Source organism: Pseudoxanthobacter soli DSM 19599 (assembly GCF_900148505.1).
In the GTDB taxonomy this organism is placed as follows: Bacteria; Pseudomonadota; Alphaproteobacteria; order Rhizobiales; family Segnochrobactraceae; genus Pseudoxanthobacter; species Pseudoxanthobacter soli.
In genome coordinates this window covers 456,108-569,798 of record NZ_FRXO01000003.1, presented here as the reverse complement: position 1 = coordinate 569,798, position 113,691 = coordinate 456,108, and the positions used below count along the sequence as shown (strand labels likewise).

Here is a 113,691-nt window from a genome sequence, read left to right as displayed (position 1 = left end):
AGGCGCGGGAACGCGAACGGGGCGAACGTGACGGCGCCCTCGCCCACCGCGGCGGCCGGCGCCGGAGCGGGGATCGGCTTCAGCACCGCGACGGGCGCCTCGGCGAGATTGGGATATTCGCTTGTGCCGGTGATCTGCACCTTGCGGCGGGCGACGGCCGAGGACCGCGCCTCGCGCGTGCCGGCGAGCCGCTGCTGCCAGGCACCGGAGGCGAGCGCCGCCGCCATGCCGCCGCCGGCCTCGATCTCGCCGCCGGCCTCGATCTCCTGGAACAGGCGCCACGCGGCGGCCGCGAGCTCGTCGGTCAGCGCCTCGAAGCCGCCGGCGCCGGCCGCAGGGTCGGCGACCCGCCAGAGATGGGCCTCTTCGGCGAGGATCGCCTGGGTGTTGCGGGCGAGGCGGCGGCCGAACCCGTCCGCGAGCCCGAGCGGCGCGGTATAGGGCAGCACGGTCAAGGCATCCGCCCCGCCGACCACGGCGGAGAACGCCGCGATGGTGCCGCGCAGCAGGTTGACCCACGGATCGCGGCGCGTCGTCGAGCGCCATGCCGTTTCCGCCAGCAGCCGGACCGGCTTCGGGTCGAGACCGCAGGCCCGCTCGACCGCGGCCCACAGCCGGCGGAAGGCACGGAACTTCGCGACGGTGAGGAATTCGTCGGTGTCGGCCACGAGCAGGAACACGAGCGCGTCGCGGGCGCGGTCGAGCGCAACGCCGCCGGCCTCGAGCGCCCTGAGATAGGCGACGCCGGTGCCGAGCGCGGCGGCGAGTTCCTGCGCCTCGGCCGCGCCGGCCTCGTGGTGCGGCCGGGTGTCGACGGTCAGCACGGAGCCGGCGAAGCCCCGCCCGATGAGCGGCAGGGCGGCCTCGGCGATCCGCCGCTCCATTTCCGGCCACGCCGCGGGCAGATGGGCGGTGCGCACCGCGTCGCCCAGCGGATCGACGCCGAAATCGACCGTGAGCGAGGCCGGATCGAGGCCGCGCCGCTCGGCCAGCTCCGCAATCGCCGCCCGCGGCCCGTGGCCCGCGAAGGGGGCCGTCTCCAGCCGGAGCGCGATGAGATCGAGATGAACCCCGGCGAGCGCAAGGTCGAGGGCCTCCGCGTCGGCCTCGCCGAGCCCGAAACCCCGCGCGCCGGCCGCGCCCATGAAGCTCAGCACCAGCCCGCCCGCGCCGTTTTCGAGATCGTCGAGCGCGAGGCGGTTGGCCTCGTCCACGTCGGGATGGTCGACGCGCTGCATCACCGTCCACGGGCCGGACGCGGCCCGCAGCGCGCGCGGCACCTCGCCGTCGGCTTTCGGATAGAGCGGCGCGATCCTCAGTCCGTCGAAGGTGCGCGACGTCAGCACGCGGTCGAAATCGGCGCCCTTCAGCACCTTGTCGACCAGCGCGCGCCAGCGGGGGGCGTCGCCCGAGGCATCGGTCCTGGCTTCGTCCGCGAGATCGGTCATGGCCTCTCCAATCGCGTTTGAACCGCGCGTCCGCTTTCGGCCCCGCCGGGGCAACGGCGTCCCGCCGTTCAGATCGCGACGATCCGAACGGGACATGCCCGCGCCGGGCATTCAGGCCGGGCCGCTGCCTGCCGCGGCCTCGAATTCAGGCCCTTACAGGTCAGGCCGCGAACTCCAGAATCACGGCGTCGACCGGCAGGCTGTCGCCTTCCTTGGCGACGAGCCGGGAGACGGTGGCGTCGCGTTCCGCGCGCAGCACGTTTTCCATCTTCATCGCCTCGACCACCGCGAGCGGCTCGCCGACCTTCACGTCCTGGCCTTCCTTGACGAGCAGCGCCCGCACCAGGCCCGGCATCGGGCAGAGCAGGTTCTTGCCGGCGCCGGCCTCGACCTTTTCCGGCATCAGAAGCGCGAGTTCGGCCTCGCGGCGGGTATAGACCCGCGCCTCGCTCGCCATGCCGGCGTGGGAAATGGCGACGCCGTTCAGGATGGGGCGGATGTCGGCCGCGAGCGGCTTGCCGTCGATGCTGCCGTGCCAGACCCGCTCGCCCGGCCGCCACGACGACGTGACGGCGATTTCCGCACCGAGATCGGTCCTGAGCCGCAGCGCATGGGGATCGGCGCCGTCCACCACGGTCACGGCATGATGCGCGGCCCCGAGCGCGACGACGCGCTCGGCATCGAAACGCACATAATCAGGGGCGCGGAGCTGGCCGGAGATGCGGCGCTTGCGGACGTTGAGGGCATTGTCGACCGCGACGGCGATCGCGATGAACGGCAGCGCCGCCTCGCCGGCCGGCTGCTGCGGCTGGAAGCCGTTCGGAAATTCCTCGGCGATGAAGGCGGTGGAAAGCCGGCCCTCGCGCCAGCGCGGATGATGCATCAGCGCGGAGACGAACGGGATGTTGTGGCGGATGCCGTCGATGGCGAAGGCATCGAGCGCCATCGCCTGGGCATCGATGGCCCGCAGCCGGCTCGGCGCGTGGGTGACGAGCTTGGCGATCATCGGATCGTAGTGGATCGAGATCTCGCCGCCCTCGTAGACGCCGGTGTCGTTGCGCACCGTCACGCCGTCCACCGTACCTTCGGCCGGCGGGCGGTAGGTCACGAGCCGGCCGGTGGAGGGCAGGAAGCCGCGGGTCGGGTCCTCGGCATAGACGCGGCTTTCGACCGCCCAGCCGGTGAGCTTGACGTCGTCCTGCGCGATGGCGAGCCGCTCGCCGGCGGCGACACGGATCATCTGCTCGACGAGGTCGATGCCGGTGATCAGCTCCGTCACCGGATGCTCCACCTGCAGGCGGGTGTTCATCTCGAGGAAATAGAACGAGCGGTCCTGCCCGGCGACAAACTCGACCGTACCGGCGGAATCGTAGTTGACGGCCTTGGCCAGCGCCACCGCCTGCTCGCCCATCAGCCGGCGGGTGGCCTCGTCCAGCAGCGGCGACGGCGCTTCCTCGATGACTTTCTGGTTTCGCCGCTGGATCGAGCACTCGCGCTCGCCGAGATAGATCACGTTGCCGTGCTTGTCGCCGAGCACCTGGATTTCGATGTGCCGGGGATCGGTGATGAACTTCTCGATGAACACCCGGTCGTCGCCGAACGAGGAGCGGGCCTCTGAGCGGGCGCGGTCGAAGCCCTCCGCCACCTCGCCGGACGAATGGGCGATGCGCATGCCCTTGCCGCCGCCGCCGGCCGAGGCCTTGATCATCACCGGGTAGCCGATTTCGTCGGCGATGCGGATGGCGGCCTCGGAATCCTCGATCACGCCGAGGAAGCCCGGCACGGTGGAGACGCCGGCCGCGTTCGCCGCCTTCTTCGATTCGATCTTGTCGCCCATCGCCTCGATCGCCCCCTTGTTGGGGCCGATGAAGACGATGCCGGCGGCATCGAGCGCCTCGGCGAAGGCCGCGCGCTCCGACAGGAAGCCGTAGCCCGGATGGACCGCCTCGGCGCCGGTCTGGCGGCAGGCTTCGATGATGCGGTCGATGACGAGATAGGACTGCGCCGCCGGCGCCGGGCCGATATGCACCGCCTCGTCCGCCATCTCGACGTGGAGCGCGTCGCGGTCGGCGTCGGAATAGACCGCGACGGTCTTGATGCCCATTCGCCGCGCGGTCTTGATGACCCGGCAGGCGATCTCACCGCGATTGGCGATCAGGATCTTTGAGAACACGGCTGCTGCCCTCGATGTGCGGCCCGGCCGACGGCAGTTGAACGGTTCTGCCGGCGAAGACCATGAGCGGGATCAAACGGAAAGCGGACGGACGGACGCGAATGCCGCCGGGGCGGCTCAGAGCGGGATGTTGTCGTGCTTGCGCCACACGGTCTCGGCCTTCTTGGCGCGCAGCATGGTGAGCGCGCGCGACAGCCGCCGCCGGGTGGAATGGGGCATGATGACTTCGTCGACATAGCCGCGTTCCGCCGCCACGAACGGCGACATGAAGCGGTCCTCGTATTCCCGGGTGCGCTCGGCGATCTTGGCGGCGTCGCCGATATCCTGGCGGAAGATGATCTCGACCGCGCCCTTGGCGCCCATCACTGCGATCTGCGCGCTCGGCCAGGCATAGTTGATGTCGGCCCCCACGTGCTTGGAGGCCATGACATCGTAGGCGCCGCCGAACGCCTTGCGGGTGATCACGGTGACGAGCGGCACAGTCGCCTCGGAATAGGCGTAGAGCAGCTTGGCGCCGTGCTTGATGAGCCCGCCATATTCCTGCGCCGTTCCCGGCAGGAAGCCCGGCACGTCGACGAAGGTGACGATGGGGATTTCGAACGCGTCGCAGAACCGGACGAACCGCGCCGCCTTGCGGGACGCGTCTGAATCGAGCACGCCGGCCAGCACCATCGGCTGGTTGGCGACGACGCCGACGGTGCGGCCCTCGAGGCGGATGAAGCCGGTGACGATATTCTTGGCGAAGGCTTCCTGGATCTCGAAGAAATCGCCCTCGTCGGCGACCTTCAGGATCAGTTCCTTGATGTCGTAGGGGGTGTTCGGATTGTCCGGCACCAGCGTGTCGAGGCTGTCGTCGTGGCGGCGGCCGTCGTCCTCGGTCGGCCAGTGCGGCACGCCGGACTGGTTGTTGGCCGGCAGGAAATCGATCAGCCGGCGCACCTGAAGCAGTGCCTCGACATCGTTGTCCCAGGCGCCGTCGGCGATGGAGGACTTGGCGGTGTGGACGCGGGCGCCGCCGAGATCCTCCGCGGTGACCGTCTCGTTCGTCACGGTCTTCACCACGTCCGGGCCGGTGACGAACATGTAGGAGGTGTCGCGCACCATGAAGATGAAGTCGGTCATGGCCGGCGAATAGACGTCGCCGCCGGCGCACGGCCCCATGATCACCGAGATCTGCGGGATCACGCCCGAGGCGGCGACATTGCGCTTGAACACCTCGCCGTAGCCGCCGAGCGCGGCGACGCCTTCCTGGATGCGGGCGCCACCGGCATCGAACAGGCCGACGATGGGCGCGCGCATCCGCAGCGCCATATCCTGGATCTTGGTGATCTTGGCGGCGTGGGTCTCGGACAGCGAGCCGCCGAACACCGTGAAGTCCTTGGCGAACACGAACACGGTGCGGCCGTTCACCGTGCCCCAGCCGGTGACGACGCCGTCGCCCGGGGTCTTCGGCTGCTTGTCCATGCCGAAATCGGTGCAGCGGTGCTCGACGAACATGTCGAACTCCTCGAACGAGCCGTCGTCGAGCAGGAGTTCGAGGCGTTCGCGCGCGGTGAGCTTGCCGCGCTTGTGCTGGGCGGCGATGCGCTTCTCGCCGCCGCCGAGGCGGGCACCCGCGCGGCGGGCATCGAGCTTGTCGAGGATGTCTCTCATGACCGTTCACCTCAGCCGCCGCCGACCGAGCGGCAATCCGCAACCCGCATGGACCGCCGTCCGGGGACGGCACGCAACTCTATCACCCGTTTCGGCCCGGACCAGACACCGCAGGCGCCGCGAAGACGGACCCGAACGCTCCGGCGGGGCGCAGCGCCGCCTTCGACGGGTTCCCCTTCGAGGCGAAGGTGCCGTCCGGTCGCGCTGTTTTGCAAACAGAGCCGAATTATACAAGGATTGAACGGGTTAAATGCGATTTCACAATTTTTCGCAAATTAGCAAAACGCCGGCGAGGCCCTTTCGGCCCGCCGGCGCGGTGTCAGTGATCGTTCCCCCCCGGCGGGAGGTTACAGCGTGCGGAAGCGAACCCGGGCCGAGCGCTCGATGGCCGCCGTTACCAGCGGATCGAGATCGAGCGCGTCGCGCAGCAGCTCGAGGAAGCGCAGTTCCTCCTGCTCGACGTCGAGATCGACGGCCGCCACCTCGATGGCGAGCGCGTAGGCGGTCTCGTGCAGCCGCACCGGCAGGGCGTCGCGGACGATTTCCAGCAGCAGCGACAGGCCGTTCTCGCCCCGGACGATCTCGCCGCAATCGCGGGCGGTCTCGATCAGGCGGTCCGGATCGTAGCCGGCGAACACCGGCAGGCCCGACACCATGTCGCCGATGGTGCCGAGTTCGACGTCGGTCATCTCGCGGTCGACGGCGGACAGCGTGACCATGACGTAGATCAGCGCCTCCTGCGGGGAAATCGCCGGGCCGGCCTCGTCCTGCGCCGCATGGGAGGACGGTTTCTTTTCGCGGTGGCGTGTCGTCATGACGGTCGTCGCCTTTCGGTCGGTGCCGGTCAGGGGACCGGCGGGCTGTCCGCGCGGGCCGCCTTCAGCCGCGCGGCCCGCAATGCGGTGGAAGAGGAATTGTCGAGCGGGGCATGCAGGAAGCACCACGCCGGCGGCGCCCGGCCGGCGAGCGAGGCGGCATCGCGCTCCGGCACGCGGAAACGCGCCAGCGCGTGGGCCGCTGGCGAGGCGAACGCGCCCCGCGTGGCGCCCGGCCGGTCGACGATGGCCATCGGCAGCAGCCCGGCGAGGCGCCGCCAGTCGCGCCAGCGGTGGAAGCTCGCGAGGTTGTCGGCGCCCATGATCCAGACGAACCGGACCCCCGGCACCTTCGTGCGCAGGAAGGACACCGTTTCGAAACTGTAGGTGAGCCCGAGGCCGGCCTCGAAGCCGGTCGCCACCATGCGCCGGTCGCGGGCGAGCGCGCGCACCGCCGCCAGCCGCTCGGCAAGCGGCGCCGCGCCGTTCTCCTTCAGCGGGTTGCCGGGCGTCACCACCCACCACAGCCTGTCGAGCCCGAGCCGCTTCAACGCGGTTTCCGCGACGTGGAGATGGCCGTGGTGCGGCGGATCGAACGAGCCGCCATAGAGCCCGATTCGCTCGCCGGGAAAGACCGGCGGCAGCGCACCGCGCCGCTCGGCAGCCCCGCTGCCGGCGGGCCCGGTCCCCGCGCGAGACAGCCTGCCAGCGTGCGACATCACCCGCGGATCTGCCCCGATCCGCGGACGCGGTACTTGAAGCTCGTCAGTTGCTCGACCCCGACGGGGCCGCGCGCGTGCATCCGGCCGGTGGCGATGCCGATTTCCGCGCCCATGCCGAACTCGCCGCCATCCGCGAACTGGGTGGAGGCGTTGTGCAGCACGATGGCGGAATCGACTTCCGCCATGAAGCGGTCGGCGGCGGCCTGATCGTCGGTGATGATCGCGTCGGTGTGGTGCGAACCCCACCGGTCGATGTGGGCGATGGCGGCGTCGAGCCCGTCGACCACGGCGACCGAGATCACCGCGTCGAGATATTCGGTGCTCCAGTCCTCGTCCGTCGCCGGCTCGGCGGTCGGGAAGGCGGCGCACACGGCCTCGTCGCCGCGGATGCGGCAGCCGGCGTCCGCGAGCGCCTGAAGCAGCGGCACGAGGTGCGTGCCCGCCACGGCCCGGTCGACCAGCAGCGTCTCGGCCGCGCCGCAGATGCCGGTGCGCCGCATCTTGGCGTCGACGACGATGCGCCTGGCCATGGCGAGATCGGCGGCCTTGTCGACATAGACGTGGCAGAGGCCTTCGAGATGGGCGAACACCGGGACGCGCGCCTCTTCCTGCACCCGGGCGACGAGGCTCTTGCCGCCGCGCGGCACGATCACGTCGATGGCGCCGTCGAGGCCCTTCAGCATCAGCCCGACGGCGGCGCGGTCGGCGACGGGAACGAGCTGGATGGCGTCGGGCGGCAGGCCGGCGGCCTCGAGCCCGCGCACGAGGCAGGCATGGATCGCCCGCGACGTGGCGAGCGCGTCCGAGCCGCCGCGCAGGATCACGGCGTTGCCGGCCCTGAGGCACAGCGCGCCGGCATCGGCCGTCACGTTCGGCCGGCTCTCGTAGATCACGCCGATCACGCCGAGGGGCGTCCGCACCCGCTCGATGACGAGGCCGTTCGGCCGCGTCCACGACGAGACGACGGAGCCGACGGGATCGGGCAATGCGGCGATCGCCTCCAGCGCCTCGGCGATCGCCTCGACGCGGGCGGCGTTCAGCGTGCCCCGGTCGATGAAGGAGGCGAGCTGGCCGGCCGCCTGCATCGCGGCGACGTCGCCCTCATTGGCGGCGAGGATATCGGCCGACCCGGCCCTCACCTCGGCGGCCATGGCCTTCAGCGCCGCGGCCTTGGCGGCGTCGGAGGCGAGCGCCAGCCGGCGCGCGGCGGCGCGGGCGCGGCGGCCGATATCCGCCATCAGCCCCGCCACGTCCGACAGCGCCACGTCCGCCAGCGGCGCTGCCGGTCCGTCCGCGAGGCGGCTGGCGGGAACGGCTTCGGGCTCGGTCAGCATGGCTGGCTCTCCTGGGGACGCAGGCCGGCTTCGCCCGATCCGGGCGAAGCCTGCGGCGTGTGCGACGGGGCAGCCGCGAGCGCGGCGAGCGCCACCTCGTCGAGGGCGAGGTCGTCGCGATGGATCATCTCGGCGCGGCCGACGAAGCCGATGATCTCCTCGATCTCGCGGCTGTTGCGGCCCATGATGCGCACCGCATGGTCGTAGTCGTAGGCGACGAGGCCGCGGCCGATCTCCCGGCCCGACGACTTCGCCACCACGCGCACCGCATCGCCGCGGCTGAAGGCGCCGGCGACGGCGACGACCCCGGCCGGCAGCAGGCTGCGGCCGCGGGCGAGCGCGGCGACAGCGCCGTCGTCGATCATCACGCTGCCGTGGGGGTCGAGCGATCCGGCGATCCAGGTCTTGCGGGCGAGCGTCGGCGTGGCGTGGGCGTCGAACCAGGTGAAGCGCGCGCCGCCGTCGACGGCCGCCAGCGGGTTCAGCGCCTTGCCGGAGGCGATCACCATCGCCGTGCCGGCGGAAACCGCGATCCGGGCGGCATCGATCTTGGTCTTCATGCCGCCGCGGGAGAACTCGGAGGCGGCCGCGCCGGCCATGGCCTCGATCTCGGGCGTGATGCGCTCGACCACGGGAATGTGGCGGGCGTTCGCGTCGAGCGCAGGCGGCGCGGTGTAGAGGCCGTCGATGTCGGACAGGAGCACGAGAAGATCGGCGCTCGCCATGGTGGCGACGCGGGCGGCGAGCCGGTCGTTGTCGCCGTAGCGAATTTCGCTGGTCGCCACCGCGTCGTTCTCGTTGATCACCGGCACCGCGCCGAGGCGGATCAGGGTCGCGAGCGTCGAGCGGGCATTGAGGTAGCGGCGGCGCTCCTCGGTATCGCCGAGGGTGAGCAGCACCTGCGCGGCGACGAGGCTGCGGGCGGCAAGCGCCTCCGACCAGGCGCGGGCGAGCGCGATCTGGCCGACGGAGGCCGCCGCCTGCGCCTGTTCCAGCTTCAGGGGCCCGCGCGGCAGCTTCAGCACGCCGCGGCCAAGCGCGATGGCGCCGGAGGACACCACGATCACCTCGGCGCCCTGGCGGGTGAGCGCCGCGATGTCGTCGGCGAGGCTCGCGAGCCAGTCCGCCTTCAGCCGGCCGCTCGCCGCGCCGTTCTCGACGAGCAGCGCCGAGCCGACCTTCACGACGACGCGGCGGGCCGCCGAAACGCGCCGGACAGGCGCGGAGCCCGTCGCGGCGGCGGTATCGATCAGGGCCGCCACGCGTCGTCCTCCTCGGAGGGGACCGCGTTGACGTTCCCGCCGCGGCTGCCGTCGATGGTGCGCCACAGCGCCCTGAGGGTGCGCTCGACGCCTTCGCCGCTCGCCGACGACATCGCCATCGGCCGGCTACCGCAGGCCTTGCCGAGCGCCGCGAGCCGTTCGGCCCGAAGCTCCTCGTTGAGCGCATCGACCTTGGTCAGCGCCACGATCTCCGGCTTCTCGTCGAGGCCGGCGCCGTAGGCGGCGAGTTCGTCGCGCACCACGCGATAGGCTTCCGCCACATCGTCGCCGGTGCCGTCGACCAGATGCAGCAGCACGCGGCAGCGCTCGACATGGCCGAGGAAGCGGTGCCCGAGGCCGACGCCCTCGTGGGCGCCCTCGATCAGGCCGGGAATGTCGGCCATCACGAACTCGCGTCCGTCGACGCCGACGACGCCGAGATTGGGATGGAGGGTGGTGAACGGATAATCCGCGATCTTGGGCTTCGCCGCCGATACGGTCGCGAGGAAAGTCGACTTGCCCGCATTGGGAAGGCCGAGGAGCCCGGCTTCCGCGATCAGCTTCAGCCGCAGCCAGACCCACTTCTCCTCGCCCGCGAGGCCGGGATTGGCCCGCCGCGGCGCCTGATTGGTGGAGCTCTTGAAGTGCGCGTTGCCGAAGCCGCCGTTGCCGCCGCGCGCGAGGCACACCCGCTCGCCGACGCGCGTCATGTCGGCGATGACGGTCTCGTTGTCTTCCTCGAGGATTTCGGTGCCCGCCGGCACCTTCAGCACCACGTCCGCGCCCTTCGGGCCGGAGCGGTTGCGCCCCATGCCGTGGGTGCCGGTCTGGGCCTTGAAATGCTGCTGGTAGCGATAGTCGATCAGGGTATTGAGGCCGTCGACGCACTCGACCCAGACGTCGCCGCCGCGACCGCCGTCGCCGCCGTCCGGGCCGCCGAACTCGATGAACTTCTCGCGGCGGAACGACACGGCGCCTGCGCCGCCGTCGCCCGAGCGAATGTAAACCTTGGCCTGATCGAGAAACTTCATGATGTCACGGATCGCGCGGCGCGCCTCGGCGCTGCGCCCTTCAATGATGCTGTCGCGGATCGCTCAGGCACCGGGTTTCGTCACACGTTCCGGCCCGGTGCTCAAGCGCCGACCTCGCGGAACCGCCCGCGCGTCAGCATGGTGTCGATATGCGCGACCTCGGCGCCGCGCGCAAGGCAGAACACGTGGGAGCGGCCGACGACCTCGAAGCCGAGCTTCGCCTGCACCGCCAGCGAGGCGGGGTTGTCGTGGAAGGCGCCGCTGCGCACCGCCTTCACCCCGAGCGCCTCGAACGCGAAGGCGAGCACGCCCCGCCCGGCCTCCGTCGCGATGCCATGCCCCCACCGGCTGCGCGCGATCCAGTAACCGAGTTCCGGCGCCGGGGCGAACAGGGACACCGGCGAGAACGACAGCCCGACGAGGCCGGCGAGGCCGTTGCCATCCTCGATCACGAGATGAAGCCCGTGCCGGCCTTCGGCATCCGCCCGCGCCCCGGTGACGAAACTCACCGCATCCATGCGGCTGTAGGGCCACGGCACCCGCGCCAGCATGCGCACGATGTCGAAATCGGCGAGCTCGGCGGCAAACGCATCCACGTCGGCGGCGCCCGGCGCCCGCAGGCGCAGCCGCGGCGTCTCGATCACGAGTTCGGGCCAGCCCTGTCCGTGCCAGGCATAGTCCTCGCCGCGCCAGGAGAGCCGGCCCGCCGAAAGCCCGGTCATGGCCGTTCCCCCGTCTCGCGGACTGCCGGCGCGTCCCCGCGCCGGGACTCGATGCGCCACGAATAGCGGCCCCACGCCTTGATCGCGCGCCAGCATTCGATGTCGAGGCGGTAATGCTCCACCGAGATCATGCCGCCGAGCGCGCGCGAGCGCTTGAGGCCGTTGCCGGCCCACTGGAAGCCGCAGCGCGCCATCACCCGCCGCGCCGCCGCGTTGGTCGGCCGGCACGCGGCCCACACCGCGCGGGGGCGGCGCATCAGGAAGACGTGGTCGATCAGACCCTGGGCGGCTTCGGTGCCGTAGCCCTGCCCCCAGAACGGCTCGCCGATCCACGAGCCGATGTCCGGCTCGCCGTTGTCGTCGCGCAGTCCGTAGCCGACGCCGCCGACGAGGCGGCCGCCGTGTTCCCGCACCAGGAACGCCGCCGCCCCCTCGCCGAGGGTCGCGCACTGGGCGATCCACGCCTCGGCGTCGGCGCGCCGGTAGGGGTGGGGCATCATCGAGAGGTTGGCGGCGATGCGCGGGTTGTCCGCAAGCGCCGTCAGTTCGTCCGCGTCACCCGGCGCCGGCGTCATGAAACGCAGCCGCCGGGTGAAAAGACTGCCTTCTTCGTCCTCAGAACTATCGCGTTCGGCAAACATGGCGGGTTCTCTCAGTCCGAAATGCACGAGGGGAGGCGGCTTCCCGTCTCCCCTCGGACATTGGACCTGATCGTTCCGTGCCGGGTCAGACGAGACCGGCGCGGGAGAACCCTTGCCGGGTAACTATTCGGCGGCCACCGTGTTCGGGACAACCGAGATATACGTGCGGCCATTGGCTTTGGCGCGGAAGGAAACGACACCCTCGGTCACGGCGAAGATCGTGTGATCGACGCCCATACCGACGCCCTCGCCCGGATGCCATTGCGTACCGCGCTGACGGACGATGATGTTGCCGGAGACGACCTTCTCGCCGCCGAACTTCTTCACGCCGAGACGGCGGCCAGCGGAGTCGCGACCGTTGCGGGACGAACCGCCTGCTTTTTTGTGAGCCATGGGGCTCTCCTATCGCTACCCGGTTCAGAACCGGAGAATTTCAGACCTGGCCCGGCGTCCCGATGCTTCGGGGCGGACCTGACGAACGAACGGACGCCGCTCAGGCGGCGTTGATGCCGGTGATGCGAACGACCGTCTGGTGCTGACGGTGGCCGTTCTTCCGGCGGGAATTCTTGCGGCGGCGCTTCTTGAAGATCAGCACCTTGTCGTTGCGGGTCTGCTCGACCACCTCGGCGGTCACGGACGCGCCGGCGACGACGGGGGCGCCGACCTTGGTGCCGGCCTCGTCGCCAACCAGAAGCACTTCCTCGAAAGTGACGGTCTCGCCGGCGGCGGCTTCGAGCTTCTCGATCTTCAGCTTGTCGCCGGCGGCGACGCGGTACTGCTTACCGCCGGTCTTGATCACTGCGAACATCGCATCATGCCTTCAGTCTTCGGCCCACGTCCGGCCCGGCGCCTCGGCGCTCCCGATCCGTGTGCTCTGGTGCCGCGCCCTTCGGCGCCGCGGCGGCCGGACCGTCCCTGACCGCGAGGCCTGGGTCGGCGGATGCGCGAAGCGGGAGGGCTTCGCGACCGGCTGCGCTGCGGACTTTGGGATGGGACCTGCCTCGCGGATTTCCCGCCGGCGGCCCCGAAAGCCTCGGGCTGCGCGTTGGGCGGGAGATTCCCGCCATTTCGAACGCGCGGACTATAGTGATCGGTCCGCGCGAGTCAATGCGGAGATGCCGGCAAAACGACATCCCGGCGACACCCGCCGGATCGCCGGCGGAGTGGCGGCGGACGGAGTGGCGGCGCATGAGCGCCTGCGCAACGGGGGCCACGGCGAACGCCGCCGCCTCAGACCTCGTCGGCGGAGAAGCGATAGACCGTCGAACAGAACTCGCAGGTCACGACGATCTCGCCGTCGACCGTCATCTCCTCGCGCTCGGCCGGCGTGAAGCCGGCGAGCACGCCCTCCACCTTCTCCCGCGAGCAGCGGCAGCGGTCGAGCATGGTGCGCGGCTCGAACACCCGCGCGCCGCGCTCGTGAAACAGGCGCACCAGCAGCCGTTCGGGCGAGATCTCCGGATCGGTCAGCTCGTGGTCCTCGATGGTGTCGACCAGGGAGCGCGCCTCGACCCAGGCATCGTCCTCCTCGCCGCCGGCCTCGGCGGAGGGATCGGCATCCTCCGCTTCTCCGGGGCGGTCGCCGGGATCGAGATCGCGGTGGGCGATGCGCTCGCCGGATTCCGGCAGGAACTGCACCAGAAGCCCGCCTGCGCGCCACGCATGATGCGGCGCCTCGCCCGGCTGGCGGCTGATGACCTCGCCGACCGCGAGCCGCACCCGGGTCGGGATCTGCTCCGACTGGGCGAAGTATTGGTGCGCCACCTCTTCGAGGCTCGCGCCGTCGAGCGCGACGATGCCCTGGTAGCGCTGGGTATGGGCGCCCTGGTCCACCGTCATCGCGAGATGGCCGTTGCCGAGCAGGGCAGCCGGGGTCGCGGCGGCGCCGAGCGCTTCGACGGCGTCGCCGTCGAAGCGGGCATAGGCGCGGACCCGGTCCGGCGTCTCGAAGTCCACCACCAGCATGTCGACCGGACCGTCGGTCGAGGTCTGCAGGGTGAAGCGGCCTTCGAACTTGAGCGCGGTGCCGAGCAGGCAGGTCAGCACGATCGCCTCGCCGAGCAGGCGCGAGACCGGTGCCGGGTAGGCGTGACGGGCGAGGATCGAATCCACCACCGGCCCGAGCAGGGCGACGCGGCCGCGCACGTCGAGGCCTTCCACCGCGAACGGCAGGACGGAATCCGGCGGGGCCGGCTGCGGCTGGGGAATACCGGCGGGCGCGTTCAAAGCACGACACCCCCGGCCTCGGCGCCGAGGCACCAGGCAAGGATGCCCTTCTGGGCATGGAGCCGGTTTTCCGCCTCGTCGAACACCACCGATTGCGGGCCGTCCATCACGCTCGTCGTCACCTCCTCGTCGCGATGGGCGGGGAGGCAGTGCATGAAGATGGCGTCCTTGCCGGCCGCCGCCATCAGGCGGTCGTTGACCTGATAGGGCATCAGCAGGTTATGGCGCCGCTCGCGTTCCTTGTCGCCCATCGACACCCAGGTGTCGGTGATGACGCAATCGACGCCGTCCACGGCCTCGAACGGGTCATGGGTGACATGGAGGCGTGCGCCGGCGGCCGCCGCGGCGGCGACCAGTTCAGGCTCCGGCGACAGCTCCGGCGGGCAGGCGACGCGCATCTCGAAATCGAACAGCGGCGCGGCGTGGACCCACGAGGCCATGACGTTGTTGGCATCGCCCACCCAGGCGACCTTGCGGCCGCGGATCGGCCCCCGATGCTCCTCGAACGTCATCAGGTCGGCCATCACCTGGCAGGGGTGCGAGCGCTTGGTGAGGCCGTTGATGACCGGCACCGTGGCGTTCGCCGCCAGTTCCTCGAGCGCGGCGTGGTCGAGCACGCGGATCATGATGGCATCGACATAGCGCGACAGCACGCGGGCGGTGTCGGCGATGGTCTCGCCGCGGCCGAGCTGCATTTCCGCGCCGGTCAGCATGATGGTCTCACCGCCGAGCTCGCGCATGGCGATGTCGAACGACACCCGCGTGCGCGTCGACGGGCGCTCGAACACCATGGCGAGGAAGCGGCCGGCGAAGGGACCGTCGACGCTGCGGCGGGCGCGGCGTTCGGCCTTCAGCCGCGCGCCGCTGTCGAGGATGTGGCGAAGCTCGGACGCCGGCAGCAGGTCGAGGTCGAGGAAGTGGCGCGGGGCGGTCATGATTTCTGCTCCGCCGGGGCCTCCGCAGCCACGGCCTTGGCCACGGCCGCTTCCGCCGCCGAAAGCTCGGCTTCGTCGAGTTCGGCCTCGATCCGCGCCGCCGCCGCCTCGAGGCGCGCCATGGCCTCCTCGATCTCCGGCTCGCGGGCGGTGAGCGGCGGCAGCAGGCGCACGGTGTTGTCGCCGGCCCCGACGCCGAGCAGGCCCTCGGCCCGCATGGCGCCGACCACCTTGGCCGCCGCAACGTTGCAGCGCAGGCCGATCAGAAGCCCCTCGCCGCGCACGAGATCGAACACCTGCGGATGGTCGTCGACGAGCCCGGCGAGCTTCTGCTTGAACACGAGGCTGATGCGGTTGACCTCGTCGAGGAAGCCCGGCTCCAGCATGACGTCGAGCACGGCGAGGCCGACGGCGCACGCCAGCGGATTGCCGCCGAAGGTGGTGCCGTGGACGCCGGGCGTCATGCCCTTGGCGGCTTCCTCGGTCGCGAGGCAGGCGCCGAGCGGGAATCCCCCGCCGATGCCCTTGGCGATCGCCATGATGTCCGGGGTGATGCCCGACCAGGAATGCGCGAACAGTTCGCCGGTGCGGCCGACGCCGGTCTGCACCTCGTCGAAGATGAGCAGCAGGCCGTGGCGGTCGCACAGCGCGCGAAGCGCCCGCAGTTCCGCGTGGGGAACGGGGCGCACGCCGCCCTCGCCCTGGATCGGCTCGATCAGGATCGCGGCGGTTTCCGGTCCGATGGCGTCCTCGGCCGCCGTCAGGTCGCCGAACGGCACCTGATCGAAGCCGTCGACCTTCGGGCCGAAGCCTTCCAGATATTTCGCCTGCCCGCCGGCCGCGATGGTCGCCAGCGTGCGGCCGTGGAACGCGCCTTCGAAGGTGATGATGCGGAACCGCTCGGGGGCGCCGTTGACATAGTGGTAGCGGCGCGCGGTCTTGATCGCCGCCTCGACCGCTTCGGCGCCGGAATTGGTGAAGAACACCCGGTCGGCGAAGCTCTCGGCGGTCAGCCGCTCGGCGAGCGCTTCCTGCTGCGGGATGCGGTAGATGTTCGAGACGTGCCAGACCCTGGCCGCCTGCTCCTGGAGCGCGGCGACGAGGCGGGGATGGGCATGGCCGAGAGAGGTGACCGCGATGCCCGATCCGAAGTCGAGATAGCGTCGCCCGTCGCTGCCGTTGAGCCATGCGCCCTCGCCGCTCTCGAACGAGAGATCGACGCGCGCGAACGTGGGATAGAGGCTGGAGGAGCCGGGCGGAACGGAGTTCGACGAAACCATGGCGGCCGCAACGGAAAAATGGACCGCCTTGGCAGGAGAGCCTCGCGGGGCGAAACTTTCCTGCGCCAAGCAAACGGCCCTGAAAACAGATCGTGCCGCCAAGTGGCGGCACGGTGACTTTTCTATAAGACCGCTTGGTCCGCCGCTGTCAATGCCATTGCGTGCGTGCATATGCCATGCGGGCGGCGACCGCGCCAGCCGCGCGGCGGGCTCAGTTGGGGATAAGGCGCCGCACGGCGGCCGGATCGCGCCGGGGACTCTTGTCACGGAGTCCAAGCATATAGTAGGTATTTGTTAACCAGTGCACGAAATGTCGTGCGCCTTGCGTCCACTGTTCCCACGATCCGGATTTGCGCCTCGGGCGGGCTTGCCCCGCGAGGTGGTGGATTCCGGCTTTGCGGACAGGGCCGCAGCCGCCTGGGCGCGGCCGAAACAAACGCAGCCAAGAACCGAAGACCTCGGCGGGCATTGGCGGTCGAAGTCGACGAATGGAGAGAGCAGCGATGTCCTGGAACGACGAGCGGGTCGAGCTTCTGAAGAAGCTCTGGATCGACGGGATGAGCGCCAGCCAGATCGCGACCTCCCTCGGCGAGGTGACGCGCAACGCGGTGATCGGCAAGATCCACCGTCTCGGCCTGTCCAACCGGGCCCGGCCCGGTGCGGCGGTCGCCGCCGCTGCCGCGGCCCCGGCGGTCGCGCAGTCCCGGCCGAAGCCGAAGATGCAGCCGGCCGCCGCGACCGCGATGGCCGCGTCCGCCGTCGCCCCGCAGCGCACCATGCGTCCCGCCGCGGCCACCATCGGCAACACCGCGCTCAAGGCCGAGCCGGTCTATCTGGTCGAGTCCGAGCCGGAGAAGCTGCCGACGACCGCGAGCGTCGTGGTGATCGACGAGCGCGTGACCATCATGATGCTGACGGAGCAGAGCTGCCGCTGGCCGATCGGCGACCCCGGCAGCGAGGGCTTCTCGTTCTGCGGCAAGCGGTCGGAGACCGGCATTCCCTATTGCACCCACCACGCCCGCATCGCCTACCAGCCGGTGGAGCGCCGCCGCGACCGCCGTTCGGGTCACTGACCGAGCCGCCGGGCCTCGCCCCGGCGGGCAAGCTCATGGTTCCGACATGTGCAGAAGCCGCGTGACCCGCCGGGTCCGCGGCTTCCGCGTTTCCGGATGCCGAATTGTGCGGACGGCGCGGCCTATTCGATGCCCAGTGCGGCGCGGGCGAACTCCACCACCCGCGCGCTCTTCGCAAGGCCGTCGTCCTCGACTTCCGCCAGGGTGAACCACGCGGCGTCGAGCGCATCGTCGTTCGCCGCCGGCTCGCCGGACTGCCAGCGGCACGCCACCGCCACCAGCACGAAATGATGGGTGAGGTCGCCGTCGGCGGAGCGGCCGATCACGTCGATGATGCCGGCGGTCGCCACCGCTTCCGCGACGATCCCGGTCTCCTCGGCGAGTTCCCGCACGGCGGCTTCGGCCACGGTCTCGCCCGGCTCGATCCGCCCGCCGGGAAAGCCCCACCGCCCGGCGTCCGGCGGGTTCCGCCGCTGCACGAGAAGCACCGCGTCGCCGCGCGCCACGATGGCGAGCGCCGCCGGAACCGGCCGCACCGGTGCGACGCCGGTCATGACCGCACACGCCGTAGATCGACGCCCGGCAGATCGCCGCCCCGGCGGCCGTGAATCCCGGCCATCAGCTCACCGCCCTTTCGCCGCCGCCCCGGTCTCGCTCGTCTTCGTCCCGCTCGCCCGGCGGATCGCGCGTCCACGGCGGCCCGGAGGGCACCGAGTCGAACGAGGGATAATCCGAGGGCTCGGCACCCTGCGCCCATGCCTCGGCCTCCGCGGCGCGCTCCTCCGGGGTACGGTCTTCCGGCGCGATGGCATCGCGAACCCGGCCCGCGCGCTCGCCCTCCCCGTCGCCGGCGTCGCCCGAGAGCAGGCCCGCATCGTGGTTCATGGACAGCCGCTGGGCCGCGACCGCCCGGACCTTGGCGTTCATGTCCGGCGACCGCTCCAGAAGCGCCCGGAAGTCCTCGCCTTCGAGCACGAGCAGCTGGCAATAGCCGAGCGCGGTGACGTCGGCGACGCGGCGCCCGCCGGTCAGAAGCGCCAGTTCGCCGATGAAGTCGCCGCGACCGAGCCGGACGGGCCGGCCGGCGGTCGAGACCTCGACCGCGCCGGAGGAGATGAAATAGACGGACTCGCCCCGCTCGCCGCGGCGGATGATGCGCTCGCCCGGCACCGCGAAGCGCGGACGCAGCAGGCGCGCGATCTGCTCGATCTGGGCTGCGTCGAGGTCCTGGAACAGTGGCAGCTTGGCGACCAGTTCGCGGGTGTTGAGGCCGAGATCGAGCTTCGGCCGCACGTCGCTCGCCCGGCGCATCGCCACGACGTTGCGCTTCAGGTCGTGCAGGAGTTCGGTCCCGATCATGCGGTCGGCGAACAGGTTGTCGTATTCGAGTTCCTCGCGGCGCAGCGCGGTGCGCACCAGGAAGCGCTCCTCCAGCGCGCGCGCATAATCGGGATATTGCAGCTCCAGCGCGGCGAGCGAGCGCGCGGTGGCCTCGATGCGCTGGGACAGGATCTCGTCGATGATGCCGGTCAGGCGCTTGCCGAGAATGGGGCGGATGCGCTGCTCCACGAACGGGCGGAGTTCGAACAGCACGATCCGCATCACCAGAACGCGCTCGAACCGGTCGGCGAGCGCCTCCACCAGCAGCCGGTCCCAGCCGAAGAAGCGGTGGACGTTGAGGCCGAGGCGGAAGGGGAGCGAGTAGCCCAGCATCCGCCGCGCCGCGCGGTTATATTCCACGCGTCCGCCCGCCCGCGCCCGCTCGCGCAGCCGGCCGAGATCGGTCAGGAGGTGCTCGATGATGCGCACCGACACGGTGCGCTCGCGGAACAGCTCCAGGATCAGCTCGCGCTCGCGGTCGGCGAGCGCCACGAGCCCGAGGGTCAGGCGGTCGCGCTCGAGGATTTCCTTCTCGGTCTCGGTGCGCTGCACCACCGTCTCGATGCGGGCGTCGTAGGGGCCGATGGCCTTCCGGGCGATGTCGTCGCTGATCTCGGCCGTCTGCGCCGCGTAGAGCACGGCGTCGCGCACATTGCCGAGCGCCACGGCCACCACGCCGTCGCGGACGGCGGCATCGAGCGGCGAGATCTGGTCGAGCCCGAGCAGGCGGATGAGCGCCCTGAGCGTGGTGCCGTTGACGAGCAGCGTGAACAGCGTGAAGCCGGTCGCGGTGGCCGCGATGAAACGCTTGATCTCCGGGTCGACGAACGGGTTCTCGGTCACGGACAGCGCCAGCGCCAGCGTGACCGCGCCGCGCAGGCCGCCCCACACGATCACGAGCTTGAAGGCGTTGGAGACCCGCTGCGACAGCCTGAGGAAGCTCAGGAGCGGCAGCAGCGCGAACAGCACCGCAGCCCGCGACAGGAACGCCGCGAGGACCAGCACGCCGAGCGGCACGAGATCCCACGGGCCGATGTCGCTGAGGAGCCGCGGCACCAGGATCGAGGCGAGCACGAAGATGAGGGAAGCCGCCCAGAACTCCACCTGTTCCCAGATCTCGCGCAGATAGCGCCAGGAATCCGGGGCGACGATGGTGGGGGCGTGGATGTTCACCGCGATGCCCGCGGCGACCACCGCGACGACGCCGGAGATGTGGAACAGCTGTTCGCCGCCGATATAGACGAGATAGGGCAGCGCGACGCTCAGCGTGACGAGCGCCGGCGGGATGTCGCGCACCACCCGGAACAGGAGATTGCCGAGCAGCCCGCCGAGATAGCCGAACACCGCGCCGCCCACGCCGGCGATGGCGAAATGAACGAGCGCGCCGGAGAAGCTCATCTTCGCATCGGAGACGAGCAGGCCCAAGAGCAGCACGAACAGGGTGATGGCCGCGGCGTCGTTGAGAAGGCTCTCGCCCTCGACGAGGCGCGTCAGGCGCGCAGGCGCGCCGAGTTCGCGGAAAATGGCGATGACGGCGACCGGGTCGGTCGTGGCGACGATGGCGCCGAGCAGCAGGCAGGCGACCAGCGGCTGGCCGGTGATGGGCGCGAGCGCGAAGCCGATCGCGAGCGTCGCCACCAGCACGGCCACCACGGCCAGCATCAGCACCGGCGCCGCGTCGTCGGCCAGGCGCCGCACGTCGAGGCTGAGGGAGGTCTGGAACAGGAGCACGGGCAGGAAGACGTAGAGGAACGTGTCCGCCGTGATCGGCAGTTCCACGAACACCCGGGCGACGCCATCGAGCGCGCTCGCCGTCGGCGAATAGAAGATGAACGCCGCGACGGCGCCGATCAGGATGCCGACGGTCGCGAGAATGACCGACGGCGGCACCTGAAGCCGTTCGGCCAAAGGCTGCAGCAGGGCGATCAGGACGAGAAGGCCGGCCACCGCAGCCAGCACGATCGGCAAGGTCATGGCGTTCCTTCAAAACGGCGCAAGGCGGGCGGCACCGGACGCCGTCCCCGGCCATCTTCGTCCCGGGCGTCACCGGGTGTCCACCCGTCCGCGGCGCATAATGCGTCGCGAAGGCCGCAACCGGCCGTCTACGCCCCTTTGCCTGCGGGGGATGCCCGGACCGGCTGGGCAGGAGGAGCCTCCGGAACGGCTGCCGCAGGCCGGCCCCGGGAAGGGCCGTCCTCGAAACGATGTGATGGACCGGTTCCGACGATTCGACTGTAGGTTATGACGCGTGGAGAATGGCATGGCCACTATGGCGCAATCGCGGCTGCAAGGTCCGCGAAATCTCCGTTCGGCTGCCGTACCACGATCGACACAATCGGGTGTCACTTGCAGGCATCACTTCCCGGTATCAAAGGCATCACTTGCCGGTATCAATTGCCTGCGCCACTCGCGGATACCACTTGCCCACGCGACTTGATCGTCGCGGCGAACGGGCGCAAATGTCGCGGACGGCGAATGACACATCGGCGACCCGGCACCGGCTCTCGCGCAAGGACCTCGTATGAACGACCAATCCATCCGCCCCGCGCGCGCCGCGGCCGGCACCGGCGGCAGGGCGAAACGCAAGCTTCCGCCGCTCGCGAAGCTGGCACTGGAGCTCGGGCCTCTGCTGGTGTTCTTCGTACTGAACGGCCGCGCCGACCTCTTCACCGCCACCGCCGGCTTCATGGCGGCCACGGTCGCGGCGCTCGTCGTGTCCTACGCGCTGGTGCGGCGGCTTCCGGTGATGCCGATCGTCTCGGGCGTGGTGGTGCTGGTGTTCGGGGGGCTGACGCTCGCCCTGCACGACGAGGTCTTCATCAAGCTCAAGCCCACCATCGTCAACCTGCTGTTCGCCTCTGTGCTGCTCGGCGGCCTCGCGTTCGGCCGCTCGCTGATCGGCCATGTGTTCGACGAGGTGCTGCGGCTGGACGAGGAGGGCTGGCGCAAGCTGACTCTGCGCTGGGGCCTGTTCTTCCTCGTGCTCGCGGCGATCAACGAAGTCGTATGGCGGTCGTTCCCGACCGATTTCTGGGTGAACTTCAAGGTGTTCGGGGTGATGCCGCTGACGCTGCTGTTCGCCGTGGCGCAGGTGCCGCTGATGCAGCGCCACGCCCTGCCCGACGACCGGGATCCCGGCGGCCCCGGCGATGCGACGGAGCCGAACAAGAGCTGACGGCCTTCGGCCCCAAGGGGCCGGCCGTTCAAACCCACGCTTGTAAAGCTGGCGCGATTTCCTCTCGATCGGATGTCCATCCGATCGGAAAGCGCGCGAGCCTATCCCGTTCAGATCGCGTCGATCTGAACGACAAGGATAGGCTCACGCTTATAAAGCTGGCGCGATTTCTTCTCGATCGGATGATCCATCCGATCGGAAAGCGCGCGAGCCTATCCCGTTCAGATCAGCCGATCTGAACGGCAAGGATAGGCTCACACTTTTGAAGCTGGCGCGATTTCTTCTCGATCGGATGATCCATCCGATCGGAAAGCGCGCTAGCGGCTGACCGTCAGGCCCGTGCCGTTCGACAACCGGCCCTGGAAGGTGCTCGGCGCGGTCGAATAGAGCGTCGCGACCGGCGCGGCGTTGGCATCCTTCAGCGTGATCTCGTTGCCGTTCAGGTCCCAGGCCGACACGCCTTTCAGCACGTCCGACTGGCAGCCGCGGGTCGAGGCGCGATACCCGCCGGTCCACCCCGTCAGCACCATGAAGAGCTGGCAGCGCTGGCCGTCCGCCTGGATGGTCCAGCCACCGATCAGGTCGGAGCGCTGCACCGCGAGCTGCGCCTCCGGCGGGGGCAGGGCCGCCGGTTCCGGCTGCACCGCCGGCTGCGGCTCCACGGGCGGCGGGGGAAGCTGCGTCACCGCGACGGGCGCCGTCGGCATCGGCTGGATCGGGGCCGGCTGCGCCGGAGGGGGCGCGCCGAAGCGGGTGCAGCCCGCGGCCACCAGGGCGAGGCCCATGCTTGCGACGATCGCACGGCTGCGAATCATGATCTCGTTCTCCAGATCGGAACCCGTTCCCAACGTCGGACCCCGCTTCCAGGGCTGGCGCCTGCTCCGGGATCGGAACGCACGCTGGAGCCCGGTAACGGCGCCCTCTCGACCGATGGGCCGTGAACAGGCTCGAAACACCTCAATCCGGCGCGGCTGGGCGCACCGTCGTCAACGCACTCATACCGGCTTCGCCGGCAGACGGCTTTCCGTCCGGCCCGCGTCCTCGTTGGCGGCATTGGGCAGAACTGCCCCCGCCCCGTCAACGCCGACGCCGTTCCGACCGGCGCGATGCTGCGGTTTTCGCGCGGGCGGGGCAATGCAACAACAGTCGAAGCCGTCGGCCGTTCCCCGCCGGGCGATCAAACCCGGTCGGATGCCCCGAACCCGCTGCGGGGGGTCAGGAACAGAAGCGCGTGACGCCGTCGAAACCGACGATCGTGCCGGTATTCGGGTTGAACGAGCGGTAGCGGGAGGAGCAGTAATTGTACCAGGCCGGCGACCACGGCGGCGGCGCGGCGGACGCAACCGCCGGCGGCGGCAGGGGAACGGGGGCGCCGACGACGGCCGGCGGCGGATAGACCACCGGCGGAGGCGGTGCGTAAACGACGGACGGCGGCGTGGTGTAGATCACCGACGGCGGGGTCGTGTAGACCACCGGCGGCCCGACATAGGGCGGCGGGGGCGGCGCATAGACCGGCGGGGGCTGGCTCGCGACCGCGGCGCCCAGGATCGCGCCCGTCGCCAGACCGATGATGCCCGCGGCCGCGACCGCGCCGCCGTTATAGCCGTTGTTGTAGCCGGGTCCCCAGCACGGCGCGTTCCCGCAGCCCCAGGCCTCGGCCGGGGAGCCCGACGGCAGCACCACGGCCATGGCGGTGAGCGCGACGGCGGCGAGCGCACCGGCGCGGCGCGCCGGCAAGGAGGCACTGCGGCCCGAAGGTGAACACGTCGCGACCATGAAAGCCTGCCCCGGGAAATGGACGATGGCGCCAGCATAGCAGCAATCGCGGCAAATCGGGGATCACGAAGGCCGGTCTGCCGCGCAGACGAAAACGGCCGCCCGGAGGGGGCGGCCGTGATGTCGTTGCCTTCGCGAGGATCGCGTTCAGGCGGCGAGCTGGGTCTTCGCCTGCTCGACCAGGGCCTTGAAGGCCTCCGGCTCGTGGATCGCGAGATCGGACAGGACCTTGCGGTCGACCTCGATGCCGGCCTTGGTCAGGCCGTCGATGAACCGCGAATAGGTCAGGCCGTACTCGCGGACAGCGGCGTTCACGCGCTGGATCCAGAGAGCGCGGAAATTGCGCTTCTTGGCCTTGCGGTCGCGGAACGCGTACTGAAGGCTCTTGTCCACCGCGGCCTTGGCCGTGCGGATGGTGTTCTTGCGACGGCCGTAAAAGCCCTTTGCGGCTTTCAGGACCTTCTTGTGCTTGGCATGGGCGGCAACGCCCCGCTTCACGCGCGCCATGGCGGTTGCTCCTTGAAAAGATGAGAGGTTTTAGGACGCGGCCAGAACGTCAGCCGTTCGGCAGGAAGTTCTTCTTGATGATACGCGCGTCGGCATCGGCGAGCACGGTGGTGCCGCGGGCATTGCGGATGAACTTGGTCGTCCGCTTGATCATGCCGTGGCGCTTGCCGGCCTGCTGAACCTTCACCTTGCCAGTGGCGGTGATCTTGAAGCGCTTTTTGGCGCCGGACTTGGTCTTGAGCTTGGGCACTTTGGCTCTCCTGAGTCTGCGGAACCCGGCAACGGAAAACCGCCGGCCCCTTGCAGGGCCCTTCGGCCTTCCCTTGCGGATGCCTTGAGCATTTCGGGCCGCCACGGCATGCCCTTTCGCCGGGCGGTCCACGAAGACGGCGGCTTATAGCGCCCCTTGCCGTGAAAGGCAAATGCTGCCGGCGCTGGCTGCGGCGCCGGCGCGGCACACGCCAACCGGCACCGACCGGACGCCCAAATGAAAAGCGGCCGGCGATGACCGGCCGCTCTCCAGAAATCCGACGTCAGGCCATCCGGCCTCGCGCGATCAGCGCGGCGCCAGCACCATGATCATCTGGCGGCCTTCCAGCTTCGGCTCCGCCTCGACCTTGGCGATCTCGGTCGTCTCGTCGCGCACGCGCTCCAGGAGCTTCATGCCAAGATCCTGATGCGCCATCTCGCGGCCACGGAAGCGAAGCGTGACCTTCACCTTGTCGCCTTCCTCGAAGAACCGCAGGATGGCCCGCATCTTCACCTCGTAGTCGTGGGTGTCGATGTTCGGACGCATCTTGATCTCTTTGACCTCGACGGTCTTCTGCTTCTTGCGCGCTTCGGCGGCCTTCTTCTGCGACTGGTACTTGAAGCGGCCGAAATCGAGAATCTTGCAGACCGGCGGAACCGAGGTCGGGGCGATCTCGACGAGGTCGAGGCCGGCGGCCTCCGCCATGGCGATGGCTTCCGACGTGGCGATGACGCCGTGGTTGGTGCCCTCGGCGTCGATCAGCTGGATCTGCGGAATACGGATCTCGTGATTGATGCGCGGCCCCTCTTTCGTGGGCGGTGGTGCGCGGAACGGACGGCGAATGGTCGTGCTCTCCTCAAGCCGATGATGGGATGCAGGGTGCCGGCTCTCCGGCATCTGGCCGGAAAACGCAATGTGCCCCGAGCGCAGCGCGCCGAGGCAACGATCGATCGTCCGGCGATCCTTACAATACGGACGGCATGTTTCTGAGAATTGTGGCGGAAGTCAACCAGCTTCGCTCGGCGCGTATCAGGATTGCACGCCGGGAGTGGACCCTTCGGGCCCGAATTCACGAAGATGTTGCCCCGGCAGCGCTTTCAGCCGACGTCGAAACCCTTGCCCTTCGCGGCGAGCAGCGCGTCGTAGACGGCGAGCGTCCGGCCCGTCATCCGCTCGAGCGAAAATTCGGCGTTGACGTGAGCCTGGGCGCGGCGGGCGAGGGCGTCGAGGGAGGCGGCATCGAGCTTTAGAACCTCCGCGAGCGCGGCGGCGAGCGCATCGGCATCGCCGGGCGGGACGCGCCAGCCGGTGCGCTCCGCGGCCGGGGCGTCGGGCGGGGCGACGACCGTTTCCGGCACCGCGCCGAGATCCGTCGCGATCACCGGCTTGCCCGCCGCCTGCGCCTCGACCGCGGCCCGGCCGAACGCCTCCGGCTTGACGGAGGCGACCGTGACCACGTCGGCGACGGCGAGCGCCGCCGGCACGTCGGCGCAATGGCCGACGAGGCGCACCCGGCCGACGAGCCCGGCCGCGGCGATGCGGGCCTCGAGTTCCTCGCGGTAGCCGTCGCGACCCTGGGCATCGCCGGCGAACACCGCGACCGCGGTGCGGTCGCCGGAGGCCGCCAGCCGCGCCATGGCGTCGATCACCACAGAATGCCCCTTCCAGCCGGTGAGCCGCGCCAGCACAAGCACGACGCGCTCGCCGGGCTTCACGCTCCAGGCCTCGCGGATCGCCGCGACGCGCGCCGCGCCGACGGCCTCCGGCCGGAACGCGCCGAGATCGGAGCCGCGGTGGATGGTGACGATCCGGCCGGCGGCGAACGGGTGGCGCGCGGCGATCTCCCGCGCGGTCCAGCCGGAATTGGCGATCACGCGGTCGCCGCGCGCCATCACCGAATTGTAGAGGCTCTTCAGCGCCCCGCTTTCCTTGTAGGCGCCGTGGAACGTGGTGACGAACGGCACGCCGAGCCGCCGGGCGGCGAACAGGGCCGACCAGGCCGGCGCCCGGCTGCGGGCATGGATGAGGTCGGCGCCTTCGTCGCGCGCGAGGCGGGCGAGCGCGCCGATATTGCGCACCATCCTCACCGGATTCTTGGAGGCGGCCGGAAACGTGACATGCTTGCCGCCGGCGGCCTCGATCATCGGCACCATGCGGCCGCCGGTGCTGGCGACCACGGCCCGCCCGCCCGCCGCCACGATCGCCGCCGCCATGTCGACCGCGGTCTGTTCCGCGCCGCCCGTCTCCAGGCTCGGCAGCACCTGCAGGATGGTCGGCCGGCGGCCGTTCGGGGGCGGAGCGATGGCGGGCATGATGCGGTCGGCCTTCCGGTTCGCGCGTCGCGGGCGGCGGTGGCAGAAAGACGCCACCGCCGGGTTACACTACGCGCGACGGACGTGGCGCAAGTCAAAAGGCGCGTGGTAAACAGCGCCGGAGTCAAAGAGCGCGGGCCCTGCCCCGCCGACACGAACCGGAGACAGCCGGCATGAGCGACGACACCGTCAGCAAGATCACCGTCGGCACGGGCGACGACGCGCGGGAGATCGCCGTGCTCGACCAGGCCGGGGCCGGCGACGGACCGGGCGTGCTGTTCCTCGGCGGCTTCCGCTCGGACATGCGCGGCTCGAAGGCCGAGGCGCTGGCGGCGTGGGCATCGGCGCATGGCCGCCGGCTGACGCGGTTCGACTATTCCGGCCACGGCGCGTCCGGCGGCCGGTTCGAGGACGGCACCATCGGCCGCTGGCTCGACGAGGCGAAGGCGGTGTTCGAGCATTTCGCCGCCGGGCCCACCATTCTCGTCGGCTCGTCGATGGGCGGATGGCTGTCGCTGCTGCTGGCGGCCGCGTTCTACCGCCGCCATGGCGCGGACACGCCGGTCAGCGGCCTCGTGCTCGTCGCCCCGGCCCCCGACTTCACCGAGGCGCTGATGTGGGCCGAGATGTCCGAGGAAACCCGGACGGCGCTGATGGAGGACGGCCGCATCGAGCAGCCGTCGGACTATTCCGACGAGCCCTATCTCATCACCCGGGCTCTGATCGAGGACGGGCGCAACCACCTTCTCCTCGGCGGCACCATCGAGACCGGTTGCCCCGTCCACATCCTGCAGGGCGTGCTCGATGCCGACGTGCCCTGGCGCCACGCCTTCTCGCTGGTGGACCGGCTCGCGACCGACGACGTCGTCGTGACCCTCATCAAGGACGGCGACCACAGGCTGTCGCGCCCCCAGGACCTCGCCCGCCTGATCGCGGCGGTCGAGAGCATCGACGGCTGAGGCGGCATCCGCCGCCGCCCGAAGCCGCCCCCCTTTCACCGTCAGCCCTGTCCGCCCCCCGATGTTCGACACCCTCTCCGCGCTTCTTCCGGCCTCCGCCCTGCCGATGCCGCTCGAAACCTTCCTGCTGTTCGTCCCGGCCTGCTTCGCCCTCAACATGGCGTTCGGGCCGAACAACCTGCTGGCGCTGACGAACGGCGCCCGCGGCGGCGTCGGCACGGCGGTCGCCGCCTCGTTCGGCCGGCTCGCGGCCTTCACCATCATGATCTTCATCACCGCGGTCGGGCTCGGCGCCGTGCTGATGGCGTCCGAGACGGTGTTCTCGGTGGTGAAGTTCGCCGGCGCGGCCTATCTCGTCTGGCTTGGCATCAAGATCTGCCGCGCGAAGGCGCCGGTCGCGACGTTTTCCGCGGGCGAGGCACCGCGGCCGATCCGGTCCCTGCAGCGCCAGGAGTTCTGGGTCGCCGCCGGCAACCCGAAGGCCGTGCTGATCTTCACCGCGTTCTTTCCGCAGTTCGTGAACCCGAACGCCTATGCCGCGAGCTTCGTGCTGATCAGCGCCGTGTTCATGGTGCTGGAGATCGTCGGCATCGCCGCCTATGCCGCCATCGGCGCGCGGTTCAGCAACATGCTGGCCGACGCGCGACCGCTGAAGTGGTTCAACCGCGTGTCGGGGGGCATGATGATCGGCTTCGGCGTGCTGCTCGCGCTCGCCCGGCGGCCCGCCGCCTGAGGCGGGCGGCGCCTTCTACATCCCGAACACGACCTTGAAGGCGATGGCGGCGAGCGCGATCGCCGCGATCCACATCGCCACGCGGCCGGACCGGGTGCGGCGCGCCTCTGCGGCCGCCAGATGCTCCACGGTGATCGGATCGAGCAGCAGCCCGCGCTCGCCCATCAGCGCCATGGAGGCGGAAAGCCGTTCGGTGCGGTCCGCCAGCACGGGCAGGTCCGCGACGAGCCGGGCGAGCGCGCCGAAACCCTCGCCCGCGGCCTGGAGCCGGCCGGCGGGACCGAGCCGGCGCGCGATCCAGTCGCTGACGACCGGCTCGGACGTGCGCCACATGTCGAGTTCGGGGTCGAGCGAGCGGGCGACGCCTTCCACCACGACCATGGTCTTCTGCAGCATGATCAGGCGCGGCTGCGTCGTCATCGCAAACATCTCCGTCACCTCGAACAGCTGGGTGAGGAGGCGCGCCATGGAGATTTCGGAGGCGTTGTGGCCGCGGATCGGCTCGCCGATGGCGCGCAGCGCCTGGGCGAACACGTCCACGTCCTGCCCGGCGGGCACATAGCCCGCCTCGAAATGCACCTCGGCGACGCGGCGGTAGTCGCGCCGGATGAAGCCGTAGAGGATTTCGGCGAGGAAGCGGCGCTCGGCCTCGTTGAGCCGGCCGGTGATGCCGAAATCGAGCGCGACCAGCGTGCCGTCCGCCTCCACCAGCAGGTTGCCCTGGTGCATGTCGGCGTGGAAGAAGCCGTCGCGCACCGCGTGGCGCAGGAACGATTGCAGGATGGTGGCGGCGAGCTTGACGCGGTCGATGCCGAGATCGTCGATCCTCGCCGTCTCCGACAGCTTGATGCCGTCGATCCATTCCATGGTGAGCACGGTCTTGGCCGTGCGCATCCAGTCGACGGTCGGCACCCGGAAACCCTCATCGGCCTCCGTGTTCTCCGCCATCTCCGACAGCGCGGCCGCCTCCAGCCTCAGGTCCATCTCCAAGGTCACGGAACGGGCGAGCGTATCGACGATGGCGACGGGCCTGAGCCGGCGCGCCGGCGCGAGGAAGCGCTCGGCGAGCCGCGCCACCATGTAGAAGCTCTCGAGGTCGCGGGCGAAGCGCACGGCGACGCCGGGGCGCAGCACCTTCACGGCCACCGACTGTTCCTCGCCGTTCGGCCCGAGCACGGTCGCCTTGTGGACCTGCGCGATGGACGCGGCGGCGAGCGCCGGCCCGAACGACAGGAACCGGCTTTCGATCGGCCCGCCGAGCGCCTCCTCCACCGCGCGCCGCGCCGAGGCGTCATCGACGGGAGGCACCTTGTCCTGCAGCAGCGAGAGTTCGGCAGCCGCCTCCTTGCCGACGACGTCGGGCCGGGTGGCCAGGAACTGCCCGAGCTTCACATAGGACGGGCCGAGGCGGTTGAAGGCCTGGGTGAGGCGGGACGCGGCGAGGGAATAGCGCGCATCGCCGCGCTCGATCAGCCGCGCCATGCGCAGGCCGAAGCGCGCCGCCGGCGGCAGGTCGACCGGGGGGACCAGGGAGAACACGCCCTCGCGGGCGAGCACGAAGCCGGCCCGGGTGAGGCGGAACAGCGGCGTGACGGCAAAACCCATGAAGATCCCTTAAGGCGCGGCGCGCATCGTCCAGAGCCTTCGCCCGGCGCTGTCCGGGCCGAACGGTGAAACCGTGCTCTGTCTGGCCCGCAGCGATTTCCGGCCGGATGATGCCATCCGGACGGGACGCGCTGCGGACGCGTGCCGGGACCCTATCCCTGTGTTCGTTCGCCGACGTGGCGTTTCTGATGCAAGAAGACAAAACGGATGGCAGGCCGGCCGCGGACGCCCGCGGCCGGGCCTCAGAGCTTGTAGCCGGAATGGATGGCGGCGATGCCGCCGGAGAGCAGGCGGTAGCTCACGCGCTCGAACCCGGCCCGGCCGAGCATGGCGGCGAAGCGCTCCGGATTCGGGAAGGTGCGGATCGATTCCACCAGATAGCGGTAGGGCTCGCCGTCGCCCGCCACCGCCTGGCCGAGCTTCGGGATGACGTTGAAGGAATAGAAATCGTAGACCTTGTCGAGCACGGGCATGTCGACATGGGAGAATTCGAGGCACATGTAGCGGCCGCCGGGCTTCAGCACCCGGAACGCCTCGGCGATTGCGACCTCGCGGCGGGGCACGTTGCGAAGGCCGAAGGCGATGGTGTAGCTGTCGAAGTGGTTGTCGGGCAGCGGCAGGCTTTCGGCATTGGCCTCGACGAAGGTGACCGCGTCGTCGAGCTTGCGCTTCACCGCCCGCTCCCGCCCGACCGCGAGCATGTCGCCGTTGATATCGAGCACGGTCGCCTGGGCAACGCGGTCGGAGCGTTCCACGATCCGGAAGGCGATATCGCCGGTGCCGCCGGCAACGTCGAGCGCCTGGAACGAGCCCGGCCGGCCCTTGCGCGGCGGCGACAGCCACGAGACCATCGCGTCCTTCCACAGCCGGTGCAGCCCGCCGGACATCAGGTCGTTCATGATGTCGTAGCGGCGCGCGACCTTGTGGAACACGTCGTCGACGAGGCCCTGCTTCTCCTCGAGCGCGATCCGCTTGAATCCGAACTCCGCGTCCATCCGCTCCATCTCTCCGCTTTCCGCCCCGGTTCCGGCGGGGCCGAACAACCCGTCATGCGGCGCGACCATAGCGGAAGCCCCTTCGCCGCGCTATCTGAACGCTGCCGCCGTCGTCCGGCGGCTGTCTTTACCGAACCGCGCGGCGCCGCCGCCGCGACAGCGAGAGGCCGTGCCGCGATGCCCGAGTTGCCGGAAGTCGAAACCGTGCGCCGCGGCCTCGCCCCGGTGATGGAAGGCCGCCGACTCGTATCCGTCCTGGCCCGGCGGCCGGACCTGCGCTTTCCGTTTCCCGAGCGCTTCGCCGAACGGCTGCAGGGCCGGCGGGTGGAGGCGCTCGACCGGCGCGCCAAGTATCTGATCGCCCGCCTCGACGGTCCCGACGTCCTCGTCATGCATCTCGGCATGTCCGGCTCGTTCCGCATCGAGACCGAAAGCGCCGATATGCCCGGCGCGTTCCATCATCCGCGCTCCAAGGCCGCGGCGCACGACCATGTGACGTTCGGCATCGAGGGCGGGGCGCGGATCGTCTACAACGACCCGCGGCGGTTCGGCTTCATGGTTCTCGCCGATGCGGCGGGGCTCGACGACCACCCGCTGTTCCGCCACCTCGGCATCGAGCCGCTCGGCAACGCCCTGTCGCCCGCGCTGCTGGCGGAGGCCTTCGCCGGCCGCGCGACCAGCCTGAAGGCGGCCCTGCTCGACCAGCGCCGCATCGCCGGCCTCGGCAACATCTATGTCTGCGAGGCGTTGTGGCGGGCCGGGCTTTCGCCGTCCGCGCCGGCCGGTTCCATCGCGACTGCCGACGGAGGTCCCAACGCCCGGGCGGAGCGGCTGGCGGAGGCGATCCGCGCCGTGCTGACGGAAGCGGTCGCCGCCGGCGGCTCGACGCTGCGCGACCACATCCAGGCCGACGGCTCGCTCGGCTATTTCCAGCACACCTTCGCCGTCTACGACCGGGAGGGAGCGGCGTGCCGCACGGCCGGCTGCACCGGCACGGTGGAGCGCATCACCCAGAACGGCCGCTCGACCTTCTTCTGCGCGACATGCCAGTCATGAGGCGGCAAAGAAAGTGCGCGCTGGCGCCTCGGGGAAGGCCGCCCGTGCGATTGCCTGAGGGCACGCCCGGGCGATTTCGCGCCGGCCTTGGCCGAACGAAACTGCCGAAGCTTCCTCACCGGGGGCCTTTCTCGTCGATCTGATGATTCCCTCGGACCGCAAAGCGCTCCCGAGCATATCCCGTTCAGATCGAACCGATCTGAACGACAAGGATATGCTCCCGGTTTTGAATCCGGAGCGATTTCTCGTCGATCTGATGATTCCATCAGATCGGAAAGCGCTCTAGGTGTTGGGGCACCCCCGAATCATCCCGCCGGAGAAATCCGCCGCCATGGCCGTTTCCGAAGTTCAGCGCCCGCTCGACGTCCTGAAATCCGTGTTCGGATTTCCGGGCTTCCGCGGGATGCAGGGCGACATCATCGACCATGTCGTCAAGGGCGGCGACTGCCTCGTGCTGATGCCGACCGGCGGCGGCAAGTCGCTGTGCTACCAGGTGCCGGCGCTGTGCCGGCCGGGCACCGCGATCGTCATCTCGCCGCTGATCGCGCTGATGCACGATCAGGTGCAGGCGCTGCGCCAGCTCGGCGTCAGGGCGGCGATGCTGAATTCGAGCCTCGAATTTTCCGAGGTGCGCGCGGTCGAGCGCGATCTGCTCGCGGGTCATCTCGACCTTCTCTATGTCGCGCCGGAACGGCTCCTGACCGACGGCTTCCTGTCGCTGCTGGAGCGCATCGACATCGCGCTGTTCGCCATCGACGAGGCGCACTGCGTGTCGCAGTGGGGGCACGATTTCCGCCCCGAATACCGCCGGTTGACGGTGCTGCACGAGCGCTTTCCCGCCGTGCCGCGGATCGCCCTCACCGCCACCGCCGACGGGCCGACCCGGCGCGACATTCTGGAGCGGCTCGCGCTCGGCGACGGACGGGTGTTCCTGTCCAGCTTCGACCGGCCGAACATCCGCTACCGTGTCAGCGCCAAGACCAGCCCGCGCAACCAGCTGCGCGCCTTCCTCGACGACCACACCGGCGAGGCGGGCGTGATCTACTGCCTGAGCCGGGCGAAGGTGGAGGAACTCGCCTCCGCGCTTTCGGCGGAGGGCCGGCCGGCGCTCGCCTACCATGCCGGCCTCGACAAGGAGGTTCGCGCCGCCAACCAGGACCGCTTCCTCAAGGAAGAGGGGCTGATCATGGTCGCGACCATCGCGTTCGGCATGGGCATCGACAAGCCCGACGTGCGCTTCGTCGTGCACATGGACATGCCGAAGAGCATGGAGGCCTACTATCAGGAAACCGGGCGCGCCGGTCGCGACGGCCTGAAGTCCGAGGCGCTGATGCTCTACGGCATGGAGGACGTCGCCAAGCTGATGCAGTTCACCGATGCCTCGGAAGCGCCCGAGGCGCAGAAGCGGGTGGAGCGGCAGAAGCTCGATGCGCTGATCGGCTATTGCGAGACCGCGCGCTGCCGGCGGCAGGTGCTGCTCGCCTATTTCGAGGAAGACCTCGCCGAGCCGTGCGGCAACTGCGACACCTGCCTCGAACCGGTGAAGACCTTCGACGGCACGGAAGCCGCCCAGAAGGTGATGTCGGCGATCCTGCGCACCGGCGAGCGCTTCGGCGCCGCCCACATCATCGACATCCTCCTCGGCAACGCCACCGAGCGGATGCGGCAGCTCAACCACGACGGACTGAAGACCTTCGGCTGCGGCAAGGAGTTCGGCCGCGATGGCTGGCGCTCGGTCATTCGCCAGCTCGCCGCCATGGGGCTGATCCAGGTCGACGTCGAGGGCCACGGCGGGCTGCATCTCGGGCCGGATTTCCGCGACGTGCTCAAGGGCGAGCGCCGCATCGAGCTGAAGGAGGACGGGGTACGCGCCCGCAAGGCCGGATCGCGCGGCGCCGCCCGCTCCGACCGCCCCCGCGCCGCCGCCGCCTTCGAGGATGCCTCGGACGAGCGGCTGTACGAGGCGCTGCGGGCGCTCAGGCTGTCGCTCGCGCGCGACCAGGGCGTCCCGCCCTATGTGATCTTCCACGACACCACGCTGATCGAGATCGCTACCCGCCGGCCGCGCTCGATGGCCGAGTTCGGCCGGATCTCCGGTGTCGGCGAGGCCAAGCGCGAACGCTACGGCGAGCGCTTCGTGGCCGTGGTGCGGGCGGGCGGCTGAGGCCCGGCCACCGCAATATGGGGGGGCCCAAAAAGAAACGGCGCCCCGAGGAGCGCCGTTCCCAAAATCAAGAAGCCGCCCCAGGGGGGCGGCGTCCAATCACTCGGCGGCCTGCAGATTGCCGGCCGAAGACTTGCCCGTGCGACGGTCGGTCAGGATCTCGTAGGCGATCTTCTGGCCTTCACGCAGCTCGTCCAGCCCCGCGCGCTCGACGGCGGAGATGTGGACGAACACGTCCTTGCCCCCGTCATCGGGCTGAATGAAGCCGTAGCCCTTCTGCGCGTTGAACCACTTCACTGTGCCCTTGCTCATGGCACATCCTTTCACGTCTTAGATATAGAGATCGACCGTCACGCACGGGCGTGTCCAATCGGCTTGCGCGAGGATTGGAACAAATGTTCGTGGCCCTCTCCCGTCCGGTCGGCCGCATCGGCCATCCCGTGACGAAGCTGCCAAGAAATCCGGCCAATTTCGACGAGTGCCATATAAGACCGACCAACCGTCAGGATCAAGACGCAGATGTTACATCTCTGCAAAGAGGCGTGATCTTGGAACGGATGGTCAAATGCCGACCGGATCCTCGCCGAATCGGTTCGGTCCGCGGGTGCCGCGGAAGAAGCCGAGCTCGATCAGGAACCACAGCGCCGCGAGGCTGGCGACCGCCGCGACCACCGAGGTCAGCCAGAACGCCGGCCCGAACGGCGGGGATTCCGCCAGGATGTTGTGCAGCCAGGACGGCACATAGAACACCAGCGCCAGCCACCCGGTTCGGTTGCGGTCATGGAGCCGCTTCACCGTGAGCGCCAGCGAGGCGATGGTCAGGATCACCTCGACCGCCAGCACGAAGACCAGCGCACCCGCCGGCAGCGCGAAGATGGTGATCTCGTCGCCCGGCGCGATGGCCTGGAAGCGGTCGCCCACCGCCGCCGCCAGTGCGGCGATGGCGGCGATCGCGACGATGAAGATGCCGATATGGCCGAGCCAGTAGGTCTTGCGGCCGATGCGGCCGTTGAACCCGAAAAACAGCGCCCCGAAACCCATGCGATGTCGCCCCGTTGATGTCGCCGCCGCGCACGCCTGCGCGGTCAAGTCACCGTTGCGCGCCCCTGCGCGATCGATCGGCGCTCATCACCCTACCAGATCGCGCCTCGAGGCGCGCGCGGGGGCGCGCATCAGCGCGCGTCGCCGAGCGGGTCCGGGCCGAAGCGGTTGTCGCCCACGGTGCCGCGCAGAAAGCCGAGTTCGACATAGTACCAGACGCCGAACACCACCGAGAGCACCGTATGGATCGCGTTCGCCGCCGCGGGCGGCAGCACCGGGTTCAGGCCCTGCGCGAAGCCCGGGATCGAGAACACCAGGATGAACCAGCCCGAGCGGTTGCGGTCGTGCAGCCGCTTGATCGCGACCGCGAAGCCGGCGACGACTGCGACCAGCATCAGCACGGACACGATCACGTTGCCGGCGACGCCGAGTTCGAACGAGGGCGCGACGCCGACCGAGGCGGCGATGCCGGCATTGCCGAACACCAGCGCCGCGCCGAGTGCGGCCATGACGACGTCGACGGCGATATGGCCGATCCAGAAGTCCTTGCGGCAGATGCGGCCGTCAAAGCGGAAGAACAGCGAACGGATGGACATGGCGACCCCGGAGAAAGACACGGCGCAAGGCCGCGTCTTCTCATGATCGCGGCGCCTTTACGGAACGAAATGCGTTCCTGCCGGAAACTTCACCACGGCGGGCGCGCGCCGGGAAGTGAATTCGCGTTCACCTTCCCGACGGTCCCTTTCCGGCGCCTGAAGCCTATTCTTGAATCCGGAGCGCTCAGTCGCGCAGGAGTTCGTTGATCGAGGTCTTGGAGCGGGTGCGCTCGTCGACGCGCTTGACGATGACGGCGCAGGCGAGCGACGGGCCGGGCGTGCCGTCCGGCAGCGGGCGGCCGGGGAGCGCGCCGGGCACCACCACCGAATAGGGCGGCACGCGGCCGACGAACACCTCGCCGGTCTCGCGGTCGACGATCTTGGTCGACGCGCCCAGGAACACGCCCATGGAGAGCACCGCGCCGCGGCCGACCACCACGCCTTCGGCGACCTCGGAGCGGGCGCCGATGAAGCAGTCGTCTTCGATGATCACCGGCCCGGCCTGCAGCGGCTCAAGCACGCCGCCGATGCCGACGCCGCCGGAGATGTGGCAGTTGCTGCCGATCTGGGCGCACGAGCCGATGGTGACCCAGGTATCGACCATGGTGCCTTCCCCGACGTGGGCGCCGAGATTGACGAAGGACGGCATCAGCACAACGCCCGGGGCGATATAGGCAGAGCGGCGCACGATGGCGCCCGGCACGGCGCGGAAGCCGGCGGCGCTGAAATCGCGGCCGGTCCAGCCGTCGAACTTGGAGGGCACCTTGTCCCACCACACCGCCTGGCCGGGACCGCCGGAAATGACGGTCATGGGGTTGAGGCGGAACGACAGCAGCACCGCCTTCTTCGCCCACTGGTTCACCACCCAGCCCTCGCCCGCCGGCTCGGCGACCCGGATCTCGCCGCCGTCGAGCAGGGCGAGCGTCGTTTCGACCGCGTCGCGCACGGCTCCCTTGGTCGCGGCGTCGATGGTGGCGCGGTCTTCCCAGGCGGCCTCGATGGCGGCGGCGAGCTCGGCGGTGTCGGCGGCGGTGGTCATGAACGTCGGTCCTCCGGGCGGGCTCCGGCGGGGAACCCGGTTCTGGTTTGCGGATGACAACCCGGGCGGCAACGTCCCGGCAACCGACGATCCGGACGCCGGCTTCACCCGCTCGGCTGGCCCCGCGCGGCCATCGTGACGGCGGCGAAGAAGCATGGAACGTGGCGCCGGACGATATCGGTGGCGGCGGCACTGTCAACGCAATGTCCTGCGATTCAACGACATGGGCATGAACCGCGACCGAGCGGCAACACCGGCCATGCCCGCCGGAACGGCCGCGAAAGACGTGCTCTGCCCCCCTTATGCGGGCCCGCTTCGCGACCTTTCCCGCCGGGTCGCGCCCATCGGCACAGAGGTCGGCCCGGCCGCTTGACCAAGCCCGCGCGATCTGTCCCTGTTTCGCCGACACCCGCCGCGGCGGCCGCCCGGGCCGCTGCCTCCGGCCGGGACGGGTGCAGCAATCGCAGGGTCGCCGATGTCGGTTCAGGATGCCGTTTCCCAATCCCGTTCCGCCGGCGGGGCCGGCCGCCTCGCGGTCGGCTCGTGGATCCTGTTCGACTGCGCCACCCAGCCGTTCTTCTCGCTGATCCTGACCTTCGTGTTTCCGGCCTATTTCGCGCAGCGCATCGTCGGCGACGCGGTGGCGGGGCAGGCGCTGTGGGGCTACGCGACGGGAGCGGCCGGCGTGGCGCTGGCGCTCGGCGCGCCGGTGCTGGGGGCGGTCGCCGATGCGACGGGAGCCCGCAAACCCTGGATCCTCGTCTTCTCGCTACCGCTCGTCGCAGGCGCCGCGATGCTGTGGTTCGCGGCGCCCGGGGCGCCGTTCGCGGTCGGAATCGCGCTCGTCGGCTATTTCCTCGGCATCCTCGGCGCCGAGTTCACCACCGTGTTCAACAACGCGATGATGCCCGGCCTCGTCGCGCCGGACCGGCTCGGCCGGCTTTCCGGAACGGGATGGGCGGCGGGCTATTTCACCGGCGTGATCGTCGTGCTCGCGGTGTTCTGCCTGATCGTCGCCGCACCGTCGAACGGGCTGACGCTGCTCGGGATACCGCCGCTGTTCGGGCTCGACCCGGCCGCCTTCGAGGGCGACCGCCTGACCGGACCGCTTTCGGCGGTCTGGTATGTCGTGTTCGTCATCCCGCTGTTCCTGTTCGTGCCGGAGCGGGCGAGCCGACGCACCCCGCCCCTCGGCCGGGCAATCGCCGAGGGCCTCGGCCGCATCCGGGCGACCATCGCCACCCTGCCCTCCACGCCCTCGGCCGCGCGGTTCCTGATCGCGCAGATGCTCTATTCCGACGGGCTCGTGGCGCTGTTCGCGCTCGGGACCATCTACGGCGCCGGACAGTTCGCGTGGGGCGACACCCAGCTCGGCATCTTCGGCATCTCGCTCAGCCTGTTCGGCGCCATCGGCGCGTTCGCCGGCGGCCCGCTCGACGACCGGCTCGGCTCGAAGGCGGTGGCCGCCGGCTGCCTCGTCGTGCTGATCGTGGTCTCCATCGGCCTCGTCTCCATCGGCCGCGACCACATCGGCTTCGTCTTCCCCGTCGCGCCGCCGCAGCCGGGGGCGCCGCTGTTCTCCTCGACGCCCGAACGGCTGTTCATGGCCTGCGCCCTCGTGGTGGGCCTCTCGGTCGGGCCGCTGCAATCCTCGTCCCGCACCCTGCTCGCCCGGATCTCTCCGCCGGAACACCTCACGGCCTATTTCGGGCTCTATGCCCTGACCGGCAAGCTGACGAGCTTCGTGGCACCGATCATGATCGCGGTTCTCACCGACCTGTTCGTCAGCCAGCAGGCCGGCTTCGCGGTGATCCCGGTCTTCTTCGTTGCCGGCCTGGCGCTGCTGTGGGGTGTTCGCGAACCCCGTCGAGGCCGCACAGGCAAGGGCTGAAGGCCCCGTTTTCCGGCGATTTCCGCGGCAGAGCTTGACTCCGGGCCGCGCCGGGCCTTAAAAGCCGTCCACTTCGATCGTGTCGAGGAACCGATCCGCCGACCGGGCCATGAGCCCGGAGGCCAACGCCCGCCAGCGATGTTTCGCCCGCGGGCGCGTTTTGCGTTGGCTTCGTGCCGGCGTGACGGCGGAAAGCTCCTCGCGGAAAACGGAATTTCGGAACGCCCATGTTCGAGAGCCTGTCAGACCGGCTGAGCGGCATTTTCGATGCCCTGACCCGTCGCGGCGCCCTCAGTGAGAGCGACGTCGACGCGGCGCTGCGCGAGGTCCGCCGCGCGCTGCTGGAGGCGGACGTCGCGCTGGACGTGGTGCGCTCGTTCACCGACAAGGTGCGCAACCGCGCCATCGGCGCCGAGGTGGTGAAGTCCGTCACCCCCGGCCAGATGGTGGTGAAGATCGTCCACGACCAGCTCGTGGAGATGCTGGGCTCCGACGCCCAGCCGATCGACCTCAATGCCGCCCCGCCGTTCGCCATCATGATGGTCGGCCTGCAGGGTTCGGGCAAGACGACCACCACCGCCAAGATCGCCCGCCGCCTCACCCTGCGCGAAAAGCGCAAGGTGCTGATGGCCTCGCTCGATACGCGCCGCCCGGCGGCGCAGGAGCAGCTGCGGGTTCTCGGCGAACAGAACGACATCGACACCCTGCCGATCGTGGCCGGCCAGTCGCCGACCCAGATCGCCGAGCGCGCCATGACGGCGGCCCGCCTCGGCGGCTTCGACGTGGTGCTGCTCGACACCGCCGGCCGGCTTCACATCGATGAGCCGCTGATGCACGAGATGGCGGAAATCCGCCGGATCTCGTCGCCCCATGAAGTGCTGCTGGTCGCCGACAGCCTGACCGGCCAGGACGCGGTGACCGTCGCCCGCGCGTTCGACGAGCGCGTCGGCATCACCGGCATCGTGCTGACCCGCGCCGATGGCGACGGCCGCGGCGGTGCCGCGCTTTCCATGCGCGCCGTCACCGGCAAGCCGATCAAGCTGATCGGCACCGGCGAAAAGGCCGATGCGCTGGAGGATTTCGATCCGAACCGCATCGCCGGGCGCATCCTCGGCATGGGCGACATCGTCAGCCTCGTCGAGAAGGCGGCCCAGACCGTCGACGCCGAGAAGGCGGCGAAGATCGCCCAGAAGATGTCAAAGGGCGAGTTCGACCTCGACGATCTCGCCGAGCAGCTGCGCCAGATGATGAAGCTCGGCGGCATGTCGGGCATCCTCGGCATGATGCCCGGCGTGGCCAAGGTGAAGAACCAGATCGCGGCCTCCGGCTTCGACGACCGCATGATCAAGCGCCAGATCGCCATCGTCGGCTCGATGACGACCGAGGAGCGCCGCAAGCCCGACATCCTGAAGGCGAGCCGCAAGAAGCGCATCGCCGCCGGTTCGGGCACGCGGGTCGAGGACGTCAACAAGCTTCTGAAGATGCACCGCCAGATGGCGGACATGATGAAGCTGATGGGCAAGAAGAAGGGCGGGCTGTTCGGCGGCCTGATGGGCGGCGGCCCGAAGATCGACCCGGCGGCGCTGGAAGAGATGGCCAAGAGCGGCGGGCTCGGCGGCGGTGGGCTTGGTGGCGGCGGCGGCTTGCCGGGCGGCCTGCCCGGCGGCCTCGGCAAGCTGCCAGGCCTCGGCGGCCTTCCGGGCGGAATGCCCGGTGGCCTTCCCGGCCTCGGCGGCAAGCTGCCGGGCCTCGGCGGCCTGCCCGGACTCGGCAAGGGACCGAAGAAGAAATGAGCGGGACCGTTCCCCCCGAACTTTCGAGCCTCAGGGCCAGCATCGACAATATCGACGCGGCGCTGATCCACATGCTCGCCGAGCGCTTCCGCTGCACCCGCGCGGTCGGGGCGCTGAAGGCGCGCGAGAACCTGCCGCCGGCCGACCCGGCCCGCGAGGCGCAGCAGATCGCCCGGCTGCGCGCGCTTGCCCGGGACGCCGACCTCGACCCCGATTTCGCGGAGAAGTTCCTGAACTTTATCGTGAAGGAAGTGATCCGCCACCACGAACGCATGCGCGAGCAGGCGGACCAGAACCCGGCGTAGCCGGCCGCCGGTGCCGCGCCGCGCGACAAGCGCGGCTCGGCCCGAGGCCCGTCCATGGACCCGGCACGCCGATATCATTGAACCGAACGCAGACGATCATCTGACGAATACCGAAGGAGTTCAGCATGTCCCTCAAGATCCGCCTCGCCCGCGGCGGCGCCAAGAAGCGCCCGTTCTACCGCATCGTCGTCGCCGACGCCCGCGCCCCGCGCGACGGCCGCTTCATCGAGAAGATCGGCACCTTCAACCCGCTGCTCGGCAAGGATAATCCCGAGCGCGTCGTGCTCGTCGCCGAGCGCGTGCAGCACTGGCTGAGCCACGGCGCCCAGCCGACCGACCGCGTGCTGCGCTTCCTCGATGCCGCCGGCCTGGCCCAGCGCCCGGCCCGCAACAACCCGAAGAAGGCCGAGCCCGGCGAGAAGGCCAAGGAGCGCGCGGAAGCCAAGCGCGCTGCCGCCGAGGCCGCGGCCGCCGAGTGATCCCGGCTTCGTGATACCCGCTCCCTGCGGGACGTTCCGGGCGACGCCCGGCCGGCAACCCCGGCCGGGCGGACGCCGCGGTCGCTCCGCAGGGAAGAGGGTTCCACGTTTCGAAAGGGCGGGGTTTGCGTGCTCCGCCCTTTCGCGCGGATGGATGCGGGCGGCCGAGCGCACCCGTGATTCCGCTCTTTCCAGAGCCTATGCTGTTGAGAACGCACCGGTCTGAACGGCAAGGATAGGCTCAAGCCTTTGAATCCGGGGCGATTTCCGGTCGATTGGACGAGTCCATCGGATCGCGAAGCGCTCCAAGCCCCCGACGGGAACCGGCCCGGCCGAGGATCGCGCCATGACTGAAGACGACCGCATTCTGATCGCCCGTATCGGCGCCGCCCACGGCGTGCGCGGCGAGGTGCGGCTGATCGCGTTCGGAGACGATCCGGATGCGCTGATGGACTATGGCACCCTTGCAACCAGGGACGGGCGCGTGTTCGAACTGCGCGGCCTGAAGATGGTCGGCGACCGGCTGATCGCCCGCTTCAAGGGCATCGCCGACCGCAACGCCGCCGAAACCCTGACCAACCTCGATCTCTACGTTTCCCGCGCCGACCTTCCGGAAACGGAGGACGAGGACACCTTCTATCATGCGGATCTGATCGGCCTCGACGCCGTCACCGAAGCCGGAGAGCGGATCGGGACCGTGATCGCCGTGCCCAACTACGGCGCCGGGGATCTCGTGGAGATCGCACCGCCGCGCGGCGCCTCGATCCTGCTGCCGTTCACCAAGGACGCGGTTCCGGTGATCGATCTGGCCGGCCGCCGCATGGTCGTGGCGCCGCCGGAGGGCCTGCTCGGCGGCAAGCCCGGCGAGGACGGGCCGCGGCTGGAGGAAGGCGGGGAGTCGGACCGCACCGGCACGGGCGGCGACGGGACGGAGACGGAGCGGTGAGCTTCGCCGCCACCGTGCTCACGCTCTATCCGGAGATGTTTCCCGGCCCGCTCGGCATCAGCCTCGCCGGCAAGGCGCTCGCGAACGGGCTGTGGTCGCTCGACGTGCGCAATATCCGCGACAGCGCCACCGACCGTCACCGCTCCGTGGACGATACGCCGGCCGGCGGTGGCCCGGGCATGGTGCTGCGGGCCGATGTGCTCGGCCGGGCGATCGATGAGGCCTCGCCGCCGGAAGACGCGCGGCCGCGCCTGCTGATGAGCCCGCGCGGACGGCCGCTGACCCAGGCCCTGGTGCGCGACCTCGCCGCCGGCCCGGGCGCGACCGTGATCTGCGGCCGCTTCGAGGGCGTCGACCAGCGGGTGATCGACCGGCGCGGCCTCATTGAGGTTTCCATCGGCGATTATGTGCTGTCGGGCGGCGAACTCGCCGCCATGGTGCTGATCGATGCCGTGGTCAGGCTCATTCCGGGCGTAATGGGCAAGGAGAGTTCCGGCACCGAGGAGAGCTTCTCGGACGGGCTGCTCGAATATCCGCACTATACCCGCCCCGCCGAGTGGGAGGGCGAGGCCATTCCCGACGTGCTCGTCAGCGGCGACCATGGCCGCGTCGCGCGCTGGCGCCGCGAGCAGTCGCTCGCGCTCACGCGGGAGCGGCGTCCCGATCTTGCTGCCGCGCTGCCGGCCGAACGGCCGAAGGCCCGGGGAGACCGCTGACGGCCGCGCCGCGGAGGCGGCCACTGGCGGCTGTGCCGCGGAGGCGGCCGCCGCTGCCTCTTCGCGGAGGCGGACATGGTCCTCGGCCAGCCCCGCGTCACTCACCAGGGATGGAAGCAGCGCACGCCGCCCCAGGGGCCGTAATGGCAGACGCCGCCATAGGGGCCATACCACCAGTCGATGAACAGCGTCGCAGACCCGCCCTTCTGGGGCATGTCGCCGTTGAGCACGCGCACATCGTAGGTCAGGTCGTTGCCGGCGAGGCGGGGATTGGAGAGTTCCACCACCGCCGTCTGCTCCTTGCCGTCGACGACGACGGAGAGGGTGGCGTTGGGCGGATCCTTCTGGAAGTTGTCCTTGCCTTCGGTCCAGGTCTTCAGGAAGGCCGTGGTGGAGATGTCGCCGGACATCCGCTGCGGCCGGTCCGTGAACATCACCGTCTGGGGCGTCACGCCCTGCAGCGTCATCGTGTGGCCGTCGAAGGTCACGCCCTGCGCATTCTGCACGAACAGCCAGTCGGCTGCGGGTGCCTCGAAAGTACCGGTGACGGAAGATGCTGAGCTTTCGGCGGCGAAAGCCGGGCCGACCAGCGCAGTGGAAGCAATCATCAAGGCGGCGACGGCCGCCTGAACAGTCCGTTTCATAGCCGTTATTTCCTTTTGAGCCGCGTCTTTCGCGACGCGTCATGTTCGACGCGGCCCAAAATACATGATCTAGCGCGCTTGTGTATTAAATATAAGAAATGTTTATCTGTTAAGTTATAAAGTAACGCAAGTAATACAGTAACAGATCACGCCGAAGACTTGCCACCCTGAAGACGGCCCTCTCTCTACCGGTTCCTGAAGTCCGGCGACCGCTTGTCGATGAAGGCCGCCATGCCTTCCTTCTGGTCGTCGGTGGAGAACATGGCGTGGAACAGCCTCCGCTCGAACCGGGCCCCTTCGGTGAGGGTGGTCTCGTAGGCGGCGTTGACGCTCTCCTTCGCCATCATCACGATCGGCCGCGACAGGCCGGCGATCTTGCCGGCGACCTTGACGGCTTCCTCCACCAGATCCGCCGCGGGAACGACCCGCGAGACGAGGCCGACGCGCTCGGCCTCCGCGGCGTCCATGAGCCGGCCGGTCAGGATCATCTCCATCGCCTTGGACTTGCCGACGAACCGCGTCAGCCGCTGGGTGCCGCCGGCGCCGGGCATGATGCCGAGGGTGATTTCCGGCTGGCCGAACTTCGCGGTGTCGGCGGCCAGGATGAAGTCGCACATCATCGCCAGTTCGCAGCCGCCGCCGAGGGCGTATCCGGCCACGGCCGCGATCAGCGGCTTGCGGGTGCGCGCAACGGCATCCCACTCGCCAAGGAAATCGTGGATGTACGCCTCGACGAAGCCGAGCTCGGCCATCTCCTTGATGTCGGCGCCGGCGGCGAAGGCCTTCTGCGACCCGGTGATCACCACCGCGCCGATGGCGGGATCGGCGTCGAAAGCGCGCAGCTGGCCGACAAGCTCCCGGATCAGCACGCTGTTCAGGGCATTGAGCTGCTTCGGCCGGTCCAGCGTGACGAGGCCGACAGCCCCGCGCGTCTCGACGATCAGGGTCTCGAAGGTCGCGGGTTCGTTCGCCATGGGGCTCTCCGGCAGGGGGCTTTGCACGAGGCGAAGCCGCGCGGCGGCCACTGCAGCCAGCGGGCCGGCGCGCCGCTTCGTCTTCGAGAGGTAACCGAGCCGCACCGCCCGCGCAACAGACGGTGCCGCCCGGCGGAGCCCGGGGCGTACCCGACCTTGGTCTAAGCCGTGCGACACCGATCCCGTCCGACGGGCGGCATCGCGCGCGGCGCACTGCCGCCCCGCGCTGCGCGGGGCTTTCGGGCGGGGCGATCCTGCGCTATGCGTCACACGGGCGCGGCGGCCGGTCCGGCGCGTCCCGAACGGTCTTCCGGCGCCGCGAGGCGCCACAGACCGGGGACGACCGAATTTCGAGCGACCGCCTTTCGACCGGACATCGTCACCCCGTTCGGAAGCGCTCCAGGCAGCCGCTGGTTGCAGCGATGCCTGCCGCGATACCATATCTTTCCCGGCATTCCCGGCGCGCCCAGCGGTGTTGCGCCCGGGAATGCCCCCTGCCCGCCCGCCCGCACCGGAGCGCCGTTCCGGAGCGCCGTCCAAGCGAGGAATTCATCCATGGCCACCTACGATCTCGTCGTCATCGGAACCGGCCCCGGCGGCTATGTCTGCGCCGTGCGCGCCGCCCAGCTCGGCCTCAAGGTCGCCGTGGTCGAGAAGCGCGCCACCCTCGGCGGCACCTGCCTCAATATCGGCTGCATTCCCTCCAAGGCGCTGCTGCACGCCTCCGAGGCGTTCCATGAAGCCGGCCACGGCTTTGCCGCCATGGGCGTCAACGTCCCGGCGCCGACCCTCGACCTCGCCAAGATGATGACCTTCAAGGACGAGGGCGTCGACGGCAACGTCAAGGGCGTCGACTACCTGATGAAGAAGAACAAGATCGACGTTCACAACGGCGCCGCCACCATCACCGGCCCGGGCCAGATCCGCGTCAGCCGCGCCACCGCCGAGCCGACCGACATCACCACCAAGGCGATCGTGATCGCCACCGGCTCCGACGTGACGCCGCTGCCGGGCGTGACCATCGACGAGGAGCGCATCGTCTCCTCCACGGGCGCGCTGACGCTGCCGAAGGTGCCGGGCAAGCTCGTGGTCGTCGGCGGCGGCGTGATCGGCCTCGAACTCGGATCGGTGTGGAGCCGCCTCGGCGCGGACGTCACCGTGGTCGAGTTCCTGGACCGCCTGCTGCCGGGCATGGACGGCGAGGTCGCCAAGCAGTTCCAGCGCATCCTCGCCAAGCAGGGCTTCTCCTTCAAGCTGTCGACCAAGGTGACGGGGATCGACTCGTCCGGTCCGGTGCTGAAGGTGACGACCGAGCCGGCCGCCGGCGGCGCGGCGGAGGTGCTGGAGGCCGACGTGGTGCTGGTCGCCATCGGCCGCCGGCCCTACACCGAGGGCCTGGGTCTGGAATCCGTCGGCGTCGCGCTCGACGCGCGCGGCCGCATCGTGACCGACGGCCATTACGCCACCAACGTGCCCGGCATCTATGCCATCGGCGACGTCATCGCCGGCCCGATGCTGGCGCACAAGGCCGAGGACGAAGGCGTGGCGGTCGCCGAGATCCTCGCCGGACAGGCCGGCCATGTGAACTACGACGTCATTCCCGGCGTGGTCTATACCAGCCCCGAAGTCGCCTCCGTCGGCAAGACCGAGGAAGAGCTGAAGGCCGCCGGCGTCGCCTACAATGTCGGCAAGTTCCCGTTCACCGCCAACGGCCGCGCCAAGGTGAACCGCACGACCGAGGGCTTCGTGAAGGTGCTGGCCGATGCCAAGACCGACCGCGTGCTCGGCGTTCACATCATCGGCCCGGATGCCGGCACGCTGATCGCCGAAGCCGCGGTGGCGATGGAGTTCGGTGCCGCGTCGGAGGATATCGCCCGCACCTGCCACGCCCATCCGACGCTGTCGGAGGCGGTGAAGGAAGCCGCGCTCGCGGTGGACAAGCGCGCCATCCACATGTGATCCGGGACGGGCCCGAGCGGCCCGTTCACGCCCGCTTGCGAAAAGCCGGCCGCCCCTTTCCGGAGCGGCCGGCTTTTTCATGCGCCGACAGCCGCGTCAGGCGATGTAGGGATTGCCGCGGCGTTCCTCGCCGATGGTGGTCGCACGGCCGTGCCCCGGCAGCACCGTGACGTGGTCGCCGAGCGGCAGCAGCTTGCGCCGGATGCCGTCAACGAGGCCCTCGGCGTCGCCATAGGGAAAATCGGTGCGGCCGACGGTTCCCGCGAACAGCGTGTCGCCGACGAGGGCGAAGCCGGCCGAAGGCAGCACGAACACCACGTGACCCGGGGTATGGCCGGGCACGTGAAGCACGTCGAACACGAGATCGCCGACGCTGACCTGATCGCCCTCGACGAGGAAGCGGTCCGGCGATACCGGTCGCATGGTCTCGATGCCGTAGCGCCGACCGGCGGCGGGCAGGTCATCGAGCAGGAACCGGTCGGCCTCGTGGGGCCCTTCGATCGGCACGCCGAGGCGCTCGGCCAGTTCAGCCGCCGCGCCGGCGTGATCGAGATGGCCGTGGGTGAGGAGGATCTTCTCGACCGTCGCGCCGGACTCGGCGACGGCCGCCATCAGCGCGTCGATGTCGCCGCCGGGATCGACGATCGCCGCCTTGCCCGTCGCGGTCGAAACCAGCACCGAAGCGTTCTGGCGGAACGGAGTGACCGGCACGACATAGACCTGCAGCGGCTGGCTGTCGGCGCCGGAAGAACGGGAATCTGTCATCGTTGAGGCCAAGGCAGGAACTGGGGGAACTTTGGGGGACCCGACGGCCGCCGGACACCGCACAGGGGAGGACGGCGGATGGGACGGCGGACCGGATGAGGCCCCATCCTAGAGCATGTCCCGTCCAGACCGAAGCGATCTGCGCCACGCGGTGAACTCAAGACCCCGAAGCCGAAGCGGTCTCTCGTTGGGCAGGCACGGGGCCGTGATTGGAAAATACCTGTTTTCCAAGGGGTTGCTATACGGGATGACCCTCGGGACGCGGCCCGTGGATCAGCCTCCCGCCTTCTCGCCGGCGGAGCGTTCGGTGGTGCCGAGCGCGTCGGCGAGCCGCATCCGCGCCGAGCCGGGCGCGAGCGGCTTCTGCTGGCTCTCATGCGGCGCCCACCCCGACAGCGACACGATCTCGACCGTCGCGCGGATGCGGCCGTCCGCATCCGCGAACCGCTCGGCATAGATTTCGGCCGCCCGGGCGAGGACACCGCGGGGGAGCGGCCTGCGGGAGCGATGGACGAGCGCGTTGGTGGCGCCAGACGCCTTCAGGTCCGCCATCAGTGCGAACAGGTGATCGTAGCGCACCGTCAGAGGATCGACGTCGGCCACCGGCAGGGCAAGGCCGGCGCGCTGCAGCAGCCCGGCGAGGGTGCGCAGGTCTGCGAACGGCGCCACGCGCGGGCTGGCGCCGCCGGCCACTGCGCTTTCCGCCTCGATCAGACTGGCGCGCAGCTCGAAGAGCGTATCCCCGCCGAGCATGGCGCCGAGAAACAGGCCGTCCGGCTTCAGCATCCGCCGGATCTGCACGAGCGCGCCCGGCAGGTCGTTGGTCGCCTGAAGCGAGAGCGTCGAGACCACGAGGTCGAAGCTTCCCGCCTCGAACGGCAGGGCTTCGTCGTCCACCACCACGTCGGCGCCGGGACCGGCGGCGAGCACGTCCGCGACGACGATCCGGCCGGCCTTGCCGGACGCCCGCAGCGCCTCCGCCGCAAGCCCGCCCGAGCCGAGGTCGAGCACCGTCTCGAACCGGCGGTTGACCGCCGCCAGCCGGAGATCGAGATCGGAGACCGCCGAGGCGACGAGGAAATCCGGCACGCCACCGCGCGCGTGCGCGGCCTTGCGGCGACGCGCGATCAGGGCGCGGTCGAAGATGATCGGTGTGTCGGCCAAAACGCCCTCCACAGCCGCCCGGTCGGCGGCGAACGAGCCCGTGATAGCGCCGGGGGCCGGTAAGCCACAAGCGGCGCCTTCGGATCGGAGTCTCATATGGGGCGCCACGGACGCGGCCGCATGCCTCCGGATGCATGACAGCACTTTTCGTCCAGCGGCCGTTGCATGGTGGGCGCAGAGGCCCGAAGCTGATGCCGTTTTCGCGGAGGCGCGCGGATGGAGACGCCCTGGCTGCCCGCTATATCAACGGCGACGCTCGTTGCCGACGACGGACTGGAGACCGGCGATGGTTCGGCCGTCCGGCCTTGGTCGCCGCGTGCCCTGATGCGCGGCTGCGCCCGCGGTGTTTCCGCCGCCGGCCGTGCCGTCATCGATCTGGCCCTGCCGCCGTGCTGCCTGGCCTGCCGCCGGCGCGTCGCGGACCCGGACAGCCTGTGCGTCCGTTGCTGGTCGGCGATGCAGTTCATCGAACGCCCGTTCTGCGAGGTTCTGGGGATTCCGTTCGCGTTCGATCTCGGTCCCGGCGTGCTGTCGGCCGAGGCGATCGCAGACCCGCCGGGCTACGACAGGGCGCGAGCCGCGGTGCTGTTCGACGACGCGTCCCGGCCGCTCGTCCACGGGCTGAAATATCGCGACCGGCAGGAGGCTGCGCGGCTGATGGGGCGGCTGATGGCCCGCGCGGGACGTGAAATCCTGAGCGAGGCCGACCTGATCGTGCCGGTTCCGCTGCATCGCAGCCGGCTGTGGCGCCGCCGCTTCAACCAGGCCGCCGTGCTGGCCGACCACGTGTCCCGGCTGTCGGGGATCGCGTCCGATCCGTTCGCGCTCGCCCGCATCCGCGCCACGGCCCGTCAGGTCGGGCTCGACCTTGGCGCCCGCGCGCTCAACGTGCGCGGCGCGTTCGCGGTGCCGGCTGCGGCCAAGGCGCGCGTGTCGGGCCGGCGGGTGGTGCTCGTCGACGACGTGCTGACCTCCGGCGCGACGGTGGAGGCGGCGACCCGCGCGCTCCGGCGGGCCGGCGCGCGCCATGTCGACATCCTCGTGTTCGCCCGGGTTGTGAAGGGGGAGGCAAACCCCATATGACGGGATTGCGAAGGGAATCAGGTTGGACGAAGGTGGCGCGGGTCCCGAAGGGCAAACGCCTTCCCCCGGTCCGGCCCGTTTCGATGGAGCGGAAACATCATGGCTGATGTCGTCATCTACACCCGTCAGGGCTGCGGCTATTGCTCCGCGGCGAAGCGGCTGCTCACCTCAAAGGGCGTGGCCTTCCACGAGATCGACGCGACGGGCGATCCGGCCCTGAAGGCGGAAATGACGGCGCGCTCCGGCGGCGTGACGTTCCCGCAGATCCTGATCGACGGCAAGCCTGTCGGCGGCTGCGACGACCTGCATGCGCTGGACCGCGCCGGCAAGCTCGATGCGCTGCTGACCGCGGCCTGACGGCGGCCCCCTCAACACATCCGGACGGAACCGACCGATGGCGATTTTCAAGGCGGCATGCGTGCAGATGCGGTCCGGTCGCGATGTCGCGGCCAACATCGCCGCGGCCGAGACGCTGATCCGTGAGGCGGCCGGCAACGGCGCGCTCTACATTCAGACGCCCGAGATGACGAACCTGCTGGAGCGCAGCCGCGAGGCCCTGCAGGCCAAGATCGCGGACGAGGCGGGCGATCCCTCCCTCGCCCGCTTCCGCGCGCTCGCCCGGGAACTCGGCATCCACCTGCACATCGGCTCGCTCGCGATCCGCCTTCCCGACGGCGGCGTTGCCAACCGCGGCTTCCTGATCGGCCCTGACGGCGCCATCCGCGCGCGCTACGACAAGATCCACATGTTCGACGTCGATCTCGCCAACGGCGAGAGCTGGCGGGAATCGGCGACCTACCGGCCGGGCACGGAAGCCGTGGTGGCGGACCTGCCGGACATGCGGATGGGCATGGCGATCTGCTACGACATGCGCTTCGCGCACCTGTTCCGCGCCGAGGCGAAGGCCGGCGCCGGGCTGATCACCACGCCGGCGGCGTTCACGCGGCAGACGGGCGAAGCGCACTGGCACGTGCTGACCCGCGCCCGCGCGATCGAGACCGGCTCCTATCTCGTCGCGGCCGCCCAGGGCGGCACCCACGAGGATGGCCGCGAGACCTACGGCCACTCCCTGATCATCGATCCGTGGGGCCGGGTGCTTGCCGAAGCCGGCACCGAGCCCGGCATCGTGATTGCGGAGATCGACCCGGCCGAGGTTGAGGCCGCCCGTGGCCGCATTCCCGCGCTGAAGAACGACCGCGCCTTCCGCGAACCTCGGGCGCCGGAAGACGCGCTGAGGACGGCATCTTGATCCACTACTCCCTCGTCTGCTCCGCAGAGCACACGTTCGACGGCTGGTTCCGCTCTTCCGAGGATTTCGAAGGCCAGGCCGCCCGTGGGCTGGTGTCCTGCCCGGCCTGCGGCTCCACCGACGTGCGCCGCGGGCTGATGGCCCCTGCCATCGCAACCCGCACCGAGCGCCGGCCGGCCGATGTCGCCGATGCGCCGGAGCCGTCCCTTGGTGCCGCCGCTCCCACCGCCGCCGTGGCGATGGCCGATCCCCGCGCGGCGGCGCTCGTGGAGATGATGCGGGCCGTACGCCGGCAGGTCGAACAGACCGCCGATTATGTCGGCGACCGCTTCGCCGAAGAGGCGCGCAAGATCCACTACGGCGAGACGGACGCGCGCGGCATCTATGGCGAGGCGAGCCCTTCGGACGTGAAGGCGCTGCAGGAGGAGGGGGTCGAGATCCATCCGCTGCCGCTGCTGCCGGAAGACGCCAACTGACGCCCGGGAAGGCCCGCCCGGCGGACGTGCGACCGGTTTCCTTGCGCCCGTGTGTTTCCCGTCCGGCCGGAAGGCGCTTCAGGCCTCAGCCGCCGATCTCTTCCTTCAGAAGTTCGAGCCGCAGCCATTCCTCCTCAGCCTCGGCGAGGGCTTCCTGCGCGGCCCTGAGCTTGGCGGCGGCGGTCTCGAACCCCGACCGGTCGCGGGCGAACAGGCCGGGTTCAGCGAGCTTCTTCTCGAACGTGGCGATGTCGGTTTCGAGCTTCGCCATCGTTTTCGGCAGGGTTTCGAGGGCGTGCTTGTCCTTGAAGGACAGCTTGCGTTTCGGTTCCGCCTTCGGAGTGTCGGTCTTCGCGCTGTCCTGCTTTGCTGCCCTCGCCGCCGGCGCGGCGTCCGCCCGCGCCCCATCCGCCCGCGACTTGGCGCCGACGCCATGGCCGCGCTGGGCCACCATGTCGGAATAGCCGCCGGCATATTCCACCCAGTTGCCTTCGCCCTCGTAGGCGATCACCGAGGTCACGACACGGTCGATGAAGTCGCGGTCGTGGCTGATGAGCAGCACGGTGCCCGCGTGGTCGGCGAGCAGTTCCTCCAGGAGATCCAGCGTCTCCAGGTCGAGATCGTTGGTGGGCTCGTCGAGCACGAGAAGGTTCGCCGGACGCGCCAGCGCGCGTGCCAGCATCAGGCGACCACGCTCGCCGCCGGACAGGACGCCGATGGGCGTGCGCGCCTGCTCGGGCGAGAACAGGAAGTCCTTCATGTAGCTGACGACGTGGCGCGGCTCGTTGCCGACCATGATGGTGTCGCTGCGGCCGTCGGTGAGCGCGTCCTTCAGCGTCACGGTCGGATCGAGGCTCTCGCGCCGCTGGTCGAGCGTCACCATCTGCAGGTTGGCGCCGAGGCGCACCGTCCCGGAATCGGGCGCGAGCGCACCGGTGAGCATGTTGATCAGCGTGGTCTTGCCGGCACCGTTCGGGCCGACGATGCCGATGCGGTCGCCGCGCTGGATGCGGGCGGAAAAGTCGCGCACCACCGGCGGGCCGCCGAAGGCCTTGGCGACATGCACCGCCTCGATGACGAGCTTGCCGGACACCTCCGCCTCGCTCGCCGCGAGCTTGACGTCGCCTGTCGCCCGGCGGGCGGTGCGGCGCTGCTCGCGCATCTCGCGCAGCAGGCCCATGCGGCGCTGGTTGCGCTTGCGCCGGGCGGTGACGCCGTAGCGCACCCAGTCCTCTTCCATCGCGATCTTGCGGTCGAGCTTGTGGCGGTCGCGTTCTTCCTCCGCGAACACCTCGTCGCGCCACGCCTCGAAATGGGAAAAGCCGCGCTCCATCCGCCGCGTGACGCCGCGGTCGAGCCAGACGGTGGCGCGCGACAGCTTTTCCAGGAAGCGCCGGTCGTGGGAGATCAGCACGATGGCCGAGCGCATTCCGGCGAGCTCGGATTCCAGCCATTCGATCGCGGGCAGGTCGAGATGGTTGGTCGGCTCGTCGAGCAGGAGGATGTCCGGTTCCGGCGCGAGCACCCGGGCGAGCGCCGTGCGCCGCGCCTCGCCGCCCGACAGCGTCGACGGGTTTTCCTCGCCGGTCAGCCCGAGATCCTCGAGGAGCCGGCGGGCGCGATAAGGGTCGTCGCCGGGTCCGAGGCCGGCCTCCACATAGGCGAGCGTCGTCGCGAAGCCGGCAAAGGAGGGCTCCTGCGGCAGGTAGCGCACCGTGGATCCCGGCTGGACGAAGCGGTCGCCACCGTCCGCCTCCACCAGTCCCGCGGCGATCTTCAGAAGCGTCGACTTGCCCGAGCCGTTGCGGCCGACCAGCGAGATGCGGTCGCCTTCGCCGACGACGAGCTCGGCACCCTCGAGCACGGGCGTGCCGCCGAAGGTGAGACGGATGTCCTTGAGAAAGAGCAGGGGTGGTGATGCCATGGCGCCGTTGGAGCCCACGCGCGGCGGGATGTCAATTCCCCGACGGCGCGGCCGGGCCGGCACCCCGCAGCGGCGCGCGCCGCTTTCCCGCTCTCAGCCTTCCGATCCCTTCGCCGGCGCGTCGGCGACGATGGCGAGCGCATGGACCGGCCCGGCGAGTTCGTCGGCGAGAAGCGCGTTGACGAGGCGGTGACGTTCGAGCCGCGAGCGGCCGGCGAAGGCCTCGGCGACGATGCGCACCCGGAAATGGGTTTCGCCGCCCGGCCGATGCCCGGCGTGACCGGCATGGAGATGGGATTCGTCGATCACATCGAGTTCGGCGGGCTCGAAGGCAGCGGCGAGTTTCGCCGCGATGGTCTGCCTGACGTTCATGCGTTCCTCCATGCTGCGGCGAATTCGCCCGGCCTTTTGCCAACCCGGCCGCGATGGGTTATCACATCCGCTCCACCGTCACACTGGCTGCCGCTTCTGGCGGCGCTCGCGGCGCACTGTCGGCGCCGCGCGAACCGGATGCGTATCGCCGGGATGGGTCCGGCGAAGCCTGGCGTCCGAACCGGAGGGGGAGCCTTTTGACCGACCTTCGCGCCCCGACGTTCTCCGTTCCCGGATTCCGGATCCTCGCCTGCCTCGTCGCGGCCGTGTCCATGCTGCGCCCGCGGGCCGGCGGCGCTATCGTGGCGGTGCTCACCGCGGTGCTGGCGCTCGCCGACGCCTCCGCTGCGCGGGCCGATATCGGCTCCTATATCGTCGTCGATGCCGGCAATGGTGTGGTCGTTTCCGACGGCAATCCGTTCCAGCCTTGGTATCCGGCCTCCATCACCAAGCTGATGACCGCCTATGTCACCTTCCGCGCCATCCGGGCCGGACGGATCAGCCCGAATTCCCCGGTGGTGATCACACCGGAAGCGTCCCGCCAGTCGCCGAGCAAGATGGGGTTCAAGATCGGCACGGTGCTGACGATCGACAACGCCATGAAGATGATGCTGGTGAAGTCGGCCAACGACATCGCGGTCGCCATCGGGCAGGCGGTCGGCGGCGGCTCGGAGCAGGCCTTCGTCAACGAGATGAACCGCGAGGCGCGGCGCCTCGGCATGACCCGCACCCATTTCAGCAACCCGAACGGGCTGCCGGACGACGATCAGGTCACCAATGCCCGCGACATGGCGATCCTCGCCGTCACCATCCTGCGGGAATTTCCCGAGTACAGGCCGCTGTTCAGCATCACCGGCCTGCAGCTCGGCGGCACCGTGATCCGCACCCACAACCGCTTCGTCGAGCGCTTCCAGGGCGGCGACGGCATGAAGACCGGCTTCATCTGCAATGCCGGCTTCAACGTGGTGGCGACAGCGACCCGCGGCGGCCGCACGCTGGTTGCGGTGGTTCTCGGCGCATACAACACCAAGGAACGCGACGAGTTCGCGGCGCGCATCCTGACCGAGGCGTTCGGACGGCGCCCGAAATCGCCCACGCTGGCGGCGTTCCCGAACCCGCCCGGCCACCAGCAGCCGGCGAACCGTCGCGCCGAGGTCTGCGGCGGCAAGCGCCCCCGCGGCAACGAGCAGCAGGATCTGGTCTCGCTGACCAACCCGTCGGGCGGAACCCTGCTGGCGTTCGCGCCCGCCGATGGCGGCGGCGCGGAGCCGGCACCGCCGAAGAGCTATCTCGAGGCGACCTCGCGCTACATGCGCCCGCTGGTGCCGGTCTATCTCGGCCTCGCACCCGGCTCCCAGCCGGACCAGGCGATCGCCGGGGGTGACGAAGAGAGCGACGACGCGCCGGCCGCCGCGGCTCCACCGCCGGACAGCAAGGCCGCGCGTGCCGCCGCAGCCAAGGCGGCGAAGGAAGCCCAGCGCCAGGCGGCGCAGGAACAGGCCGCCCAGGCCCGGGCCGCCAAGCTAGCCGCCCGGAATGCCCCGACCGCAAGCAACATGCAGACGAGCGACGCCGCCAGCATCGACAGCCTGATCGGCGGCGCGGACGCGGCCGAGATGAAGCCCGGGCAGGCACCCTCGGCGCGCATCCGCCCGGCGACCGGCTCGATCCCCTCCGCGGCAGAACCCGGCGTCTCGGTGCCGCTCAACCTGCTGCCGCCGGCCATGATGAACCCGCAGGCCAATCCGTGACCGACATCGACCCGAATTCCGCTCCTGCGGACGCCCCCCATGCCGGGCGCCGCCGTCCACCCGTTCCCGTCACCGTGCTGACGGGCTTCCTCGGCGCCGGCAAGACGACGCTGCTGAACAGCCTGATCGCCGATCCCGCCCTCAGCCACGCGGCGATCATCATCAACGAGTTCGGCGAGGTCGGCATCGACCACATGCTGGTCGCGCGTGCCACCGACGGCATCGTGGAACTCTCCAACGGCTGCCTCTGCTGCACCGTGCGCGGAGAGCTGGTTTCCACCCTCGAAACGCTGCTGCGCGACCTCGACAACGGCCGGATCGAGCGGCTCGACCGGGTGGTGATCGAGACAACCGGGCTCGCCGATCCCGCGCCGGTGCTGCACGCGGTGCTGCTGCACCCCTATCTCTCCGTGCGCTACAGCATCGACGGCGTCATCACCGTCGTCGATGCCGTCAACGGCGCCGGAACGCTCGACGATCACATGGAAGCGGTGAAGCAAGTCGCGGTGGCCGACCGCATCGTGCTGACGAAGACCGCGCTCGCCAGCGAACGCGGCCTCGACATGAGCGGGCTTCGCGCCCGGCTCGCGGCCCTCAATCCCGGTGCGCGGGTGCTGCTTGCCGACAAAGGCGAGGCAACGGTGGCGACCCTGCTCGATTGCGGGCTCTACGATCCTGCCACCAAAAGCCCGGATGTCGCGCGCTGGCTGGCCGCCGAGCGCTACGGCCCCACCGCGCAGCAGCACGGGCACCATCACGATCACGGCCACGACCATCATCACGGGCATGATCATGGGCATGATCATGGGCACGGTCATCATGACCACGATCATGCGCACGACGTCTCGCGTCACGACGAGCGCATCCGCTCGTTCGCGCTGACGACGGACCGGCCCGTCCCGATGGCCGTGCTCGACATGTTCCTCGACCTGATGCGATCGGCCCACGGCCCCAAAATGCTCAGGATGAAGGGCATCGTGAACGTCGCGGAGACGCCGGACCGGCCGGTGGTGATCCATGCCGTGCAGCACGTGATGCATCCGCCCGCATCGCTGCCCGCCTGGCCGGACGACGATCACCGCACGCGGATCGTGTTCATCACCTGCGACTTGCCGGAAGGGTTCGTCCGCGGCCTGTTCGATGCCTTCACCGGCGCCATCGCCCCGGACCGGCCCGACGCCGCGGCGCTCACCGACAATCCGCTCGCGATTCCCGGCATGCGGTTCGGCGGGTAGAGCAAATCCCGTTCAGACCGGACCGATCTGGACGGCACAGGCTCAAAGCTCTGACGCCGGAGCGATGTCCTGTCGACCGGACGAGGCCCTCCGATCGGAAATTGCGCTGAAAAGGGCCGCCCCGGCACGCCCGGAGAAAGTGATCCGGATCAAGGTGCAACGACCATCGCGGGTATTCAGTTGAATGCAAAAGGGAGGTCGACATGACCAGAACCGTTGCATTGAACGCGAATTGCCTGGTGGTGGTCGCCGACGGCGAAAAGGCGCTGTTCCTGCGCAATGCCGGCGACGCGAAATTCCCGAACCTGCGCGTCGAGCGCCTTCTGGAGGCGGGGCACAATCCGCCGACCCACGATCAGGGCACAGATCGCCCGGGCCGCGTGGCGGTGGGCGCGGCGAGAAGCGCTGTCGAGGGCGCCGACTGGCACGACCGGGCCGAAGCGGCCTTCGCCGCCGACATCATGGCGGCGCTGCACGAGATGCACCGCGACGGCCAGTGCAAGGAAGTCGTTCTGGTGGCTGCGCCGCGGACCCTCGCCGTGCTTCGGCAGGGCACGTCGGCACTTGGCGAGGCCGTGGTCGCCGAGATCGCCAAGGACCTGACCAAGCTGCCCGTGTGGGACATCGAGAAGCATCTGGCCGCGCAGCCGGCGGACCACTGACATCCGCCGCTTTTGACGGCCGCCGCTTGGCAAGGCCGCCCCGGCCCGACGTTCCCGTCTCAGACCACGGGCACGCCGCCGGTGTGCTTCGCCTTCTCCTCGGGCTCGACGTGGATGCTGATGCGGGCGCCATGGATCGCCTCTTCGAGGGCATCCTCGATGCGGTCGCAGATCGCGTGGGATTCCGACACCGTCATGCTGCCGGGCACGACGAGGTGGAAGTCGATGAAGGTGACGCTTCCCGCGTGACGGGAGCGCACGTCATGCGCTTCCAGTGCGCCTTCCGCGTGGGTCGAGATCAGCGTGCGGATCTGGTTCACCATCTCCGGCGGCGCGGCTTCGTCCATGAGCCCGCCGATCGATTCCCGCATCACCTTCCAGCCCGCCCAGAGGATGTTGAGCGCGACCAGCACCGCGAGAGCGGGGTCGAGCTGCGGAATGCCGGTCGCTTCGGCAAGCAGGACGCCCACCACCACGCCGACCGAGGACATGACGTCCGTGAACAGGTGCTGGCCGTCCGCGACCAGCGCCGGGGACCGCAGCCGGCGGCCATAACGGATGAGAACCCAGCACCAGACGCCGTTGATCACGGAGGCAACCACGTTGACGGCAAGGCCGAGGTTCGGCTGTTCCAGCCTGTGGGGCGTGAGGAAGGCGAAATAGGCCGCCTGGAGGATCGCGAGGGCCGCCGCGATGACCAAAGCGCCGACGAGCACGGAAGACAGGTATTCCGCCTTGTTGTGGCCGTAGGGGTGGTTCGAGTCCGGAGGCACCGCGCTGAGGCGCACGGCGAAAAAGGCGGCGATTGCCGTCGCCACGTTGACGATGCTTTCCAGCGCGTCGGAGTACAGGGCCACCGAGCCCGTCAGCGCGTAGGCCAGATATTTCAGGCCGAGCACGACGGCGCCGACGACAATGCTGCCGAGCGCGATCTTGTGGGTGCTTTGCAAGAGCAGGCATCCTTTCGGGCGCGATGAACCGGGCAAACGGATGCACCGGGGCCCACCGGGTGCGTTCGCCACGGTCTTGCCGAGCCGGCTCCGCCGGCCGATCGCACCACGCACCCTCGTGCGAGCCTGTTGATGCGATCCCGTCTCATATCCGGCACGCAGACGCGACTGCCGGTCTTCCGCTCCGCCACGGCCAGACCGCCGGGCCCGACGTGGCCCGCGATGCCGGCGGCGGCCAACACCCCTGCGGCCGCCACGGAGGGACATGCGACGATGGCTACTCCCCGATAACGGGGCTCGTAATGACTCGCACCCGCGAAGTCAATGGAAATTCCTTGTCGCAAATATGAATAGTAATGATTTGCAATGCCGAATCTTTATCCATAACGAGATTTAGATGCATTCTGAAATTCGAGATATCAGCCTTCCACCGACATCAATGCGAGATGTTTATGGCAGAACAGGAAACTGATCTTGATTGGAAAGTCAGAAGACGATGCCATCACAAGAATCGCGATAGCAAAGGCCGATATTCCCGACAGGATGCGGTGGCGGAACCGCTCGCGCGCTCCGCCACCGTTCGTGCCTCCGGGTCGCGATCAGGCGGCGGCTGCAGCCTCGTCAACCGGCTGGAAGCGGCCGGACTCCGGATCGAGCGCCATCAGCTCGCCGGTGGAGATGTCGAACCACGCCCCTTCGAGCGTCAGTCGTCCGTCCTGCTCACGCTCGCGGATCCAGGGGAAGGTGCGGAGATTGTCGAGGGACTGGCAGACATTGGCCCGCTCCAGCGCCGTCTCGGGATCGAGGTTCGGGTCGGGATCGTCGCAGGCGAGTCGCGCCCGGGCGGGCTCGATCAGGGTGATCCAGTGGCCGATGAAGTCCTCGGGCGGCGGCGGCGTCGCCACCCCCGCCAGGAACGCCTTCACGCCGCCGCAGCGCCCGTGCCCGAGCACCACGATGTGCTTCACCTCCAGCACGGTGACGGCGAATTCCAGCGCTGCCGAAGTGCCGTGGTGCACGTCGTCCGGCGCGAAGGGCGGCACGAGGTTGGCCACGTTGCGCGTCACGAACAGTTCGCCCGGGCCGACATCGAAGATGGTTTCCGGCGCGCACCGGGAATCGCAGCAACTCACCACCATGATCTCGGGGCGCTGGCCTGCTTCCGCCAGTTCGCGATAGCGCGCCCTTTCCTCTGCAAGCCGGCCACCTTTGAAGGCGGCATAACCCTTGATCAGGCGGAGCGGCAGATGCGGCATGGTTCTCTCGCTTGGCTGTTGTGGGGGCGTGGCGGATCCCCGAACCCCGGGGCGAAGCCCGGGCTGGAGAAAGTCGTGGCGGCGCGCAACGGCGGCCTCGCCGGGCGAGGCCTGGCCTGAGGTGCGCACCGCAGCGGCGCATCGTTTCATACAAAAGTCGCAGATCGCCGACATCGCGACCGGAACGCGACTATGCTAAGAGGCGTCAGGACCTGAAGCGCGCCCGAAGACGCGCCGGTTCGACATGAAGATGATGAACGCCGGTCAGCCGGCGAGCAACGATGTTTCGGGAGGGAAGCCATCGTGAGCGCTCTGCTTATGCTCAGCCGTGTGATCGACGCGGTCAATACGGTCATTGGTCGCGCAGCGGGGTGGCTCATCCTCGCCGCCGTGCTCGTCAGCACCGTCAACGCCATCGTCCGAAAAACGTTCTCCGTTTCGTCGAACGCCTGGCTCGAACTGCAATGGTATCTGTTCGGCGCGGTGTTCATGCTGTGCGCGGCCTACACGCTGCTGCGCAACGAGCACATCCGCATCGACATCGTCGTCTCGCATTTCTCCAAGCGCACCCGAGACTGGATCGACGTGTTCGGCCACGTCTTCTTCCTGCTGCCGTTCTGTCTGCTGATGATCGTCGACAGCGTGCCGTTCGTCTGGAACTCGTATCGCATCGGCGAGGCCTCGCAGAATGCCGGCGGCCTGATCCTGTGGCCGGCGAAGGCGCTCGTCCTCGTCGGTTTCACGCTTCTGTTCGCGCAGGGCACCTCCGAACTCATCAAGCGTATCGCGGTCATCATGGGCCGCATTCCCGAGCCTTACCAGCATCGGGAGGGGCCGCACTAGGCAACCGGTGTCCGTGCCTTCGCCTGCCTGACCGACCCGGACGCTGGATGGCCCCCATGACTGCATTCCTGATCGAAAACATGGCTCCGATCATGTTCGTGAGCCTCGTCGTCTTTCTGCTGCTCGGATATCCCGTGGCCTTCGCGCTCGCCGCGAACGGCCTCGTCTTCGCCCTGATCGGCATCGAACTCGGCCTGTTCCAGGAGAACTTCCTGCAGGCGATGCCCGAGCGCGTCTTCGGCGTGATGAACAACGACACGCTGCTCGCCATTCCTTTCTTCACCTTCATGGGGCTGATCCTGGAACGGTCCGGCATGGCGGAGGACCTGCTGGAGACCATCGGCCAGCTGTTCGGGCCGATCCGGGGCGGTCTCGCCTATGCCGTGATCTTCGTGGGCGCGCTGCTTGCCGCCACAACGGGCGTCGTCGCGGCCTCGGTGATCTCGATGGGCCTGATCTCGCTGCCGATCATGCTGCGCTACGGCTACGATCGCCGCATCGCCTCGGGCGTGATCGCCGCCTCCGGCACGCTTGCCCAGATCATCCCGCCGAGCCTCGTGCTCATCGTCATGGCCGACCAGCTCGGTCGCTCGGTCGGCGACATGTATGCCGGCGCCTTCCTGCCCGGCATCGTGCTCGCGGGCCTCTATGCCGGGTTCATCCTGGTGCTGTCGATCTTCTTCCCGCACATGGTGCCGGCGCTTCCGAAGGAGGCCCGGTCGATGTCCGGGTTCCGACTGTTCCTGCGCTCCGTGCTGGTGCTGGTGCCGCCGCTGTTCCTGATCTTTCTCGTGCTCGGCACGATCTTCCTCGGCATCGCCACCCCGACCGAGGGCGGCGCCATGGGCGCGACCGGCGCGCTGATCCTGGCCGCCATGAAGGGCAGGCTCAACCGGGCGCTGCTCACCCAAGCGGTCGATTCCACGGCGAAGCTCTCGGCGTTCGTGCTGTTCATCCTGATCGGCTCGCGGGTGTTCTCGCTGACGTTCTACGGCGTCGACGGCCACAAGTGGGTGGAGCACCTGCTGGTGTCGCTGCCGGGCGGCGAGATCGGCTTCCTGATCGCCGTGAACCTGCTGGTGTTCTTCCTCGCCTTCTTCCTTGATTTCTTCGAGCTCGCGTTCATCATCATCCCGCTGATCGGACCGGCGGCGAACGCGCTGGGCATCGACCTCATCTGGTTCGGCGTGATGCTGGCCGTGAACATGCAGACGAGCTTCATGCACCCGCCGTTCGGCTTCTCGCTGTTCTTCCTGCGCTCGGTGGCGCCGGCGGCGCCCTATGTGGACAGGGTCACGAAGAAGACCATGCAGCCGGTGCGGACATCGCAGATCTATTGGGGGGCGGTGCCGTATGTCGGCATCCAGCTCGTGATGGTGACGCTGGTGATCCTGTTCCCGCAGCTCGTGACGCATTATCGCGGCCAGGCGACGACGATCGATCCGGCGACCATCGAGATGAGCCCGCCGCCGGCGCTCGATTTCGGCAGCGGTGCGCCGGGCGGGCCGCCCAGCTTCGACGCACCTGCCCCGCCGAGCTTCGATACGCCGCCGCCGCCAAATCCATGAGCGGCAGGCTGCACCGCGTCGCTGACGGAGTGTTCGCGGCGGCCCTCGCGGCGGCCCTTCTGGCCGGGGCCGCCCGCGCGGGGCCGGCCGTTCCGCCGTCCGACGCACGCCTCGCGCCGGTCAGCCGGGTGATCGAAGCACAATCGGGCTATAGGCCGCCGTCCGGCTACGTGCCGCCGCCGCAGGTCTATCAACCCTATGTTCCCCCGCCGCGGGGATACGGCACCATGCCGCCACCGCCGGGCTACGGCCCCCGCGACCCGCCGAGCGGCAGCGGCGCGCCGTTGCCGCCGCAGCCCGGCTCGATGGACTGGCGGCCGCCCGCGCCACCGGCCACCGGTTCGCCGCTGCCGCCGCCGAAGCCGCCCTGCATTCCCGATGTGCGCAAGCCGATCGGTCCCGCGGGCTCGAATGTCTGCCCCTGAGCGGGGCCGTCCGCGCGGCGGCATCCGTTGGGGAGAGACAGCATTCGCTCCGGCCCGCCGGGACGAGCCGGTGACCTGACGCGCGCGCCGCCGCCGTCCACTTGCCCTTGAAAGAGTCCCAGCGGTCATCCGAGATGATGACGGCGACGGCCCCTACGCCTGCCCGCCCGGCCGAAATCGCCGTGAGGAGATGGTCCGGTGCTCAAACAAAACAGCCTTCGAAGCGCGACCGCTTCGAAGGCTGTTCCGGCTTTGATGGCAGCGATCGTCAGACGCGGCGTTCGACCATCATCTTCTTGATCTCGGCGATCGCCTTCGCGGGGTTGAGGCCCTTCGGGCAGGTCTTCGAGCAGTTCATGATGGTGTGGCAGCGATAGAGCCGGAACGGATCTTCGAGATTGTCCAGCCGCTCGCCGGTGGCCTCGTCGCGGCTGTCGATCAGCCAGCGGTAGGCCTGCAGCAGGACCGCCGGGCCGAGATAGCGGTCGCCGTTCCACCAGTAGCTCGGGCAGGAGGTGGAGCAGCAGGCGCACAGGATGCACTCGTAGAGCCCATCGAGCTTGGTACGGTCGTCGTGGCTCTGGCGCCATTCCTTCTCGGGCGTGGGCGTCACGGTCTGGAGCCATGGCTCGATCGAACGGTGCTGGGCATAGAAGGTCGTCATGTCCGGCACGAGATCCTTCACCACCGGCATGTGCGGCAGCGGGTAGATCTTCACCGTTCCCTCGACGTCGTGCATGCCCTTGGTGCACGCCAGCGTGTTGGTGCCGTCGATGTTCATCGCGCACGAGCCGCAGATGGCCTCGCGGCAGGACCGGCGCAGCGTCAGCGTCGCGTCGACCTTGTTCTTGATCCACAGGAGCGCGTCGAGAACCATCGGGCCGCAATCGTCGGTATCGACATAAAAGGTGTCGATCCGCGGGTTCTGGCCGTCGTCCGGGCTCCAGCGATAGATCCGATATTCCTTCAGATTCTTGGCGCCGGCCGGCTTCGGCCAGACCTTTCCTTCGGAAATCGTCGAGTTCTTGGGAAGCGTGAGCTGGACCATGGTCTCGTCCCCGACGGACCCGCAGCGCGGGTCGCTTGTGCATTCTGCCCGCGCCGCAGGCAATTCCCGGATGGATGACGGCGCCGGGAGAGGCCGGCGCCGTGTCCGTTCGTCAGTAAACGCGCTTCTGGGGCGCGATATATTCGATGTCGTTCGACATGGTGTAGGCGTGCACCGGCCGGTAATCGAGCGTCACCGTCCGCGTCGCCGGGTCGGCCCAGGCGAGCGTATGCTTCATCCATTCCCTGTCGTCGCGATCGGGGAAATCCTCGCGGGCGTGGGCGCCGCGGCTTTCCTGACGGTTCAGCGCCGAGTCCATCGTCACGACCGCCTGGGAGATCAGGTTCTCGTATTCGAGCGACTCGATGAGGTCGGAATTCCAGATCAACGAGCGGTCGGTCACGCGGATATCGCCGGACACCGACCAGATGTCGTGGATGAGCTTGTGACCCTCCTCGAGCACTTCGCCGGTGCGGAACACCGCGCAGTTGGTCTGCATCGTCTTCTGCATGCGCGAGCGCAGCTCCGCCGTGGGAATGGCGCCGGAGGCGTAGCGCAGCCGGTCGAGCCGCTCGACGGCCTGGAAGCCGGCATCCTTCGGCAGGTCGGCGTGCTTGCCGCCCTTCTCGATCATCTCGGCGCACCTGAGGCCGGCCGCGCGGCCGAACACCACGAGATCGATCAGCGAGTTGGAGCCGAGGCGGTTGGCGCCGTGGACCGAGACGCAGGCCGCTTCGCCGAGGGCCATCAGGCCGGGCACGACGGTATCCGGGTCGCCGCCGACCTTGGTCAGGACCTCGCCGTGATAGTTCGTCGGGATGCCGCCCATGTTGTAGTGCACGGTCGGCAGCACCGGGATCGGCTGCTTGGTGACATCGACTCCGGCGAAGATCTTGGCCGATTCCGAGATGCCGGGCAGGCGCTCGTGCAGGATGGCCGGATCGAGATGGTCGAGATGCAGGTAGATGTGATCGGCGTTCTTGCCGACACCCCTGCCCTCGCGGATCTCGATGGTCATGGCGCGGGACACGACGTCGCGCGAGGCGAGGTCCTTGGCGGAGGGCGCGTAGCGCTCCATGAAGCGCTCGCCGGCCGAATTGACGAGATAGCCGCCTTCGCCGCGCGCACCCTCGGTGATCAGGCAGCCCGAACCGTAGATGCCGGTCGGATGGAACTGCACGAACTCCATGTCCTGCAGCGGCAGGCCGGCGCGCAGCACCATGGCGTTGCCGTCGCCGGTGCAGGTGTGGGCCGAGGTCGCCGAGAAATAGGCGCGGCCGTAGCCACCGGTGGCGAGGATGGTGCGGTGGGCACGGAAGCGGTGCAGCGAGCCGTCCTCGAGGCAGAGGGCCACCACGCCGCGGCAGGCGCCGTCTTCCATGATGAGGTCGATGGCGAAGTACTCGATGAAGAACTCCGCCGAATGGCGCAGCGACTGGCCGTAGAGCGTGTGCAGGATGGCATGGCCGGTGCGGTCGGCGGCGGCGCAGGTGCGCTGGGCGCGGCCCTTGCCGAAATGCGTGGTCATGCCACCGAACGGACGCTGGTAGATCTTGCCTTCCTCGGTGCGCGAGAACGGCACGCCCCAGTGCTCCAGCTCGTAGACCGCGGCCGGCGCATTGCGCACGAGGTACTCGATGGCATCCTGGTCGCCGAGCCAGTCCGACCCCTTGACGGTGTCGTACATGTGCCAGCGCCAGTCGTCCGGCCCCATGTTGCCGAGCGAGGCGGAGATGCCGCCCTGCGCCGCGACGGTGTGGGAGCGGGTCGGGAACACCTTGGTGATACAGGCGGTCTTGAGGCCAGCCTCGGCGCAGCCGACGACGGCCCTGAGGCCGGCGCCACCGGCGCCCACCACGACGACATCCACCGTGTGGTCGATGAAGGGATAGGCGCGCCCGTTGATGTTCGGCACGGGCGCAGGCCCGCCGGCGGATCCGTTCAACTCGGCCATGGTGTCAGCCTCCGAAGCTGATCTTGAGCACCGCCCAGACCGAGGCGAGCCCGATCACGGCGGAGAAGAAGGAATTTGCAGCGAGCACCAGCACCTTGGACAGCTCGTGATGAACGTAGTCCTCGATGATGACCTGCATGCCGATCTTCATGTGATAGACACCGACCAGCACGAACAGCAGCAGCAGCACCGCCACGAACGGCGAGGAAAGCGCCGCATGGACCGAGGCGTAGTCGCCGCCCTGGAGCGCGATCACCAGCACCACGAAGAAGATCGTGAGCGGGACGTTGGCGAGCGCCGTGATGCGCTGGCGCCAGAAATGTTCCGTGCCGTCCTTCGCGGAGCCGAGACCGCGGACCTTGCTGAGCGGCGTGCGCATCATGGCGTTGCCCTTCACGTTTCCCCGGGAGCGGCCGCGCATCTCGTGCACCGGCGCGGCTCCGCAGCCCTCTCGTCACCGGCCGCCGCTCCACTTGCCGGGATCACCCGGGCAAAGCCGCCGCCGAAATTCCCCGCCGATGCGTCAACCAACGGCGAGGCCGATGCCCCACAGCACGATCGTGAGCACGACCGAACCGATGATATTGAGGCGCGCGAGTGTCTCGCGGCTCGCCGGATCGAACCCGCGGCCGGTATCCCAGATCAGGTGGCGGATGCCGCCGAGCATGTGGTGGATCAGCGCCCAGGTGTAGCCGAACAGGATCAGGCGGCCGATGATGGAACCGTAGATCGCGTTGACGGTCTCGAACGCCGACGGCCCGGCCGCAGCCGCGATCAGCCAGATCGCCAGGAGGATGGTGCCGAAATAGAGTGCGCCGCCCGTGATGCGATGCACGATCGACATCGCCATCGTCAGCGTCATCCGATAGATCTGAAGATGCGGCGACACCGGACGATTGGACTTGAGGTCGGCGTTCGACATCGTTCCCTCTCCACGCGGTTCTGACCGCTCTGGACCCGCTTGGGCTTCACCCGGGCCGGCCGGACGAAAACCGGGGCCAGATGCCGGCCGCTCGTGCCCGGTCGAGCCAATCCCGCAGCTTCGTTCGAAGCACCAAGGTTCGGTCGCCGGCAGACCGCCGAATGGAAGCCTTCTAACTCGTCAACCGGCGGCCGTCAAAGTGACGTATACGTAAACTTCACCCGCCGATGACGTTTAGGGCATATACCGGCCGCGGCAGAAAATCATCCCCCGACCTTCGGATGAGAGGCCCCGCACCAAGCCGCTGGCAGCGTCGGAGGGCTTTTCGACCGGATGGAATCATCCGAGCGCACGGAATCGCCCGAGATTCAAGACTTGTGCATCCGTCCCCGGCGTTCAGGCGGTTCGCTCTGAACGGGATGGGCGCCGGCCGGCGCGCCTTATCCTGCTGCGGCCGACAGACGCTTGTGCAGGCGCACCATGAATGCCGTGGCGAAAAGCGGCGTCACCAGATTGACGAACGGGATCGCCAGCACCACCGCCACCACCAGTCCGGCGACGAAGACCGCGACGCCATGCCGCCGCCGGAACGCCCGCGCCTCCTCCACCGGGCGGAAACGCATGGCGGCGGCTTCGAAATATTCGCGCCCGAGCAGATAGCCGTTCACCACGAAGAACGCGGCGATATTGACGCCCGGCACCAGCAGCAGCGCCAGGGCAACGATGTTGCCGGCGAGGGTGACGAGCGCGAACCGGATGGTGACGACGAGCGAACGGCCGAGCGGCAATGCGACGCCGGGCGGGTCCTGGGGAAAGCGGGTGCGCTCGACGATCTCCGCCGCGTCGTCGGCGAAGAAGCCTGCGAGCAGCGACGTCACCGGCCCGACCATGAAGGCGAGCGCGATGAGAATGCCGACGCCGCCAAGGATCGAGGCGGTGACGTTGAGCCAGGGATAGGGCAGGTCGAGCGCCCACGTCAGCAACGCCTCCAGCCCGATGCCGAGCACGATCAGGAGCCCGATGGTGATGGCGACCGAGCGCAGCAGGATCGCGCGGAACGGGGGCGTCAGGACCTCGCGGAAGGCTTCGACGGCATCGTTGAACATGAAAGCGATGGTTCCTCCGGAAGGACGGGGCACGGCGCCGCATCGCGCCGGGTCGGGACGCCGCGGCCGGCAACGGGACGATGACGGTCAGCCGACGATCCGGCCGATCAGCTTGGCGGTGTAGTCCACCACGGGCACGATGCGGGCATAGTTGAGCCGGGTCGGCCCGATGACGCCGAGCACGCCGACGATGTGGTTCTCGGTGTCCCGGTAGGGCGAGACCACCAGCGAAGAGCCCGACAGCGAGAACAGCTTGTTCTCCGACCCGATGAAGATACGCACCCCGTCGCCGGATTCGGCGAGCCCGAGCAGATGGATGAGATCGCGCTTCTGTTCGAGGTCGTCGAACAGGAGGCGGATGCGCTCGATATCCTCCTCGGCCTTGAGATCGCCCAGCAGGTTGGCGCGGCCGTGGATGATGAGGGTGCCCGGCCGCTCGTCGCCGGCTTCCGACCAGACGGCGAGGCCGGTTTCCACCAGGCGCCGGGTGATCTCGTCGAGTTCGGCCTGTTCGGCGAGGCTGACGCGCTCCAGCTCCGACTTGGCCTCCGACAAAGTGCGGCCGCGGATGTGGGCGTTCATATAGTTGCTCGCCTCCACCAGCGCAGAGGACGGCAGGCCCGGCGGCAGTGTCACCAGCCGGTTCTCGACCGAGCCGTCGGAGCCGACGAGCACCGCCAGTGCGCGGGCCTGGTCGAGGCGGACGAATTCGATGTGCTTGAGCCTGAGGTCGGCCGTGCTGGTGATGACCATGCCCGCGCCGCGCGACAGGCCGGACAGCATCTGGCTCGCCTCTGTCAGCAGGCCCTCGTAGGTGCGCCCGCCGCCGCCGGTGCGGATCTGCGCTTCGATGCGGTCGCGCTCCTCGGTGGCGAGGTCGCCGATCTCCAGCATGGCATCGACGAAGAAGCGCAGGCCCCGCTGCGTCGGCAGCCGCCCGGCGGAGGTGTGGGGGGAAAAGACCAGGCCGAGCGCTTCGAGATCGGCCATCACGTTGCGCACGGAAGCCGGCGACAGCGTCATCGGCAGCAGGCGCGACAGGGTGCGCGACCCGAGCGGCTCGCCGGTATCGAGATAGGTCTCGACGATCCGCCGGAAAATCTCGCGCGACCGCTCGTCGAGGTCGATCACACTCGGCGACAACGGTTCGCGTCTGCGTTCGGCCGTCATCGCATCCTCTCGTTTCACATCAGCCCCACCCAAGGCCCTGACGATAATAAAGGATGCCGCGTGCGGCTCGGCAAGGATTCCCGCAAGGTTTCCTGCATGAAACGGTTCGCTCCACGCCGAAAATCCGCTTGCGGCGGCGCCGCTCGTCGCCGGCCGCTTGCCGCCGATGGGCTCCGGGCGGTAGAAGCGCGTGGATTTTCAGCGCAAGCGGTCCCGATCATCGCCCGGAGAAGCCGGCCTGGCCTGAGCCAGCCGCGCGTCGCGAGTGCCGTAAACGTGAAACAGGCCAGCCGCCGCTCGGGCGCCGCGGGCCAGACCGCAAAGGATACCTGCCTCGATGACGACGTCCCGCCCTTCCAAGCGCGCCGCAGACGAACTGCGGTCCGTGACCCTCGAGCGGGGCGTCACGCGCCATGCGGAAGGTTCCTGCCTCGTGAAGTTCGGCGACACCCATGTGCTGTGCACCGCGAGCCTTGAGGAAAAGGTGCCGCCGTGGCTGCGCGGGGGTGGCCGGGGCTGGGTGACGGCCGAATACGGCATGCTGCCGCGCGCCACCCACGAGCGCACCCGCCGTGAGGCCGCCGCCGGCAAACAGTCCGGCCGCACCCAGGAAATCCAGCGCCTGATCGGCCGCTCGCTGCGTGCCATCGTCGATCTCGAGGCGCTCGGCGAACGCCAGATCACCGTCGATTGCGACGTGATCCAGGCGGACGGCGGCACCCGCACCGCCTCGATCACCGGCGCATGGGTCGCGCTTCACGACTGCATCGCCTGGATGAAGGCGCGCGGCATGGTGAGCCGGCCGGTGCTGACCGACCACATTGCCGCCATCTCCGTCGGCATCCATGGCGGCCGGCCGGTGCTCGATCTCGATTATGTCGAGGATTCCGCCGCCGAGACCGATGCGAACTTCGTGATGACCGGTTCCGGCGGCCTCGTCGAGATCCAGGGCACCGCGGAAGGCAAGCCGTTCAGCCGCGACGAATTCCTGGCGATGCTCGACCTCGCCGAGGCCGGCACCCGCCGCCTCGTCGAGCTCCAGAAGCTCGCGATCCTCTGAGGCCCATCGTGACCCAACCCGCCCGCCGCCTTTCCGAACCGCGCCTCGTCGTTGCCACCCACAACAAGGGCAAGCTCGCCGAGATCGGCTTCCTCGTGGCGCCTTTCGGCATCGAGACGGTGTCGGCGGGCGCGCTGGGGCTGCCGGAGCCGGATGAGACCGAGACCACCTTCGAGGGCAACGCCCGGCTTAAGGCTGTCGCCGCCGCGACCGCGTCCGGTCTTCCGGCGCTCGCCGACGATTCCGGTCTTGCGGTCGATGCCCTCGACGGCGCGCCGGGCATCTATTCGGCGCGTTGGGCCGGGCCGGACAAGGATTTCGCGCGCGCCATGCGGAACGTGGAGGAAAAGCTCCAGGCCGCCGGCGCGGTGACGCCGGAGGCGCGGCGGGCGAAGTTCGTCGCGGCGCTCTGCCTTGCCTGGCCGGACGGGCACATCGAGACCTTCGTCGGCGAGGTGCACGGCACGCTGGTGTGGCCGCCGCGCGGCGAGCGCGGTTTCGGCTATGACCCGATGTTCCTGCCCGACGGCCACGACCGCACCTTCGGCGAGATGTCGAGCGAGGAAAAGCATGGACTGGACGCGGACGGCGGCGGACTGTCCCACCGCGCCCGCGCCTTCCGCCTGTTCGCCGACGCCTGCCTGAAGGCGTGACCCGGGAGGCACCGCACGAAGCGATGGACGCCGCCCAGGTCATAGGCACACAGGTCACAGGCACACAGGTCATCGACCAGACCGATCGCGCCGCAGGCGGCTCCGGCGAGGGGTTCGGCATCTACGTGCACTGGCCTTTCTGCGCGGCCAAGTGCCCCTATTGCGACTTCAACAGCCATGTCCGCCACAAGCCCGTCGACCAGACGCGGTTCGCCCGCGCCTTCGAGGCGGAGATCGCGACCGCCGGCGCACGGGTGCCGGGCCGGCGCGTGACCTCGGTGTTCTTCGGCGGCGGCACGCCCTCGCTGATGGAGCCTTCGACGGTCGGCACCGTGCTCGACGCCATTGCCGCCACATGGGCGGTCGACGCGGACGTGGAAATCACGCTTGAGGCCAATCCGTCGAGCGTCGAGGCAGGCAGGTTCGCCGGCTACCGCGCCGCCGGTGTCAATCGCGTCTCGCTCGGGGTCCAGGCGCTCGACGATGCGCCGCTGAGGGCGCTCGGCCGCATCCACGACGCCGCACAGGCGCGGGACGCCATCGCCATCGCCCAGCGGGTGTTTCCGCGCTCCTCGTTCGACCTGATCTACGCCCGGCCCGGCCAGACGGCCGCCGCCTGGGAAGAGGAACTCGGCCGTGCGCTGGCGATGGCCGGCGAGCACCTCTCGCTCTACCAGCTCACCATCGAGCCCGGCACGCCGTTCGCCGCCCTGCACGAGAAGGGCCGCCTCGTGACACCGCCCGACGACGAGGCCGCCGCTCTGTACGAACTCACCCAGGACATCTGTGCCGCCCACGGGCTGCCGGCCTACGAGATCTCGAACCACGCCCGGCCCGGCGCGGAAAGCCGGCACAATCTGGTCTACTGGCGGACGAACGACTATGTCGGCGTCGGCCCCGGTGCCCACGGCCGGCTGAGCCAGGGCAACGGCCGCTGGGCCACGGCATGCGAACGGCACCCGGAAAGCTGGCTCGAACGGGTCGAACGCACCGGCAGCGGCATCATCGACGAGACGGTCCTGACGGCGGAGGAAACCGCGGACGAGTTCCTGCTGATGGGGCTGCGGCTCGCCGAAGGCATCGACCTCGACCGCTACGCCGCCCTCGGCGGACGGCCGGTTCCCGCCGCACGGCTCGCCGATTTCACCGAGGAAGGGCTTATCCTCCGCCGGGCGAACGGACGGATCGCCGCCACCCCGCGCGGCAGGCTCGTGCTGAACGCCCTCGTCGCGGCGCTGGCCGCCTGAGCCCGGGCAGTTCCCGACGGCAAACGGGCGGCGCCGCGGTGGAATCGGCGCGTTCGGCAACCTAAATACCAGTGCCAAGCTGGTGTTTCCGCCGAGCGGCAGGCCGGATGCGGGCTTGCCAACCCCCAGAAGGGTGAAAAAGGCACCGGGATAGGCGCTGCACGCCGCAAAATCCGTTGCCGGGGGCCGCTGGAACGTGGGATCGGATGGCGCTGGACCCAAGGCCGCGATAGATTCTTGCTGACGCACCATGCGCAACCCGCGGGCGTCGCCAAGGCGGCCGGCGAGATGAGGCGGCCTCAGGAAAAGGAAGTCACGTCCGGGACGAAGCGGCACGGGATTTCGAAACACGAGAGCGCTTTCCGATCGATGCGATCGGACATAATCGCTCCGGAAAAAAGAGCTTGAGCATGGTGCGCCCGATCGGTTCGATCTGAGGACCATGCGGCAGGGACAGGACGGGATCGGGATGCACAAGATCGAGCCGCGACTGGCGGACCTGATCGATGTTGCCGCGCTGTCGGCCGATATCGACGGGATAACCGCCGGCAAAGGACCGGCGGAGTTCCGCCCGGCCCTGATCGCGCGGCTGCGCCAGGTACGCACCGCCGCCGTTGCCCGGGCCGGAGAATTGCTGAACGCCGACGGCAGCGGGCTCTCCTGTGCCCAGCGGCTCGCCTACCTGCAGGATGTGCTGGTCAGGCAGCTCGCCGAAGTGGCGATCGGCCGTGTCTTCCGCGTCGACAATCCCTCCAAGGCCGAGCGCGTCGCGGTGGTGGCGGTCGGCGGCTATGGCCGAGGCACGATGGCGCCGGGCTCCGACGTCGATCTCCTGTTCGTGCTGCCCTACAAGCGCACGCCCTGGACCGAGACCGTGGTCGAGTTCGTGCTCTACGGGCTTTGGGATCTGGGCCTGAAGGTCGGCCACGCCACCCGTACGGTCGACGAGTGCATCCGCCTGTCGCAATCCGACATGACGATCCGCACCGCCATCCTGGAAGCGCGGTTCGTGTGGGGCGACAGCGAACTGTTTCAGAGCCTGACCAGCCGGTTCGACCGCGAGGTGGTGCAGGGAACGGCGTCGGAGTTCGTCGCCGCCAAGCTCGCCGAGCGCGACGAGCGCCACAAGCGCCAGGGCCGCTCACGCTATCTGGTGGAGCCCAACGTCAAGGAGGGCAAGGGCGGCCTGCGCGACCTGAACACCCTGTTCTGGATCGCCCAATATGTCTACCGCGTGCGCTCCCGCGAGGATCTGGCTGAACTCGGCGTGTTCTCTCGCGCCGAACTCAATCTGTTCCGCAAGGCGGAGGACTTCCTCTGGGCCGTTCGCTGCCACCTTCATTTCGCGACGGGGCGCGCGGAGGAACGGCTGTCGTTCGATTTCCAGCGCGAGATCGCCATACGGCTCGGCTACACCAGCCATCCGGGCCTTCGCGACGTCGAGCGCTTCATGAAGCACTACTTCCTCGTCGCCAAGGACGTCGGCGACCTGACGTTGATCTTCTGCAACGCGCTGGAGGAGGAGCAGGTCAAGCAGGCCCCGGTGCTCAACCGCTTCCTCAACTCGATCGGCCGCCGCAAACGGCGCAAGCTGCCGGAATCGGGCGATTTCGTCATCGAGCACGAGCGGCTGAATATCGCCGACAAGGACGTGTTCGCCCGCGACCCGGTGAACCTCATCCGCCTGTTCCACCTCGCGGACCGCAACGGCCTCGAATTCCATCCGGACGCGATGCGCCTCGCAAGGCGCTCGCTGAAGCTCGTCGACGCCAAGCTGCGGGAGAACCCGGAGGCGAACCGGCTCTTCATCGAGATCCTGACCTCGCGCCGCGCGCCCGAGGCGGTGCTGCGCCACATGAACGAGGCCGGGGTGCTCGGCCGCTTCATTCCCGACTTCGGCAAGGTCGTGGCGATGATGCAGTTCAACATGTACCACCACTATACGGTGGACGAGCACCTGCTGCGCTGCATCGGCGCGCTGTCGGAGATCGAGGACGGCATCCACATCGAGAACCTGCCGATCGCGACCCGCCTGATGGCGGAATTGCAGAACCGCAAGCTGATCTATCTCGCGCTGTTCCTGCACGACATCGCCAAGGGCCGCCCCGAGGACCACTCCATCGCCGGCGCCCGCATCGCCCGCCGCCTCGGCCCCCGCTTCGGCTTCACCGCCGCCGAGACCGAGACCCTCGCCTGGCTGGTCGAGAACCATCTCGTGATGAGCATGGTCGCGCAGTCGCGCGACCTGTCCGACCCCAAGACCATCGCCGACTTCGCCGCGCTCGTGCAGAGCCCAGAGCGCCTGAAGATGCTGCTGGTGCTGACGGTCTGCGACATCAAGGCGGTCGGCCCGGGGGTCTGGAACGGCTGGAAGGCGCAATTGCTACGCACGCTGTTCTACGAGACGGAGCCGATGCTTGCCGGCGGCCACAGCCGCCTCTCCCACGGCGACCGCCTCATGGCCGCCAAGGCCGAGCTTGCCGACGCGCTCGTCAACTGGCCCGAGGCGGAACGCGCGCGCTACATGGAACGGCATTACGCGCCGTACTGGCTGCGCGTCGATCTGCCGGCCAAGGTCGCCCATGCCGAACTCGTGCGCGCCGCCGACCGCGAGAAGCGGCGCTTCGCCACCGCAGTCGAGGTGCACGCCCGCTTCGACGTGACGGTGCTGACCGTGCTCGCGCCCGATCATCCGCGCGTGCTGTCGGTCATCGCCGGCGCCTGCACGGTCGCCGGCGCCAACATCGTCGACGCGCAGGTGTTCACCACCACCGACGGCCTCGCCCTCGACACCATCGCGATCTCGCGGGAGTTCCAGGGCGACGACGACGAGTTGCGACGCGCCCGGCGCATCACCGACATGATCGAGCGGGTGTTGACCGGCCTGGAGACCATTCCCGAGCGCGGCGTGCGCAAGCTCGCCAACGGCAAGCCCAACGCCAAGCCGTTCAACGTTCCGACCGAAGTGCACATCGACAATGCGAGTTCCGAGCGGTTCACCGTGCTGGAGGTCGCCGGCCTCGACCGGCCGGGCCTGCTCTACGACCTGACCCGGGCGTTGTCGGACCTCAGCCTCAACATCGCCTCCGCCCATATCGCCACCTTCGGCGAGCGGGTGGTGGACGTGTTCTACCTGACGAGCCTGTCGAACCAGAAGGTGACCGCGCCTTCCACCCAGGCCGCGATCCGCCGCCGCGTCCATCAGGCGTTCGATGGCCCGCCCAAGGAGACGGCGCCGAAGGACGCCGCTGCCCGCGAGGCGACGGGCAAGGAACCGGCAGCGAAATCCAAGGACCAGCGCGCCGCGGCCGAATGAGCCTGGTCGCGTGAAGACGATCGCATGAAGACCATCGCACGAAGGCGGCGGCATCGAGGACGTGCGCGACGCCCCTTGTGGAACGTCGTGCGGCGGGAGTAAGCCTCACGGGCGCCGGGCCCGCCGTTGCCCGGCCCCCCAGACGGCGCGCCCGCCATGCGGGCTTCGGACCGGAGAATTCTGCGACGTGACGCTTATAAAGCCCCGGCCGGATACCGTTTCCCGATGAGCCTGCTGCGCAATTTCGCGACCGTCGGCGGCGCGACCCTGTCGAGCCGCGTGCTCGGCTTCATCCGCGATTCCTTCATCGCCGCAGCCGTCGGCGCCGGTCCGGTGGCGGAGGCCTATACGGTCGCGCTGCGCCTCGCCAACATGTTCCGCCGGCTGTTCGCGGAGGGGGCGTTCGCCTCCGCCTTTGTGCCGCTGTTCGCCGGAAAGCTGGAGGCGGAGGGGGCGGAAAGCGCCCGCGCCTTCGCCCGCGAGACGCTGGCGGCGATGGGAATGCTGCTTCTCGTCGTCACCATCGTGGTCGAGATCTTCATGCCGCAGGTGACGTTCCTGCTGGCGCCCGGCTTCGCGAGCGATCCGGAGAAGTTCGCGCTCACGGTCGCGCTCAGCCGCATCGCCTTTCCCTATCTCGCGCTGATTTCCCTCGTCACGCTCTATTCCGGCGTGCTGAACGGCCTCGACCGTTTCGCCGCGGCGGCGTTCGCGCCGAGCCTGCTCAACGCGGTGCTGATCGGCGCGCTGATCTTCGTGTTCTTCACCCATGCCGAGGGCACCGTTACCGCCGGCTACTGGCTGACGTGGGCGAACATCATCGGCGGCGTGCTGCAGCTCGTGGTGCTGGTGGTGGCCTCCGCCCGCGCCGACATGCACCTGTCGCTGATGTGGCCGCGGCTGACGGCGGGGGTGAAGCGGCTGTGCGTGCTGGCCGGCCCGAGCATCATCGCGGGCGGCGTGGTGCAGATCAACGTGTTCGTCGGCACCGTGATCGCCTCCACTCAGGAAGGCGCGGTCGCCTGGCTCTATTATGCCGACCGGGTCTACCAGCTGCCGCTCGGCGTCGTGGGCATCGCCATCGGCATCGTGCTGCTGCCGGATATCGCCCGGCGCGTGCGCGCCGGCGACCTGGAGACGGTCAACCACAGCCTGAACCGCTCGCTCGAGTTCGCGATGGTGCTGACGCTGCCGGCCGCCGCCGCGCTCGTCACCGTGCCGCTGCCGCTCACCATAGGCCTGTTCGAACGCGGCGCCTTCTCGGCCGCCGACAGCGTAGCGACCGCCTCCGCCCTTGCCGCCTTCGGCGCCGGCCTGCCCGCCTTCGTGCTGATCAAGGTGTTCCAGCCGGCGTTCTTCGCCCGGCAGGATACCCGGACACCGATGTGGTATTCGGCCATCAACATGGTCGTGAACGTGGTGCTGAGCCTCGCCCTGTTTCCGGTGTTCGGTCATGTCGGCGTGGCGATGGCGACGTCTGCGGCGAGTTGGCTGAATGTCGTGCTGCTCTATTCCGGATTGCGCCGGGCCGGGCTGTTCTCCTTCGACCGGCGGCTGATCTCGTCGCTCTGGCGCATCGCCGCGGCGACCGTGCTGATGGCGGCGGCGCTGGTCGGCCTCGCCTACCTGCTGGCGCCGCTCACGGCGCGCGGCGGCTGGCTGCGGATCGAGGCCCTCGCCGGCCTCGTGGTCGGTGGCGGCGTGGTCTACTGCCTCGCCGCAATCGCGTTCGGCGCGATCCGGCGCAGCGAGATCGCCCGCGTCCTCAAGGGCCGCAGGGGCCGGGGAAAGACCTGATCGACCGTCGTACCGCGGCGCGGACGGCGCCATTCCTCACTCCCCGGCTTGCGCCGGGCGGCCGGCTTCGCCATAACCCGCCGGTCCTCGCAACAAGGTCGACCCGGTCATGACGACGTTCGAGCCCCGCGTGTTCTCCGGCATCCAGCCGACGGGCAACCTGCATCTCGGCAACTATCTCGGTGCGCTGTCGCGCTTCGTGCCGCTGCAGCGCGAATATAATTGCATCTATTGCGTGGTCGATCTCCACGCGATCACCGTCGCGCAGGACCCGGTCGAGCTCACCGCTGCCATCCGCGAGGTCACGGCGGCCTATCTCGCCGCCGGCATCGATGTGAAGAGGCACATTGTCTTCAACCAGTCGCAGGTGCCGGCCCACGCCGAACTCGCCTGGGTGTTCAACTGCGTGGCGCGGATGGGCTGGCTCAACCGCATGACCCAGTTCAAGGAGAAGGCCGGCAAGGACAAGGAGAACGCCTCGGTGGGCCTGTTCGCCTATCCGACGCTGATGGCGGCCGACATCCTGGTCTATCGCGCGACCCATGTGCCGGTCGGCGAGGACCAGAAGCAGCACCTGGAACTGACGAGGGACATCGCCGCGAAGTTCAACAACGACTTCTCGGCCCGGATCGCCGCGCTCGGACATGGCGACGGCTTCTTCCCCATGCCGGAACCGCTGATCCAGGGACCGGCGACGCGGGTGATGAGCCTGCGCGACGGCACCAAGAAGATGTCGAAATCCGACCCGTCCGACTATTCGCGCATCAACCTCGTGGACGACGCGGAGACCATCGCGCTCAAGATCCGCAAGGCCAAGACCGATCCGATGGACCTGCCGTCAGAGCCGAAGGGCCTCGAGGGGCGGCCTGAGGCCGACAATCTCGTCGGCATCTATGCCGCGCTGTCCGGACAGGCCAAGGAAGCGGTTCTCGCCGAGCACGGCGGCAAGCAGTTCTCGGCCTTCAAGCCGTTGCTCGCCGACCTCGCGGTGGAGAAGCTCTCGCCGATCGCCGACGAGATGCGCCGCCTCAAGGCGGACCCCGGCTATATCGACGGCGTGCTGGCCGACGGCGCCGAGCGCGCGGCGGCGATCGCCGGCCCGGTGGTCGCGTCCGTGAAGGAGATTCTCGGGATGCTGGCGACCCGCCGGGCCTGATGCAAAACCTTTGTTAGCCAAATTCAATGGCCCAACTGCAACACCGACCGTTTTAGCGCAGTCGGGTGTCGTTTCGGGCGCGCAAGTTCTGCTATATGAATCGGATATGGGACTGGTTGGGCGTGATCGCGTTTCAGGATCGCTCCGGAGCCGTGGACTGACGGAGGAGATTATGCGGGCTGCATTCCACCTCGATACCGCGCCGCGGCGTGCTTTCGCGGGTGTCGTCGTCGCCGTGATGGCGACGGTTTCGGCGCAAGCGGTGTCGGCGCAGCCGGCGTCCGGCACGGCATCGACCTCGTCCGAGATCACCATCAACAAGCCCGGCACCGGCGGTTATGTCGGCCCCTACGGCCAGTCGCTGCCCGGCGTGTTCATGAACCAGGGGCAGCCGTCCCGTGGTCCGGATCCGCTGAAGGAGTTCGGCTCGCCCTATAGCTGGGTCGCGCCGCTGCCGATCATCGCCAACGATGCGAACCCGACCCCGTGGACCGACGAATATCACGGGCAGGTCGGTCCGGGCGTGATCCCGTTCTGATCCGGCTTCGGCCCTCTCCAACGGCTCCGCGACGCGGGGCCGTTTTCGTTTGTCCCGAAGCGGGTCCGATCGACGGGAACCGCTCCGGTTCCATCCCCGCAAGCGTGGTCCTGCCGCTCAGATCGGTTTAATCCGGACCGAACATGCTCTAGGATCCGGACGTGAAACCGGGTGGGCTCCATGCCCTCCGCCGGTTTCTGCCGCCCTGGCTCCCGCCTTCCGTTCGAAACCGCGATCGGCCGCGGGCTTCGCGCTACCCGCCCGAGGGAATTCCCCCCGAGGGTGCCGCACCCGGCCGCACGCACAAATGCCGAGGAAAGAAATGGGCTTCATCGCCGATGCGCTTTCGCGCGTGAAACCGTCCGCCACCATCGCCGTCACCAACAAGGCCGCCGAGCTCAAGCGGGCGGGCCGCGACGTGATCGGCCTCGGCGCAGGCGAGCCCGATTTCGACACGCCGGAGAACATCAAGGAAGCGGCGATCAAGGCGATCCGCGACGGCAAGACCAAGTACACGGCCGTCGACGGCATCCCCGAGCTGAAGGAGGCGATCGCTGCCAAGTTCGCCCGCGAGAACAATCTCGCCTACAAGCCGTCCCAGGTCAGCGTCTCCAACGGCGGCAAGCAGGTGCTCTACAACGCGCTCGTCGCCACCCTGAACCCGGGCGACGAGGTCATCGTGCCGGCGCCCTACTGGGTGAGCTATCCGGAGATGGTGCTGCTGTGCGGCGGTACCCCGGTGGTCGTCTCGGCCGGCGCCGAGAACGGCTTCAAGATCACCGCCGAGGCGCTCGAAGCGGCCATCACGCCGAAGACCAAGTGGCTGATCTTCAACTCGCCGTCCAACCCGACCGGCGCCGCCTATACCCGCGCCGAGGTCAAGGCGCTCACCGACGTGCTGGTGCGCCATCCCCATGTGTGGGTGATGAGCGACGACATGTACGAGCACCTCGTCTATGACGACTTCGTCTTCACCACCCCGGCCGAGGTCGAGCCCTCGCTGATCGACCGCACCCTCACGGTCAACGGCGTTTCCAAGGCCTATGCCATGACCGGCTGGCGCATCGGCTACGGGGCAGGTCCGGACTCGCTGATCAAGGCGATGGCCAAGGTGCAGAGCCAGTCGACCTCCAACCCGTCGTCGATCTCGCAGTGGGCGGCGGTCGAGGCGCTGAACGGCACCCAGGACTTCATTCCGAAGAACGCGCTCCTGTTCAAGGATCGCCGCGATCTCGTCGTTTCCATGCTGAACCAGGCGCGCGGCATCCAGTGCCCGACCCCGGAAGGCGCTTTCTACGTGTTCCCGTCCTGCGCCGGCACGATCGGGCTCACGGCCCCGTCGGGCAAGGTGATCGAGAACGACGAGGCGTTCGTGACGGAACTCCTCGAAGCGGAAGGTGTCGCCGTGGTCCAGGGCTCCGCCTTCGGCCTCGGCCCGTTCTTCCGCATCTCCTACGCGACGTCGAACGCGGCGCTCGAGGAATCCTGCAAGCGCATCCAGCGCTTCTGCGGCAACCTGCGCTGATCCAGTCGTTTCGGCCGGCGGTCGTGGCCGCCGGCCGGTGCAACCTGAAGCGCGCCTTTGCGGATTATCATGGCCCGCGCCCTGCAGATGCCGCACGCTGGCCGCCGTGTGCCATCCATTTGCAAGCACACGATCTTTTCGGAAAATCCGGTTCCCGTCTTCCGGGTGCCTGTTCTAGAAATCGCATCGCGTCCGTTGTGCCGATTCCGGATGACCCGGCGGCGGAGCGCCACGATCAACCTGCGAAGGAGTTCACCTCCATGACGATCCGCCTTGCGACCGCAGCCCTCGTGGCCGCCGCCCTGCTCACCACGCCCGCCCTCGCCCAGGAAAAGCGCGTGAACGTCGGCGTGCTGACCTGCAAGGAAGGCACCAATGTCGGCTTCATCGTCGGCTCGACCACCAAGCTCACCTGCGAGTTCAAGCCTGCCGGCGGCGGCAAGGTCGAGCACTATGACGGCCAGATCTCGCAGTTCGGCGTCGATATCGGCGAGACCAAGGCGACGCAGATCGTATGGGGCGTGTTCGCGCCCTCGACCGGCGGCCTTGCCCCGAATGCCCTGACCGGCGAATATGGCGGCCTGACCGCCGAGGCGACGGTGACGGTGGGTCTCGGCGCCAACGTGCTGATCGGCGGCTTCTCGCGCTCGATCGCGCTTCAGCCGCTTAGCACGCAGGTCCAGGAAGGCTTCAACATCGCCGCCGGCATCGCCGCGCTGAAGCTGAAGCCCGCGGCCTGATCCGGCTTGCCGTCCGGCGCGGCCACGGGCGAGCCGGACGGCAACTGAACGATGGAGCACATCCGTGCTTCACGCGCGAAGCACGGGGGTGCTCCGAACATGCGCATCCTGGCCCTCGACACCGCAGGCTCCGCCGCCTCGGTCGCCGTGCTCGATCTCTCCGGCGGCGTTGCCGCAGCGGGCGAGCGGCTGGTCGTACGGTTCGATCCCTCCCCCACCGGCCATGCCGAACGGCTGATGACGATGATCACCGAGGCGATCGGCGATCTGTCGCTGGTGCCGGCGGATCTCGACCGGATCGCCGTGTCGCTCGGCCCGGGAAGCTTCACCGGTGTGCGGATCGCGGTCGCGACCGCCCGCGGGCTCGCCTTTGCGCTGTCGCGCCCCTTGATCGGCGTCGGTTCGCTGGAGGCGATCGCCGCGGCAAGCCGTGCGGCCCATCCCGGCCTGCCGGTGATCGCCGCCATCGATGCCAAGCGCGACACCCTCTATCTTCAGGGCTTCGACCATGCCGGCGCGCCGCTCGGCCCGGCGCGGGCCGTTCCGCTCGCCGAAGCCGCAGCGCTGGTGCCCGCGGGTGCGGTTCTGACCGGTTCGGGGGCCGATATCCTGGCCGATCTCTCCCGCCGCGCCGGGCTCGCTACCGGGCCGGTCGAACCGGGCCGGATCGTGGAGGCCGCTACCATCGCCCGGATCGCGGCCGCGCGGACACCCGAACCGGTGGCGCCGGAGCCGATCTATCTGCGGCCGCCCGACGCCAAGCCGCAGAAGCGGCTGCCCGGCTTGCTGGCGCCCGGCAGCTAGCGCGGTTTCCTTCAGACGCGCGGCGATCCGAACGGGACACGCCGCGCCGGTCGTCGTATTTTTCCAGTGCCCTCACCGGGCCGGCCGCTTGAACACCAGGGCGGATCGGTCCTATCCAGCGGCAGAGGCCCTTCCAAGCGCACGGAACGGGCCTCGAAAGGATCGCTTCTCAACGGAGCGGACAGCCACGTCCCGGAGACCATCGCCATGGCAGACGAATCGCCCCCGCCGCCTTCAGGCCCGTGGTGGAAGACGTCGTCCTGGTCGCCGCTGTCGTGGTCGGCGTCCTCCTGGCCGATGCTGACGTGGGATTACTGGTCCGCGCCCTCTGCCACGCGTGCCTCGGATCCCGTCGATCCCGCCCCGGCCGGATGGTGGTGGGCGGATCTCGGCCAGACCGGGCTCTGGTCGTTCGCGGACTGGCGTTTCGCCCGCGAACCGGTGATCGAGGCGGCGGAGGACGCCGACCTTCCCGATCTCGCCGACATCCACGCGGCGTCTTTCTCGCAGACCTGGAGCGAGGACGAGATCGCGGCCCTGATGGGAGGCGCGGGGGTGTTCTGCCTCGTCGCGCGGCGCGGCACGCCCTACGGAACCCGCCGGCCGATCGGCTTCATCATGATGCGGTCGGTGGCCGGCGAGGCCGAGGTGCTGACCATCGCGGTCCATCCCCATCATCGCGGCGCGGGCATCGGCGGGCTCCTGACCGATGCGGCGCTGCGCCGGCTCTATGTGGACGGCGTCGCCTGCGTCTTTCTGGAGGTGGACACGCAAAATGCGCCCGCGCTGGCTGTTTATCGCCGGCGCGGCTTCGTTCAGGTCGGGCAACGGCCGGGCTATTATGCCCATGCTGCCGGACAGGGACATGCGCTTGTCTTGCGTTGCGATCTCCGTTAGCCCATGGCTTTGTAGCGAAGTAGACTAATTCGAAAGTACCTCGACCTGCCAACGGACCCGCTATTTCCGCCCCCCGAGTGACGCGGGAAACAGTAGGGACCGGATGCATCGGCGTCGAACCGCGACGGGAGCTGCGAGCCGTGACCAATCAGACCCACATCCTCAAGACGGCCGCCTCGACGGGTCCTGATGCCCAGCCGCTCGAAGCGCTCTGCGTCGCCAAGGGAATGCGTATGACCGACCAGCGGCGGGTGATCGCCCGCGTGCTGGAAAGCGCCGACGACCATCCCGACGTGGAGGAACTCCACCGCCGCGCCAATGCCATCGACAACCGGATCTCGATTTCCACCGTCTATCGCACGGTGAAGTTGTTCGAGGATGCCGGCATCATTGAGCGCCACGACTTCCGCGACGGCCGCTCGCGCTACGAAACCGTGCAGGACGACCACCACGACCACCTGATCGATCTCCGGTCCGGCAAGGTGGTGGAGTTCCGCAACGAGGACATCGAGCGCCTGCAGGAATTCATCGCGCGCGAACTCGGCTTCAAGCTGGTCGACCACCGGCTCGAACTCTATGGTGTGCCGCTGGAAGACAAGGACAAGCGGTAACCGGCGCCCTCGATCGGGCCGGCGGCCCGCCCATTTCGCGGAAGGCCGAATGCAGCGCCTGCGGGTCGTTCTATCGCTGTTGGCGCTGAGCCTGGTGACGCTGGTGCTGCTGCCGGTGCAGTGGGCCGCCGTACGCCTGGACCGGCCTCTCGCCGGCCGCATTCCGATGTGGTGGCATCGCATCGCCCTCGCCCTGCTGCGCGTGCGGGTGCTGGAGCGCGGCCGCCCGGCTGAAACCCGGCCGCTGCTGATCCTCTCCAACCACGTCTCCTGGCTCGACATTTCCGTGATCGGGTCGCGGATGCCGCTGTCGTTCATCGCCAAGGCCGAAGTTGCCGGATGGCCGGTGTTCGGCCTGTTCGCAAAGTTGCAGCGCACGGTGTTCGTCGACCGCGCCCGCCGCGCCGATACCGGACGGGTGACGAGCGCCATCGCCGTGCGGCTCGGACGAGGCGACCCGATGGTGCTGTTCCCGGAAGGCACCTCCACCAACGGCAGCGAGGTGCTGCCGTTCCGCAGTGCGCTCGTCGGCGCCGCGCGTCAGACTCTTGCGGACGGACAGGCCGTTGCCGGCGACCAGGGCGGAAACGGGGCGGGAGGTGCCGGACAGCGGGCCATGGTGCAGCCTTTGTCGATCGCCTACACCCGCCTCGCCGGGTTGCCGATGGGACGGATCAAGCGGCCGCTCGTCGCCTGGTATGGCGACATGGACCTCGCTCCCCACCTTCTGGCGCTGATGGCGGGACCGCCGGTGGATGTCGAGCTGAGCTGGGGCGAACCGATCCCGTTCGGGCCGGGCACGGACCGCAAGTCCGTGACGGCAAAGGCCGAAGACGAGGTCCGCACCATGACGATGGCCGCCCTTACCGGCCGCGCCGCCACACCGGCGGCCTGAAATGCCCGGCGGCGTGACAGGCCGATCGTGCCTGTCCCCCGCCGCGGCAAGGACGGCTATTCTCAAATGCGGCGAAACACGGTAAATCCTGAAGGACGGGGCCGTCTTCGCGTTCAAGACCGCCGAGCGACCCGCAAGCCCGGTCGAAAGCCAGGTTTAAAACCACGTTCCGACGCCACCCGCGGCGCCCGTTTGCGTTGCACCACGAGACGAGGGAGGGGTCGCAACCCCGCCGAATGACCGACAAGCGCACCGTCTTCGTCAAGACGTACGGCTGTCAGATGAACGTCTACGATTCCGATCGTATGACGGATGCACTGGTGCCGGCCGGCTATGTCCCGACTGATTCGCTCGAGACGGCCGATCTCGTCCTCCTGAACACCTGCCATATCCGCGAGAAGGCCGCCGAGAAGGTTTATTCCGAGCTCGGCCGCATTCGCCTGATCAAGGAAGCGCGCGCCCGCGAGGGCCGCGAGATGACGGTCGGCGTCGCCGGCTGCGTCGCCCAGGCCGAAGGCCGGGAGATCGCCGCCCGCGCGCCCGTCGTCGATCTCGTCGTCGGGCCGCAGACCTATCATCGGCTGCCGGAATTTCTCGACCGCGCCCGCAAGGGCGAGCGGGTGGTGGAAACGGAACTCGCCACCGAAGAGAAATTCGAGCACCTGCCGGCGCCCTCGCGGGAGCGCACGCTCGCCCGGGGCGTCACGGCGTTCCTCACCGTTCAGGAAGGCTGCGACAAGTTCTGCTCGTTCTGCGTGGTGCCCTACACCCGCGGCACCGAGATCTCGCGGCCCGTCGCCCGGGTCGTGCAGGAGGCGGAACGCCTGGCGTCCGCCGGCGTGCGCGAGGTGACGCTGCTCGGCCAGAACGTCAACGCCTATCACGGCGAAGGCCCGGACGGCGCGAGCTGGAATCTCGCCCGGCTGGTGGCGCGTCTCGCGGAGATCCCGGGCCTCGACCGCCTGCGCTACACCACGAGCCACCCGCGCGACATGGACGACGACCTGATCGCCGCCCACCGCGACCTGCCGCAGCTGATGCCCTATCTGCACCTGCCGGTGCAGTCCGGATCGGACCGCATCCTCGCGGCGATGAACCGCCGCCACACGGCGGCCGGCTACCTGCGCCTCATCGAGCGCATCCGTGCCGCCCGGCCGGACATTGCCCTCTCCGGCGATTTCATCGTCGGCTTCCCCGGCGAGACCGACGCCGACTTCGAGGAGACGCTGACCCTCGTGCGCGAGGTCGGCTACCTCTCTGCGTTCACCTTCAAATATAGCCCGCGGCCCGGCACCCCGGCCGCCGGCCGCGACGGACAGGTGCCGGAAGCGGTGAAGACCGAGCGGCTCGACCGTCTTCAGGCCCTCGTCAACGAACAGACCCGCGCGTTCAATGCCCGCACCGTCGGGCTCACGATCCCGGTGCTGATCGAAAAGCCCGGCCGGCGTCCCGGCCAGCTTTCCGGCCGGTCGCCGTGGCTGCAGGCCGTGCATATCGACGGCGACCCCGCCCGCATCGGCGAGATCGCCGACATCACCATCACCGCCGTGGGAACCAACAGCCTCGCGGGCCGTTTCGCCTCCGGGGCGCCGAGTCGGACAGGGATCGCTTCGTGACCGTCGAACGGACCGCTTCGCCTACCTCCGCCCCCGTCATCGCGCCGCGCCTGGTGCCGGCTTCCGATATCACCCATGTCGTGCTGGCGTTCGACGACAATCGCCTGATCGGCGATCTGTTCGGCCAGTTCGACCAGAACCTCGCCGTGATCGAGCAGCGCCTCGGGGTCGAGGCGGTGGCCCGCGGCAACCAGGTGACCATCAAGGGTCCGCACGAGTCCTGCGAACACGCCCGCGACGTGCTCGAGCAGCTCTACGACCGGCTGCAGAAGGGGCTCGACGTCCACCCGACCGACGTCGAAGGCGCGATCAAGCTGGTGGCGGCCGCGAAGGCGCAGCTGACCCTGCCGACGATGGAGCCGAAGGGCAGGCTCGCCTATGCCCAGGTTTCCACCCGCCGCCGCACCGTGGTCGCCCGCACACCCGCCCAGGATGCCTATCTGAGGGCGATGGACCGCGCGGACCTCGTGTTCGGCGCTGGCCCCGCCGGTACCGGCAAGACCTTCCTCGCCGTCGCCTACGCCGCCGCCCTGCTCGAGCGCGGCGATGTGGCCCGTCTCATCCTGTCGCGTCCGGCCGTCGAGGCCGGCGAGCGGCTCGGCTTTCTGCCCGGCGACATGCGCGAGAAGGTCGATCCCTATCTCCGCCCGCTCTATGACGCGCTCTACGAGATGATGCCGCCCGAGAAGGTCGAGCGCGGCCTTCAGTCCGGCATGATCGAGGTGGCGCCGCTCGCCTTCATGCGCGGCCGGACGCTGACCAACGCCATCGTCCTGCTCGACGAGGCGCAGAACACCACATCGATGCAGATGAAGATGTTTCTCACCCGCCTCGGTGAGAACTCGAAGATGATCATCACCGGCGACCCGACCCAGGTCGATCTTCCGCCCGGACAGGTATCCGGCCTCGGCGAGGCGATCGGAATCCTCGATCAGGTGCCGGGCGTGGCGCTGGTGCGGTTCACGGCGGCCGACGTGGTGCGCCACGAACTGGTCGGCCGCATCGTCGCCGCCTATGAGAAGGTGGGGGCGGAGCGCACAGCCGCACGGGACGCGCGGGAGGCACGCCGCACCGGGGGCGAGGCCACGGGCGCGCCGACGTCATGACCGTCGGGAGTGACGCTGCCGTCGGCGGGAAGCCGGCGGCGACCGGCCCGATCGGCATCGATCTCGTCGTGGAGGCGGGCGAATGGGGCGCGGAAGACGCGCTCGAAACGCTCGTGGCGGAAACGCTCGGCGCGTCCGCGCCGCTTGCGGGCTCCGGCCCCGGCGACCTGTCGCCGCTGCCGGCCTGCGAGGTGGCGATCGCCTTCGCCGACGACGCGCGGGTGCGCGAGATCAACCGCGACCACCGCGGCAAGGACAAGCCGACCAACGTGCTGTCCTTTCCCGCGGCGGAGATGCCGGGGGCGCCCTACCGTTTCCTCGGCGACATCGTGCTGGCCTATGAGACCGTCGCGGCAGAGGCAGAGGCAGAGGGCAAGCCGTTCGATCACCACCTGCGCCATCTGGTGGTGCACGGCTTTCTTCATCTTCTCGGCTATGACCATGAGACGGAGGCCGAGGCCGAGGAGATGGAAGCCCTGGAAAGGGCGTGTCTCGCCCGGCTGGGCGTGCCCGATCCCTATCGCGGCGAGGCCGACTGAAGGTTCGACCTCGATCATGACGGGATCCCGGAGACGAAAAGGACTCCCGGAACCGGCCGCATCGTGAATATTGTGGACGACAGATCGAATTGAGGGCGGCGAAAGCCTGTCTGGAATGAACGACGACACATCAAGTACCGCCGCGGCCGTGACAACGGCCGCTGCCTCCGCCGTACCGGCAGCGAAAGCCGCCCGAAGCGGAACGGTAAGCCCGGTCGAGCCCGAACGTGCACAGGATTCGCGTGCACAGGACCGGCAGGCCGAGAGGGCACCGGAGCGCGCCACGGAGGGCTGGCTCGCCCGGCTGATGGGCGCCATGGGCCTCAGAAACGGCGGCTCGCTGCGCGAAAACCTCGAAAGCGCCCTCGCCGCCGGCGCCGATTCCAGCGGCGAGGAGGCGTTCACACCCGAAGAGCGGATGCTGCTGCGCAACATCCTGCGGCTGCGCACCCTGCGGGTCGAGGACGTGATGATCCCGCGGGCCGACATCGTGGCGGCGGACGCCGAGACGCCGCTCGCAGGCCTGATCCGCGCCTTTCTGGCTTCCGGCCATTCCCGCATGCCGATCTACCGGGAGAGCCTCGACGATCCCCTCGGCATGGTCCACATCAAGGACCTGATGGCGCTGATCGCCTCCCGCGCCTCGCAGGCGGCGGGCGGGGTGGCGGAGGCACCGGACGCGCCCCTGCCCCTCGGCGCGGTCGACCTGTCCCAGCCGGTCGGCGAGGCCGAGATCCTGCGGCCCGTGCTGTTCGTTCCCCCTTCCATGCCGGCCAGCGACCTCATCGCGCGCATGAAGGCGGACAGGATGCAGATCGCGCTGGTGATCGACGAATATGGCGGCACCGACGGCCTCGTGACGCTGGAGGACCTGATTGAGACCGTGCTCGGCGACATCGAGGACGAGCACGATCAGGCCGAGGAGGCGATGATCGCGCCCGATCCGGAGGGCGGCTGGATCGCCGATGCGCGCATCGATCTTGACGAGCTCGCCGAGGTGGTCGGCCCCGACCTCAATGTCGACGAACTCGAGGAAGAAGACGTCGATACGCTGGGCGGCCTGATCTACACGCTGGTCGGCCGCATTCCCCAGCGCGGCGAGCACATCGCGCCGCCCGAGATTCCCGCGCTCGCCTTCGAAATTCTCGATGCCGATCCACGGCGCGTGTCGCGGGTCCGGGTCTATTACCGCCATCCGAGGGACGGCGAGCAGCAGACATGACGCCGGCGGGCGCCGGCCCGCGCTTCCGGTGCCCGCCGCCCCTGCCGGCCCGCCACCACCACCGCACGGCGAGGGAGCCCGGGCCATGCGAAAACTTCGGGACCGACGCCGCGGCCGGTTCTTCGTGGCCGGCGAGGCCGCGCGGCCCGGCGAGGGTGTCGCGCGGCGCATTCCGTCTTCCGCCCACGGAGCGCTTCCGGCGCTCGACCGGTTCGCCGCACGGATTGCCGGCCTCACCGGATGGCGGCGGAATGCCCTCGCCTTCGCTGCCGGCGGCGTTTCCGCGCTCGCCCAGGCCCCGTTCGGGTATGGCGCGGCGCTGCTGATCTCGCTTCCGCTCCTGGTCTTCCTGCTCGACGGCGCCGCGATGCGGCCGACGGGCCGGCGCTTGCGCACCGCGGCGCTGGTGGGGTGGTGGTGGGGGTTCGGCGCCTTCCTCGCCGGCCTGTGGTGGATCGGCGCCGCGTTTCTGGTGGATGCGGCCGATTATGGCTGGATGATCCCGTTTGCCGTCGCCGGCTTGCCGGCGGGGCTGGCCGTATTTCCCGCGGCCGCCGCCGTGCTGGCCATCGCATTCTGGCGCCCGGGCGCTTCCCGCGTCGTTGCGCTCGCCGCCGCGCTGACGGCGACGGAATGGCTGCGCGGACGGATTGCCACCGGCTTTCCCTGGAACGACATCGGCTACGCGCTGACCAACAGCGAGGCGCTGATGCAGGGCGCAAGCCTCATCGGCGTCTCGGGGCTCGCGCTCGTCGCCGCGCTTGCCGGCGCGGCTCCCGCGGCGCCGTTCGGACCGTTCGGCCGCCGGCGGAGTGGCACCGCCCTTTGCGCCGCCGCCGCCGCGCTCATCGGGGCGCTCGCCGCGTTCGGCTTCGCCCGGCTTTCCGGCGCCGACGACGCGGACGTGGCCGGCGTGCGGCTGCATCTCGTGCAGCCCGCCATCGACCAGAGCGAAAAGTGGCGGCCGGAGAACCGCTGGCAGAGCTTCGACGTGCTGCTCTCCCTCACCAGGGAAGCAAAGCCCGCACCGGAGGACGGCACCACCGTCGTGGTGTGGCCGGAGACCTCGACGCCCTTCCTCCTCGCCGATTCAGCCATCGCACTCGGGGACATCGCCCGGTCGCTTCCGGAGCGGAGCGTGCTCGTCGCCGGAACGGTCTTTGCGACCGCGACCGAGGCAGGCGTCGACCCGCAGGGCGACAGCGCGGAAACGGCCGCATCCGAGCGCTACTACAACAGCGCGCTCGCGATCGACCGCACGGGAACGATCATCGGGCGGGACGACAAAGTGCATCTCGTGCCGTTCGGCGAATATCTGCCGTTCCAGTCCGTGCTGGAAAGCACCGGGCTCGGCGCACTGGCGGAATCCCTGCCCGGTGGCTTCACCCCAGGCAGCGGCCATGTGCCGATGACGCTTCCCGGTGTTCCGCCGGCGAGCGTGCTGATCTGCTACGAGGCGATTTTTCCCGCGGAGGTGGTTGCTCCCGGCACGCATCCCGGCTGGCTGTTGAATCTCACCAACGATGCCTGGTTCGGCGACACGCCCGGGCCCTACCAGCACTTCCAGCAGGCGCGCACGCGTGCGGTGGAACAGGGTCTGCCGCTGGTTCGTGCGGCCAATACCGGCATCTCGGCGATCGTCGACCCCTATGGCCGCATCCGGGCCAGTCTCGCCCTGTCGAAACGGGGCGTCGTCGACGGCGCGCTGCCGGCCGCAATCGGCAAACCCCTCTATGCCCGCATCGGCGATGGGCCTGTACTCGGCGTGGTCGCGGTCGTGTTCCTTCTGCTCGCGGCGCGGCGTCGCGGGCGCCAACACAAAGCGACTGATTGACACCGGTCAAAAACACCTCATTATCCAGCCGTCAACCACGGCGTGCCGACTATCGACCACCGTGTATGCCACGCCGACGAGGGGGGTGGGTCCTCAAGACCCCGATTAGAGCGTCGGTACTGATCACACGCCGCGCAGTAGTGCGCGCTTTTCGACGTGTTCTGAGGACCCCAAGCCAATGCCCAGTAAGAAGTCCCCCAATCCTATCGATTCACACGTCGGAAGCCGTGTGCGTATGCGTCGAATGATGCTTGGAATGAGCCAGGAGAAGCTCGGCGAGCATCTTGGCATCACGTTCCAGCAGATCCAGAAATACGAAAAGGGAACGAATCGTATCGGAGCAAGCCGCTTGCAGCATATCGCAACGGTTCTGCAGGTTCCGGTGTCGTTCTTCTTCGAGGACGCACCGCCCACGCCGGGCGCGGCAACTTCGGAGGGTTTTTCCGAGGACCATCCGGCGGCTTATGTGACGAGCTTCCTCACCTCGAGCGAGGGTCTCGCACTCAACCGGGCGTTCGTGCGGATCCGCAGCGGCCAGGTTCGGCGGCGCGTGGTGGATCTGGTGGAATCCCTGGCGGACGACGAGGTGGCGTGAGCTGCGCCTTGATGCGGTTTCCGACCGTCATGGCCAGTTCCGCATATAAACATACCTTTATGTCTGCTTGAACTCCCCCTCGCTTTGCTGCTATTTGACGGGCGTGGTGCCGTTGGTTCGGCGTCCACGCCCTTTTCCTAGATGGAGCTGCGAAGCCAGTGTCCCGTTCGAGCTACCTGTTCACCAGCGAATCCGTTTCGGAAGGCCATCCCGACAAGGTCTGCGACCGCATCTCCGACACCATCGTCGATGCGTACCTGTCGGTGATGCCGGAAGCGCGCGTCGCCTGTGAGACCCTGGCTACCACCAACCGCGTCGTCATCGCCGGCGAGGTCCGCGGCCCCGAGACCATCACGAACGACTACCTGACCCACCTGACGCGCCTCGCGATCCGCGATATCGGCTACGAGCAGGAAGGCTTCCACTGGCGGAACGCGGACGTCGCCGTCCACCTCCATGCCCAGTCGGCCGATATCGCCCAGGGCGTCGATGCCGCCGGCAACAAGGACGAAGGCGCCGGCGACCAGGGCATCATGTTCGGCTATGCCTGCCGCGAGACGCCGGACCTGATGCCGGCCCCGATCTACTATGCCCACAAAATCTTGAAGACGCTGGCGGAGGTCCGCAAGTCCGGCAAGGAGCCGGCGCTCGGCCCCGACGCGAAGAGCCAGGTCACGCTCGCCTACGAGAACGGCATGCCGGTGCGCGCGACGCAGATCGTGCTCTCGACCCAGCACGTCGATCCGAACCTGTCGTCGTCCGACGTGTTCGACATCGTCGCGCCGTACATCACCGCCGACCTGCCGGAAGGCTGGGTGAGCAAGGACACCATCTGGCACGTCAACCCGACCGGCAAGTTCGTGATCGGCGGCCCGGATGGCGACTGCGGCCTGACCGGCCGCAAGATCATCGTCGACACCTACGGTGGCGCGGCGCCCCACGGCGGCGGTGCGTTCTCGGGCAAGGACCCCACCAAGGTGGACCGGTCCGCGGCCTATGCCGCGCGCTACCTCGCCAAGAACGTGGTGGCCGCCGGCCTTGCCGACCGCTGCACCATGCAGATCGCCTACGCGATCGGCGTCTCCGAGCCCCTGGCGGTCTATGTCGACCTGCACGGCACCGGCAAGGTCGCCGAGGCCTCGATCGAGAAGGCCGCCCGCGAGGTGATGGACCTGACCCCGCGCGGCATCCGCCAGCATCTCGGCCTGAACCGGCCGATCTACGCCCGCACCTCCTCCTACGGCCATTTCGGCCGCGCGCCGGAAGCGGACGGCGGTTTCTCCTGGGAGAAGACCGACCTCGCCGACGTGCTGGCCAAGGCGGTCGCCTGACGCTCCGGCGCGGTTGCGCCCCGGCGGGAGCGGCGACTTCGCGTTGCCGACTGCTCGCTGGTGGTCCTAAGCTCGGTACGGACAAATCCGGGGCACGGCGCGGCTGAGGCTGCGCCGTTGCTGTTTCAGGTGCATTCGCAGACACTGCTTCCGCTGCGGCGCAGCCTCGCGGTTAGAAGACGCGCCGGACGCTTTCAGGCCGTTGGGCAGATCGGCTCATCCGCTCCTGTCGGGTTTGCCGACGAGAAGCCGCATCATCTCCGGCCTGCGGGCGAACGGCTGGCCGGCGTGACCGAAACCATAGGGACGGCACTTTCGACATGACCGACGAACAACCGCGCCGATCCGCGTTCTTCGGCCGGCGCCAGGGCCGTCCCCTGCGCGAGCATCAGGCCGATCTCACCGGGACGCTGCTGCCCCGGCTGGCGGTCGACACCGCCGTGCCGGCGCCGGACGATCTCCGCGCGCTGTTCCCGCGGCCCGTCGACGAGGTCTGGATGGAGATCGGCTTCGGCGGCGGCGAGCACCTGATGCACCAGGCCCGCTCAAACCCCGCCGTCGGCTTCATCGGCTGCGAGCCGTTCGTCAACGGCATGGCCAAGGCCCTCGCCTCGATCGAGCGGGACGGCATCGACACGATCCGCCTTCACGATCGCGATGCCGTCGAAGTCATCGACTGGCTGCCCGACGCAAGCCTTTCGCGTGTCTACCTGCTCTATCCCGATCCCTGGCCTAAGAAGCGGCACTGGAAGCGCCGCTTCGTCTCGGCCGACCGGCTCGACCGGCTGGCGCGGGTGATGAAGCCGGGCGCCGAGCTGCGTTTTGCAAGCGACATCGACACCTATGTTGATTGGGCGCTCAACCATGTGCACGCCCATCCCGCATTCGCCTGGTCCGCAGAGACCGCGGATGACTGGCGCAAGCCCTGGGCGGGCTGGCCCGGCACACGCTACGAGGCGAAGGCGATCCGCGAAGGCCGGCCGCCGGCCTACCTGACCTTCCGCCGCCTCTGATCCCACCGGGCGGGGCCGGCGCGCCGCGGAGCGGACAGCGATCGGACGGGCCGATCTGGTCGACCGGGACATCGCTCCCGGAACCCGGCTCCAGCTTCAAGCCCAGCCCCCGCCGACCTTCCCCTCGGGATCGCTCTACGCCGCCTCCGCGAAGCTCGACGACAGCCGCCGGAACGCCAGCGCTTCGGCGAGATGGAGACGCCCCACGGCTTCCGAGCCGTCGAGGTCGGCGAGCGTGCGCGCGACCTTCAGCACGCGGTGATAGCCGCGCGCGGACAGCCGCATCGTCTCGGCCGCCGCCGTCAGCAGCGCCTGTCCCGCCGCATCGGGCCGGGCGATGTCCTCCACCAGCCCCGGGCTGCAGGCCGCGTTGACGCGGATGTCGAGGCCCATGGCCGCGAACCGCGCCGCCTGGCGGCCGCGCGCGGCGGCCACGCGGGCCGCCACCTCCGCCGAGCCCTCGCTCGGCGATGGCAAGGCAAGGTCCGCGGCACTGACGGCACTGACTTCAACCCTGAGATCGATGCGGTCGAGCAGCGGTCCCGAAACCCGCGCCTGATAGTCCGCCGCGCAGCGCGCGCCCCGGCGACAGGTGTGGCCCGGTTCCCCTGCCATGCCGCAGCGGCAGGGGTTCATCGCCGCCACCATCTGCACCCGCGCCGGATAGGAAACGCGGTGGTTGGCCCGCGCGATCACCGCCTCGGCGCTTTCGAGCGGCTGCCGCAGCGCATCGAGCACCTGGGGCTGGAATTCCGGCAGTTCGTCCAGGAACAGCACACCGTTATGGGCAAGCGAGACTTCGCCCGGCCGCGCCCGCAGGCCGCCGCCGACAAGGGCGGCCATGGACGCCGAGTGATGCGGCGCGCGGAATGGCCGGCGATCCGACAGACGGCCGTCGGCGAGCTGGCCGGCGACGGAGTGGATCATCGACACTTCCAGAAGCTCGCGCGGGGAAAGCGGCGGCAGGATCGACGGCAGCCGCGCCGCCAGCATCGACTTGCCGGACCCCGGCGGGCCGACGAACAGCAGATGATGGCCGCCGGCCGCCGCGATCTCGAGCGCGCGCTTCGCCGTCTCCTGCCCCTTGACGTCCTTGAGGTCCGGCAGGGCCGGGCCTGCGTCGCGGATGCGCGGCTGCGGCCGTGACAGCAATTGCGTTCCGCGGAAATGGTTGACGATGCCGATCAGGCTCGTCGGCGCGAGCACCGGTACCGCCTCGCCCGCCCACGCGGCCTCCGGGCCCGACCGGGCCGGACAGATCAGGCCCTTGCCGAGGGCATGGGCGCCCATCGCAGCCGGCAGTGCCCCGGCCACGGGGGCAATGGTGCCGTCGAGCGCGAGTTCGCCGAGCACGATCCAGTCTTCAAGCGCCGCCGCCGGAATGGCGCCCATCGCCGCCATCAGCCCGAGCGCGATCGGGAGGTCGTAATGGCTTCCCTCCTTCGGCAGGTCGGCCGGGGCGAGATTGACCACGATGCGCTTGGCAGGGAGCGACAGGCCCGACGCGATCAGGGCGGCGCGAACCCGCTCGCGGCTTTCACCGACCGCCTTGTCCGGCAGGCCGACGACGGTGAACGCGACGGCGCCCGGTCCGATCTGGACCTGAACGTCCACCGGAACGGCCTCGATGCCCTGAAACGCAACCGTCGCAACATGGCTCACCATGCCCGCCCCTCCCGGCCGCCTTGAAGTTTCCCGTCCCCGGACCATATGGGAGCGTGACTAAGCTGGCAAGAACAAGCCGTGAACATTTTCATTGGGCCGCGCTTTGGTGCATCCGGAATTTTATTCCTTCCAATCTGGCCGACGCGAGATCCTCGTCTCTCTAGGCCGATTAATGAGGAGGATATTCCGATCCTGCGCCTTTTCGCGCGTTTTTGGGGAAACGTGATCCGGGCCGGAGAGCCTGATGAGACACGCGGATGGCTTGCGCGGCCCTCGTTTCCGCGTTAGTCCGCTCCCGCGACAAGCCCCGCGCTCCCAAATTCACGTTACCGCGGGCGCGGCATCGCCGACGTCGCCGAAGCCGGGCGACGGGATCGCTCGCAGCCGGGACGCCGGCGCCACGACCAGATGCCGGGACGCCGGCCGAGCGGAAAGCTGCAGCGGGGCGAAGGCCGGCACCGGCTCCGCGGCGTTCCGCACAAGGACTTCGAGATGCCGTACGTCGTCACGGAAAACTGCATCAAGTGCAAGTACACCGATTGCGTCGAGGTTTGTCCCGTCGACTGCTTCTATGAAGGCGAGAACATGCTCGTCATTCATCCCGACGAGTGCATCGATTGCGGCGTGTGCGAACCGGAATGCCCGGCCGAGGCGATCAAGCCGGATACGGAGTCGGGCCTCGAAAGCTGGCTGGCGCTCAATCGCGATTACGCTGCGATGTGGCCGAACCTGACGACGAAGCGCGACGCCCTGCCCGATGCGAAGGAATGGGACGGCAAGCCCGACAAGCTGGCGCTGCTGTCTCCGGAGCCCGGCGAGGGCGACTGAAACACCCGCATCCGATGAGCGCCGGGGAGACGCCGTCGCGCATCTGAGGAGATGCGGCGAATCGGCATACCGGCCATGCTTAGGCGAAAAATGCCAGTCCCGGAAGCCTTTGCGGCCGGGAAGGCTTTGTGATTTGCACAGATTGTGCTATATTTCCAGAACCATCGGAGAGCACCTGTTACCTCCTTGCCCAATCCGGCCTCATCTCCTCCTTTCATGGTGGAATAACGCAGGCGTCTTTGTTCGGACGTCTTGGTCGTGAGCGGACTTTTTCGGCGGAGCGCAGGATCCTACGAGGCGGCACGAAGCGTGGCAGCGACCGGATCGCAGCGAATTGCGATGTCCGGACTTTATTCTGCGCGTGACTTCGTCCAGGCGGATACGCATCGGGCAACCGCATAGCACGCGGTGTCTCGGGCGCCAACGGCGCAGGAGCAGGATTCGAATGGCCACCACCACGGCAAAGAAGGCCCCTTCCAAGCACGGTTTCAAGGCGAGCGAGCACATCGTCTATCCGGCGCACGGCGTGGGGCAGATCGTGGCGATCGAGGAACGCGAAGTCGCGGGCCACAAGCTGGAACTCGTCGTCATCACCTTCGAGAAGGACAAGATGACGCTTCGGGTGCCGACGGCGAAGATCGCTTCCGTCGGCATGCGCAAGCTGTCGGACGAGGCCACGGTGGAAAAGGCGCTCGGCACCGTGCGCGGTCGTGCGCGCGTGAAGCGCACCATGTGGAGCCGCCGGGCCCAGGAATACGAAGCCAAGATCAATTCCGGCGACCTGATTTCGATCGCCGAGGTCGTGCGCGATCTGTACCGCGCCGAGAACCAGCCCGAGCAGTCCTATTCGGAGCGGCAGCTTTATGAAGCCGCCCTCGACCGGATGGCGCGCGAGATCGCCGTCGTGGCTCATATCTCGGAGACCGAGGCTGTGCAGCGCATCGAGGCGCAGCTCGCCAAGAGCCCGCGCCGCGGCACCGCGAAGGCCGCGGACGAAGCCGTCGACGAGGATGCCGACCTCGAGGAAGTCTCCGAGCAGGACGAGGCCGCCTAAGAACGCGCTGCTGCGGCTGCCTCGCCTTTGCAAGGGTTGCCCTTCAAGCGTTCAGAGACGTCGAACATCGAAATGTCACTACGGAAGGCGTCCGCGTACACCGCGGGCGCCTTTCTCGTTTCTGCCCTCTCACCGCGATGACGCCTGTTCCGGACGGATCAGTTCGGTCCGAACGAGCCAGGTTCGCTCACGTCGAAGTTGGCGCGGCGTGCCGGTGGAGCGGCCGAGGCCTCGGCAGGCGCCCGAAGGCGGCCACGTCCGTGAGGAGCCAGGAGAAATGGCCTGAGGCGGGCACCGCTGACGCCGGCGGTTCAGATCTGCAACTCATGGGCGGGGCCGGCGGATCGTGACGTAAAGAGCACCCGAACCGCCGTGAGAGATCGTCGCCTCGCTGTAACCCACCACAAGCGCGCGGGCGGCGGGCATGGCGAGCCAGAGCGGCACCATGCGGCGCAGGATGCCGCGCTCCGGCTCGGCGAAATCGAGCGGCACGACGGAGCCGCCGCCCTTGCCGGTGATCACGAGAACGGTCTTGAGACCGCCGGCCTGCGCCCGGGCGAGAAAGGCCATCAGGCGCGCCTTGGCCGCCTCCTGGGTCATGCCGTGGAGATCGAGTCGGTCCTCGACGTCGCTGCGGCCGCTCTTGAGCCGCCGCACCGCGCGGCGCTCCAGCGGCACCATCGGCGGCGGCTTCGGGCGCGAGACCAGGGGCTTTCCTGCCGCAACCGGGCCCGGCGGCGCGGTGGATGGCAACGCACGCGGCGGCGACGCCTCGGCTTCCCCCGCCGCGTCCGGCGCGACAGCGGCGTCGCGTTGCCGAGCGTGACGGCCGCGCTTCTGCGGCAGCGGCTCGACGGTCGCGGCCAGACGCTCCCATAGCGCGCGGTCCTCCTCCGTCAGTCCCCGTCGCCTGCCCCGGCCGCTCACCGCTGCGTCTCCACGCTGACGTCCATCGCCGGAATCGGGCTGCGGTCGGAACGCGGCGGCGCGGCGGGATGGGCGGTCGAGACCCTCGGAATCAACAGCGTCATGGTCATGGCATGGCGCAGCCGGCCGGCAATCACCCCGGCCGCCTCGCCCGAACCGATATAGAGGTCTCCGCGCTCCGGCCCCTTGATTGCGGAGCCGGTGTCCTGAGCAACGACGAGGCGGTGCACCTCGCCGAGGCCCGGAATGCCGTTCACGGGGGTCGAAGGCGTATGGGCATCGATCCACACCGGCATCCCGAGTGTATGGAGCGAAGCGTCGACGGCGAGGCTGCGGCCCGGCGTCAGCGGCACCTCGAGTGTGCCGAGCGGGCCGAGGCCGGGCTCCATGCCCTCGATCACCCGGAAGAACACGAACGACCGGTTGGCCGCCAGGATCGCCGGTGCCTCCGCGGGGTGGCTTTCCAGCCAGGCCTTCAACCGGTCCGCCGTCATTTCGTCACGCGAGATCGCCCCGCGCGCCAGCAGGATGCGGCCGATCGCAGTGTAGGGATAGCCGTTCCGGCCGGCATAGCCGAGGCGCAGCACCTCGCCGTCCGGAAGACGGATGCGCACCGAACCCTGCACCTGGGCGAAGAAGGCCTCCACCGGGCTCGCGACATAGGCGAGCTCCAGGCCGCGGCCGGCAAGCGCGCCCGCCATGATCGCGGCACGATCGGGATAGGGCGACACCTCGCCGTCCGGGGCCCGGCGGGCCGCCGTGAGCGCGATATCGAGACCCGGGGGCCGGTTGGTTCCATCCAGCGAGACGAGATCCGGCGGCAGGCCATAAAGCGGAACGCCGAAGCGGGCCGTGGGATGGCGCGAGCCTTCGATCTCGGGCTCGAAATAGCCGGTGAGGAATCCGGCGTCGCGCGGACCGAGCGCGACGGCTTCGAAATGCCGTTCGAAGAAGCGTCGCGCCGCGGCATCGCCGAGGTCGCGCGGCAAGGCGGAAGCCGCACGACAGACCGCGGCCAACGCCGCAGGATCAACCAGCCCAAGGCCGCCCGGCGCCGGTGGCATCTCTTCCATGGCGGTGCAAGAGCGCAGGAAGGCCTTGAAGGCTTCGGACTGGCGATCATGGCTCCAGCCGTCCAGAGCCGCCGGGCGAAACCTGCCGTGTGCGCCGCCATCGTCGGCGGCGGCGGGTTGTGCGAGCGCCATTCCGGAAACGAAGGCGGCGTAAGACAGCACAACGGCCAACCTGACCCCACGCAGGCCGGAGGGCGCCCGTGCGAACGCTCGTCCCCCCATGCTCCGCGGCGGGGCAGGTAGCATCATTCCACCGATTCAGTGGCGACCAGCTTCCAGTTGGGATCCCGCTGGTCGGTGTCGCGGGCAAAGGTCCAGCGGTCGACCACGTCGGTCACCTTGTTGGGGTCGCCCTCAACCACCGTCCCATCCTTGGCGCGGGTCAGCGAAACCAACTGGCTTTCGATGTGAACGACGACCTGCGCCGTCACCCCGCGCATGGCAATGGCGACGATTTCGGCCTTGGAAATGCCGACGAAGGTTGATTCCACCGTCTCGCCACGCGCCTCGCGCTCGGCGATGGCGCCAGAGAAGCCCTCGAACACCTCCTTCGACAGCAGCGGACGCAGCGCCTTGCGGTCGCCGCCGGCGAACGCGGTGACGATCATTTCGTAGGCGACGCGCGCGCCGGCGACAAAGCGCTCGGGCGAAAAGGAGGGATCGGCGGCGAGCAGGGCCTTGAGCCCGTCGTGCAGCTTGGAGCCTTCCGGGGCGAAGCGCTTCAGCGTCTCCTCGGCGGCCTGGTCCGGCGTGTCGTTGGCGGCCGGGAGGCGCGCCGTGGGCAGCGCGGTCACATTGTCGCGAGACGGCGGCTGCGCGGGTCCGGCGTCCGCATTCCCGCTGCCCGCCTGCCCACCGCGACGGGCGAAGGGATCGAACGGCCGGCCCTCGTTGCCGGTGCGCCGCCCGAGCACGCTGCGCAGGCGCAGGAACACGACCACCGCGAGGACGATGAAGATAATATTATAGATGTCGAAGAATTCGCCCATCACACCCGACCGTTCGCCCGACCCTCCGAAGCTCCTTATCGGAAGAATGCGGATCTTCGACCCACTGCCTTGTGTCGCGGACTGAACCGCCGCGCGACACTTTCGTAAATCCCGATGGCGCCCGCGAACATGCAACCGCGATTGCCCAAGCCATTCTTTGGTACCCTTCGGCCCGCAACAGCCACCCTGGGCCCCACCAGAGCTTGCCGGCGTCCGTATCTGCAGGCCTGCTTCCCTCTATGTAAGCCACCTTCAAGCAGCATAAAGGGTCCGATACAAGTCCGTTGCCTTAGTGCCCGAAATAGGGCGTTCAGCGAGATGAACCTCCCGAACCCCGATCATCGTCCTATATTGGCATGAATCGCGCATCCGCGCCTCCATAGGTTCGCGACCGGCTCCGTTCATCTCGACGAACGGCGACGGCAGCATGAAAAAGATCCGGAACGACGGCCGCATGGCTCCATTCGACACCAACCGCATTCCCGGCCAGGGACGGCCCAGGGCAACCTTCGGCCTCGGTGGCCTGATCGTCGCCGGGCTTATCGGCCTGCCCCTTGTCGAGATCGCCGTCTTCATCCTCGTCGGCCGTGCCATCGGGGTGACGGCGACCATCGGCCTCGTGCTGCTGTCGATGATCGCCGGAACGACACTGATGCGGCGCCAGGGTTTCGGCATGCTGCGACGGATGCAGGCGGAACTCGATTCCGGCCGCGTGCCGGGCGAGGCGATGGTGCACGGCGCGATGATCGTGCTGGCGGGCGTGCTGCTCATCATCCCCGGCTTTGTCAGCGACGTCGTGGGCCTCGCGCTGTTCCTGCCTCCGGTCCGAGACTTCGTCTGGTCGGCGATCCGCCGCCGCATCGAGATCGTGACCGTCGAGACCCGTGCGCCCGGCGGCCCCGGTCCGGTGGTCGACCTCGATGCCGATGCGTTCCGCCGCCGCGACGGACACGACGGCGGGGAGCCAGGCAAGGGTGCGTCGCCCTGGGTCATCCCGCCACCGGACGGCCGGCCCTGAGCGTCGCCGCGCGCCTTGTGAAGCGCGCGCGGAGCGTGGTAGAGCATCGGGCCGAAAATGCAGCGGAAAGCGCGGATCTCCCGCGGCCCGCGCGACGGCTCCGGCGTTTTCGGACCGGCTGGGCCGCCTGAAGCACACCGTCCGGAAGGGAAGGAACGGCGTCAACGATTCCGGCCGGGAGATGGATATGCCGTCCCGGCCACCGGCATCGCGGCGGTACCATCCGGAATGCGGGGACGACGGGTTCCGTGTCTCCTCGGCCGGCCTTCCGAGCGGCGCTCGACCCACATAGCCAGACCGTCTCAAAGAAAGATCCCCGGGCAACTCCCGCCTCAACGCCGCGGGACACCGCCGCGGGATCGCGGCTTAACAACACCAAACCCAGCACGAAGGCACGATGAGCAACACAGACAACGGCGCCACGGCCCATGCCGGCGCGGCAGCAGCTCCCTCGATCAACGTCCTCGGCCAGTACCTGAAGGATTTCTCGTTCGAGAATCCTCATGCGCCGATGTCGCTGCAGCCGCGTCAGGCGAGCCCGCAGATCAACGTCTCGGTGAACGTCAACGCCAAGCCGCTCACGCCGGCCGACGTCGAGGTGACGCTGACCATCGAGGCCAATGCCGGTGCGGAGGCAGACCTCCTGTTCCACACGGAAATCACCTATGCCGGCATCTTCCGGATCCAGAACGTGCCGCAGGAGCACATCCAGCCTCTGGTGATGATCGAGTGCCCGCGCCTGCTGTTCCCGTTCGCGCGCCAGATCGTTGCCGACGCGACCCGCGACGGCGGCTTCCCGCCGCTGCTGCTCGACCCGATCGATTTCGCCGCGCTCTACCAGCAGAACATCCAGCGCGCCCAGGCCGCCGCTGCCGGCCTGCAGCCGAACTGAGGAAAGCCCGCGCCCGACCGCTCCTGGGTGCGGGCGCGGTGTCTCGTCAGGTCCCTGCGGACGACGCCGTCCGCAGGGCCGCATCCTGTTCATCCGGCCACAGATTCCACAATGCCTTCTCGCCCATGAGGGCGACGAACGCCTGATGCGCCGCGCGTTCCTCGCTCGTGACGAACGAGGGCAGCGGTTCCGGGCGAGGGCGCGCCCGTGCCACGCCGCCCGCCGGCGTGAAGCCGCGGCGGGTGCTGGTTCCGGCCGTATCGTCGGCGAGGCCCAGGGCCGCCTGCCGGCCACCCATCAGTTCCACATAGACTTCCGACAGCAATTCGGCATCAAGCAGCGCGCCATGGCGCGTGCGCATCGAGTTGTCGATCTTGTAGCGGGCGCAAAGCGCGTCGAGGGTGTTGGGTCCGGCCGGGTGCTTGCGGCGGGCGATCTGCAGCGTGTCGATGACGCGGCTCATCGGCACCGCCTCGCGGCCGAGCCGGCCAAGCTCCATGTTGATGAAGCCCATGTCGAACTCGGCGTTGTGGATCACCAGCACCCCGCCGTCGATGAAGGCGAGAAACTCGTCCACGATTTCGGCGAAGCGCGGCTTGTCGCGCAGAAAGTCCTCGGACAGACCGTGGACCGCGAAGGCCTCCGGCGGCATGGACCGTTCCGGATTGATGTAGACGTGATACGAGCGGCCGGACTGGATGCCGTTTATCAGCTCGACGCCGCCGATTTCCACTAGGCGATCGCCGCCGCGGGCCCTCAGGCCGGTGGTCTCGGTGTCGAACACGATTTCCCGCATCGTCCTGCCTCCATCGTTGCGCGCCGTGGCGCGGCTCTTCCTTCCTGACGGGCCGTCACCGGTGCGGAAAGGCAAATCGGCGCCGCCGGACGCTTATCCCCCGCATCTTGTCCGGATCGGCGCCACCGCGCGCAGGATCGCCGCCACCGCGCGCTCGGCAAAGGCCATGCCATGGCCGGTATCGATCAGGAAGTGCGCGCGACGACGCTTCTCGGCGTCCGGCATCTGGCGGGCGAGGATCGCGGCGAAGCGGGCTTCATCCATACCGGGGCGCGCGAGAACCCGTGCGCGCTGAACGGCCGGATCCGCCGTCACCACCACCACCGCATCGACGGCACGGCCACGGCCGGTCTCCAGCAGCAACGGCACATCGAGCACGGCAACGCGCCGGCCGGCGGCGGAAGCGCCGGCGAGAAACGCCGCTTCCTCCTCGCGGACCAGCGGGTGGACGATGGCTTCGAGCCGCTTCATCGCCGCATCGTCCCCGAGGACGATCGCGCCGAGCCTCGCCCTATCCACCGCGCCGTCCGCGACGGCATCGGGAAAAGCGGCCTCGATCAGCGGCACGGCGCGGCCGCGATAGAGGGCGTGCACCGACCTGTCGGCATCGTGAACGGCGGCACCCGCGGCACGGAACAGTGCCGCCGTGGTGGATTTTCCCATGCCGACCGAGCCCGTGAGGCCGAGAACGATCATCGGTGTGCCGTCTCCTCCGCCTTCACGAACGCTTCCGGCGGGAGAGTTTCGAGGACGACCGCCCGCAAGTCCGCATCCACGGCCGGCCTGCGGCCGAACCAGCGCTCGAAGCCGGGAACGGCCTGGTGCAGCAACATCCCGAGGCCGTCGACCGTCGGCAGTCCGCGCCGCCGAGCGGCGGCGAGGAACGGCGTTTCGAGCGGGACATAGACGATATCGGTGACGAGCGTGCCTTCCGGTACCGGAGCGAGGTCGATGTCGAGCGGCGGCGAGCCGGCCATGCCGAGCGAGGTCGTGTTGACGATGACCCCCGCAGTGCGCAGCAGGCCCGGCAGCTCGGCAAAGCCGTGGGCACGGCCGACGATGGTGCCACCCGGCGCGCGGGCGAGGGTGGCGACTGCCTCAGCCCGCTCCAGCGTGCGGTTGACGACGTGGACCGGCGCGAAGCCCCGGCTCGCGAGCCCGTGCACCACCGCGCGCGCCGCGCCGCCCGCCCCGATCACCACCGCCGGCCCGGGATTGCGGTCCCAGCCAGACGCCTCCTGGTCGAGATTGGCGAGGAAGCCGACGATGTCGGTGTTGGCGCCGTGGAGCCGGCCGTCCTCCAGCCACAGCGTATTGGCCGCGCCGAGCGTCGCCGCCATCGGATCGAGCTCGGCACAGGCGCGGGCTGCTGCCTCCTTGTGAGGCACGGTGACGTTCGCACCGGAAAGTCCGGAGGCGGCGAAGTCGGCGAAGAACGCATCCGCCCGCTCCGGTTCCAGCGCCAGCCGGCCGTAGCTTCCCGGCAGGCCGTAGCGCTGGAGCCAGTGCCCGTGAATGAGAGGAGACCGGGAATGGGACACTGGCCATCCGATCACGGCCGCGCGGGGGCCGGCGACGGGCGTGGCGGCAGCGATGCCGTGCTGATCGTCGCTCATGACGGCAGCACTCCGATGGTCCTCAGGCGTTCGGCCAATGCGAGCAGCGGCAAGCCGAGGACGGTGAAGAAGTCGCCGTCGACGGCCGAGAACAGTTGCACGCCGCGGCCTTCCAGGCGATAGGCGCCGACGGTTCCGGTCAGCGCCTCGCCCTCGGCAGCGACATAGGCGTCGAGAAAGGTATCGCTGAACGGTCGCATGGTGAGGCGCGCGGCCGAGACATGGCTCCACGCGGGGTACGCAGCGGAACCTGGCTCGATGACGCAGACCGCCGAGTGCAGCACGTGGGTGCGCCCGCGCAGTTCCCTCAATTGTGCGGCTGCGGCCTGCGGGCTCGGTGCCTTGTCGAACTTCACCCCGTCGAGGTCGAGGGTCTGGTCGCAGCCGATCACGATCGCATCGGGGTGAAGCACAGCGACCGCGTCGGCCTTCTTCGCGGCGAGGGCGAGCGCGATCTCGTCGGGACGGGCGCCGGCCGCGGCCATCGGCTGCTCGACGGCCCGCTCGTCGAGATCGGCGGGCACTGCGAGAACGGAAATGCCGGCTTCCGCCAGCATGCGGATCCGCGCCGCACTGCGGGACGCGAGCACGATGGGCATGGTCACGAACGACACCTCCGGCGAATGACGCACGACATCCGCGCCGTCATAGACCATCCCCGCCGCCGATGGGACGGAAAATCCCGGCCCTCAGCCGATGCCCTGCTCGCGCAACTGTTCCCGGCGCTGCTTGGCGAGCGCCATGATGGCGGCGGCCGTTTCCTCGATCGAGCGACGCGTGACGTCGATGATGGGCCAGCGGTGTTCCGCGCAGATGCGCCGGGTCAGCGCGATCTCCTCCGCGATGGCGCGGCGGTCGACATAGGCCGCATTGTCGGGCTTGGCGTTGAGCGTCAGCAGGCGGTGCTCGCGGATCTGGGCGATGCGCTCGGGGCTGGCCACGAGGGCGACGACCAATGGGTTTTCAGCCTCGAACAACCGCCGCGGCAGCGGCACGCCCGGCACGATCGGAATGTTGATCGCCTTCACACCGCGGTTGGCGAGATAGATGCAAGTCGGCGTCTTGGAGGTGCGGCTGACGCCGACGAGGATCACCTCGGCCTGCTCGATGTCATCCGGCAGCACGCCGTCGTCGTGCATCAGCACGTAGTTCAGCGCGTCGATGCGGCGGAAATAGTCGGTGTCGAGCTGGTGCTGCCCGCCAACACGCGGGGCGACCGGCAGGTTCAGATAGGACTGCATCAGCCGCACGACAGGGTCGAGCACGTTGGCGGAAGGAAGCCCGAGTTCCTGGCAGAACCGTTCGACGCGCTCGGCCATCTTCTCGTTCACGAGGGTGAACAGCACCATTCCCGGCGCCTGTTCGATGGCCGAAAGCACTTTGTCGAGCTGGCGGTCGGAGCGGATCAGCGGATGGACGTGCTCGATCGCCTCCACGTCGTCGTAACGGACGATGGCCGCGCGGGCGACGGTGGAAAGCGTCTCGCCCGTCGAATCCGACACGAGATGGAGATGAAAGAACGTCGGCACCCTGTCTGCGCCTTTCCGGCCTGCGACCTCACGGAAACCGCCGGCTTCGGCAGGCCGGCCCCGCGCGTTGTCCCCAGCCCTGTTAAGATGTGTGGACGGTACCGGCCGGCGAAACGGATCGGCCGTTCATCATGCAATTCCGTCCCGATCAATCAACAGATCAGCTGCCGACGGACGGATCCGTCCACGCCCCCCGAACTCCGTGGACGATTTGCGCGGTCCCGGACGATCCACACGTCATCCACGGCAATGCCTGTTTAACCTTTTGTTAAGGAATATGGCAACACCTTGAAAAGGAACCATAATCCGGATTTCCAAAGGCTGCTCCACGAAAAGCCCGGATCTCCGCCTGCGCCGTGGAAAAGCCCGTGACGCCGCGTCCGATTGTGGATGATCGATAATCCCGGTAATCCACCTCCAAACAGAATCAACAATCCCTTGATTCAAGGATTCTCTCTTTATGGAGACGGGTGGAAAAGCCGGGGAACCGGAAAGGGGCCAGGAGAAGGTCGCATCGCGAGCGGCTTCCTCCCGCTTCATGGCGGCGCTCGCCGGCGAAAGGACGGACATTCCCCCCGTCTGGATGATGCGGCAGGCCGGGCGCTATCTCCCGGAATACCGGGCGATCCGCAGCGAGGCCCGATCGTTCCTCGATTTCTGCTACCGGCCGGATCTCGCCACAGAGGCCACGTTGCAGCCGATCCGCCGGTTCGGCTTCGATGCGGCCATCATCTTTTCCGACATCCTCGTCATTCCCGATGGTCTCGGCCAGCCGGTCGCCTTCATGGAGGGCGAGGGACCTCGGCTCGATCCGCTGCCGCTCGATGCCGTCGGCGGTCTCGATCTCGGTCGCGTCGCCGGGCACCTTGAACCGGTCTACGAAGCGATTTCGCGGGTGAGGGCGGATCTCCCCCCGGAGACGGCCCTGATCGGCTTTGCCGGGGCTCCCTGGACGCTGGCGACCTATATGGTGGCGGGGCGTGGCTCGCCGGATCAGGCGTTCGCCCGGCTCGCCGCCTATCGTGACCCCGACGGCTTCCGCCGCCTGATCGACGTTCTCGTCGAGGCGGTCTCGTCCCATCTCGTCGCGCAGTTCGCGGCCGGCGCGGACGCGGTGCAGGTTTTCGACAGCTGGGCCGGGCCGCTCGACACCGACGGCTTCGCGCGCTGGACGACCGAGCCGATGCGGGAGATCGTGCAGCGCGTGCGGTCCGCGGTTCCCGGCGCCCGCATCATCGGCTTTCCGCGCGGCGCCGGCACGCGGCTCGAGGGGTTCGTGCAGCAAACCGGCGTCGATGCCGTCGGGCTAGACTGGTCGGTGTCGCTCGAGCGGGGCAGGGCGTTGCAGGCCGTGGCGACCATTCAGGGAAATCTCGATCCGCTGCGCCTCGTCGCGGGCGGCCGGGCCCTGGACGAGGGCGTCGAGGCGATCCTGTCGGCATTCTCGGGCGGGCCGTTCGTGTTCAATCTCGGCCATGGCATCCTGCCGGAGACCCCGATCGAGCACGTCGAGCGGATGCTCGCCCGCGTTCGGCGGGCCTGACTGGGTCGTGACGGTCCGGATCGCGGCTGGACAGCCGCAGGCTATTCCTTGGAGTGGATGGTGATGACCGATCTTTATCTCTGGGCGAAGACGCTGCACATCGTTTCGGTGGTCGCCTGGATGGCGGCAATGTTCTATCTGCCGCGGCTGATGGTCTACCATGTCGCCGCGGAGCGCGGCTCGGTGCAGTCCGAAACCTTCAAGGTGATGGAGCGCCGCCTGCTGAAGCTGATCTGCAATCCGGCGATGATCTCGACCTGGATTTTCGGCTTGCTGCTCGCCTGGCAGGGCGGCTTCTTCGCCGACGGCTGGCTGCACGCCAAGCTGGCGCTGGTGCTGGTGCTGTCCGGGCTCCACGGCTTCCTCAGCCGCTGCGTCAAGGATTTCGCGGCGGATCGAAACCGCCGCAGCGCCCGCTTCTACCGCATCATCAACGAAGTTCCGACGGTGCTCCTGCTCCTGATCGTGATCCTCGTCATCTTCAAGCCGATGTGACGGGCGCCTCGGCGAACACCCGTCAGGTCAGCACGGCAGCAGCATCATGAGCGGCTGCCGTGTCTTTGTCCGAAAAAAGCGATCGGGCGCGCGGCTGAATAAAAGCCCGCTTCTTCAGAGGCATAGAGCGGACGCCGGGATATCGTGGCCGCGTGCCGGCCAAGCCTCGCGCCAGAAGCCTCTTGCGGCGCCACACGTCACGGACTATGATCGGTTTACCTCATTCGAGGTGGATGGGCGCGTGTGCGCCGAGCCGGTGTCAAGGTGCCGGCTCCCGGCTGAAAGCTGGTCCTAAAAACCGAGCCGCCTCAATCCTCCATTCCATCCTTCCTCTGACAGGTCGTTACGACACGTCAATGTTACGGGCCGACGCCACCGGCCGAGATTCCATTCAAGGACCCTTCCATGCGGGAGATGAAGCTTCAGGAGCTCAAGTCGAAGACTCCGACCGAACTTTTGGCGTTTGCCGAAGAGCACGAGGTCGAGAACGCTTCGACGATGCGCAAGCAGGAGCTGATGTTTGCGATACTGAAGCAGCTTGCCGCCCGTGAGGTGGAGATCGTCGGCGAAGGCGTCGTCGAGGTGCTTCAGGACGGTTTCGGCTTCCTCCGCGCCCCAGATGCGAACTATCTGCCCGGTCCGGATGATATCTATGTCTCGCCCTCCCAGATCCGCCGGTTCTCGCTGCGAACTGGCGACACGGTCGAGGGCGTCATCCGAAGCCCGAAGGAGGGCGAACGCTACTTCGCTCTTCTCAAGGTCAACACCATCAATTTCGAAGACCCCGAGAAGACCCGTCACAAGGTTCACTTCGATAACCTGACGCCCCTCTATCCGGATGAGCGCTTCAAGATGGAAGCGGCGGAGGGCGTGTCGAAGAAGGACATGTCGTCCCGCATCATCGATCTCGTCGCACCGCTCGGCAAAGGCCAGCGTGCCCTGATCGTGGCCCCGCCGCGCACCGGCAAGACGGTGCTGCTGCAGAACATCGCCCACTCCATCACGACCAATCATCCCGAGTGCTATCTCATCGTTCTGCTGATCGATGAGCGCCCCGAGGAAGTGACGGACATGCAGCGCTCGGTGAAGGGCGAGGTGATTTCCTCCACCTTCGACGAGCCGGCCACCCGTCACGTCCAGGTCGCCGAGATGGTGATCGAAAAGGCCAAGCGCCTCGTGGAGCACGGACGCGACGTCGTCATCCTGCTCGATTCCATTACCCGCCTCGGCCGTGCCTACAACACGGTGGTGCCGTCGTCCGGCAAGGTGCTGACCGGCGGTGTCGACGCCAACGCGCTGCAGCGCCCCAAGCGTTTCTTCGGTGCCGCCCGCAATATCGAAGAGGGCGGTTCGCTGACGATTATCGCGACCGCGCTGATCGACACCGGCAGCCGCATGGATGAAGTGATCTTCGAAGAGTTCAAGGGCACCGGCAACTCGGAGATCATTCTGGACCGCAAGGTCTCCGACAAGCGCGTGTTCCCGGCGATCGACATTCAGCGCTCCGGCACCCGCAAGGAGGAGCTGCTCGTTCCCTCCGATCAGCTCAAGAAGACCTATGTGCTCCGTCGCATCCTCAATCCGATGGGGACGGTGGACGCCGTCGAGTTCCTGCTCGACAAGCTGCGGCAGACGAAGACCAATCAGGACTTCTTCGACTCCATGAACACCTGAACGATCGCGCCTGAGCGGACATCGTCCGCGCCGGGGCGCCCAGGGCCAACGGGTGGACCGTTCAACGAAAAAGGCCACGGCAGGATCTCTGCCGTGGCCTTTTTCATTGGGGAAGCGGCAAGACGCCTCTGGGTTCGTTTCTGCAATTCTGAATTGCGAAATCAGAATGATATCGCTGAAAAATGGAGCGATAGGGAAGCTCGCCAGCGGCAATTTCGCCTCGTCTCCGATCCAAGAGACTCGGAAATCGAAACGGCCGCTGCCGGGCTTCTAAATGTCTTGGGTGGACATCGCCCATCTTCGGACCCCGACCTCGGCCCTTTCTAGCCTCAATCCGCGTCCTGGAAGCCGATCCGACCTTCGCGGGCATCGAACGCGACCGCGTAGCGCTGGAAGAACGGCATCCCGGCATTGGAGACCGGGCCGCTCGACGAAACGACGATATCGTCGGTACGCAGGTCGCCGGTCGATTCCAGCGAGAGGCTGATTGCATTGCCGATCTGCATGGTCACAGTGTGACCGGGCATCAGGTCGCCGATCGGATCGGTGAAGTAGCCGATCTCATATCCCGGCAAGGCGAACGTCATGGCCGGCGATCCCGTGCCGAACAGCACGGGCTGGCAGGCGGGTCCCATGGTGTCGAGGGTGTAGCACGCTTCGATACCGTCGGTCTGCCAGGTGGGAAATCCGTCGACGGTCGTGCGGGCGCCGGCTCCGACGCGCATGAAGTCGAACGAACCGGCATTGCCGCGCGTCAGGCCGACAGCAACAAAGGCGTTCTGGCTGTCCGTGGCATCGACCACGAAGCCCGAGGACAGGTTGCCTTCGAGCGCCTGGAACGGATTGGAAAGGCCGTCTTCGCCGCGATAGTCCGCCCCGAAATACCCGACCGATCCGAGCGGAAGCGCGGAGCAGTTCGCGGCGGGGGCGCCGCACGACACGTGGGTGATCACCTCGATCGCGATTGGCCGGGTGGTGCGTGCCGGGCCGCTGGCATCCGGAAAGGAGATATCGGCGTAGGCGACGTAGCCGTCCACCACGGTGCCGTTGGCATAGGTGCCGCGGATCTTCTGGTCGGTCTTGCGCACGTTCGGGCCGACCATCTGCTCCATCACCCGGATCCCGGACGAACCGGTATCGAACACCAGGGCCGCCGGCTTGCCGTCGCCGATGCTGACATTGATGAGGTTGGGGATCGAGGCTTGAGCATCCTGCCCGAGAGGGATGTTGACGGTGTTCTCGTCGGCGAGGGCAGGGGATGCCACGGTGCCGAAGATGCAGGCAGCGAGAAGCAGGGACGCGGCTAGACCGGCTTTTGCCGTTTCCGTCGCCGCGAAGCCGCGCGTCCACGTCTGTCGCCGGGCGGTGTTTTCGTCACTCGGCGTTTCGGCCGCTTCCCTGAATGCCGTCATCTCGACCCTCGATTTTCGCACTGATCCCCGCCAAACCATAATCGAACGGCCGGCAAGGTCACGACGGAAATCGCAGCGCTGCCCGGTTTGGTTTCCGACCGGTTCAAGCGGTGCCGCCGAGGGCCTGGACAAGGGCCTCGACGGTGAGAATCGGCAGCGAGCAGGTCGCGCCGCGGCAGAGATAGACCGTCTCGCGGCCTTCCACCGCACGCTTGCCGGCAGCCGGATGTGCATCGGCTATCCCGTCCTCGGCGACGATCGTGACCACCCTGCCTGGCCGCGGAGAGCGCCGGATTGCGTCGGTCAAGGCGCCCGGCGCGCTTCCCGGCGGCAGCACGACGACCGCCTGTTCCGCGTTGATGCGGCTGTCGAGGGCGTTCAGCAGGCCGGCATGCCCGAAGATGTTGGAGACGATCTCGCCGGCGAAGGTCTCGAACAGCCGGTCGACCCGCGCGCGATACAGGTCGTTGCCGGTGGCCAGCCACAACGCCGTCAGCGCTTCCGCGACCTGGGCATTGCCGCTCGGTGTCGCCTCGTCGAGGCCCGCCGAAAGCCTGACGATGAGCCTGTCGGCGTCGTCGGCGGCGAGGGCATAGGCACCGCTTTCGAGCCGGTGATGCCGGTCCAGCACCTCACCCCAGATGATGGCGTCGTCGATATAGGACGGATCCGCCGTTGCCAGGTGCAGGGCGAACGCGGCGCGGATCATCGCGGCATGGTCGGTGGAGAGGCCCGGGAAGGTGCGCCGTTCCTTGCGCGCAGCGTGGCCGAGGCGTGGCCCGTCGGCGAGAAGCTGCTTCACCCCGCGGTAGGCGCCGGCCGCGAGGGTGATCCATTCCGGCCGGGCGAACAGGCTTCCCGCCTCGGCTACGGCAGCGATGGCGAGCCCGTTCCAGTCGGCCAGCACCTTGTCGTCCCTGCCGGGTGGCACCCGGGCGGAGCGGGCGCCCAGCAGACGCGCCCGCAGCGGCGCGAGGCGGGTCTCCTCCTCCCCGTCCGCAAAACCACTGGCGAGGCGGTTGGGGATCGACCGCCCCTCGAAATTGCCCCGCTGGGTGATGTCGTAGGCGGCCTCGAACCCCGCGGCCTCCGCCCCGAGCACCTCGGCGACTTCGACAGGTGTCCAGACATAGAAGCGGCCTTCCTCGCCTTCCGAATCCGCATCCAGGCTGGCAGCGAACGCGCCGGCTTCGGCCATCATCTCCCGTTCCAGCCAGCCGATGGTCTCGGTGACTCGCACCCCAAAACCGGAGTCGCCGCCGGACGCGGCCGCCTGGACCAGAAGCGACACCAGTTGCCCGTTGTCGTAGAGCATCTTTTCGAAGTGCGGGACCAGCCAGCGATAGTCGACCGAATAGCGCGCGAAGCCGCCGCCGATATGGTCGTAGATGCCGCCGTTGGATATCCGCTCGAGCGTCTTCATGACGTGCGCCCGGTGACGCTCGTCGCCGTTGCGCCGGAAGGCGCGCCAGTGCAGTTCGAGGAGCGGCGCCTGCGGAAATTTCGGCGCGCCCTGGGTGCCGCCGTTGATCGCGTCCGTGATCGTCAGAAGCTGCGCGGCCGCCCTGTCGATGGTGTCGGCATCGAGCGTCACGCTCGTCGCCTTGCGCGGAGCCGACAGCGCTGCGACGAGGTTGACGCTGTTGATGCGCACCGCGTCTGCGCCCGTCCGATAGGCCTCGGAGACCGCCTCGAGGATCTGGACAAAACCGGGCCGGCCATAACGCGGCTCGGGGGGAAAGTAGGTTCCGCCCCAGAACGGCGCCCCGTCCGGCTTCAGAAACATCGTCAGCGGCCAGCCGCCCTGCTCGCCCAGGGTATGGAGCGCATTCATATAGATCTGGTCGATCTCAGGACGCTCCTCCCGATCGACCTTGATGTTGACGAACAGCCGGTTCATCACGGCGGCGATGTCGGGATTCTCGAAGCTCTCGTGGGCCATGACGTGGCACCAGTGGCACGCCGCGTATCCCACGGAGAGCAGCACTGGCCTGTCGAGGGCTGCGGCCTCCGCGAAGGCCTGCGGTCCCCAGGCCCGCCAGTGAACGGGGTTTTCTGCATGCTGGACCAGATAGGGGCTCACCTCCAAGCGCAGCAGATTCTCCGGCGGCGGCAGGGTTGCGGCGGTTTCGGTCATCTCGCTCTTCTCCGTCGGTGAGCCTTTGGACAGGCAGGGCGCGTCCGTCCGATCCTTGAGCGCGATGCGCCGCACTCCGCGTCCCTGCGCAACGAAGCGCCGCGCCAGATGTTCCGGAAATCGCGTCGCGGCGGAGCGCCCGGCCTTCCCGGACGGCGGATGATGCCATAGATCAGGCGCGATCGCGCACCCGGAGATCAGCCATGCAGACCCTTCCGAGCGACACCGTCGCCGGCGACACCATCGTCGCCCTGTCCAGCGGCGCCCTGCCGGCGGCGGTCGCGGTGGTCCGGCTGTCGGGGCCGAATGCGGGGCCTGCACTCGCCGCGCTGTGCGGGGGGCGCCTGCCGCCGCCCCGTCGGGCTGTGCTGCGCCGTCTTGTGCGCCGCTCGGACGGTGCGCCGCTCGACAGGGCGCTGGTGCTCTGGCTACCGGGGCCGGGCACGGCGACCGGCGAGGATATGGCGGAACTGCATCTCCACGGCGGCCGCGCCGTCGTCGCCGCCGTCATCGCCGAACTGGCCTCTGGCCCGGCGGCGTTCGCGCGCCCGGCCGAACCTGGAGAGTTCACCCGCCGCGCCTTCCTCGCGGGCAGGATGGACCTCGCGGCCGTGGAAGGGCTCGCTGATCTCCTTGCCGCCGAAACCGAGGCCCAGCGCGTGCAGGCGCTTGCCCAGGCCGGCGGCGCCCTGTCCTCCCGCATCGCAGACTGGCGCAGCCGCCTGATCGAGGCCCGCGCGCTGCTCGAGGCGAGTCTCGACTTCTCCGACGAGGCCGATGTCGCCGAAGTGGCGGAGCAACAGGCGATCGCCGAGGCGGCAGGGCTGCGCTCGGCGCTCGCGGTGGCGCTCGCCGATGCCGGCCGGGGTGAGCGGCTGCGGGACGGCTTCCAGGTCGCGCTGATGGGGCCGCCGAACGCGGGCAAGTCGAGCCTGATGAACGCGCTGGCTTCGCGCGAGGTCGCCATAGTCACGGCGGAGGCGGGGACGACCCGGGACGTGATCGAGGTACATCT

Annotated in this window: 106 protein-coding genes (2 of these 106 running past the window's edge); 52 read left to right on the top strand and 54 right to left on the bottom strand. The window is 68.8% G+C overall.

From position 1 onward, the window contains the following. The 15 genes from BUF17_RS10110 to BUF17_RS10040 all read right to left on the bottom strand — a co-directional run. A protein-coding gene (locus BUF17_RS10110) for a methylmalonyl-CoA mutase family protein (RefSeq protein ID WP_073628104.1) crosses the window boundary here: on the bottom strand, positions 1–1,448 show its 5' portion. Its footprint begins 523 nt before the window's first position; only the first 1,448 of its 1,971 coding nucleotides appear in the window; the start codon lies at positions 1,446–1,448; the stop codon falls past the left edge of the window. Between the two features lie 160 nt (positions 1,449–1,608). After that, positions 1,609–3,621: an acetyl-CoA carboxylase biotin carboxylase subunit gene (locus BUF17_RS10105; RefSeq protein ID WP_073628102.1), complete on the bottom strand. Its 2,013-nt coding sequence runs from the start codon at positions 3,619–3,621 to the stop codon at positions 1,609–1,611. A 117-nt stretch (positions 3,622–3,738) separates the two neighbouring features. After that, a complete protein-coding gene (locus tag BUF17_RS10100) occupies positions 3,739–5,274 on the bottom strand; it encodes an acyl-CoA carboxylase subunit beta (RefSeq protein WP_073628100.1) in 1,536 nt (511 codons plus the stop codon). Between the two features lie 347 nt (positions 5,275–5,621). After that, positions 5,622–5,993 (bottom strand): tellurite resistance TerB family protein, encoded by a 372-nt coding sequence (locus BUF17_RS10095; protein ID WP_073628359.1) that lies wholly within the window; start codon positions 5,991–5,993, stop codon positions 5,622–5,624. 125 nt (positions 5,994–6,118) lie between these two features. After that, entirely contained in the window at positions 6,119–6,808 is a 690-nt protein-coding gene (locus BUF17_RS10090) for a nicotinate-nucleotide adenylyltransferase (protein ID WP_084564374.1), read from the bottom strand. Beyond that, positions 6,808–8,049: a glutamate-5-semialdehyde dehydrogenase gene (locus tag BUF17_RS10085; protein WP_073628355.1), complete on the bottom strand. Its 1,242-nt coding sequence runs from the start codon at positions 8,047–8,049 to the stop codon at positions 6,808–6,810. Before BUF17_RS10085 ends, BUF17_RS10090 begins: the two co-directional genes overlap by 1 nt. Before the next feature lie 89 nt (positions 8,050–8,138). Continuing rightward, positions 8,139–9,398 carry a glutamate 5-kinase gene (proB, locus tag BUF17_RS10080; protein ID WP_244530846.1) on the bottom strand — a complete coding sequence of 420 codons (1,260 nt, stop codon included), beginning with the start codon at positions 9,396–9,398 and terminating at the stop codon, positions 8,139–8,141. Further along, a complete protein-coding gene (gene obgE / locus BUF17_RS10075) occupies positions 9,395–10,438 on the bottom strand; it encodes a GTPase ObgE (RefSeq protein ID WP_073628098.1) in 1,044 nt (347 codons plus the stop codon). Before obgE ends, proB begins: the two co-directional genes overlap by 4 nt. A gap of 101 nt (positions 10,439–10,539) precedes the next feature. Next, on the bottom strand, positions 10,540–11,160 hold the full coding sequence (locus BUF17_RS10070) for a GNAT family N-acetyltransferase (protein ID WP_175563669.1): 621 nt from the start codon (positions 11,158–11,160) through the stop codon (positions 10,540–10,542). Beyond that, positions 11,157–11,735: a GNAT family N-acetyltransferase gene (locus BUF17_RS10065; protein WP_175563668.1), complete on the bottom strand. Its 579-nt coding sequence runs from the start codon at positions 11,733–11,735 to the stop codon at positions 11,157–11,159. The genes BUF17_RS10070 and BUF17_RS10065 overlap by 4 nt, the downstream gene beginning before the upstream one ends. A gap of 189 nt (positions 11,736–11,924) precedes the next feature. Beyond that, positions 11,925–12,194 (bottom strand): 50S ribosomal protein L27, encoded by a 270-nt coding sequence (gene rpmA, locus BUF17_RS10060; protein WP_073628094.1) that lies wholly within the window; start codon positions 12,192–12,194, stop codon positions 11,925–11,927. A gap of 100 nt (positions 12,195–12,294) precedes the next feature. Next, a complete protein-coding gene (gene rplU, locus BUF17_RS10055) occupies positions 12,295–12,609 on the bottom strand; it encodes a 50S ribosomal protein L21 (protein ID WP_073628092.1) in 315 nt (104 codons plus the stop codon). Between the two features lie 422 nt (positions 12,610–13,031). Continuing rightward, positions 13,032–14,027, bottom strand: a complete 996-nt coding sequence (locus BUF17_RS10050) for an Hsp33 family molecular chaperone (protein ID WP_073628090.1) — start codon at positions 14,025–14,027, stop codon at positions 13,032–13,034. Further along, on the bottom strand, positions 14,024–14,962 hold the full coding sequence (argF, locus tag BUF17_RS10045) for an ornithine carbamoyltransferase (RefSeq protein WP_073628088.1): 939 nt from the start codon (positions 14,960–14,962) through the stop codon (positions 14,024–14,026). The genes BUF17_RS10050 and argF overlap by 4 nt, the downstream gene beginning before the upstream one ends. Next, a complete protein-coding gene (locus BUF17_RS10040; RefSeq protein WP_073628086.1) occupies positions 14,959–16,242 on the bottom strand; it encodes an aspartate aminotransferase family protein in 1,284 nt (427 codons plus the stop codon). Before BUF17_RS10040 ends, argF begins: the two co-directional genes overlap by 4 nt. A 503-nt stretch (positions 16,243–16,745) precedes the next feature. Here BUF17_RS10040 and BUF17_RS10035 point away from each other — a divergent pair. Beyond that, positions 16,746–17,315, top strand: a complete 570-nt coding sequence (locus tag BUF17_RS10035; RefSeq protein WP_073628084.1) for a GcrA family cell cycle regulator — start codon at positions 16,746–16,748, stop codon at positions 17,313–17,315. Between the two features lie 122 nt (positions 17,316–17,437). On the opposite strand, the gene BUF17_RS10030 is transcribed toward BUF17_RS10035, so the two are convergent. Both BUF17_RS10030 and BUF17_RS10025 read right to left on the bottom strand, forming a co-directional pair. Beyond that, positions 17,438–17,869 (bottom strand): NUDIX hydrolase, encoded by a 432-nt coding sequence (locus BUF17_RS10030; protein ID WP_175563667.1) that lies wholly within the window; start codon positions 17,867–17,869, stop codon positions 17,438–17,440. Positions 17,870–17,933: 64 nt separating this feature from the next. Next, on the bottom strand, positions 17,934–20,669 hold the full coding sequence (locus tag BUF17_RS10025) for a cation:proton antiporter (RefSeq protein WP_073628082.1): 2,736 nt from the start codon (positions 20,667–20,669) through the stop codon (positions 17,934–17,936). Between the two features lie 547 nt (positions 20,670–21,216). Here BUF17_RS10025 and BUF17_RS10020 point away from each other — a divergent pair. Beyond that, complete coding sequence (locus BUF17_RS10020; RefSeq protein WP_073628080.1) at positions 21,217–21,870, top strand: septation protein A; 654 nt, start codon at positions 21,217–21,219, stop codon at positions 21,868–21,870. A 317-nt stretch (positions 21,871–22,187) separates the two neighbouring features. On the opposite strand, the gene BUF17_RS10015 is transcribed toward BUF17_RS10020, so the two are convergent. The 6 genes from BUF17_RS10015 to BUF17_RS09990 form a co-directional block, all read right to left on the bottom strand. Continuing rightward, positions 22,188–22,685, bottom strand: coding sequence for an AprI/Inh family metalloprotease inhibitor (locus BUF17_RS10015; protein ID WP_073628350.1), 498 nt, complete (start codon positions 22,683–22,685; stop codon positions 22,188–22,190). 400 nt (positions 22,686–23,085) lie between these two features. Continuing rightward, the gene (locus BUF17_RS10010; RefSeq protein WP_244530831.1) at positions 23,086–23,607 is read right to left on the bottom strand and encodes a BA14K family protein; all 522 of its coding nucleotides are present in this window, start codon (positions 23,605–23,607) and stop codon (positions 23,086–23,088) included. 186 nt (positions 23,608–23,793) lie between these two features. Then, positions 23,794–24,153, bottom strand: coding sequence for a 50S ribosomal protein L20 (gene rplT / locus BUF17_RS10005; protein WP_073628077.1), 360 nt, complete (start codon positions 24,151–24,153; stop codon positions 23,794–23,796). Positions 24,154–24,202: 49 nt separating this feature from the next. Beyond that, positions 24,203–24,403 carry a 50S ribosomal protein L35 gene (rpmI, locus tag BUF17_RS10000; RefSeq protein ID WP_073628075.1) on the bottom strand — a complete coding sequence of 67 codons (201 nt, stop codon included), beginning with the start codon at positions 24,401–24,403 and terminating at the stop codon, positions 24,203–24,205. A gap of 306 nt (positions 24,404–24,709) precedes the next feature. Then, entirely contained in the window at positions 24,710–25,246 is a 537-nt protein-coding gene (gene infC / locus BUF17_RS09995; protein ID WP_244530845.1) for a translation initiation factor IF-3, read from the bottom strand. 254 nt (positions 25,247–25,500) lie between these two features. Then, the gene (locus tag BUF17_RS09990; protein ID WP_073628072.1) at positions 25,501–26,715 is read right to left on the bottom strand and encodes a glycosyltransferase family 4 protein; all 1,215 of its coding nucleotides are present in this window, start codon (positions 26,713–26,715) and stop codon (positions 25,501–25,503) included. Positions 26,716–26,888: 173 nt separating this feature from the next. Between BUF17_RS09990 and BUF17_RS09985 the strand changes: the two genes are divergently transcribed. Then, positions 26,889–27,674: an alpha/beta hydrolase gene (locus tag BUF17_RS09985; RefSeq protein ID WP_073628070.1), complete on the top strand. Its 786-nt coding sequence runs from the start codon at positions 26,889–26,891 to the stop codon at positions 27,672–27,674. A 61-nt stretch (positions 27,675–27,735) separates the two neighbouring features. Then, positions 27,736–28,407: a LysE family translocator gene (locus BUF17_RS09980; RefSeq protein WP_428977639.1), complete on the top strand. Its 672-nt coding sequence runs from the start codon at positions 27,736–27,738 to the stop codon at positions 28,405–28,407. A gap of 15 nt (positions 28,408–28,422) precedes the next feature. Here the strand turns inward: BUF17_RS09980 and ubiB are convergent, their stop codons facing one another. Further along, complete coding sequence (gene ubiB / locus BUF17_RS09975; protein WP_073628068.1) at positions 28,423–30,012, bottom strand: 2-polyprenylphenol 6-hydroxylase; 1,590 nt, start codon at positions 30,010–30,012, stop codon at positions 28,423–28,425. A 242-nt stretch (positions 30,013–30,254) separates the two neighbouring features. Beyond that, complete coding sequence (ubiE, locus tag BUF17_RS09970) at positions 30,255–31,016, bottom strand: bifunctional demethylmenaquinone methyltransferase/2-methoxy-6-polyprenyl-1,4-benzoquinol methylase UbiE (RefSeq protein WP_073628066.1); 762 nt, start codon at positions 31,014–31,016, stop codon at positions 30,255–30,257. A 168-nt stretch (positions 31,017–31,184) separates the two neighbouring features. On the opposite strand from ubiE, the gene mutM reads away from it, so the two are divergent. Together mutM and recQ are read left to right on the top strand one after the other, a co-directional pair. Continuing rightward, positions 31,185–32,063: a bifunctional DNA-formamidopyrimidine glycosylase/DNA-(apurinic or apyrimidinic site) lyase gene (gene mutM / locus BUF17_RS09965; protein ID WP_073628064.1), complete on the top strand. Its 879-nt coding sequence runs from the start codon at positions 31,185–31,187 to the stop codon at positions 32,061–32,063. 331 nt (positions 32,064–32,394) lie between these two features. Beyond that, positions 32,395–34,227 (top strand): DNA helicase RecQ, encoded by a 1,833-nt coding sequence (gene recQ, locus BUF17_RS09960; protein ID WP_073628062.1) that lies wholly within the window; start codon positions 32,395–32,397, stop codon positions 34,225–34,227. A 99-nt stretch (positions 34,228–34,326) separates the two neighbouring features. Here recQ and BUF17_RS09955 read toward each other — a convergent pair whose 3' ends face one another. The 4 genes from BUF17_RS09955 to dapD all read right to left on the bottom strand — a co-directional run bounded on the left by BUF17_RS09955 (position 34,327) and on the right by dapD (position 36,903). Further along, on the bottom strand, positions 34,327–34,539 hold the full coding sequence (locus BUF17_RS09955; protein WP_073628060.1) for a cold-shock protein: 213 nt from the start codon (positions 34,537–34,539) through the stop codon (positions 34,327–34,329). 249 nt (positions 34,540–34,788) lie between these two features. Next, a complete protein-coding gene (locus tag BUF17_RS09950) occupies positions 34,789–35,268 on the bottom strand; it encodes a DUF805 domain-containing protein (RefSeq protein ID WP_073628058.1) in 480 nt (159 codons plus the stop codon). Between the two features lie 131 nt (positions 35,269–35,399). After that, a complete protein-coding gene (locus tag BUF17_RS09945) occupies positions 35,400–35,864 on the bottom strand; it encodes a DUF805 domain-containing protein (protein ID WP_139282483.1) in 465 nt (154 codons plus the stop codon). A 184-nt stretch (positions 35,865–36,048) separates the two neighbouring features. After that, positions 36,049–36,903: a 2,3,4,5-tetrahydropyridine-2,6-dicarboxylate N-succinyltransferase gene (gene dapD, locus BUF17_RS09940; protein ID WP_073628054.1), complete on the bottom strand. Its 855-nt coding sequence runs from the start codon at positions 36,901–36,903 to the stop codon at positions 36,049–36,051. Positions 36,904–37,378: 475 nt separating this feature from the next. On the opposite strand from dapD, the gene BUF17_RS09935 reads away from it, so the two are divergent. The 6 genes from BUF17_RS09935 to trmD all read left to right on the top strand — a co-directional run bounded on the left by BUF17_RS09935 (position 37,379) and on the right by trmD (position 43,033). Further along, entirely contained in the window at positions 37,379–38,794 is a 1,416-nt protein-coding gene (locus BUF17_RS09935) for an MFS transporter (protein ID WP_073628052.1), read from the top strand. A gap of 227 nt (positions 38,795–39,021) precedes the next feature. After that, positions 39,022–40,587 carry a signal recognition particle protein gene (ffh, locus tag BUF17_RS09930; protein WP_073628050.1) on the top strand — a complete coding sequence of 522 codons (1,566 nt, stop codon included), beginning with the start codon at positions 39,022–39,024 and terminating at the stop codon, positions 40,585–40,587. Continuing rightward, positions 40,584–40,892 carry a chorismate mutase gene (locus BUF17_RS09925; RefSeq protein ID WP_073628048.1) on the top strand — a complete coding sequence of 103 codons (309 nt, stop codon included), beginning with the start codon at positions 40,584–40,586 and terminating at the stop codon, positions 40,890–40,892. Before ffh ends, BUF17_RS09925 begins: the two co-directional genes overlap by 4 nt. 125 nt (positions 40,893–41,017) lie before the next feature. After that, complete coding sequence (rpsP, locus tag BUF17_RS09920; protein WP_073628046.1) at positions 41,018–41,371, top strand: 30S ribosomal protein S16; 354 nt, start codon at positions 41,018–41,020, stop codon at positions 41,369–41,371. 346 nt (positions 41,372–41,717) lie between these two features. Next, on the top strand, positions 41,718–42,317 hold the full coding sequence (rimM, locus tag BUF17_RS09915; protein ID WP_073628044.1) for a ribosome maturation factor RimM: 600 nt from the start codon (positions 41,718–41,720) through the stop codon (positions 42,315–42,317). Then, positions 42,314–43,033 carry a tRNA (guanosine(37)-N1)-methyltransferase TrmD gene (gene trmD, locus BUF17_RS09910; RefSeq protein ID WP_073628042.1) on the top strand — a complete coding sequence of 240 codons (720 nt, stop codon included), beginning with the start codon at positions 42,314–42,316 and terminating at the stop codon, positions 43,031–43,033. The genes rimM and trmD overlap by 4 nt, the downstream gene beginning before the upstream one ends. A gap of 101 nt (positions 43,034–43,134) precedes the next feature. On the opposite strand, the gene BUF17_RS09905 is transcribed toward trmD, so the two are convergent. Both BUF17_RS09905 and BUF17_RS09900 read right to left on the bottom strand, forming a co-directional pair. Further along, positions 43,135–43,677 carry a hypothetical protein gene (locus tag BUF17_RS09905; RefSeq protein ID WP_073628040.1) on the bottom strand — a complete coding sequence of 181 codons (543 nt, stop codon included), beginning with the start codon at positions 43,675–43,677 and terminating at the stop codon, positions 43,135–43,137. Positions 43,678–43,862: 185 nt separating this feature from the next. Continuing rightward, complete coding sequence (locus BUF17_RS09900; RefSeq protein WP_073628038.1) at positions 43,863–44,651, bottom strand: enoyl-CoA hydratase; 789 nt, start codon at positions 44,649–44,651, stop codon at positions 43,863–43,865. A 555-nt stretch (positions 44,652–45,206) separates the two neighbouring features. Between BUF17_RS09900 and lpdA the strand changes: the two genes are divergently transcribed. Next, entirely contained in the window at positions 45,207–46,610 is a 1,404-nt protein-coding gene (lpdA, locus tag BUF17_RS09895; RefSeq protein ID WP_073628036.1) for a dihydrolipoyl dehydrogenase, read from the top strand. A 96-nt stretch (positions 46,611–46,706) separates the two neighbouring features. Here the strand turns inward: lpdA and BUF17_RS09890 are convergent, their stop codons facing one another. Continuing rightward, positions 46,707–47,375, bottom strand: a complete 669-nt coding sequence (locus BUF17_RS09890; protein WP_073628034.1) for an MBL fold metallo-hydrolase — start codon at positions 47,373–47,375, stop codon at positions 46,707–46,709. Between the two features lie 273 nt (positions 47,376–47,648). Next, positions 47,649–48,539 carry a methyltransferase domain-containing protein gene (locus BUF17_RS09885; RefSeq protein ID WP_073628032.1) on the bottom strand — a complete coding sequence of 297 codons (891 nt, stop codon included), beginning with the start codon at positions 48,537–48,539 and terminating at the stop codon, positions 47,649–47,651. Positions 48,540–48,755: 216 nt separating this feature from the next. Between BUF17_RS09885 and BUF17_RS09880 the strand changes: the two genes are divergently transcribed. The 4 genes from BUF17_RS09880 (at position 48,756) to BUF17_RS09865 (ending at position 51,347) form a co-directional block, all read left to right on the top strand. Further along, entirely contained in the window at positions 48,756–49,622 is an 867-nt protein-coding gene (locus tag BUF17_RS09880; RefSeq protein ID WP_084564360.1) for a ComF family protein, read from the top strand. A 99-nt stretch (positions 49,623–49,721) separates the two neighbouring features. Then, positions 49,722–49,979, top strand: coding sequence for a glutaredoxin 3 (gene grxC, locus BUF17_RS09875; RefSeq protein WP_073628030.1), 258 nt, complete (start codon positions 49,722–49,724; stop codon positions 49,977–49,979). A 37-nt stretch (positions 49,980–50,016) separates the two neighbouring features. After that, positions 50,017–50,871 (top strand): carbon-nitrogen hydrolase family protein, encoded by an 855-nt coding sequence (locus BUF17_RS09870; RefSeq protein ID WP_073628028.1) that lies wholly within the window; start codon positions 50,017–50,019, stop codon positions 50,869–50,871. Beyond that, on the top strand, positions 50,868–51,347 hold the full coding sequence (locus BUF17_RS09865; protein ID WP_073628026.1) for a DUF1178 family protein: 480 nt from the start codon (positions 50,868–50,870) through the stop codon (positions 51,345–51,347). Before BUF17_RS09870 ends, BUF17_RS09865 begins: the two co-directional genes overlap by 4 nt. An 85-nt stretch (positions 51,348–51,432) precedes the next feature. Here the strand turns inward: BUF17_RS09865 and BUF17_RS09860 are convergent, their stop codons facing one another. After that, the gene (locus BUF17_RS09860; protein WP_073628342.1) at positions 51,433–53,271 is read right to left on the bottom strand and encodes an ABC-F family ATP-binding cassette domain-containing protein; all 1,839 of its coding nucleotides are present in this window, start codon (positions 53,269–53,271) and stop codon (positions 51,433–51,435) included. Between the two features lie 93 nt (positions 53,272–53,364). Continuing rightward, positions 53,365–53,643: a BolA family protein gene (locus BUF17_RS09855; protein WP_073628024.1), complete on the bottom strand. Its 279-nt coding sequence runs from the start codon at positions 53,641–53,643 to the stop codon at positions 53,365–53,367. A 197-nt stretch (positions 53,644–53,840) separates the two neighbouring features. Here BUF17_RS09855 and BUF17_RS09850 point away from each other — a divergent pair, with 197 nt between their 5' ends. From BUF17_RS09850 to BUF17_RS09840, 3 genes are all read left to right on the top strand, one after another. Further along, positions 53,841–55,394 (top strand): D-alanyl-D-alanine carboxypeptidase family protein, encoded by a 1,554-nt coding sequence (locus tag BUF17_RS09850; protein WP_175563666.1) that lies wholly within the window; start codon positions 53,841–53,843, stop codon positions 55,392–55,394. 5 nt (positions 55,395–55,399) lie between these two features. After that, positions 55,400–56,629, top strand: a complete 1,230-nt coding sequence (locus BUF17_RS09845) for a CobW family GTP-binding protein (protein ID WP_073628338.1) — start codon at positions 55,400–55,402, stop codon at positions 56,627–56,629. Between the two features lie 203 nt (positions 56,630–56,832). Next, positions 56,833–57,291: a baeRF12 domain-containing protein gene (locus BUF17_RS09840; RefSeq protein ID WP_073628022.1), complete on the top strand. Its 459-nt coding sequence runs from the start codon at positions 56,833–56,835 to the stop codon at positions 57,289–57,291. Positions 57,292–57,350: 59 nt separating this feature from the next. Here BUF17_RS09840 and BUF17_RS09835 read toward each other — a convergent pair whose 3' ends face one another. Continuing rightward, positions 57,351–58,241: a cation diffusion facilitator family transporter gene (locus BUF17_RS09835; protein ID WP_073628020.1), complete on the bottom strand. Its 891-nt coding sequence runs from the start codon at positions 58,239–58,241 to the stop codon at positions 57,351–57,353. Between the two features lie 599 nt (positions 58,242–58,840). Further along, entirely contained in the window at positions 58,841–59,497 is a 657-nt protein-coding gene (locus BUF17_RS09830) for a carbonic anhydrase (RefSeq protein ID WP_073628018.1), read from the bottom strand. Positions 59,498–59,800: 303 nt separating this feature from the next. Here BUF17_RS09830 and BUF17_RS09825 point away from each other — a divergent pair, with 303 nt between their 5' ends. From BUF17_RS09825 to BUF17_RS09815, 3 genes are read left to right on the top strand one after another with little or no spacing between them, the layout of a single operon-like run. Continuing rightward, entirely contained in the window at positions 59,801–60,340 is a 540-nt protein-coding gene (locus BUF17_RS09825; RefSeq protein WP_073628016.1) for a TRAP transporter small permease subunit, read from the top strand. 56 nt (positions 60,341–60,396) lie between these two features. Further along, complete coding sequence (locus BUF17_RS09820; protein ID WP_073628014.1) at positions 60,397–61,908, top strand: TRAP transporter large permease; 1,512 nt, start codon at positions 60,397–60,399, stop codon at positions 61,906–61,908. Beyond that, positions 61,905–62,333, top strand: a complete 429-nt coding sequence (locus BUF17_RS09815; RefSeq protein WP_073628012.1) for a hypothetical protein — start codon at positions 61,905–61,907, stop codon at positions 62,331–62,333. The genes BUF17_RS09820 and BUF17_RS09815 overlap by 4 nt, the downstream gene beginning before the upstream one ends. A gap of 268 nt (positions 62,334–62,601) precedes the next feature. Here the strand turns inward: BUF17_RS09815 and BUF17_RS09810 are convergent, their stop codons facing one another. The 6 genes from BUF17_RS09810 to hrcA all read right to left on the bottom strand — a co-directional run bounded on the left by BUF17_RS09810 (position 62,602) and on the right by hrcA (position 68,533). Continuing rightward, positions 62,602–63,381, bottom strand: coding sequence for a succinate dehydrogenase iron-sulfur subunit (locus tag BUF17_RS09810; RefSeq protein ID WP_073628010.1), 780 nt, complete (start codon positions 63,379–63,381; stop codon positions 62,602–62,604). Between the two features lie 112 nt (positions 63,382–63,493). Beyond that, positions 63,494–65,335: a succinate dehydrogenase flavoprotein subunit gene (gene sdhA, locus BUF17_RS09805; RefSeq protein ID WP_073628008.1), complete on the bottom strand. Its 1,842-nt coding sequence runs from the start codon at positions 65,333–65,335 to the stop codon at positions 63,494–63,496. Positions 65,336–65,339: 4 nt separating this feature from the next. After that, the gene (gene sdhD / locus BUF17_RS09800; protein WP_428977640.1) at positions 65,340–65,756 is read right to left on the bottom strand and encodes a succinate dehydrogenase, hydrophobic membrane anchor protein; all 417 of its coding nucleotides are present in this window, start codon (positions 65,754–65,756) and stop codon (positions 65,340–65,342) included. Positions 65,757–65,858: 102 nt separating this feature from the next. Further along, positions 65,859–66,257, bottom strand: a complete 399-nt coding sequence (gene sdhC, locus BUF17_RS09795) for a succinate dehydrogenase, cytochrome b556 subunit (protein WP_073628006.1) — start codon at positions 66,255–66,257, stop codon at positions 65,859–65,861. Between the two features lie 440 nt (positions 66,258–66,697). After that, the gene (locus tag BUF17_RS09790; protein ID WP_073628004.1) at positions 66,698–67,363 is read right to left on the bottom strand and encodes a sulfate transporter family protein; all 666 of its coding nucleotides are present in this window, start codon (positions 67,361–67,363) and stop codon (positions 66,698–66,700) included. Between the two features lie 87 nt (positions 67,364–67,450). Continuing rightward, positions 67,451–68,533, bottom strand: a complete 1,083-nt coding sequence (gene hrcA, locus BUF17_RS09785; RefSeq protein ID WP_073628002.1) for a heat-inducible transcriptional repressor HrcA — start codon at positions 68,531–68,533, stop codon at positions 67,451–67,453. 337 nt (positions 68,534–68,870) lie between these two features. On the opposite strand from hrcA, the gene rph reads away from it, so the two are divergent. The 21 genes from rph to trmB all read left to right on the top strand — a co-directional run bounded on the left by rph (position 68,871) and on the right by trmB (position 93,028). After that, the gene (gene rph, locus BUF17_RS09780; RefSeq protein ID WP_073628000.1) at positions 68,871–69,593 is read left to right on the top strand and encodes a ribonuclease PH; all 723 of its coding nucleotides are present in this window, start codon (positions 68,871–68,873) and stop codon (positions 69,591–69,593) included. Positions 69,594–69,601: 8 nt separating this feature from the next. Beyond that, a complete protein-coding gene (gene rdgB / locus BUF17_RS09775; RefSeq protein WP_210215422.1) occupies positions 69,602–70,246 on the top strand; it encodes an RdgB/HAM1 family non-canonical purine NTP pyrophosphatase in 645 nt (214 codons plus the stop codon). A 23-nt stretch (positions 70,247–70,269) separates the two neighbouring features. After that, entirely contained in the window at positions 70,270–71,493 is a 1,224-nt protein-coding gene (gene hemW / locus BUF17_RS09770) for a radical SAM family heme chaperone HemW (RefSeq protein ID WP_084564356.1), read from the top strand. Positions 71,494–71,962: 469 nt separating this feature from the next. Beyond that, complete coding sequence (locus BUF17_RS09765) at positions 71,963–74,809, top strand: [protein-PII] uridylyltransferase (RefSeq protein ID WP_073628330.1); 2,847 nt, start codon at positions 71,963–71,965, stop codon at positions 74,807–74,809. Positions 74,810–75,034: 225 nt separating this feature from the next. Further along, positions 75,035–76,606, top strand: coding sequence for a murein biosynthesis integral membrane protein MurJ (murJ, locus tag BUF17_RS09760; RefSeq protein ID WP_073627998.1), 1,572 nt, complete (start codon positions 75,035–75,037; stop codon positions 76,604–76,606). A gap of 109 nt (positions 76,607–76,715) precedes the next feature. Next, on the top strand, positions 76,716–77,762 hold the full coding sequence (gene trpS, locus BUF17_RS09755; RefSeq protein WP_073627996.1) for a tryptophan--tRNA ligase: 1,047 nt from the start codon (positions 76,716–76,718) through the stop codon (positions 77,760–77,762). 172 nt (positions 77,763–77,934) lie between these two features. After that, positions 77,935–78,300, top strand: coding sequence for a hypothetical protein (locus BUF17_RS09750; RefSeq protein WP_073627994.1), 366 nt, complete (start codon positions 77,935–77,937; stop codon positions 78,298–78,300). 322 nt (positions 78,301–78,622) lie between these two features. Next, the gene (locus BUF17_RS09745; RefSeq protein ID WP_073627992.1) at positions 78,623–79,825 is read left to right on the top strand and encodes a pyridoxal phosphate-dependent aminotransferase; all 1,203 of its coding nucleotides are present in this window, start codon (positions 78,623–78,625) and stop codon (positions 79,823–79,825) included. A gap of 260 nt (positions 79,826–80,085) precedes the next feature. Continuing rightward, positions 80,086–80,565, top strand: a complete 480-nt coding sequence (locus BUF17_RS09740; protein WP_073627990.1) for a DUF992 domain-containing protein — start codon at positions 80,086–80,088, stop codon at positions 80,563–80,565. A 99-nt stretch (positions 80,566–80,664) separates the two neighbouring features. Next, a complete protein-coding gene (gene tsaB, locus BUF17_RS09735; protein ID WP_073627988.1) occupies positions 80,665–81,369 on the top strand; it encodes a tRNA (adenosine(37)-N6)-threonylcarbamoyltransferase complex dimerization subunit type 1 TsaB in 705 nt (234 codons plus the stop codon). 207 nt (positions 81,370–81,576) lie between these two features. After that, on the top strand, positions 81,577–82,266 hold the full coding sequence (locus BUF17_RS09730) for a GNAT family N-acetyltransferase (RefSeq protein ID WP_244530830.1): 690 nt from the start codon (positions 81,577–81,579) through the stop codon (positions 82,264–82,266). Between the two features lie 227 nt (positions 82,267–82,493). After that, entirely contained in the window at positions 82,494–82,877 is a 384-nt protein-coding gene (locus BUF17_RS09725; RefSeq protein ID WP_073628326.1) for a Fur family transcriptional regulator, read from the top strand. Positions 82,878–82,926: 49 nt separating this feature from the next. Beyond that, the gene (olsA, locus tag BUF17_RS09720) at positions 82,927–83,772 is read left to right on the top strand and encodes a lyso-ornithine lipid O-acyltransferase (protein WP_175563664.1); all 846 of its coding nucleotides are present in this window, start codon (positions 82,927–82,929) and stop codon (positions 83,770–83,772) included. 236 nt (positions 83,773–84,008) lie between these two features. Beyond that, positions 84,009–85,388 (top strand): tRNA (N6-isopentenyl adenosine(37)-C2)-methylthiotransferase MiaB, encoded by a 1,380-nt coding sequence (gene miaB, locus BUF17_RS09715; RefSeq protein ID WP_084564352.1) that lies wholly within the window; start codon positions 84,009–84,011, stop codon positions 85,386–85,388. After that, entirely contained in the window at positions 85,385–86,494 is a 1,110-nt protein-coding gene (locus tag BUF17_RS09710) for a PhoH family protein (protein WP_084564350.1), read from the top strand. The genes miaB and BUF17_RS09710 overlap by 4 nt, the downstream gene beginning before the upstream one ends. Further along, positions 86,491–87,033 carry an rRNA maturation RNase YbeY gene (ybeY, locus tag BUF17_RS09705; protein ID WP_073627984.1) on the top strand — a complete coding sequence of 181 codons (543 nt, stop codon included), beginning with the start codon at positions 86,491–86,493 and terminating at the stop codon, positions 87,031–87,033. Before BUF17_RS09710 ends, ybeY begins: the two co-directional genes overlap by 4 nt. A 115-nt stretch (positions 87,034–87,148) precedes the next feature. Next, on the top strand, positions 87,149–88,255 hold the full coding sequence (locus tag BUF17_RS09700; protein ID WP_244530829.1) for a hemolysin family protein: 1,107 nt from the start codon (positions 87,149–87,151) through the stop codon (positions 88,253–88,255). 85 nt (positions 88,256–88,340) lie between these two features. Then, positions 88,341–90,089 (top strand): apolipoprotein N-acyltransferase, encoded by a 1,749-nt coding sequence (gene lnt, locus BUF17_RS09695; protein WP_084564348.1) that lies wholly within the window; start codon positions 88,341–88,343, stop codon positions 90,087–90,089. A gap of 178 nt (positions 90,090–90,267) precedes the next feature. Next, positions 90,268–90,684 carry a helix-turn-helix domain-containing protein gene (locus tag BUF17_RS09690; RefSeq protein WP_073627980.1) on the top strand — a complete coding sequence of 139 codons (417 nt, stop codon included), beginning with the start codon at positions 90,268–90,270 and terminating at the stop codon, positions 90,682–90,684. Positions 90,685–90,842: 158 nt separating this feature from the next. Then, positions 90,843–92,015, top strand: a complete 1,173-nt coding sequence (gene metK, locus BUF17_RS09685; protein ID WP_073627978.1) for a methionine adenosyltransferase — start codon at positions 90,843–90,845, stop codon at positions 92,013–92,015. 320 nt (positions 92,016–92,335) lie between these two features. Then, positions 92,336–93,028: a tRNA (guanine(46)-N(7))-methyltransferase TrmB gene (gene trmB, locus BUF17_RS09680; RefSeq protein WP_073627976.1), complete on the top strand. Its 693-nt coding sequence runs from the start codon at positions 92,336–92,338 to the stop codon at positions 93,026–93,028. A gap of 135 nt (positions 93,029–93,163) precedes the next feature. Here trmB and BUF17_RS09675 read toward each other — a convergent pair whose 3' ends face one another. Then, positions 93,164–94,693, bottom strand: coding sequence for a YifB family Mg chelatase-like AAA ATPase (locus BUF17_RS09675; RefSeq protein WP_073627974.1), 1,530 nt, complete (start codon positions 94,691–94,693; stop codon positions 93,164–93,166). A 492-nt stretch (positions 94,694–95,185) separates the two neighbouring features. Between BUF17_RS09675 and fdxA the strand changes: the two genes are divergently transcribed. After that, a complete protein-coding gene (gene fdxA / locus BUF17_RS09670; protein ID WP_073628318.1) occupies positions 95,186–95,521 on the top strand; it encodes a ferredoxin FdxA in 336 nt (111 codons plus the stop codon). A gap of 445 nt (positions 95,522–95,966) precedes the next feature. Further along, positions 95,967–96,575, top strand: a complete 609-nt coding sequence (locus tag BUF17_RS09665; RefSeq protein WP_073627972.1) for a CarD family transcriptional regulator — start codon at positions 95,967–95,969, stop codon at positions 96,573–96,575. A gap of 324 nt (positions 96,576–96,899) precedes the next feature. Here the strand turns inward: BUF17_RS09665 and BUF17_RS09660 are convergent, their stop codons facing one another. The 3 genes from BUF17_RS09660 to BUF17_RS09650 form a co-directional block, all read right to left on the bottom strand. Beyond that, positions 96,900–97,502, bottom strand: a complete 603-nt coding sequence (locus BUF17_RS09660; RefSeq protein ID WP_073627970.1) for a Smr/MutS family protein — start codon at positions 97,500–97,502, stop codon at positions 96,900–96,902. After that, the gene (gene mltA / locus BUF17_RS09655) at positions 97,499–98,737 is read right to left on the bottom strand and encodes a murein transglycosylase A (protein WP_210215421.1); all 1,239 of its coding nucleotides are present in this window, start codon (positions 98,735–98,737) and stop codon (positions 97,499–97,501) included. Before mltA ends, BUF17_RS09660 begins: the two co-directional genes overlap by 4 nt. Positions 98,738–98,820: 83 nt before the next feature. Beyond that, the gene (locus BUF17_RS09650) at positions 98,821–99,564 is read right to left on the bottom strand and encodes a Tim44/TimA family putative adaptor protein (protein ID WP_073627968.1); all 744 of its coding nucleotides are present in this window, start codon (positions 99,562–99,564) and stop codon (positions 98,821–98,823) included. Between the two features lie 454 nt (positions 99,565–100,018). Here BUF17_RS09650 and BUF17_RS09645 point away from each other — a divergent pair, with 454 nt between their 5' ends. Both BUF17_RS09645 and secB read left to right on the top strand, forming a co-directional pair. Beyond that, the gene (locus BUF17_RS09645) at positions 100,019–100,582 is read left to right on the top strand and encodes an FxsA family protein (protein ID WP_084564430.1); all 564 of its coding nucleotides are present in this window, start codon (positions 100,019–100,021) and stop codon (positions 100,580–100,582) included. 397 nt (positions 100,583–100,979) lie between these two features. Continuing rightward, a complete protein-coding gene (secB, locus tag BUF17_RS09640) occupies positions 100,980–101,474 on the top strand; it encodes a protein-export chaperone SecB (RefSeq protein WP_073627964.1) in 495 nt (164 codons plus the stop codon). A gap of 46 nt (positions 101,475–101,520) precedes the next feature. Here the strand turns inward: secB and dnaQ are convergent, their stop codons facing one another. The 5 genes from dnaQ to BUF17_RS09615 form a co-directional block, all read right to left on the bottom strand. Next, positions 101,521–102,270: a DNA polymerase III subunit epsilon gene (dnaQ, locus tag BUF17_RS09635; RefSeq protein WP_073627962.1), complete on the bottom strand. Its 750-nt coding sequence runs from the start codon at positions 102,268–102,270 to the stop codon at positions 101,521–101,523. A 93-nt stretch (positions 102,271–102,363) separates the two neighbouring features. Further along, positions 102,364–102,966, bottom strand: a complete 603-nt coding sequence (gene coaE / locus BUF17_RS09630) for a dephospho-CoA kinase (protein WP_073627960.1) — start codon at positions 102,964–102,966, stop codon at positions 102,364–102,366. Then, positions 102,963–103,886, bottom strand: coding sequence for a shikimate dehydrogenase (locus BUF17_RS09625; protein WP_073627958.1), 924 nt, complete (start codon positions 103,884–103,886; stop codon positions 102,963–102,965). Before BUF17_RS09625 ends, coaE begins: the two co-directional genes overlap by 4 nt. Then, positions 103,883–104,542 carry a Maf family protein gene (locus BUF17_RS09620; RefSeq protein WP_244530828.1) on the bottom strand — a complete coding sequence of 220 codons (660 nt, stop codon included), beginning with the start codon at positions 104,540–104,542 and terminating at the stop codon, positions 103,883–103,885. Before BUF17_RS09620 ends, BUF17_RS09625 begins: the two co-directional genes overlap by 4 nt. Positions 104,543–104,575: 33 nt before the next feature. After that, positions 104,576–105,415, bottom strand: a complete 840-nt coding sequence (locus BUF17_RS09615; protein ID WP_073627956.1) for a pyruvate, water dikinase regulatory protein — start codon at positions 105,413–105,415, stop codon at positions 104,576–104,578. Between the two features lie 538 nt (positions 105,416–105,953). On the opposite strand from BUF17_RS09615, the gene hemE reads away from it, so the two are divergent. From hemE to rho, 3 genes are all read left to right on the top strand, one after another. Beyond that, positions 105,954–106,958, top strand: a complete 1,005-nt coding sequence (gene hemE / locus BUF17_RS09610) for a uroporphyrinogen decarboxylase (protein ID WP_073627954.1) — start codon at positions 105,954–105,956, stop codon at positions 106,956–106,958. A 57-nt stretch (positions 106,959–107,015) separates the two neighbouring features. Continuing rightward, entirely contained in the window at positions 107,016–107,453 is a 438-nt protein-coding gene (hemJ, locus tag BUF17_RS09605; protein ID WP_073627952.1) for a protoporphyrinogen oxidase HemJ, read from the top strand. Between the two features lie 405 nt (positions 107,454–107,858). After that, complete coding sequence (gene rho / locus BUF17_RS09600) at positions 107,859–109,127, top strand: transcription termination factor Rho (RefSeq protein WP_073627950.1); 1,269 nt, start codon at positions 107,859–107,861, stop codon at positions 109,125–109,127. Between the two features lie 329 nt (positions 109,128–109,456). Here rho and BUF17_RS09595 read toward each other — a convergent pair whose 3' ends face one another. Then, on the bottom strand, positions 109,457–110,539 hold the full coding sequence (locus BUF17_RS09595) for a hypothetical protein (RefSeq protein ID WP_073627948.1): 1,083 nt from the start codon (positions 110,537–110,539) through the stop codon (positions 109,457–109,459). Between the two features lie 103 nt (positions 110,540–110,642). Then, the gene (locus BUF17_RS09590) at positions 110,643–112,676 is read right to left on the bottom strand and encodes a thioredoxin domain-containing protein (protein ID WP_073628312.1); all 2,034 of its coding nucleotides are present in this window, start codon (positions 112,674–112,676) and stop codon (positions 110,643–110,645) included. A 203-nt stretch (positions 112,677–112,879) separates the two neighbouring features. Between BUF17_RS09590 and mnmE the strand changes: the two genes are divergently transcribed. Further along, a protein-coding gene (mnmE, locus tag BUF17_RS09585; protein WP_073627931.1) for a tRNA uridine-5-carboxymethylaminomethyl(34) synthesis GTPase MnmE crosses the window boundary here: on the top strand, positions 112,880–113,691 show its 5' portion. 577 nt of this gene lie beyond the right edge of the window; the window shows 812 of its 1,389 coding nt (coding positions 1–812); its start codon is at positions 112,880–112,882; its stop codon lies beyond the right edge, outside the window.

Excerpts from the sequence above, each read along its gene's own strand:
- BUF17_RS10085 (WP_073628355.1), bottom strand. The coding sequence starts at position 8,049 with ATGGCGGATATCGGCCGCCGCGCCCGCGCCGCCGCGCGCCGGCTGGCG.
- rho (WP_073627950.1), top strand. The coding sequence starts at position 107,859 with ATGCGGGAGATGAAGCTTCAGGAGCTCAAGTCGAAGACTCCGACCGAA.
- rplT (WP_073628077.1), bottom strand. The coding sequence starts at position 24,153 with ATGGCGCGCGTGAAGCGGGGCGTTGCCGCCCATGCCAAGCACAAGAAG.
- BUF17_RS09765 (WP_073628330.1), top strand. The coding sequence starts at position 71,963 with ATGCACAAGATCGAGCCGCGACTGGCGGACCTGATCGATGTTGCCGCG.
- BUF17_RS09665 (WP_073627972.1), top strand. The coding sequence starts at position 95,967 with ATGGCCACCACCACGGCAAAGAAGGCCCCTTCCAAGCACGGTTTCAAG.
- rplU (WP_073628092.1), bottom strand. The coding sequence starts at position 12,609 with ATGTTCGCAGTGATCAAGACCGGCGGTAAGCAGTACCGCGTCGCCGCC.
- sdhA (WP_073628008.1), bottom strand. The coding sequence starts at position 65,335 with ATGGCCGAGTTGAACGGATCCGCCGGCGGGCCTGCGCCCGTGCCGAAC.
- lnt (WP_084564348.1), top strand. The coding sequence starts at position 88,341 with ATGCGAAAACTTCGGGACCGACGCCGCGGCCGGTTCTTCGTGGCCGGC.
- ubiB (WP_073628068.1), bottom strand. The coding sequence starts at position 30,012 with ATGGGTTTTGCCGTCACGCCGCTGTTCCGCCTCACCCGGGCCGGCTTC.
- BUF17_RS09905 (WP_073628040.1), bottom strand. The coding sequence starts at position 43,677 with ATGAAACGGACTGTTCAGGCGGCCGTCGCCGCCTTGATGATTGCTTCC.
- rpmA (WP_073628094.1), bottom strand. The coding sequence starts at position 12,194 with ATGGCTCACAAAAAAGCAGGCGGTTCGTCCCGCAACGGTCGCGACTCC.
- BUF17_RS09925 (WP_073628048.1), top strand. The coding sequence starts at position 40,584 with ATGAGCGGGACCGTTCCCCCCGAACTTTCGAGCCTCAGGGCCAGCATC.
- ubiE (WP_073628066.1), bottom strand. The coding sequence starts at position 31,016 with ATGGAGCGGATGGACGCGGAGTTCGGATTCAAGCGGATCGCGCTCGAG.
- sdhC (WP_073628006.1), bottom strand. The coding sequence starts at position 66,257 with ATGTCGAACGCCGACCTCAAGTCCAATCGTCCGGTGTCGCCGCATCTT.
- secB (WP_073627964.1), top strand. The coding sequence starts at position 100,980 with ATGAGCAACACAGACAACGGCGCCACGGCCCATGCCGGCGCGGCAGCA.
- BUF17_RS09900 (WP_073628038.1), bottom strand. The coding sequence starts at position 44,651 with ATGGCGAACGAACCCGCGACCTTCGAGACCCTGATCGTCGAGACGCGC.
- BUF17_RS09700 (WP_244530829.1), top strand. The coding sequence starts at position 87,149 with ATGAACGACGACACATCAAGTACCGCCGCGGCCGTGACAACGGCCGCT.
- coaE (WP_073627960.1), bottom strand. The coding sequence starts at position 102,966 with ATGATCGTTCTCGGCCTCACGGGCTCGGTCGGCATGGGAAAATCCACC.
- rimM (WP_073628044.1), top strand. The coding sequence starts at position 41,718 with ATGACTGAAGACGACCGCATTCTGATCGCCCGTATCGGCGCCGCCCAC.
- BUF17_RS10040 (WP_073628086.1), bottom strand. The coding sequence starts at position 16,242 with ATGGTTTCGTCGAACTCCGTTCCGCCCGGCTCCTCCAGCCTCTATCCC.
- grxC (WP_073628030.1), top strand. The coding sequence starts at position 49,722 with ATGGCTGATGTCGTCATCTACACCCGTCAGGGCTGCGGCTATTGCTCC.
- hemW (WP_084564356.1), top strand. The coding sequence starts at position 70,270 with ATGGACGCCGCCCAGGTCATAGGCACACAGGTCACAGGCACACAGGTC.
- tsaB (WP_073627988.1), top strand. The coding sequence starts at position 80,665 with ATGCGCATCCTGGCCCTCGACACCGCAGGCTCCGCCGCCTCGGTCGCC.
- BUF17_RS09860 (WP_073628342.1), bottom strand. The coding sequence starts at position 53,271 with ATGGCATCACCACCCCTGCTCTTTCTCAAGGACATCCGTCTCACCTTC.
- lpdA (WP_073628036.1), top strand. The coding sequence starts at position 45,207 with ATGGCCACCTACGATCTCGTCGTCATCGGAACCGGCCCCGGCGGCTAT.
- BUF17_RS09870 (WP_073628028.1), top strand. The coding sequence starts at position 50,017 with ATGGCGATTTTCAAGGCGGCATGCGTGCAGATGCGGTCCGGTCGCGAT.
- trmB (WP_073627976.1), top strand. The coding sequence starts at position 92,336 with ATGACCGACGAACAACCGCGCCGATCCGCGTTCTTCGGCCGGCGCCAG.
- BUF17_RS09945 (WP_139282483.1), bottom strand. The coding sequence starts at position 35,864 with ATGTCCATCCGTTCGCTGTTCTTCCGCTTTGACGGCCGCATCTGCCGC.
- miaB (WP_084564352.1), top strand. The coding sequence starts at position 84,009 with ATGACCGACAAGCGCACCGTCTTCGTCAAGACGTACGGCTGTCAGATG.
- fdxA (WP_073628318.1), top strand. The coding sequence starts at position 95,186 with ATGCCGTACGTCGTCACGGAAAACTGCATCAAGTGCAAGTACACCGAT.
- BUF17_RS09675 (WP_073627974.1), bottom strand. The coding sequence starts at position 94,693 with ATGGTGAGCCATGTTGCGACGGTTGCGTTTCAGGGCATCGAGGCCGTT.
- ybeY (WP_073627984.1), top strand. The coding sequence starts at position 86,491 with ATGACCGTCGGGAGTGACGCTGCCGTCGGCGGGAAGCCGGCGGCGACC.
- dapD (WP_073628054.1), bottom strand. The coding sequence starts at position 36,903 with ATGACCACCGCCGCCGACACCGCCGAGCTCGCCGCCGCCATCGAGGCC.
- BUF17_RS10100 (WP_073628100.1), bottom strand. The coding sequence starts at position 5,274 with ATGAGAGACATCCTCGACAAGCTCGATGCCCGCCGCGCGGGTGCCCGC.
- hrcA (WP_073628002.1), bottom strand. The coding sequence starts at position 68,533 with ATGACGGCCGAACGCAGACGCGAACCGTTGTCGCCGAGTGTGATCGAC.
- BUF17_RS09790 (WP_073628004.1), bottom strand. The coding sequence starts at position 67,363 with ATGTTCAACGATGCCGTCGAAGCCTTCCGCGAGGTCCTGACGCCCCCG.
- BUF17_RS09820 (WP_073628014.1), top strand. The coding sequence starts at position 60,397 with ATGACTGCATTCCTGATCGAAAACATGGCTCCGATCATGTTCGTGAGC.
- murJ (WP_073627998.1), top strand. The coding sequence starts at position 75,035 with ATGAGCCTGCTGCGCAATTTCGCGACCGTCGGCGGCGCGACCCTGTCG.
- BUF17_RS09890 (WP_073628034.1), bottom strand. The coding sequence starts at position 47,375 with ATGACAGATTCCCGTTCTTCCGGCGCCGACAGCCAGCCGCTGCAGGTC.
- obgE (WP_073628098.1), bottom strand. The coding sequence starts at position 10,438 with ATGAAGTTTCTCGATCAGGCCAAGGTTTACATTCGCTCGGGCGACGGC.
- BUF17_RS09645 (WP_084564430.1), top strand. The coding sequence starts at position 100,019 with ATGGCTCCATTCGACACCAACCGCATTCCCGGCCAGGGACGGCCCAGG.
- BUF17_RS09985 (WP_073628070.1), top strand. The coding sequence starts at position 26,889 with ATGAGCGACGACACCGTCAGCAAGATCACCGTCGGCACGGGCGACGAC.
- BUF17_RS09855 (WP_073628024.1), bottom strand. The coding sequence starts at position 53,643 with ATGAACGTCAGGCAGACCATCGCGGCGAAACTCGCCGCTGCCTTCGAG.
- ffh (WP_073628050.1), top strand. The coding sequence starts at position 39,022 with ATGTTCGAGAGCCTGTCAGACCGGCTGAGCGGCATTTTCGATGCCCTG.
- BUF17_RS09830 (WP_073628018.1), bottom strand. The coding sequence starts at position 59,497 with ATGCCGCATCTGCCGCTCCGCCTGATCAAGGGTTATGCCGCCTTCAAA.
- hemE (WP_073627954.1), top strand. The coding sequence starts at position 105,954 with ATGGCGGCGCTCGCCGGCGAAAGGACGGACATTCCCCCCGTCTGGATG.
- BUF17_RS09650 (WP_073627968.1), bottom strand. The coding sequence starts at position 99,564 with ATGGGCGAATTCTTCGACATCTATAATATTATCTTCATCGTCCTCGCG.
- BUF17_RS09590 (WP_073628312.1), bottom strand. The coding sequence starts at position 112,676 with ATGACCGAAACCGCCGCAACCCTGCCGCCGCCGGAGAATCTGCTGCGC.
- BUF17_RS09690 (WP_073627980.1), top strand. The coding sequence starts at position 90,268 with ATGCCCAGTAAGAAGTCCCCCAATCCTATCGATTCACACGTCGGAAGC.
- BUF17_RS09840 (WP_073628022.1), top strand. The coding sequence starts at position 56,833 with ATGACCAGAACCGTTGCATTGAACGCGAATTGCCTGGTGGTGGTCGCC.
- BUF17_RS09740 (WP_073627990.1), top strand. The coding sequence starts at position 80,086 with ATGACGATCCGCCTTGCGACCGCAGCCCTCGTGGCCGCCGCCCTGCTC.
- BUF17_RS09620 (WP_244530828.1), bottom strand. The coding sequence starts at position 104,542 with ATGGTCTATGACGGCGCGGATGTCGTGCGTCATTCGCCGGAGGTGTCG.
- dnaQ (WP_073627962.1), bottom strand. The coding sequence starts at position 102,270 with ATGCGGGAAATCGTGTTCGACACCGAGACCACCGGCCTGAGGGCCCGC.
- BUF17_RS09980 (WP_428977639.1), top strand. The coding sequence starts at position 27,736 with ATGTTCGACACCCTCTCCGCGCTTCTTCCGGCCTCCGCCCTGCCGATG.
- BUF17_RS09745 (WP_073627992.1), top strand. The coding sequence starts at position 78,623 with ATGGGCTTCATCGCCGATGCGCTTTCGCGCGTGAAACCGTCCGCCACC.
- BUF17_RS10070 (WP_175563669.1), bottom strand. The coding sequence starts at position 11,160 with ATGACCGGGCTTTCGGCGGGCCGGCTCTCCTGGCGCGGCGAGGACTAT.
- BUF17_RS09810 (WP_073628010.1), bottom strand. The coding sequence starts at position 63,381 with ATGGTCCAGCTCACGCTTCCCAAGAACTCGACGATTTCCGAAGGAAAG.
- olsA (WP_175563664.1), top strand. The coding sequence starts at position 82,927 with ATGCAGCGCCTGCGGGTCGTTCTATCGCTGTTGGCGCTGAGCCTGGTG.
- BUF17_RS09730 (WP_244530830.1), top strand. The coding sequence starts at position 81,577 with ATGGCAGACGAATCGCCCCCGCCGCCTTCAGGCCCGTGGTGGAAGACG.
- BUF17_RS10095 (WP_073628359.1), bottom strand. The coding sequence starts at position 5,993 with ATGGTCACGCTGTCCGCCGTCGACCGCGAGATGACCGACGTCGAACTC.
- trpS (WP_073627996.1), top strand. The coding sequence starts at position 76,716 with ATGACGACGTTCGAGCCCCGCGTGTTCTCCGGCATCCAGCCGACGGGC.
- hemJ (WP_073627952.1), top strand. The coding sequence starts at position 107,016 with ATGGTGATGACCGATCTTTATCTCTGGGCGAAGACGCTGCACATCGTT.
- argF (WP_073628088.1), bottom strand. The coding sequence starts at position 14,962 with ATGACCGCCCCGCGCCACTTCCTCGACCTCGACCTGCTGCCGGCGTCC.
- BUF17_RS09595 (WP_073627948.1), bottom strand. The coding sequence starts at position 110,539 with ATGACGGCATTCAGGGAAGCGGCCGAAACGCCGAGTGACGAAAACACC.
- rpsP (WP_073628046.1), top strand. The coding sequence starts at position 41,018 with ATGTCCCTCAAGATCCGCCTCGCCCGCGGCGGCGCCAAGAAGCGCCCG.
- BUF17_RS10025 (WP_073628082.1), bottom strand. The coding sequence starts at position 20,669 with ATGACCTTGCCGATCGTGCTGGCTGCGGTGGCCGGCCTTCTCGTCCTG.
- BUF17_RS09815 (WP_073628012.1), top strand. The coding sequence starts at position 61,905 with ATGAGCGGCAGGCTGCACCGCGTCGCTGACGGAGTGTTCGCGGCGGCC.
- BUF17_RS10090 (WP_084564374.1), bottom strand. The coding sequence starts at position 6,808 with ATGTCGCACGCTGGCAGGCTGTCTCGCGCGGGGACCGGGCCCGCCGGC.
- BUF17_RS09990 (WP_073628072.1), bottom strand. The coding sequence starts at position 26,715 with ATGCCCGCCATCGCTCCGCCCCCGAACGGCCGCCGGCCGACCATCCTG.
- BUF17_RS09625 (WP_073627958.1), bottom strand. The coding sequence starts at position 103,886 with ATGAGCGACGATCAGCACGGCATCGCTGCCGCCACGCCCGTCGCCGGC.
- BUF17_RS09725 (WP_073628326.1), top strand. The coding sequence starts at position 82,494 with ATGCGTATGACCGACCAGCGGCGGGTGATCGCCCGCGTGCTGGAAAGC.
- BUF17_RS10065 (WP_175563668.1), bottom strand. The coding sequence starts at position 11,735 with ATGACGCCGGCGCCGGGTGACGCGGACGAACTGACGGCGCTTGCGGAC.
- BUF17_RS10030 (WP_175563667.1), bottom strand. The coding sequence starts at position 17,869 with ATGACCGGCGTCGCACCGGTGCGGCCGGTTCCGGCGGCGCTCGCCATC.
- BUF17_RS09880 (WP_084564360.1), top strand. The coding sequence starts at position 48,756 with ATGGAGACGCCCTGGCTGCCCGCTATATCAACGGCGACGCTCGTTGCC.
- rph (WP_073628000.1), top strand. The coding sequence starts at position 68,871 with ATGACGACGTCCCGCCCTTCCAAGCGCGCCGCAGACGAACTGCGGTCC.
- BUF17_RS10035 (WP_073628084.1), top strand. The coding sequence starts at position 16,746 with ATGTCCTGGAACGACGAGCGGGTCGAGCTTCTGAAGAAGCTCTGGATC.
- recQ (WP_073628062.1), top strand. The coding sequence starts at position 32,395 with ATGGCCGTTTCCGAAGTTCAGCGCCCGCTCGACGTCCTGAAATCCGTG.
- mutM (WP_073628064.1), top strand. The coding sequence starts at position 31,185 with ATGCCCGAGTTGCCGGAAGTCGAAACCGTGCGCCGCGGCCTCGCCCCG.
- BUF17_RS09935 (WP_073628052.1), top strand. The coding sequence starts at position 37,379 with ATGTCGGTTCAGGATGCCGTTTCCCAATCCCGTTCCGCCGGCGGGGCC.
- BUF17_RS09955 (WP_073628060.1), bottom strand. The coding sequence starts at position 34,539 with ATGAGCAAGGGCACAGTGAAGTGGTTCAACGCGCAGAAGGGCTACGGC.
- BUF17_RS09750 (WP_073627994.1), top strand. The coding sequence starts at position 77,935 with ATGCGGGCTGCATTCCACCTCGATACCGCGCCGCGGCGTGCTTTCGCG.
- BUF17_RS10020 (WP_073628080.1), top strand. The coding sequence starts at position 21,217 with ATGAACGACCAATCCATCCGCCCCGCGCGCGCCGCGGCCGGCACCGGC.
- sdhD (WP_428977640.1), bottom strand. The coding sequence starts at position 65,756 with ATGCGCGGCCGCTCCCGGGGAAACGTGAAGGGCAACGCCATGATGCGC.
- BUF17_RS09950 (WP_073628058.1), bottom strand. The coding sequence starts at position 35,268 with ATGGGTTTCGGGGCGCTGTTTTTCGGGTTCAACGGCCGCATCGGCCGC.
- BUF17_RS10015 (WP_073628350.1), bottom strand. The coding sequence starts at position 22,685 with ATGATTCGCAGCCGTGCGATCGTCGCAAGCATGGGCCTCGCCCTGGTG.